Annotated in this window: 73 protein-coding genes and 2 tRNA genes (1 of these 75 running past the window's edge); 52 read left to right on the top strand and 23 right to left on the bottom strand. The window is 29.3% G+C overall.

Annotated elements, in window-relative coordinates:
• Positions 1–976: 976 nt before the first annotated feature.
• The gene (locus EDL80_RS03135) at positions 977–2,281 is read right to left on the bottom strand and encodes an adenylosuccinate synthase (RefSeq protein ID WP_158406732.1); all 1,305 of its coding nucleotides are present in this window, start codon (positions 2,279–2,281) and stop codon (positions 977–979) included.
• 1,605 nt (positions 2,282–3,886) lie between these two features.
• Here EDL80_RS03135 and EDL80_RS05125 point away from each other — a divergent pair.
• The gene (locus EDL80_RS05125; protein ID WP_269144130.1) at positions 3,887–4,012 is read left to right on the top strand and encodes a hypothetical protein; all 126 of its coding nucleotides are present in this window, start codon (positions 3,887–3,889) and stop codon (positions 4,010–4,012) included.
• Here the strand turns inward: EDL80_RS05125 and EDL80_RS03130 are convergent.
• Positions 4,009–4,641 (bottom strand): OmpA family protein, encoded by a 633-nt coding sequence (locus EDL80_RS03130; protein WP_158406731.1) that lies wholly within the window; start codon positions 4,639–4,641, stop codon positions 4,009–4,011. The genes EDL80_RS05125 and EDL80_RS03130 overlap by 4 nt on opposite strands.
• Positions 4,642–5,370: 729 nt before the next feature.
• On the opposite strand from EDL80_RS03130, the gene EDL80_RS03125 reads away from it, so the two are divergent.
• The 3 genes from EDL80_RS03125 to EDL80_RS03115 all read left to right on the top strand — a co-directional run bounded on the left by EDL80_RS03125 (position 5,371) and on the right by EDL80_RS03115 (position 9,425).
• Positions 5,371–6,846, top strand: a complete 1,476-nt coding sequence (locus tag EDL80_RS03125; RefSeq protein ID WP_158406730.1) for a carboxypeptidase — start codon at positions 5,371–5,373, stop codon at positions 6,844–6,846.
• Between the two features lie 62 nt (positions 6,847–6,908).
• Positions 6,909–8,924 (top strand): transketolase, encoded by a 2,016-nt coding sequence (gene tkt, locus EDL80_RS03120; RefSeq protein ID WP_158406729.1) that lies wholly within the window; start codon positions 6,909–6,911, stop codon positions 8,922–8,924.
• Positions 8,925–9,044: 120 nt separating this feature from the next.
• Entirely contained in the window at positions 9,045–9,425 is a 381-nt protein-coding gene (locus EDL80_RS03115; RefSeq protein ID WP_158406728.1) for a hypothetical protein, read from the top strand.
• A gap of 823 nt (positions 9,426–10,248) precedes the next feature.
• Here the strand turns inward: EDL80_RS03115 and EDL80_RS03110 are convergent.
• The 4 genes from EDL80_RS03110 to EDL80_RS03095 form a co-directional block, all read right to left on the bottom strand.
• Complete coding sequence (locus EDL80_RS03110) at positions 10,249–11,367, bottom strand: hypothetical protein (protein ID WP_158406727.1); 1,119 nt, start codon at positions 11,365–11,367, stop codon at positions 10,249–10,251.
• Between the two features lie 48 nt (positions 11,368–11,415).
• The gene (locus EDL80_RS03105; RefSeq protein WP_158406726.1) at positions 11,416–11,991 is read right to left on the bottom strand and encodes a DUF3023 domain-containing protein; all 576 of its coding nucleotides are present in this window, start codon (positions 11,989–11,991) and stop codon (positions 11,416–11,418) included.
• Positions 11,992–13,222: 1,231 nt separating this feature from the next.
• Positions 13,223–14,278, bottom strand: a complete 1,056-nt coding sequence (locus EDL80_RS03100) for a DUF3023 domain-containing protein (protein ID WP_158406725.1) — start codon at positions 14,276–14,278, stop codon at positions 13,223–13,225.
• Positions 14,279–14,402: 124 nt separating this feature from the next.
• Entirely contained in the window at positions 14,403–14,627 is a 225-nt protein-coding gene (locus EDL80_RS03095) for a hypothetical protein (protein ID WP_158406724.1), read from the bottom strand.
• 1,144 nt (positions 14,628–15,771) lie between these two features.
• On the opposite strand from EDL80_RS03095, the gene EDL80_RS03090 reads away from it, so the two are divergent.
• The 8 genes from EDL80_RS03090 (at position 15,772) to EDL80_RS03055 (ending at position 22,377) form a co-directional block, all read left to right on the top strand.
• Entirely contained in the window at positions 15,772–16,038 is a 267-nt protein-coding gene (locus tag EDL80_RS03090; protein ID WP_158406723.1) for a monovalent cation/H+ antiporter complex subunit F, read from the top strand.
• Positions 16,035–16,334: a monovalent cation/H(+) antiporter subunit G gene (mnhG, locus tag EDL80_RS03085; RefSeq protein ID WP_158406722.1), complete on the top strand. Its 300-nt coding sequence runs from the start codon at positions 16,035–16,037 to the stop codon at positions 16,332–16,334. The genes EDL80_RS03090 and mnhG overlap by 4 nt, the downstream gene beginning before the upstream one ends.
• Positions 16,324–16,866, top strand: coding sequence for a DUF4040 domain-containing protein (locus EDL80_RS03080; protein WP_410521730.1), 543 nt, complete (start codon positions 16,324–16,326; stop codon positions 16,864–16,866). The genes mnhG and EDL80_RS03080 overlap by 11 nt, the downstream gene beginning before the upstream one ends.
• A complete protein-coding gene (locus EDL80_RS03075) occupies positions 16,859–17,278 on the top strand; it encodes a Na(+)/H(+) antiporter subunit B (RefSeq protein WP_196492732.1) in 420 nt (139 codons plus the stop codon). Before EDL80_RS03080 ends, EDL80_RS03075 begins: the two co-directional genes overlap by 8 nt.
• A gap of 85 nt (positions 17,279–17,363) precedes the next feature.
• Entirely contained in the window at positions 17,364–17,699 is a 336-nt protein-coding gene (locus tag EDL80_RS03070) for a cation:proton antiporter subunit C (RefSeq protein WP_158406719.1), read from the top strand.
• Between the two features lie 141 nt (positions 17,700–17,840).
• Entirely contained in the window at positions 17,841–19,658 is a 1,818-nt protein-coding gene (locus EDL80_RS03065; protein WP_158406718.1) for a ribonuclease E/G, read from the top strand.
• 75 nt (positions 19,659–19,733) lie between these two features.
• A complete protein-coding gene (dnaK, locus tag EDL80_RS03060; protein WP_196492731.1) occupies positions 19,734–21,671 on the top strand; it encodes a molecular chaperone DnaK in 1,938 nt (645 codons plus the stop codon).
• A 244-nt stretch (positions 21,672–21,915) separates the two neighbouring features.
• Positions 21,916–22,377, top strand: coding sequence for a type II toxin-antitoxin system RatA family toxin (locus EDL80_RS03055; protein WP_158406716.1), 462 nt, complete (start codon positions 21,916–21,918; stop codon positions 22,375–22,377).
• Positions 22,378–22,578: 201 nt separating this feature from the next.
• Here the strand turns inward: EDL80_RS03055 and EDL80_RS03050 are convergent, their stop codons facing one another.
• Positions 22,579–23,643 (bottom strand): DUF3023 domain-containing protein, encoded by a 1,065-nt coding sequence (locus tag EDL80_RS03050; RefSeq protein ID WP_158406715.1) that lies wholly within the window; start codon positions 23,641–23,643, stop codon positions 22,579–22,581.
• Between the two features lie 535 nt (positions 23,644–24,178).
• A complete protein-coding gene (locus EDL80_RS03045; RefSeq protein ID WP_158406714.1) occupies positions 24,179–25,009 on the bottom strand; it encodes a DUF3023 domain-containing protein in 831 nt (276 codons plus the stop codon).
• A gap of 648 nt (positions 25,010–25,657) precedes the next feature.
• Here EDL80_RS03045 and EDL80_RS03040 point away from each other — a divergent pair.
• The 6 genes from EDL80_RS03040 (at position 25,658) to EDL80_RS03015 (ending at position 33,470) form a co-directional block, all read left to right on the top strand.
• Positions 25,658–27,238 (top strand): proton-conducting transporter membrane subunit, encoded by a 1,581-nt coding sequence (locus EDL80_RS03040; RefSeq protein WP_230957184.1) that lies wholly within the window; start codon positions 25,658–25,660, stop codon positions 27,236–27,238.
• Positions 27,223–28,575, top strand: coding sequence for a signal recognition particle protein (gene ffh / locus EDL80_RS03035; protein ID WP_158406712.1), 1,353 nt, complete (start codon positions 27,223–27,225; stop codon positions 28,573–28,575). Before EDL80_RS03040 ends, ffh begins: the two co-directional genes overlap by 16 nt.
• A 564-nt stretch (positions 28,576–29,139) precedes the next feature.
• Positions 29,140–30,030 (top strand): GTPase Era, encoded by an 891-nt coding sequence (gene era, locus EDL80_RS03030; RefSeq protein WP_158406711.1) that lies wholly within the window; start codon positions 29,140–29,142, stop codon positions 30,028–30,030.
• Positions 30,020–30,847 carry a 3'-5' exonuclease gene (locus EDL80_RS03025; protein ID WP_158406710.1) on the top strand — a complete coding sequence of 276 codons (828 nt, stop codon included), beginning with the start codon at positions 30,020–30,022 and terminating at the stop codon, positions 30,845–30,847. Before era ends, EDL80_RS03025 begins: the two co-directional genes overlap by 11 nt.
• An 84-nt stretch (positions 30,848–30,931) precedes the next feature.
• Positions 30,932–31,453, top strand: coding sequence for a TIGR02281 family clan AA aspartic protease (locus EDL80_RS03020; RefSeq protein WP_158406709.1), 522 nt, complete (start codon positions 30,932–30,934; stop codon positions 31,451–31,453).
• Positions 31,454–31,751: 298 nt separating this feature from the next.
• Positions 31,752–33,470, top strand: a complete 1,719-nt coding sequence (locus tag EDL80_RS03015) for an aminopeptidase P family protein (protein WP_158406708.1) — start codon at positions 31,752–31,754, stop codon at positions 33,468–33,470.
• Between the two features lie 956 nt (positions 33,471–34,426).
• On the opposite strand, the gene EDL80_RS03010 is transcribed toward EDL80_RS03015, so the two are convergent.
• Positions 34,427–35,146 (bottom strand): uroporphyrinogen-III synthase, encoded by a 720-nt coding sequence (locus tag EDL80_RS03010; protein ID WP_158406707.1) that lies wholly within the window; start codon positions 35,144–35,146, stop codon positions 34,427–34,429.
• A gap of 240 nt (positions 35,147–35,386) precedes the next feature.
• Here EDL80_RS03010 and EDL80_RS03005 point away from each other — a divergent pair, with 240 nt between their 5' ends.
• Both EDL80_RS03005 and priA read left to right on the top strand, forming a co-directional pair.
• Positions 35,387–36,373 carry a glutamine amidotransferase-related protein gene (locus EDL80_RS03005; RefSeq protein ID WP_158406706.1) on the top strand — a complete coding sequence of 329 codons (987 nt, stop codon included), beginning with the start codon at positions 35,387–35,389 and terminating at the stop codon, positions 36,371–36,373.
• Positions 36,374–37,423: 1,050 nt separating this feature from the next.
• Positions 37,424–39,406, top strand: coding sequence for a primosomal protein N' (priA, locus tag EDL80_RS03000; protein ID WP_158406705.1), 1,983 nt, complete (start codon positions 37,424–37,426; stop codon positions 39,404–39,406).
• 956 nt (positions 39,407–40,362) lie between these two features.
• On the opposite strand, the gene rpmB is transcribed toward priA, so the two are convergent.
• The 3 genes from rpmB to EDL80_RS02985 form a co-directional block, all read right to left on the bottom strand.
• A complete protein-coding gene (rpmB, locus tag EDL80_RS02995) occupies positions 40,363–40,665 on the bottom strand; it encodes a 50S ribosomal protein L28 (protein ID WP_158406704.1) in 303 nt (100 codons plus the stop codon).
• 372 nt (positions 40,666–41,037) lie between these two features.
• Positions 41,038–42,303, bottom strand: coding sequence for a diaminopimelate decarboxylase (gene lysA, locus EDL80_RS02990; RefSeq protein ID WP_158406703.1), 1,266 nt, complete (start codon positions 42,301–42,303; stop codon positions 41,038–41,040).
• Between the two features lie 904 nt (positions 42,304–43,207).
• On the bottom strand, positions 43,208–44,182 hold the full coding sequence (locus EDL80_RS02985) for an RluA family pseudouridine synthase (RefSeq protein WP_158406702.1): 975 nt from the start codon (positions 44,180–44,182) through the stop codon (positions 43,208–43,210).
• Positions 44,183–44,342: 160 nt separating this feature from the next.
• On the opposite strand from EDL80_RS02985, the gene EDL80_RS02980 reads away from it, so the two are divergent.
• From EDL80_RS02980 to EDL80_RS02960, 5 genes are all read left to right on the top strand, one after another.
• A complete protein-coding gene (locus tag EDL80_RS02980; protein ID WP_158406701.1) occupies positions 44,343–46,307 on the top strand; it encodes an acetyl/propionyl/methylcrotonyl-CoA carboxylase subunit alpha in 1,965 nt (654 codons plus the stop codon).
• A 221-nt stretch (positions 46,308–46,528) separates the two neighbouring features.
• Positions 46,529–50,692 carry a hypothetical protein gene (locus tag EDL80_RS02975; RefSeq protein ID WP_158406700.1) on the top strand — a complete coding sequence of 1,388 codons (4,164 nt, stop codon included), beginning with the start codon at positions 46,529–46,531 and terminating at the stop codon, positions 50,690–50,692.
• 63 nt (positions 50,693–50,755) lie between these two features.
• Positions 50,756–52,144: a hypothetical protein gene (locus tag EDL80_RS02970; protein WP_158406699.1), complete on the top strand. Its 1,389-nt coding sequence runs from the start codon at positions 50,756–50,758 to the stop codon at positions 52,142–52,144.
• Positions 52,145–53,080: 936 nt separating this feature from the next.
• A complete protein-coding gene (gene lipA / locus EDL80_RS02965; RefSeq protein ID WP_158406698.1) occupies positions 53,081–53,959 on the top strand; it encodes a lipoyl synthase in 879 nt (292 codons plus the stop codon).
• Between the two features lie 927 nt (positions 53,960–54,886).
• Positions 54,887–54,959, top strand: a tRNA-Arg gene (locus EDL80_RS02960).
• A 1,029-nt stretch (positions 54,960–55,988) separates the two neighbouring features.
• On the opposite strand, the gene EDL80_RS02955 is transcribed toward EDL80_RS02960, so the two are convergent.
• On the bottom strand, positions 55,989–57,251 hold the full coding sequence (locus EDL80_RS02955) for a PstA family ABC transporter permease (protein WP_158406697.1): 1,263 nt from the start codon (positions 57,249–57,251) through the stop codon (positions 55,989–55,991).
• A 260-nt stretch (positions 57,252–57,511) separates the two neighbouring features.
• On the opposite strand from EDL80_RS02955, the gene EDL80_RS02950 reads away from it, so the two are divergent.
• The 7 genes from EDL80_RS02950 to EDL80_RS02920 all read left to right on the top strand — a co-directional run bounded on the left by EDL80_RS02950 (position 57,512) and on the right by EDL80_RS02920 (position 77,020).
• Positions 57,512–58,135: a superoxide dismutase gene (locus EDL80_RS02950; protein ID WP_158406696.1), complete on the top strand. Its 624-nt coding sequence runs from the start codon at positions 57,512–57,514 to the stop codon at positions 58,133–58,135.
• Between the two features lie 405 nt (positions 58,136–58,540).
• Complete coding sequence (locus tag EDL80_RS02945) at positions 58,541–58,834, top strand: type IV secretion system protein VirB3 (RefSeq protein ID WP_158406695.1); 294 nt, start codon at positions 58,541–58,543, stop codon at positions 58,832–58,834.
• Positions 58,834–61,236, top strand: a complete 2,403-nt coding sequence (locus tag EDL80_RS02940; protein WP_158406694.1) for a VirB4 family type IV secretion/conjugal transfer ATPase — start codon at positions 58,834–58,836, stop codon at positions 61,234–61,236. The genes EDL80_RS02945 and EDL80_RS02940 overlap by 1 nt, the downstream gene beginning before the upstream one ends.
• Positions 61,237–61,273: 37 nt before the next feature.
• Positions 61,274–63,712: a type IV secretion system protein gene (locus tag EDL80_RS02935; protein WP_158406693.1), complete on the top strand. Its 2,439-nt coding sequence runs from the start codon at positions 61,274–61,276 to the stop codon at positions 63,710–63,712.
• A gap of 141 nt (positions 63,713–63,853) precedes the next feature.
• Positions 63,854–66,544 (top strand): type IV secretion system protein, encoded by a 2,691-nt coding sequence (locus tag EDL80_RS02930; protein WP_158406692.1) that lies wholly within the window; start codon positions 63,854–63,856, stop codon positions 66,542–66,544.
• A gap of 1 nt (position 66,545) precedes the next feature.
• On the top strand, positions 66,546–71,294 hold the full coding sequence (locus EDL80_RS02925; protein WP_158406691.1) for a type IV secretion system protein: 4,749 nt from the start codon (positions 66,546–66,548) through the stop codon (positions 71,292–71,294).
• A 17-nt stretch (positions 71,295–71,311) separates the two neighbouring features.
• Positions 71,312–77,020 carry a type IV secretion system protein gene (locus tag EDL80_RS02920; protein ID WP_158406690.1) on the top strand — a complete coding sequence of 1,903 codons (5,709 nt, stop codon included), beginning with the start codon at positions 71,312–71,314 and terminating at the stop codon, positions 77,018–77,020.
• Positions 77,021–77,085: 65 nt separating this feature from the next.
• Here the strand turns inward: EDL80_RS02920 and EDL80_RS02915 are convergent, their stop codons facing one another.
• From EDL80_RS02915 to carA, 4 genes are all read right to left on the bottom strand, one after another.
• Positions 77,086–77,685 (bottom strand): DUF2460 domain-containing protein, encoded by a 600-nt coding sequence (locus tag EDL80_RS02915; protein WP_158406689.1) that lies wholly within the window; start codon positions 77,683–77,685, stop codon positions 77,086–77,088.
• Between the two features lie 1,249 nt (positions 77,686–78,934).
• Positions 78,935–79,393 carry a dUTP diphosphatase gene (gene dut, locus EDL80_RS02910; RefSeq protein WP_196492749.1) on the bottom strand — a complete coding sequence of 153 codons (459 nt, stop codon included), beginning with the start codon at positions 79,391–79,393 and terminating at the stop codon, positions 78,935–78,937.
• A 694-nt stretch (positions 79,394–80,087) separates the two neighbouring features.
• Positions 80,088–81,074, bottom strand: coding sequence for a 4-hydroxy-3-methylbut-2-enyl diphosphate reductase (gene ispH, locus EDL80_RS02905; RefSeq protein WP_158406687.1), 987 nt, complete (start codon positions 81,072–81,074; stop codon positions 80,088–80,090).
• 438 nt (positions 81,075–81,512) lie between these two features.
• Complete coding sequence (gene carA / locus EDL80_RS02900) at positions 81,513–82,637, bottom strand: glutamine-hydrolyzing carbamoyl-phosphate synthase small subunit (RefSeq protein WP_158406686.1); 1,125 nt, start codon at positions 82,635–82,637, stop codon at positions 81,513–81,515.
• 577 nt (positions 82,638–83,214) lie between these two features.
• On the opposite strand from carA, the gene der reads away from it, so the two are divergent.
• On the top strand, positions 83,215–84,534 hold the full coding sequence (gene der / locus EDL80_RS02895; protein WP_158406685.1) for a ribosome biogenesis GTPase Der: 1,320 nt from the start codon (positions 83,215–83,217) through the stop codon (positions 84,532–84,534).
• Positions 84,535–85,348: 814 nt separating this feature from the next.
• On the opposite strand, the gene gpmI is transcribed toward der, so the two are convergent.
• Entirely contained in the window at positions 85,349–86,857 is a 1,509-nt protein-coding gene (gene gpmI, locus EDL80_RS02890; protein ID WP_158406684.1) for a 2,3-bisphosphoglycerate-independent phosphoglycerate mutase, read from the bottom strand.
• 740 nt (positions 86,858–87,597) lie between these two features.
• Between gpmI and EDL80_RS02885 the strand changes: the two genes are divergently transcribed.
• The 16 genes from EDL80_RS02885 (at position 87,598) to dnaQ (ending at position 106,975) form a co-directional block, all read left to right on the top strand.
• The gene (locus EDL80_RS02885) at positions 87,598–88,716 is read left to right on the top strand and encodes a PQQ-binding-like beta-propeller repeat protein (protein ID WP_230957600.1); all 1,119 of its coding nucleotides are present in this window, start codon (positions 87,598–87,600) and stop codon (positions 88,714–88,716) included.
• A gap of 7 nt (positions 88,717–88,723) precedes the next feature.
• Positions 88,724–90,121 (top strand): dihydrolipoyl dehydrogenase, encoded by a 1,398-nt coding sequence (lpdA, locus tag EDL80_RS02880; protein ID WP_158406682.1) that lies wholly within the window; start codon positions 88,724–88,726, stop codon positions 90,119–90,121.
• Between the two features lie 26 nt (positions 90,122–90,147).
• On the top strand, positions 90,148–91,233 hold the full coding sequence (locus EDL80_RS02875; protein WP_158406681.1) for an efflux RND transporter periplasmic adaptor subunit: 1,086 nt from the start codon (positions 90,148–90,150) through the stop codon (positions 91,231–91,233).
• A 231-nt stretch (positions 91,234–91,464) separates the two neighbouring features.
• Positions 91,465–91,713, top strand: a complete 249-nt coding sequence (gene infA / locus EDL80_RS02870) for a translation initiation factor IF-1 (RefSeq protein WP_158406680.1) — start codon at positions 91,465–91,467, stop codon at positions 91,711–91,713.
• Entirely contained in the window at positions 91,706–92,284 is a 579-nt protein-coding gene (locus EDL80_RS02865; protein ID WP_158406679.1) for a Maf family nucleotide pyrophosphatase, read from the top strand. The genes infA and EDL80_RS02865 overlap by 8 nt, the downstream gene beginning before the upstream one ends.
• A 1,361-nt stretch (positions 92,285–93,645) precedes the next feature.
• A complete protein-coding gene (gene rpsB / locus EDL80_RS02860) occupies positions 93,646–94,506 on the top strand; it encodes a 30S ribosomal protein S2 (RefSeq protein ID WP_158406678.1) in 861 nt (286 codons plus the stop codon).
• Positions 94,496–95,362, top strand: coding sequence for a translation elongation factor Ts (tsf, locus tag EDL80_RS02855; RefSeq protein WP_158406677.1), 867 nt, complete (start codon positions 94,496–94,498; stop codon positions 95,360–95,362). Before rpsB ends, tsf begins: the two co-directional genes overlap by 11 nt.
• A 428-nt stretch (positions 95,363–95,790) precedes the next feature.
• Positions 95,791–96,153, top strand: coding sequence for an Mth938-like domain-containing protein (locus EDL80_RS02850; RefSeq protein WP_158406676.1), 363 nt, complete (start codon positions 95,791–95,793; stop codon positions 96,151–96,153).
• 6 nt (positions 96,154–96,159) lie between these two features.
• A complete protein-coding gene (locus EDL80_RS02845; protein WP_158406675.1) occupies positions 96,160–96,960 on the top strand; it encodes a metal ABC transporter permease in 801 nt (266 codons plus the stop codon).
• A gap of 440 nt (positions 96,961–97,400) precedes the next feature.
• Entirely contained in the window at positions 97,401–98,267 is an 867-nt protein-coding gene (locus tag EDL80_RS02840; protein WP_158406674.1) for a hypothetical protein, read from the top strand.
• Positions 98,268–98,760: 493 nt separating this feature from the next.
• Positions 98,761–99,324: a ubiquinol-cytochrome c reductase iron-sulfur subunit gene (gene petA, locus EDL80_RS02835; RefSeq protein ID WP_158406673.1), complete on the top strand. Its 564-nt coding sequence runs from the start codon at positions 98,761–98,763 to the stop codon at positions 99,322–99,324.
• 23 nt (positions 99,325–99,347) lie between these two features.
• On the top strand, positions 99,348–100,574 hold the full coding sequence (locus EDL80_RS02830; RefSeq protein WP_158406672.1) for a cytochrome b: 1,227 nt from the start codon (positions 99,348–99,350) through the stop codon (positions 100,572–100,574).
• Entirely contained in the window at positions 100,574–101,332 is a 759-nt protein-coding gene (locus EDL80_RS02825) for a cytochrome c1 (RefSeq protein WP_158406671.1), read from the top strand. Before EDL80_RS02830 ends, EDL80_RS02825 begins: the two co-directional genes overlap by 1 nt.
• 544 nt (positions 101,333–101,876) lie before the next feature.
• Positions 101,877–103,574 (top strand): hypothetical protein, encoded by a 1,698-nt coding sequence (locus EDL80_RS02820; protein WP_158406670.1) that lies wholly within the window; start codon positions 101,877–101,879, stop codon positions 103,572–103,574.
• 604 nt (positions 103,575–104,178) lie between these two features.
• On the top strand, positions 104,179–105,672 hold the full coding sequence (locus EDL80_RS02815; RefSeq protein WP_196492730.1) for a porin: 1,494 nt from the start codon (positions 104,179–104,181) through the stop codon (positions 105,670–105,672).
• Between the two features lie 571 nt (positions 105,673–106,243).
• Positions 106,244–106,975 (top strand): DNA polymerase III subunit epsilon, encoded by a 732-nt coding sequence (dnaQ, locus tag EDL80_RS02810; RefSeq protein WP_158406668.1) that lies wholly within the window; start codon positions 106,244–106,246, stop codon positions 106,973–106,975.
• A gap of 696 nt (positions 106,976–107,671) precedes the next feature.
• On the opposite strand, the gene thiL is transcribed toward dnaQ, so the two are convergent.
• Positions 107,672–108,634: a thiamine-phosphate kinase gene (gene thiL, locus EDL80_RS02805; protein WP_158406667.1), complete on the bottom strand. Its 963-nt coding sequence runs from the start codon at positions 108,632–108,634 to the stop codon at positions 107,672–107,674.
• Positions 108,635–108,804: 170 nt separating this feature from the next.
• Here thiL and EDL80_RS02800 point away from each other — a divergent pair, with 170 nt between their 5' ends.
• Together EDL80_RS02800 and EDL80_RS02795 are read left to right on the top strand one after the other, a co-directional pair.
• Positions 108,805–109,641 carry a YihY/virulence factor BrkB family protein gene (locus EDL80_RS02800; RefSeq protein WP_158406666.1) on the top strand — a complete coding sequence of 279 codons (837 nt, stop codon included), beginning with the start codon at positions 108,805–108,807 and terminating at the stop codon, positions 109,639–109,641.
• Positions 109,642–110,396: 755 nt separating this feature from the next.
• Positions 110,397–110,663, top strand: coding sequence for a hypothetical protein (locus tag EDL80_RS02795; RefSeq protein ID WP_158406665.1), 267 nt, complete (start codon positions 110,397–110,399; stop codon positions 110,661–110,663).
• Positions 110,664–110,775: 112 nt separating this feature from the next.
• Here EDL80_RS02795 and EDL80_RS02790 read toward each other — a convergent pair whose 3' ends face one another.
• Both EDL80_RS02790 and EDL80_RS02785 read right to left on the bottom strand, forming a co-directional pair.
• The gene (locus tag EDL80_RS02790; RefSeq protein WP_158406664.1) at positions 110,776–112,272 is read right to left on the bottom strand and encodes a YifB family Mg chelatase-like AAA ATPase; all 1,497 of its coding nucleotides are present in this window, start codon (positions 112,270–112,272) and stop codon (positions 110,776–110,778) included.
• A 152-nt stretch (positions 112,273–112,424) separates the two neighbouring features.
• Positions 112,425–113,048, bottom strand: a complete 624-nt coding sequence (locus EDL80_RS02785; RefSeq protein ID WP_158406663.1) for an RlmE family RNA methyltransferase — start codon at positions 113,046–113,048, stop codon at positions 112,425–112,427.
• 155 nt (positions 113,049–113,203) lie between these two features.
• Here EDL80_RS02785 and EDL80_RS02780 point away from each other — a divergent pair.
• A tRNA-Pro gene (locus tag EDL80_RS02780) sits at positions 113,204–113,280 on the top strand.
• A gap of 480 nt (positions 113,281–113,760) precedes the next feature.
• Here EDL80_RS02780 and EDL80_RS02775 read toward each other — a convergent pair.
• The gene (locus EDL80_RS02775) at positions 113,761–114,324 is read right to left on the bottom strand and encodes a hypothetical protein (protein WP_158406662.1); all 564 of its coding nucleotides are present in this window, start codon (positions 114,322–114,324) and stop codon (positions 113,761–113,763) included.
• Positions 114,325–115,225: 901 nt separating this feature from the next.
• Positions 115,226–115,343, bottom strand: the 3' end of a protein-coding gene (gene recO / locus EDL80_RS02770; protein WP_158406661.1) for a DNA repair protein RecO. It continues 626 nt past the right edge of the window; only the last 118 of its 744 coding nucleotides appear in the window; the start codon falls outside the window, past its right edge; its stop codon occupies positions 115,226–115,228.

The following is a 115,343-nucleotide window of genomic DNA, read 5'->3' as shown; positions in this document are numbered from 1 at the left end:
TCTTGAGTGCTGTCCTGTACTAATTAATATAACTGTAATTCTTATATCGTGATTATAGTAATTGGTATATTTTGTTCGTGTAGCTAATGTGATATTTTTTTTTTTAAGTTATATTAGCATTTGTGGAATTACATTGTGGTAATTTTTGTTATGTGATGTTAATTTTACATGTGTGTTATATATGTTAGAATATCATGTATTGTATTAAGTTATTTATGATCATTTTTTGTAGGTATTTATTTTAAGATTGTAGACTTAATTGTGTGATTGACATATATGTTTTAACAATGTTGATAGGTATGTGTATGTTTAAGTTGCTTTGTTAAGCAATGTGTATTTGTGTGTTATTTACTTGGTATATTTTGTAGTCTTTTATTTGTATAATATTGTCTTATATAATAGGCAATTGTTAGATTTTATATGTATCTTTTGTTTGTTATTTTTTTTGTAAATTTGTCCTGTATTGCTGCTATCATGAATAAAATTCTCTTATATTTGTTTATTTGTTAAATTTTGTATAGTGAGTTGTATATTCTCAATGGAATAAATTTTGTGTTGATGATACTGACATGTTGAATCATTACATATTTTAGTATGTGTTATATATTTATCATAATAAAATATAGCAGCATATATTTAAAAATTTGCTGTCTTCTTGGTTAGTTGTTATGTGTAGTGTATGGGTGATCACGTTCAGGTTTTTATTGAGCTAATGTTATTTTGTTATTCTTGCAACTGTATATGCTTAATTTTGAATCTAGATTAAAAGGCGTCCTATATTAATGTTTTCTGTATTGGAGATAATGGTTTTATGTACTGGTGTATATGTAGAAGGTACAGAAGGGAATTGATCACTGATAGTAAAAGAGCATTTTATAAATAGAATATGTGGATTATTTTTAAATACACTGTTAGATTATGATGTTTATTATAGTATGTTAGTACTGAAAAGGAGTATGTGTTGTTGAAATACTACTTATAACGAATTTGATCCTAAAAACTTATTATTGATAATAATCATAGCGTTTCTTTCTGGCCCTGTAGAGATCAAATGTACTGGTACTTTTAAAATTTCTTCAATTTTTTTTATATAAGATATTGCATTTTTAGGAAGATCCTCATATGTTACACTACCAAATGTATTTTCTTGCCATCCAGGTACTGTTTCATAAATTGGTTCTAAGTTATTTTGTACGTCAGATGATGCTGGGAGGTAATCGTATATTGTATTACCACACCTGTATTGAGTACATATTTTTATTTCACTAAACTGATCTAACACATCAAGCTTGGTTAAAACTAGACCTGACACTCCAGATAATATGATTGCTTGCCTTGCTAGTACTGCATCAAACCATCCACATCTTCTTTGTCTATTGCTTACTGTTCCTATTTCATTACCTATCTCAAACATAGATGTACCTATTTCATTATTTTGTTCAGTAAAGAACGGGCCATTTCCTACTCTTGTTGTATATGCTTTGATGACTCCTAGGACACAGGAATTGTTTGAAGGATTAACGCCACATCCTACGAAAGCTTGTGGTGCTATAGTGTTACTTGATGTTACAAAAGGATATGTTCCATGATCAATGTCTAAAAACGTACCTTGTGCGCCTTCAAAAATTATCACTTTATTTTTTTGTGTTAAGTCGTATATAATTTTCCATACTGGTTGAACAAACGGTAATATTTTAGGTGCTACTTCTAAAAGTTCGTTTACTAGTGTGCTTGTTGTTACTGTTGCAATATTAAAGTTTTCTCTTAATAAGTTGTGATAATTCAAAAGATGATTAACCTTGTTATATAGTGTGTCTTTGTTATCAAATAAATCACATACTCTAATAGCTCTTCTGCTAATTTTATCTGCATAGCATGGGCCAATCCCTTTATTTGTGGTACCTATAGTATTTTGTCTTAACTGTTCGAATAATGTGTCTGCTTCTTTGTGAATACTAAGTACTAAAGGACAAGATTCTGATATTATCAGATTCTGAGTATTAATGTTAATCCCGTTAATTCTGAGATTCTCAATTTCAGATATTAAAGCACAAGGGTCTAGGACAACTCCATTACCTATTATTGATAACTTATTGTTATGTAGAATAGATGATGGTAATAAATTTAGCTTATAAGTTTTATCTTGTATTACTATGGTATGACCTGCGTTATTACCTCCTTGAAATCTAACTACAGCATCTGCCTGATTGGATAGCCAATCTACAACTTTTCCTTTACCTTCATCGCCCCATTGTAATCCTACAACTACTATATTTGCCATAGCTTTTCTGTATAAATCCCCAGTCACACTAGCAAAATAAAGAAATTGTGTCAAATGATTTAGTATTTAAAGACTATTGTTTTATGTATCTATACTCTTGAGTTACTATGGGAAAATTATCTATGGTTAATACATTGGCGTTATATATAGAAAAAAAATAATATAATAATAGCAAGTCAGTCATTCTAGGATACTAAGTCTATATTGTTGTTAAATCGCTGTAATATTTTTTATATAATATTATTAAGGTATTTTGTAAGAATAGGGTAAAACATATTTTGGATTTTATGGGTACTAAAATAGAGAATGTACTATGTAGTAATTCCACTAATCAATCTTCTGTTATAGTAGTTATAATTCACTTATTTATTCTAATACTTGTAAATGTATGATCTTGTGGTATTTAGGAATAAACAGAATATTTAGATTTTTAAAACTACTTTTGACTGTTAATCCATGCTTGGGTATAGCATAGTGTTTGTTATGTTGATTAATGGTTCTATTTGGATAAATGGGATAAAATTGTTTATATAGTATTGGTTTCGATAATCTTTTTATCTGCAAATATGCTAACTAATGTTAGATTAGCTACTAGTGAAATAAATAATATATGTTGTTGTATCAATTAATAGGGTTTTTTCAGTTATCCTATTAAATATTTGCTCTAATGTTAAAATGTTAATAAGAGACAAATTTGTTTTCTTATAGCATATTTTAACTGGATGATTTTTGAGGTTGGAAAAAGTGTTGTATGGTTAGAAGTATTAATTGAATTATCCTGTTAAGTATTTGCTCTAATGTTAATAAGAGACAATTTGTTTTCTTGTAGCATGGTTTAACTGGTAATTTTTGAGGTTGGAAAAAGTATTGTATGGTTAGAAGTATTAATTGAATTATCCTGTTAAGTATTTGTTCTAATATTAATAAGAGACAATTTTTTTTCTTGTAGCATGGTTTAACTGGTAATTTTTGAGATTGGAAAAAGTGTTGTATGGTTAGAAGTATTAATTGAATTAGCCTGTTAAGTATTTGCTCTAATGTTAATAAGAGACAATTTGTTTTCTTATAGCATATTTTAACTGGGTGATTTTTGAGGTTGGAAAAAGTGTGATATGGTTAGAAGTATTCATTGAATTGTCCTGTTAAGTATTTGCTATAGTATTAATAGAATATACTATTTTGTTACTAATGAGTATGTTGTGTGTATTGTACTAAATAATTGTGACTTTAATGAGTATTCTATAATATATAGTGTTAATGAAATTAATTTACTTAAAATATATTACGTATATTAAACTGAATGGTGATGAATACAGAGGAAATATTATTCTATAATAATATGTAAAAATGAAATGGTATTTTATTATTTTTATTTAAAAATGTCATATTTGTTTAAATTAATAACTAATGGGATAAAAAATACATTATGTACTGAAATTTTTATTGTAGTACTAATCAGAGTAGTAATTTGTTACTAAGATATGTAGCCTGTAATATTTTGAGATTTTATTAATGTTCTAAATGTGTATTCTAGAAATATGGTGGATCATTTAAATACCTTATTTTATATTTAATACATTATTGTGTGCTAAGTTTAAGTATGATATGTCACGTACGTGGATTGCCATACTGATGGCTATAATAATAGTAAAATTACCTATAGGACAGAAAGGAACACCCCTCTACAATGGAATACTCCTATTTGTAGAGGGATGTATCACTAAATCTTAGTTTAGTGGTTGCTTGTTTTGTTTTTGAGTATTGATATTACCAGTATCTTTTACTTTTGTATTTGCTGTACTTTCTTGTTCTTGATTACTTATGGCATGAGCTTCTTCATTAAAAGGTGTAGCTGTAGCAGACTCTTTGTCATTACTTGTAGATGCATTGTGATTTACAAGTGTGATAACTACTCTGCGGTTTTTAGCATGTGCATCTTCAGCTTCTTTTGGGTTATTAGAATATACCAAAATTGCTGGTTCAGACTTTCCTTTTGACCTAACGGTAATTCTACTTTCTAGAGATTTATCACAACTTATGATGAAATCTTTTACAGCATTTGCTCTCTCTTCTCCTAATGCTAAATTGTACTCATCTGTACCTCTAGCATCAGTGTGTCCAACAATAATAATGTCAGCTGTAGGATCATTTTGTGCTTTTTGTACTAACTTTTCAAGTAGTACTTTATCTGAATCTTTTATTATTGCTTTGTCGAGATCGAAGTATACTTTGTCAATAGCTTTTATATTGGAAAATAGGTTGTGAGCATTGACTAATGGGACGTGTTTACTGTTAAAATGGCAACCACTTAGGGTTAGGCATAATAATATCAAATTTATAACTATTAACTGATATCGCATAGGGCCTCAACTGTTATTGAAACAAAATTAATCATGATCATTGCGTAAAATTGCTTTAAGTCAAGAGAAAAATGAAAGTATCTTTAAACAGAGTTATCCTTGTAAAAAGTTATTTAGCCTATAGTGCTGTGTTATATGTAATACGATATATATAAAGTCTTAAGTATGATCATGAAGTTTTATGATGATTCTAAAAATTTAATGGGCTTGTCTTATGAAAGATAAAGTGAGATATTTTGAATATTTATGATAACAAAGAAAAAAGCACTTAATTTCTGATAATTTTTATATATAATAGATAGCTTATTTTTACTAATTAGGTGTAAATTGTATAGTAAGTTTGTTGCTGTATAAGGAGTATTGGTAGGTAAAATAGTATTAAGTAAAATCATTAGATGAGTTCTTATTTTTTTAGGACTGGTATTATTCATTCGATTAATAGATCTCAGTAGCTTCTATAAAATAATCAAGAATTTTGGAGTATTATGCTAATCAAAGTGGGGTTGTGTATATTTTATGTAATTATATCATTCTATTATTCAGTGGAAATCTGTAGTGATTTTGGATATTAGATGACTTTTATTGTTAATATATCTTTTGATGTGATATAATCTAGGTACTTGATATGTGCTTAGTATATTTTTTAGAAAGGTCTTACATGTCTATTGATATTATTTAATTAATTTTTTATTGATCTAGAGTGAATTTAACCCATGGTGTATTATAGATATGAAATATTATAAATTTTTAGAAGAAGTTTTTGAGAAGGTAGGACATATTAATTCTGTTATTAATGTTTTAAAGACAAGTAAAAGTAGTGTTGATGAGAAAATAGAGCATATTTGTACACTTGAGGAAATTAGGCATGAGATGATAACTAGTGATATGGTTAACGAAATGATACAATATTCTCTTGCCAATAAAGCAAAACTAAATGAATGGGAACTTGCTAATTTGAATCATATAGAAATGATATATAAAAATAGTAATATGGTTCCTTTGGAATTGATTGTAGAACTTTTTAAAGCACGAATAAAATGTCAGAATTGTTGGTTGTCTTTTCATCAGGGTGATGTTTCAATACAAGATGTAATAAGTTTATTATCTGAAGTTATAAGATTAGTAAGTGAAATTACAGTTATTAAAGCTGAGAATTTGAAAATTTCTAAATATGATGTGATCTTAGGAGCACAGGATTGCAAATTAAATACCAAGAAAATAGATGGTATATTTACTGAGATTGGAGCTTTTTTTCGTCAGTTTATGACTGAAGTGAGTAACAAGCAAAAACAGGTTAAAATTTATTATCCAAAAGATATTGATGAAAATAAACAGGTTAATTTAGGGTATGATTGTTTGTCATATTTTGGTATTACACATGATAATGTAAATATTGATTGTCAAAAATTTGAGAGTAATAAATATTTACTTAGAGAAAATGTTGGTTTTTCTATTAATTATGATAAGAATAATTATAAAGTTGGTTTGAAATCTTTATTAAAAAGAGTAGGTTATACTTTGTGTATCTTAAACCTACCTGTTAAATGGTATAATCAGCCTATATGTTGGAATATGAGTAGTATCATACCTGGGGTTTTAAGCTTTCTGATATCAGAACATTTAATGATGAGTAAAGAATTTATAAGTTTTATTGCTCCTAAGTTAAAAAAACAGTTTTCTCTTAGGGGAAGAGTAGGATACTATGAGAATGTTCAGTCTTATTTTAATCAAGTTCAACCAAGTTTGTTTATGCACAAGTCTGATGAGGTAACTTTGTTAGCTCATATTATGTTACGGTATACTCTAGAAAAGGAAATGATAAATGATACATTGCAAGTGCAGGATTTACCAGATGCCTGGATTCAAGGTATGAAACATTATTTCAATATTACACCAGATAATGATTTTGAGGGGTTCTTGCAAGACGATTGTTGGGTAAATGGGATATTTGGACATGTCCCGTGTAGTATAATATCTCTTGTTATTGCATCACAGATGTTCAGTATGATGCAGAAGGATCAACCTCAGATTTTGTTAGAAGTAGAAAAAGGTGATTTTTCATTATTTCTTTCTTGGGTAAATAAAAATATATGTCATTATGGTGCTAAATATAATAGTACAGATTTTTTAAAGAAAATTAGTGGACAAAAACTAAATGTTAGTTTTTATAAGAATTACTTAGTAGATAAATATTTAAAAGTATAATAATTGCAAGATGTGTTATTACATTTATGTATGGGTTATTTGAAAATTGATAGGATAAGCATATGAGTCAAAAGTATAACAATATGGTTGCCATGGCTAATGCTGTAAGAGTACTTTCAATAGATGCTATACAAAAAGCTGCTTCTGGACATCCAGGTATGCCTCTTGGTATGGCAGATGTAGGGACTATGCTATTTGCTAAGTTTCTGAAATTTAATCCTAAGGATCCTGATTGGTTTGATAGGGATAGATTTGTTCTCTCAAATGGACATGGTTCAATGTTATTGTATTCTATATTGTATTTTTTTGGATGTTTAGATATAGAGGAAATAAAAAAGTTTAGACAAATACATTCTTTAACTCCTGGTCATCCAGAGTATGGGTGTACTCCTGGAGTTGATGCTACAACTGGTCCGCTAGGTCAAGGATTAGCTTCTGCTGTAGGTATGGCAATAGCAGAAAAGGTGTTGTCTGAAAGATTTGGAACTGATATTGTATCTCATAATACTTATGTTATGGTTGGAGATGGATGTCTTATGGAGGGGATTAGCCATGAAGCTGCATCTTTAGCTGGGCATTTACAGTTAGGAAAGTTGATAGTATTATTTGATAATAATAATATTTCTATTGATGGTCCTGTATCATTATCTATTTCTGATGATGTTAAAGCTAGGTTTTTGTCTTATGGATGGGATGTTTGTGAGATAGATGGGCATGATTTTGATCAGATTGAGTCGTCAATTGCGAATGCTAAAAATTCCAGTAAGCCGTCTTTAATTTGTTGTAGAACTATTATTGGGAAAACTATTCCTTTAAAAGAAAGTACTTGTGATGTGCATAGTTGGCCAGTTAGTTCAGAGGATATTGCTTTAATGAAGCAAGGGTTAGGATGGAGTTATAAACCATTTGAAATACCAGAAGAGATATTGCAATTATGGAGAGATGTTGCTCATAAATCGGAAGAAGAATATAAATTATGGGTGGAGCGTGTTGAACAATATAGTAAAGTATCACAAGATTTTGTTGATGTAATGTCTGATGGTGTATCTGATGCTGTATTTTCAAGTTTAGCTGCTTTAAAAGAGGAATTATCTACTTTAAATTTAAATGAGGCAACACGTAAATCTTCCGGTAGAATATTGGAAGTGATCATGAACAATACTAGTAAGTTAATAGGTGGTTCTGCTGATCTTAGTGTTTCTAATAACACTAAACCGAAAGCTGCATCAGTAATTAATAAGGATAGTTTTTCTGGTTCTTATTTACATTATGGGGTAAGGGAACATGCTATGGCAGCATGTATGAATGGTATGGCATTACATAAGGGAATAATTCCATATGGTGGTACATTTTTAATTTTTTCTGATTATTGTAGGCCGGCTATAAGGTTATCTGCATTAATGAGAAAGCAAGTTATTTATATTATGACACATGATTCAATTGGGGTTGGAGAAGATGGTCCGACTCATCAGCCTGTTGAACATTTATCTTCCTTAAGGTTAATTCCTAATTTATATGTTTTTAGGCCAGCTGATGCTATAGAAGTATTAGAATGTTGGGAGATAGCTTTAAAATTAACAGATGCTCCATCTGTTCTTATATTGTCTAGGCAAAATGTTGGATGTGTTCGTAATACTTATATTGCAGATAATATGTCTAGTAAAGGTGCATATATTATTCGTGAATATAAGAATGATTTGGATGTGACAATTTTTGCCACTGGATCTGAGATTGAAATTGCATTAAGAGCAAGTGATATTTTAATAAGTAAAGGGTTAGGTGTTAGAGTAATTTCTGTGCCTTGTTGGGAATTATTTTATAAACAAGATAAGAAATATATTATGGATTTATTAAATAATAAAAGTATAAAGGCAGCTGTAGAGGCTGCTAGTTCATTTGGTTGGTATAAATATATAGGAGAAGATGGAATTTTTGTAGGCTTAGAAGATTTTGGTATGTCAGCTCCATTTAAGGATTTATATAAATATTTTAAGATTACTCCGGAAAACCTGGTGGATAAAATATTAAATAAGCTGCGAATTAACAATGATTATAAAAGTAATATTACTGTAGAATAACTGTTACAAGTTTTATTGTAATTAATGATAAGATAATAGTTATATCAAAATGAAGCTAGTTTTGTATAGTTAGTATTGTTTTTTACATATTCCTTATAGGGAACATTTTTATAGGGCTTATTGTTAAGTTCATTAAAGCGTAAACCTCTGTCAAGGTCGTTATCATTTCGCCACAAAGATCATAGTATATTACAAGAAGAAGAGGAAGAACTTCGTGGTGCATCAGGTAGAGCAGATCCTACAAAACCTACCAAAGGTAAGTTTGCCATACCACAAGTTTCAATAACAAAACTGACATCTCCTAAAAAGAAGAGTTATGGTACGGGTCAACCACAAAAACCTCAATTTCATGGTATAACTAATCTGAGCTATGATGAAGGTGCATCAGGTAGAGCAGATCCTACAAAATCTGGCACACCATCTACGATTTTGTATAATTTTTTTTGTTATGTGCTGAATTTGTATAGTTTATATTATTTTTTACTATTAGATTTTAGATGAAGCAAGTCAATATTACTTATTCTTGTCTCATATGTTTTAGTAAAAATTTTTTTGGGTTATAAGTTTGCACTTGCTTATTTTATTTCCTATATTGTTATAGAATTACTACCTCTTGATTATATTGTCACTTTAATCTTAAATGTGTGCTATCAAATTTCTTAAATTTATACTATTTTTGTCACAAAAATTTTTTTCATCAAGAATGTATAGTATGTATATGTTTTTCATATTTGTTTAAAAGTTACAGTTGTTGGTTTATACCATTAAATTCAGTTTTTAGTCAAAAAGTATTATATCTTTTTTATTCTTATCGGATTTATAGTAATTGTGTGTATTTCATATTAGTACTGTGTTATCTCAAGTAATTGCGTATTTTATTAAGTTTGTTATTTTGTAGAGTGATGCAAAACATAGTGAGTTTCATATAGGATGATGTGTAATTAATACTGAGAGCTTTGATATAACAATGGTATTTGATAATTCTGATGAGAATTTTAACTTTTTGTCATTTTAATTTACATAAAGCCATAATATTAACTTTAAAATAAGTTTTATGTATATATTTATAATGCCTTTAGACTTTTTGAAAAAGCTTAATTTTGATATATATCACTATAAGGTGAAAGTTTCACAATACTAAAATTGAGTGGGTTGTTTGTATTATAAAATAAGCCTACTATTCTTAGGCTAACTTAGTTGAAAGACTTAAAATGATCTTATATGCTAAATGTTACAAGATGCTAGAAAATATGAACCAAAAAATCAAATGCACTACAATAGATTCTTATTAATTAATAATAGATCAATCGTAGTGCAAATGATGTTAACACCTTCTTGACGATTGTGGGGAACCATGCATGCTGGTTTCTTCTAGTAGTGAGTCATGAACAAGTGTTTTGTAACCTGTTATTACAATGTTAGTTGATGGTATTGTATTACCATAGCCCAGATTAGATATACCATGAAGTTGAGATTCTTGTGGTTGACCCGTACCATAACTCTTCTTTTTAGGAGATGTCAGTTTTGTTATTGAAACTTGTGGTATGACAAACTTACCTTTGATAGGTTTTGTAGGATCTGCACCACCTGATGCCCCACGAAGTTCTTCGTCTTCTTCCTCTTCTTCTTGTAATATACGACGATCTTTGTGGCGAAGTGATAATGATCTTAACAGAGATTGAGACTTTATAGATGGTTTGATAGGTTTTGTAGGATCTGTGCCACCTGATGCACCTTCATCATAGCCCAGATTAGATATACCATGAAGTTGAGATTCTTGTGGTTGACCCGTACCATAACTCTTCTTTTTAGGAGATGTCAGTTTTGTTATTGAAACTTGTGGTATGACAAACTTACCTTTGATAGGTTTTGTAGGATCTGCACCACCTGATGCCCCACGAAGTTCTTCGTCTTCTTCCTCTTCTTCTTGTAATATACGACGATCTTTGTGGCGAAGTGATAATGATCTTAACAGAGATTGAGACTTTATAGATGGTTTGATAGGTTTTGTAGGATCTGTGCCACCTGATGCACCATGGGGTTCTTCTTCTTGTAATGGATCATAACCTTTATGTGAGAATAGGTACTGGCTTGTAGAAGCAGCTGTTCTAGGACGTGTTTTTGTTTTTTTATCAAGAGTATCTAATTGTGACTCTAATCCCAAAAGTTGTTCCATTAAGGGTGATAAATCAAGGTGTTTGTCTTCAAGTGATGGTTTATATGATGTAAACTTAATACATACATTTGAACTTTTATGTCTGTTTTTGAAATCCTCGTCAGATTTAAGTAATTTTTGTAGAGCATCACTTAATTTTATAACACCAAATTGATGCTCATTATCTAGTCCTGATTTAGTCATAAGTGTTGTTGCGGTACTAATACTTGTTGTATCTTTTATTATACCTTGTTGATGAACATGTTTTTTGATTTTTTTCATAGCCATGGTAGGTGTACTTGGAGTGGATGATATTGGGTGTATTGTTGGTTTAGCTTATACCTCTGTAAATTTAGCATATGTTAAGCTTGCATAATGCCGCAAAAAACATTCTTCATTAACATATCCTCTAGGATTTCTATGAAATATGTTTGGAGAACTTAATGGTGTACATCCAACAATCTTCCCACATTGATTAATATTATATACAGTTTTACTTTTTGTAGGGTCTGTACCATTAACTTCTCCTGATGGAAAGTAGCCATTATTTTTCAAAAAGGTATTAACGTTTTCTAACTGATTATCCTGTGATAGTAGATATATACCTACTACCAATTTATCTTGAGGTAAGATAAAGTTGCTTACTGTATTCCTGAATAACTGATTTATTCCGGGATTATTTTTAATTTGATTGGTAGTTAAAAGGGCTGTTACATAAAATAAGGAGGTGCTTTTTGGAGTGTATAAATCATAAGTTTTATCTTTATTGATTGCAATATTAAGAATTCCCCTATTATCTGTATTCCCCATACAATAGCAGGATTTTATATGTATTATATCTAAACTGCTTAACTCATTTAGAACTTGTTCATGTAGAGATTGAGTAACTTTTTGGCCATTTTTTAGTAACATAACTTTTTCATTAAATAACACACACTGTATTCTATATTATTTATATAATTTATATTTGCAACTAATTTTTTAATTGTTTGTTATGATATACAACTATTTAGTGAAAGTATGTGTGTAGTTTTAATATGGGAATGACTATAGTATAGTAATTTATGTCTACAATATACAAGTTGGTATGATATACAGGATATTAAATATTTTTATTAATCAACTAGGCATTTAATAGAGATGATAATTATATGTTTTTAGTATAATATATTGAGTGGGAAATAGTATTTGAGCTTGATATTGCAAAAATAGGAGCAAATATATGTTTTGTGCGAAAACATGAAGTGTATATCTCTTATTTATAATGAGAACATGCATGATATAAAGTTATTAAATATAACAGCTATTATATTTATAAAGTTTGCTATATAAATTGTTTTGCTTTGGAAAAAACTTGGTATGTAAATTAAAGTAATGTTCAAAAAGAGCTTGTTCTAATTTTAATAAAGTGTTGAGTGAGCTATTAATGTTGTAAGCTATGATAATGTGCTTTATTCTGTTAATCAAAAGGTGTGTGTTTTTGTGTTTCTATAATATGTTTCAACTATTATATTAACCTTTTCTTGTATCATGCTGTATTTATTATATGTATGCTATTACTACAAGCATAATCTATTGGAAATAGAATATTATATCAATCTGAAAATTGTTAAGTCTAACTAGGTGTTCTGAATAATATGTGATGATTCAAAATATTTAATGAGAAATTATGTGGTTTTATATTAATTATATTATTGGCTAAGGTAGTTTTGTTTATGTTTTTGGATGTATTCAATAAGTGTTGTATATATTAATTATAGATTTTTAATCATAAGGTTTTATCAAGTACAAAAGTTATTAGTTTGTAGAAGTGCTTATGAATGTATATGAAAAATTGGAGTTATTATTATGATCATTATAATCATTTGGTAATTTATAAACTTTTTTGTTTTTAATTACTACGAGAGATCTGATATATGAAATTTACTAAGTGGCTCACAATAGGTTATTGTAGTAGTTATATAAAAACAATTACTATAAAAAATAAATGTCTAGTATAGCAATAAATTTAATTATAACAAACTTTTATCGACTGGGTATAATTTAACTTATATGTTTGTATTATATGAGTGGTATATACTAGTTTTATAGGACCTGCTAGATTAAAGATATTAGTATTTATTTACTTTTAATAGTGAAGTATTTACTTATGATGTTGATGACTATGACCTGTATTAGTATGCTCCTCAGTAAATACATCATCCTCAATTTCACTATCTGGGTATATAGGGTCTGTTGGTAAAGTGTCAACTGCATAACACTTGCGTACTGAGTCGTATTTTATTTTGTAATTACCTGTGTAATCTACAGAAAAGTACCTTGTGTTTTGTGCTATAATATTTTCTTTTGTTGTAATTTTTTTCTTTACCGCACTTTTTTTACGGTATTCTATGTTATCTACTGTCTTTTCTTCTGTAGGTTCTTTACTATTTACTGGATCTTTTGTTCTAGACCCTATTGCACCTACTTTATCTTTTGTAGTAAATTCTATTTTACTTATTATGCCTTTTTTAGTAGGTTCTATTTTAATTGCTGAATCTTTTTTTTGAAGCTTTATATCACCTACTACACATTCTTCAGTAAATTCTATGTCATATGCTGGTCCTTCTTGAGGGGTCAGGGGTGGAATATGAAAAACAGCATCTTCTAAGCCCCCTAGAGTACTTAATGCTTTAAATTCGTTAAATGGTATCTGTGAATCTAATGGAACACCGTATATAAATCTTGGTCTACATAAAGCAAAGGTTCCCATTTTGCCAATGTAAAAAATGGGTAAAATGTCTGCAGCTCGTTTGCTAAAGAAAGGTTGCATGATATTGCAAAATTTACTTCTTTCCTCTGCTGGTACAACAAAGTATGCATCTATTTTTAAGGACATTTGCATTGCTGTAGGAAGAACTGAAATATATCCTATAGAATTGAACAATTCTAATGACAACATTTTTAGAGGCTGATTTTTAGGATAATTCAGCATATAAGTAGGTATAGTACATTCCATACGGAATAGAGATGTACCTATTGGGTCACATAAATTAGTTGTTCTGTTATCTGGGTTTATCCAAATCTCTAGGTCTCTGCCATTTATTGTATTTCCTATACATTGGCAACTTTTTACATATATTCTGTCTATTCTGTCTAGATTACGTGTAACACTTCTATGTATGGATTCTGTACGCTGGGCACGGTTTCTAAATATCATGGTTTTATTGAAATTAAGCACACTATTGGTTTAATGCTATTTATATTTTATTAAATGTCAATATTTATTAAATTTTGTATACCATATATTAATATTCAATCAAGAATTGTACATTTATTAATATTTATTGAGAACCTAACATATGAGCCTTTAAACTATCCAGTGCTGCTTTACGATCCTGGATCATATTATGAATTAATCCACCACTTCTATTACCTAACATTTTGCCAGCAGCATATCCACCTAAATATTTCATTGCACTCAATGGAGAGAATCCTAAATGAGCCCCTATGAAAGCACGAGCGTAATTTAACTGCTTAAAGCTTGAACTGTATCTCCTATACACCATATAAATTGTGTATATAAATGTTCAGCAAAAATATTATATATTGATTATTGTTATTATAGTGGATAAATATAGCTCATTAATATTTAGGGCTGTAGTGTATTAAATTGATATAGTTAATAATCTCAGGAGGTTTTTTGTATTTTAATTAGAACTTGTTTTGTCTAATGATATTATAAGTATATATTAAAAATATAGCCAGGTTTTTCTATGTATAACTATGTATAATAAATAATTTGTTTGATTTTTTTATCGATAAAGATTTAATCTAACGTTTACTTATATGTGAAATTTGTGAAAATGTTTTAGATTACTTATTAGTAATTAATATGTTTTTTACTTAATTAAGTGGAATTGGATATGCATGGTATTCATTAAAAGTACAAAGTAATAGAAAGGATTAGTTTTATTCATAATTTTTTATGATTAGTGTATATACGGCTCTAAGTAATCTTATAATATAACATATTTGACATTTCTTTAGGTATTGTTGAAATTTTTATACAAGATGGCATACTCTTGGTAGATTGTGAAGATTTGAGTTTGTGTCAGATTATAGTATGTATAATTTACTAGTTATACTTTTTTGAGCGTATTTGAACGTATATTTATGTACATTATTATACTGATAACATAATAACTTAATTATACAATGTATAATTAAGCTGATAATACGTATGTATAAGGCATTTTTATTTAGAATATCAGTTAAATATCTGCTGATCAATACTTATACTTAGGTTAGTTATGTATTAAAATACATGTAATTAAGCTTATAAATAAAGCATTTTTTAGAGGATATTACAGAAAATATAGAATTAAATGTTTTAGAAATATGCTGAAATAAATTGTGAATAGTTGTTGTATGATAATATGTAATGCTTAAATTATGTTGTGCATTATCTTTTTATTATTCTTGATATATAAGCACGTGTTATGAATGAGTTTAGTCTTCTGTTGTAATAAATTTTATTATAATGACTTAATTGGTATAAAGAATAAAAAAAGTAATTTTGATTTTTCTATAATTTTATTATGATTGGTATAGAAATTTTATATTAAAAACTATAGTTACTCTAATTTAATTATTTATGTCTTATTAATATTGATATATATAATGGTCTTATCATAGTTGTTGTGAATTTCAATGTTAGTAGTTGTAGGATTTGTTTTATTATTTTGTATGGGAATGATGTTAATCTATGTTGCTTCTGGTAAGACAATATATGATAAAATACTAGCTGCCAATTTGTTTGGAACATATTCTGTAGTTTTGATTGTAGTGATTGGAGCTATAAATGGTTCCTTGTCATTTATAGATGTATCTTTAGTGTATGCTTGTATTAATTTTATTTCTACTATTGCTTTTATGAAATTTTTCATTTATGGGTCTTTTGGAGATACAAAAAAATGATAGGATATTTAAGTGTAATAATTTTGGGAATAGGTGTGTTTTTAATTATTACTTCTGTTGTAGGTGTAATGAAATTTCCTAGTTTTTATACAAAATTACATCCTGCCGGTATTACTGACTCTTTAGGAGCAGCATTGATTTTAATTGGAGTGGCTTTACGTTGTGAATTATCTATGTTTACAATTAAGATATTATTACTAATCTGTTTTTTATGGATTACTAGTACTACTGCTTCTTATGCATTAGTACGTGCTGCTTATCATAATAGAAAAACAGGTGAAAATGATGATGAGTAATATTACTTTTGTTATTAATATTGTGTTATCTTTGTTTTTGTTGACAATAACTTTTTCTCTAGTTTTTTTTAAAAACCTGACTATTAACATAGTCATGATGAGTATATTTAGCTTTTTGATGGCATTATTGTACTTAGTAATGGATGCTCCAGATGTTGCAATTACAGAAGCAGCTGTAGGTAGTGGTATAAGTACGGTACTTATGTTAGCAGCATTGTCATTGCTTAAGATGGATGAAGGAAAAAGGTATAGTAATATTAAGGTGTTTCCTATGTTGATTGCTATGCTAATGTTTCTGAGTCTATTATATGCAATACCTGATTTGCCACTTTTTGGGGATGCTAAATCTTTTGCTAATAATCATCTTGCCCGTTATTATATTGAGAATACTCCTTATTATATGGGGATTCCTAATGTCGTTACTGCAATTTTGGCCAGTTTTCGTGGTTATGATACCTTTGGTGAAACAATAGTAATATTTACAGCTGCATTAGGTGTGTCTTTGTTACTTACTCGAGGTGATAATGCTTAAAGATCCAGTTTTACGTACAATAACTATTCTTATGGTGCCGATAATAGTATTGTATGGTTTATATGTTCAATTTCATGGTGATTATAGTCCAGGTGGAGGGTTTCAAGCTGGGGTGATTGTTGCTGCTGCGATTATCATGTACAGTATGATGTTTGGGGTAAGTACCACATTGAAGGCAATTTCACCTTATATTGTAAGATTAATGAGTGGAATTGGTGTGTTGATATATGGAATGACTGGCATTATATCAATGTTTTTTGGTGGTAATTTTTTGTCTTATTCTGTCTTGACTGATAATCCGGTTGTTGGTCAGGAATTAGGAATATTTCTTGTAGAGTTTGGTGTAGGTATTACTGTATGTAGTTCTATGTTGACTCTTTATTTTAGTTTCGTGTCTTGGTGCGGGGAATGAATATCTATAAGTTGATATGTTAATCTATTTTAGGTATTTGTAGTACTCTATATGTATATGTTGGTTTGTAATGTGATTTTAATATATGATTTTTAGTTACTTTAATTATGTTATATCTATAATGTTGATGGTTATAGGTTTGTATATTACTATTGCGAATAAAAATCTTGTAAGGAAACTAATAGGATTAAATATATTTCAGACTTCTGTTTTATTATTTTATATTTCTATAGGTTATGTTTATGATGCTGTTCCACCAATACTAACTGATAAAGCAGTGTTGTATACTAATCCGTTGCCTAGTGTGTTGATGTTGACGGCAATTGTTGTCGGGGTTGCAATTTTAGCAGTTGGTGTATCGATAATTGTTAAGATTAATAAAGAATTTTCTTCTATAAGTGATAAGAAGATTAGGGATTAACTAACAGTTATATGTTACTTAGATAATATATTTTTTATGTTGAAACGATAAGAAAATAATAAAGTGTTTTTATCTTTAAAATCTTATCTATACTGTTATAATTAGCTACTGTAGTTTCAGTAAGTTTTAGGTGTAAATTTAGTGTCAAATTATAATAAAAGGATATTAATTGATGGGGTATACCAGGATGAAATTAGAGTAGCAGTATTACGTGATGGTCAGGTTGTAGAGTTTGATCAAGAATCAAAAAGTAAGAAATGTTTAAAAGGTAATGTATATTGTGCTATAGTAAAGCGTATAGAGCCATCTTTGCAGGCAGTATTTATTGAATATGGGACAAATAAGCATGGGTTTTTACCTTTTTCTGAGGTATCTTTAGACTATTATAATATTCCTGAGGAAGAAAAGGAAACTTTGTATCAGGTTTTATATAAAGATACTGATACAAAAAGTGAAAATGGAAAACCTACAGATGCCATAGGTATATCTGAAGATGAAAACGAAAATATTATTGAGCCTGAAGACAAGTTGGCATTATTAAAGAAGGAGAACTCGAAAAATAATTATAATAAGCCTAAATTACCTTTTTATAAGTTATATAAAGTACAAGATGTAATAAAGTTGGACCAAAAAATAATGGTTCAAATTATAAAGGAAGAGCGTGGAAATAAAGGGGCTACTTTTTCAACATTTATTACTTTAGTTGGTAGATATTGTATATTCATGCCTAATTCTGGTAATAAAAATAGTGGAATATCACGTCGTATAGATGATGCTGAAGATAGAAGGACATTAAAAAATTTTTTAAATTCTATTAAATTACCTAAAAAATCTGGGTTAATTATTAGAACTGCTGGATCTAATAAAACTCCGAAGGAAATAGAACAAGATTTATCTTATTTACAGTCAATTTGGCGAAGTATACAAAATAGTTATGTAAGTGTTACTGTGCCTTCGTTACTGTATATTGAGTGGGATATAATAAAAAGAACGTTACGTGATTATTGTGATGAAAATACACAAGATATTATTGTGTCAGGTAATCATGCATATGAATTGGCTAAAGAATGTATTAAATTTATGTTTAGGAATAGGGTACGCCTTAGAATTTATAAAGGTAGTGTTCCTATTTTTTCATATTATAAAATTGATGCTCAGATTTGTGAGCTGTATAGCAATATAGTAAGTCTCCCTTCTGGTGGGTACATGGTTATCACTCCTACAGAGGCTTTGGTATCAATAGATGTTAATTCTGGTAAAATGACAGGGGAAGATAGTATTGAAGAGACAGCTTATAAGACAAATATGGAAGCTGTTAAAGAGATTGCTAGACAAGTTAATTTGCGTGGTTTATCTGGGTTAATAGTAATAGATTTTATTGATATGTTAAAATATAGGTATTGTAGATCAGTGGAATCTGAAATAAAAGAGGCTTTTAAATATGATAAAGCACAAGTTCAATTTGGGTATATAAGTACATTTGGATTGATGGAAATATCAAGACAGAGGGTAAAGCAAAGTATATTAGAAGCAAATACAGTACCATGTTCGCATTGTAAAGGAGTTGGTAAGGTACGTTCTTTAGAATCATCTTCTGGTGATATATTACGAAATATTAAATATTGTGCTAATAAGAATCGTAATAAGTTAATCAGTGTTTCTGTAGCTGGACAAATGGTAGAATATTTTTTTAATAATAAACGTCAGCATATTGCTGAAATTGAAGCAGAATTTAGCGTATCAATAAAGTTAACTGTAAGTCAGAACTCTGGTAGTGCATCTGATTTTAGTATTAGTGTTGAAAATGATGATATAATAAGCCAGAATGAGGATCTAGTAAATGTTTTTACTGTAGACTATAAAACTTCTAAGGCTGATGACTTGAAAGAAGAGATTCAAAAATCTACTAATGGTATATGGATAAAGAGATGGTTGAACCGTATATTTTCACATATCTAACATAATTTGTATGAACTTATGTTAAATAGGGTTGTAATCTTGCTAATTGGTTATTATATCTAGTGAATATCGATTTTGATTTTATGTAGGGGGCTGTTTATGGCTGTTATAGGTATAGATTTAGGTACGACAAATTCTTGTGTTGCAGTTATGGAAGGGGGTGATGCAAAAGCTATTGAAAATAGTGAAGGAGCAAGAACTACACCTTCGATAGTTGCGTTTACTGATTCGGAGGTTTTGGTTGGTGATCCAGCAAAACGTCAGGCTACTACAAATGCTAAAAATACTATATATGCTAGTAAGAGGCTTATAGGACGTAGGTATCAAGATACACGTGATATTAAAACATCTTACGATATAGTATCTGCGAAGAATGGTGATGCTTGGATAAAAGTACGTGATAAAGATTATTCTCCTAGTCAAATTGGAGCTCTGATTCTAGAGAAAATGAAAGAAACAGCAGAAAGACATCTTGGTTGTAAAGTTGAAAAAGCTGTGATTACAGTCCCTGCGTATTTTGATGATGCACAACGTCAAGCAACAAAGGATGCAGGAAAGATTGCAGGACTTGATGTTATTAGAATAATTAATGAACCTACAGCTGCTGCTTTAGCTTATGGATTGAATAAAAGTGACAAACAGAAAGTGATAGCCGTATATGATTTAGGTGGTGGTACTTTTGATGTGTCAATCCTGGAAATAGCTGATGGTGTTTTCGAAGTTAAATCAACCAATGGTGATACAATGCTCGGCGGTGAAGACTTTGATCATGCTATTATGGAATATTTAATGGATGATTTTAAGAAAAGTACTGGTATTGAGCTACATTCTGATGCTATGGCAATGCAAAGAATTAAGGAAGCAGCGGAAAAAGCTAAAATAGAATTGTCTAGCCGTATGGAGACTGATATAAATTTACCATTCCTTTCTAGTGATAGTACTGGGCCTAAGCATTTAAGTTTGAAGTTAACTAGAGCTACGTTTGAGAATTTGGTAAGTGATCTTGTAAAAAGGACTATTGAACCGTGTAAAAAAGCATTGAAAGATGCTGGAATATCTGCAGATAAGATTGATGAAGTTGTATTAGTAGGTGGTATGACTAGGGTACCTAAAATAATACAAACAGTAAAAGAATTTTTTGGAAAGGAACCGCATAAAGGAGTGAATCCAGATGAGGTTGTTGCTATAGGTGCTGCAATACAAGGTGGTATTCTTGCTGGAGATGTAAGAGATGTATTGTTATTGGATGTAACTCCTTTATCTTTAGGAATAGAAACTTTAGGTGGTGTATTTACTCCATTGATTGAAAGAAATACTACGATTCCTACAAAGAAATCTCAAGTATTTTCAACAGCAGAGGATGGTCAAACTGCGGTGACTATTAAGGTATTCCAGGGTGAGAGGAAAATGGCAAATGACAATAAATTGCTAGGCCAGTTTAGTTTAGAAGGTATTCCTCCAGCTCCTCGTGGTATGCCTCAAATTGAAGTCACGTTTGATATAGATGCAAATGGGATAGTACATGTTTCAGCAAAAGATAAAGCTTCTGGTAAGGAACAAGCTATTAGAATTCAGTCTTCAGGAGGTTTGACTGATGATGAAATTCAAAACATGATTAAAGAAGCTGAAAGTAAGGCTGAAGAAGATGAAAAGCGTAAAAAGTTTGTTGAAGTAAAAAATAATGCTGAGAATTTAGTACATTCTACAGAGAAATCTTTAAAAGAGCATGGTGATAAAATTTCCAATGCTGATAAGCTTGATATTGAAAATGCTATCAGAGATCTAAAAGATTGTATTAATAAGGATAATATCGAAGATGTAGATAATATGCAAAACAAGCTTGATCATCTGATGAAGGTATCCATGAAATTAGGGGAAGCTTTATACTCTAATACAAGTGGTGCTACAGCAGGTAGTACTACTGATACAGAATCTACATCATCAACAAATGATGATGGATCTAAAGTTGTGGATTCTGATTATCAAGAGATTGATAAAAAAGATAGTAAGTAGATTAATTAATACAAGTTGATAGATGCATTGTATTATGCTAGGATCTTATGGGAGTTTCTGTATTGTACGTTGAAGTTAAGTTAATTCCTCGAGCTCGATTGATTCTTTAGGGGACTGTCACTGTTAGTTAATGGGAGCTAATAAACGGTGCCCACCTTAACTTAAGTCTCAGGATATTCAGAGCGTATGCGGCAATGGCGGTTTCTCCCTGTAAGATTTTTTGTTTTTCTAACAAGATCTTGATATGTCTAATAATCAGTATAATTTAAATGAAGAGGAAATTTTAAGTTTTGCCGCTATTGATTTATTTAATATAGTGCTAGATGTAGAGAAATATCCAGATTTTCTTCCATGGTGTAGAGCAGTATATATAAAAGAGTACAGGGAAAAAATGATAGTGGCTGACTTGTTGGCAAGTTTTAAAGGGTTAAGTGGTCAATATACTTCGTATATCACATTTAGTCAGCCTACTGTAGATCAACCAGGATGGATAAAAGTTGAAGGAGGAGAAGGTTTATTTAAATTTTTGTATAACCAATGGACTTTTATCCCACAAGAAGAAAATAAAACATTAGTGCAGTTTTATATAAGTTGTGCTTTTAAAATGCCTATGTTGCAATCTGCTTTTAATTTGGCCTGCGACTATGCATACAAAAAGATAATTTCTGCTTTTAAAAACAGGGCAACTAGCCTATTGCAAAAATAACTCTAAAAAAGGTGAGTACTTAATGAATATTACTGTACGCTTACATTGACGCTAAAGGCAAAATCATAAGTATAGATGAAGCAATTACATCAAGTCATCTCTCTAACGTGTACTTCTACATTACTATGTTCAGTAAGTACTACATTTGCTAGCATTGTATTAACCCCTCCTTCATCTTTATGTACTATAACTACGCTGCGCCTAGTACTCTTCTCCCCCCCCCCCTCCTATACTAAATACTGGTATTGATGCAGCATAGAGAGGATCTTGTTGTGGTGTTTGTGATTGCGTAGCAGTAGAACCAATGATACCAGTAAATTTTTTTTTAAGGTATGACTTTGTAAGCCACTTTCTAGATTGTGGTTCACCTGTTCCTCTTCTCATGGTACCTATAGTATCGTATATGTGCTGTTCTGACCCGCTACCTGTTGTACCGTGTCCTTCTCCAGTACCTATTTGTGGTAATCCACCAGGCTCATTAGCATATATGTGACTTGTTGGTCTTTTTGGTTTATGTAGTGGTGCAGAAGAGGATGTTATGCCGCCTACTGCGCCGTGTTCTTCTTCGCTACCTACTTGTGTAAGTGATGGTCCAGTAGGTACATGAGAATATACATTAATTCCTGGATATGGTGGTGCAGAGGGTGATACACCACCTACTGCACCTTCTTGTGCACCTGATAATTCTACATCACATGTTGCTTTTTCTTCAGTTTTATGTGTGTCTATGTCTATAAAAATAGCATTTTCTAATCCTCCAAGGGTCTTTAAGGCTTCTTCTTCATTAAAGTTTTTGCTGCATTTTACCATACGGCCTGCAAGTAACGGTTTACATAGAATGAACTGACCAAAGCTACTTAAGTCGAAATTGACATGACAAGATCCTTGTTGTTTTACCCCGGAATTTGTTAGAATATCATATAATTTTTGTGCATGTGGTTCTTCTGCTAGAAAATATGCACCTATCTCAAAAATTGGTGTTGGGAACCAATCATAAACAAATGTAGATAACAATTCTTTTATTGCTTCATGTTTCTTTACTGTCTTGGAAGAGAAGGTGCATTTCAGGTAAAACAGTGTCTTACCTTCTGGATTGCAACGATGACCCTTACTTTTACTTTTATGAACAATTAAATTTCCATTACTGTCTGTATTTCCTATACACCGGAAACGGTATACAGTTATTTTGCTCCTCATGTCATTTAAATCTTCTATGACACGCTGATGTAAGTCTTTTGTATACTCTGGATCGTTATTAAGTAGCATATATTTATTCTATTAGGTTTCACACTGGCTTGAGTATAGTAATATAATTGCATCATGTAAATATTTTATGTTATTTTTATTATATATATTTGCTTGAAAAGTATCTTACACAATATAGTGCTATGTGTAGATCCTGTAACTTAAAGTTGATATTACATAAGTTGTGGGTAATATGATCTATAAAATTAGGTAATCTTTTTAATGTTAAGTATAGATGATATGTACTGTAGTTAAACTTACTACAAAAAATATGGCAATTATACGTATGTTTCATAAAATTATTTATACATAATGTAGAAATGTATCTTTGTGTATTAATCTGATAGGAAGATTAGTTATATTTAATTGATCCGAGATATGTTATTATCCTTAATATACACTCATTTAAAATGTTTGTTATGTTGGTTATGTATATATAAAACTTTGGAATTAGAGGTACGCAGTGTTGTTTCCAGAGTACTAGTAGTAATGAAAATCAACATCATTGCAAACTTGATATGTGTTAATATAGGCAATTGTTACTATTAGAGTGTGTTTAAGGGTATTTGTCACAAAGATGTTCTATCTCATGTGCAATATTAGTGAAATAATTTATGTTTTGTACTAATAATAGGCTAGTAGGAATAGGTTGTGGTGATTCTGTAGTGCTTGTCGTTCCTCCTGATGCACCTTGTTCAATAGAATCTATCTGTATGTTTTCTGTCATTTCTTCCATGGTAATATTTGTGCTACTTGTTTTATTTTTGTCTGATTTTTTTGATAATCTTTTGTAACTATCTGTACTTGTAAAAAGTTTTCTGGCTTGTGGTGATGCGTCAAAAGGTGAAGGTAATGTTGTAAATTTGGCATCATGTAATCCACCAAATTTCTTTAAAGCTGCTTCTTCATCGAAGTCTAAGTCCAGATTGTATAGTCCGTTGCCTACACGGGAAGGTTTGCATAATACAATCTCACCGATGTGTCTTATGTTTCTAGTGGGAGAGAGATATTTCTGTGTTAGCATACTAAGGTTATGTTCTTCTATTAACATATAAAGTTCCATTTCCATATTAGGTATAATAATGTAACTATCGACAATAGCACGAATAATACTGTTATGAAGAATTGCTTTGAGTAGACTCATTAATGACGGAGTGTTCATGACTCTTTTAGGAGATATGGCACATTTCATATGTAATAAGGATCTGCCTTTTCTCTCGCACAGGTCGTGTCCTTTATCTTTACTCACTATGATATTTAAAACACTATTTCTTTGTGTATTCCCTATACAGGAAATATCATATACATACATTTTTATTTCATGTAAGCAGCTTAAGACGGCATTATGTATTTTTTCTGTATTTTCAGGGTTATGTTTAAATAACATAAACTTACCAAATTAAATAACACACATTATCTGGTTATTGTGTATAGAATATGTATTATTGGTATGAAGATTTATATAATGATACTGACAGTATTCTAAAAAAATATTGTTTGTTGTTTAGATATAAGACCGCATAATAGTCAAGTTTGAACTATTTGGCTGACAAATTGTTATATGTTATTTTTTATATTTATTGATTTGATATGTAAAAAGATTAAGGAAAATATAATATCGTTGAGTTCTTGCATGGTAAAGCTTTGGAAACAAAATATTTATGTCAATTAAAATAGGTGTAATTTTGTAATTGATGGGTAATTATACTTAAAAAGTCCTGTTATAGCTTATAAAAGTTTTATATGGTATATGCGTATTTTTGCTATGTTAATAGACTGTTATTTCTTAATAAGTGGTAATTTATTTATCGTATTTTTACTTAGACTTTTTATTGAATTTAGTTTTTATAAAATGCAATTTAAGATAAATGACCATTTATTTAGTATGATGTAACACATGCATCAAAAATTTTACAATATCTTTTTGTATATTGCTTTTAGTATTTATATAGTATATTTTCCTTTATATGATTTATAATACTACTTGTTGTTTGTATAATAATTAGTATAACGTGTATTTTAAAGTAAAATGGCTATGAGTAATTATGTTGTTGACTTAGTTATGAGTTTCTTTAGCTTATTTTCTATAACATTAAATGACCTGTTATATCAAATGGGAACAAATGTAAATCTATATAATACTGTATTATTTTTTGTATTTTCTTTAGCTATTACTTTAATTTTTTTATATATTTCACAAATAAAAAAGCATGAGACAATTTTGTATCTCTTATATTATTTAAGTAGTATCATAGCTGTTTCTGCTGAAAGTTTATTGAGATTTGTCATCTCATTTGAAATCATGGCGTTAAGTGCAGTTATGATAGTTGCTATGGGATCTCATGGCAAGAATGCACATCAGGTTTTACATTATTCTTATATTCATTTTTTTGCTGGAGTTCTGTTGCTAATTGGTGCATCTGGTAATATGTTAGAACTATCTGGTATAGATTATAGTGGTTATTATGAACTGTTTTTTTTAGTAGGGATATTAATTAATTGTGCATGCTTTCCTATGTCATCTTGGGTACCTGATGCATATTCTTCAACGGCTTATAATGGAATTATAGTATTATCTGTTTTTACAACTAAAGTTGCAGCACTTGCATTACTGACTTTTTTTCAAGGAGAAAGAATTTTATTATTTTTAGGTATAGCGACAGCTATTTATGGAATAGTCTGTTCTATATTAGAAAATAATATTAAGCGTTTGCTTTGTTATAATTTAGTTGGGCAAATGGGTTTGGTTATTACTGCCATAGGCTTTTCATATAGTAGTGGAGTTTATGTTCGTAGTATAATTGTATGTCAAGTAGTGTTGTCTATTATATATCAAACTCTACTGTTTATGGTTGCTATGTCTGTAATAAATAGTACTGAAAAGTTTAATCTTAGCGAAATTGGTGGATTGTTAAAAAAGATGCAATTAGAAGCTATATGTTCTGTAGTTGCTATATTAAATATGGGGGCATTGCCTGGTACAGCTGGTTTTGTATCTAAGTTTCTGATCAGTCATAGTATCGATACTACGGATATGACTAATGTAATAGTTAGTAAATTGTTTTTAGTATGTAGTACATTGTTATTTATTAGCGTTGGTTTAAAATTTTTCTGGTTTACATTTATATCTCAGGCAAAAGGTCCTCTTATTCTTAATAAGATGAAGCACAATGTTGGTGCAAAAATATCAATGATTATATTAGCTTTTATTTGCTGTCTGTTAGGAGTATATGGAAATTACCATCTTCTCTATGGTTTAGGTCATGAACAACTGAATATACTATTGCAGGGTAGTATAGTGGTTGGTAGTATAATATTATTTATTTGTTGTCGTTCATTGTTAAGTGGCAGAATAAGTTTTACAATGGATTTAGATTGGTTTTATAGGATTTTACTAGTCCGATTTATATTACTTGTCGGTGATTTTTTATTGTATGTTTCCAGTATTGTTGTTAGCATAGTAAATCATGTATTGAATTATAGTAGATTATTGTTATGTGAAACTGATGGAAAGGTAGTAAACATATCAAGTTTTAAATCTTTAGGATTTACTATAATATTATCTATGTTGTTTATTGTTATTATGGTTAGCGTGTATTTATGTTTGAAACTTTAACTAGTAGCTTAACTGCAGTTCTCCAAAGAATGCAGAGTAAACATATTATTTCTTCTGAAGACTTTGATGCTGCTATGGAGGAAGTTAAGGTAGCTTTGCTTGAAGCTGATGTTGCATTATCTGTAGTTAAGGATTTTATTGGGAATATAAGAAATAAAATAGTTGGTGAAACTACAGTTAGAGGTGTGTTGCCAACACAAATGATAATCAAGAGAATACAAGATTGTTTAATTGAAGTATTAGGGGTTGAAAAACAAGATTTAAATCTTTCTGCTAAACCTTTTGCTGTAGTTATGATGGTAGGACTTCAAGGTGTTGGTAAAACTACGACTACAGCAAAGTTAGCATTAAGACTTAAAAATAACAATAAGGAAGTATTAATGGCATCTTTGGATTTATATCGTCCTGCTGCTCAAACCCAATTGGAAATTTTAGGAAAGCAAATAGAGGTTGATACATTACCTATTATTGAAAAACAACAACCTGTTGATATAGCTGCTAGAGCAATAGCGGTTGCTAATGAAAGTAATTATGATGTTTTAATATTTGATACAGCAGGAAGGTTGCATGTAGATGAAATGATGATGGAAGAATTAAAGGCTATTAAAAGTATTACTTCTCCAAGTGAAGTGATTTTGGTGGCTGATGCTATGATAGGTCAGGATGCTGTTAATGTAGTTAAATCATTTAATGATCATATTGGTATTACAGGTATCATTTTAACCCGTATTGATGGTGATTCTAGAGGTGGTGCTGCTTTATCGATGAAGATGTCTACTGGTACTCCTATTAAGTTTCTTGCAACTGGGGAAAAATTGAGTGATTTAGATGATTTTTATCCAGATAGAATTGCTAGAAGAATATTAAACATGGGTGATGTTGTATCTTTAGTAGAGAAAGCTACTGAAGCTGTAGGTAAAAGTGCTATAGATGAGATGCAGAAGAAGGCCCAGAAGGGTAAGTTTGACCTAAATGATTTAGTTCAGCAGTTAAAGGCTTTAAATAAGTTGGGTGGTATTAGTAATATTTTAAAGTTTATGCCTAATTTTGGATCTGCTGTTAAACGTCAAGTTTCTGGAATTGCTAATGATAGTAGAGTGAAACAGTACATAGCTATTGTTAATTCTATGACAAAGAAGGAAAGGGAAAATCCAAAAATATTAAATGGTGCACGTAAAACTAGAATTTCAAAGGGTTCAGGTGTGCCAATAAATGTTATTAATATGCTCATAAAGCAGTTTAATCAAATGAGTAGTTTAATGAATAAATTCAGTAAGGTTGACTATAATAAAATTAAAGATGCAGACTTCATGAATTTATTGAAAAATAATGAGTGATATTTGTGTATTTTAATTACAGGTGTTGGGAGTTTTAAATATATAAGATAGTTTTTCTATTTTTATTATTTGATAATGAAATAGTAAAGGTATAGGCAACTGATATTTTATGTATGTTTTTTAGGTTTTGAAATACAATATTATATAAGTATTTTATTTCTATGTGCTTATATAGTTATACGTATTAAATGTTTAACTTAAGTATATACATAAAGTCATTTTTGATTATTGACTTGATAATCTTATAGGAGCTGATTACTTATTAATATAAAGGATGCACTTGATATTATTATAAGTCAATGTGTTCCATATATTACTAGTAGTACTTATATTGTTTTTTTATTTATTAGCCTATCTATTTTTAATTTGTTAAAAAATTTTATTGCATAGAATATATTTTTAATGTGTAATACTAAGATATCTATAGTGTAGGTGGGTTACTGTTTTGACTTCTTACAGCAGTAGTTCTTAATTGTATTGTGATCTTAGTTATGCTTTTGTAGTTTTGACACAGGTCTTTTAATGTGTAGGTATATTTTAATTAGTTAATGCTAGCAGAAAAATATGGATCATATAGGTACAAAGTGTTCTATGAATGCTATAGTAGGGACTACTAATGCTGGGAAGTCAACATTAGTTAATCTATTAGTAGGACAAAAGGTTGCAGCAGTTACTTCAAAAGTACAGACTACCAGAGTTAGAATGCATGCAATATCAAACCATGATAATATACAATTGATATTTATAGATACGCCAGGTATTTTTTCACCAAAGACAAAATTAGAGAAATTTTTAGTAAAACATGCATGGATGTCTCTTAAAGGTATTGAAAATGTAATATTATTAGTTGATGTGAATAACTATTTAAATCAACATGTAAAAAAGATCATTAGTAGGATAAAACATTCTGGCCTTAATGCTATTTTAGTAATTAACAAGATTGATATAGTGACTAAGTCATTAGTTGATCAAGTTATAGAATATATGTATTCTTTACACAAATTTGATAAAACTTTTGCTATTTCTGCATTACATGGAACTGGTATTGATAAGTTAGTGGATTATTTGTGTGAGACTTCACCTTATGGTCCTTGGTTATATGCTGCAGATCAGATTAGTGATGCACCTTTGAAATTTTTTATGGCTGAAATTACACGTGAAAAGTTGTTTATAGCTTTACGTCATGAGTTACCTTATTTATTGTCTGTAGTAACTGAATTAGTTGAAGAAAAAGAAAATAATAGTTTGGTTGTCAAGCAAGTTATATATGTGACTAGAGATAGTCATAAGGTCATTATTTTAGGGAAAAAAGGTGAGATGATAAAAAGAATTGGTATGGAATCTAGGTCTGATCTTGAAGATATACTTCAAGTGAAAGTACATCTTTTTCTATTTGTAAAAGTGCGGGAATTATGGCAAGATCATTTGAATGAGTGTGTAGGATATGTTGAATAGTCTATTAGTTTTTGATATTGAAACGATTCCAGATGTAGATGTTTGTTGTAATCTTTTAGATAATTTTGATGATGTACATGATGTAACTGAAAAAAGAGATGCGTTAGTCAATTATCATCTTGACATTACAGATGGTAAAAATCCTTTTTTACGTCAGCTTTTTCATAAAGTAGTTGCTATTAGTTTTCTAAAAGCAGATATTAGGAAAGCAGGAGAATATGAATCTTTTCACTTACAAGAGATACGTTCAGGTGGTAAAATAGATTCTACAGAAGAGGATCTGTTGAGGGGTTTTTTTCAATATGCTTCATCTTTAAAACCAAGGTTTGTATCATTTAATGGTCGTACTTTTGATTTTCCGGTGTTGAAGTATAGAGCAATGGTATATGGAATACAAGCAGGGTGTTTGTATAAGATAGGAGATAAATGGAATAATTACTTTCAACGTTATAGTATTGATTGGCATTGTGATTTATTGGATTATTTATCTGATTTTGGAACTTCTGCTAGAGTAAAAATGAATGAAGTATGTTCAATTTTAAATTTTCCTGGCAAGATTGGTACTGATGGGTCAAAAGTGACTCAGCTATATGATGAAAATAAGATATCGGAAATTAGGGATTATTGTGAGACAGATGTCATAAATACTTATCTGGTATATTTAAGAATTATGCATCATCAAAATAGGATCACTACATTAAGTTATAATGAAAGTATAAATGACTTATTATCATATTTAGATACAAGTAAGAAAGTGCATTTGCAGCAATTTAAATTAGAGTGGAACAAAGCTTGTAGTGGAAATTTTTATCTTTAGTTATATTTAAATACGTTCAGTTAATTAATTTATATGTTTATCTATATATCATTATTTAATTAGTGGATTTTTTTGGAATCTGTTATGCAAAACGTAAAATACATATTGTTTTGGTTAGTTTTGATAGTTGTAGTTATGCTATTTAAGGGCTCTAATGATGACATTGTTTCTAATAGGTACCTTGATAAATTTTTCTCTGATAGTGTAACTAAAAGTGATAAAGTCCATTATACCAAAGAAGGTGGTGTTGAATTTTATCGAGCTAAGGATGGACATTTTTATATTACGGCAGATATACGAGGAGTACCAATAAAATTTCTTGTTGATACTGGAGCTACTGATGTTGTACTTTCTACAGAAGATGCGAAACAAATTAAAGATCACTTGAAATATTTAAACCGCAAAAAAACATATCATACAGCTAATGGTACGATAAAAGCATTGTATGTTGAAATATCTGAGATGCAAATAGGTAAGTTTCTTGTTAAAGATGTTAAGGCAAGTGTTAATGTTGCTCCAATGCGTACGTCTCTTTTAGGGATGAGTTTCCTACAATATTTTAATTTTTATATGAGTGGAGATAAATTGGTATTAAATGTTTATTGAAAATATAAGGTGTAGTAGGGAAATAAATATTGATAAAAATATTATTTTTTAGAGTACATTTTTTGAATGAAGTTGCAGGTTTCTTATATCAGTTGTGATCAATTAGTATTGACTCTTTAAGTAAGACATTTGAATTTTGTTATATATGATTATAAATGCCACTTTTTTGTTGTGGGAAAAATTTATGTAATGTTGTTTTATATCAATCTTTGAATATAACTGAATGCAGGTTTATTTATGTTACTAAGTTGTTAGATTGTTATTCTATATAAGTGTTAGCTGTAGAGGTTTGGGTTTTATGGAGAATAGATTAAGTAGATTAATTAGTTTAATGGGGGAATATGGTATTAATGTTTTATTGTTATATAATACAGATGAATATCAATCAGAATATATACATGAGAATAAGCAACGGTTGAAATGGTTATGTGGTTTTTCTGGATCACATGCTACTATAATAGTATCAAGTCAGGGAAAGCAGCATTTTTTTACTGATGGTAGATACACATTACAGGCTCAACAGGAATTGGATCTTAATTATTATCAGATACATAATGTGTCTGATATTACACCTTGGCAGTGGTGTATAGAAAATTTAAGTTCTGGTGTTGTAGTAGGATATGAATCTCAACTATTTACCTTAAGCCATATAAAAAAATATACAAATCATCATATTATTTTAAAACCAATAGATGACATTTTAATTGATAGATTATGGATTCGTGATTTTAATGTAGTGCAGAATATAGTAAGTCATGATTTACAATATTCTGGAGTTACAAGCTATGAGAAAGCTAATGAAGTTATAACATATTTGCATGGTAAAGATGCTGTATTGATTACAGACACTGATGTTATTTCATGGCTATTAAACATCCGTAATAGAGATTTTATTTTTAATCCTTCTGTGTTATCTCGGGCAATTTTATATCAAGATGGGAGAGTTGATTTATTTATTGAAGATGTTAAGTCAGTTAATTTTGATCATGAATATGTTAGAATATATCATATTCATGAATTGTTTAATGTTTTAGAACCTATACAGTCGATAGTAATAGATGCATCTACTGTGCCTATGAATATTTTTAGGTATTTGGATAAAAAGGATATATTAGTTAGGGATTTTGATACTTGTCTTGTAATGAAATCTAAGAAAAATGATACGGAAATTTCTGGTGCAGTTAATGCACATATTAGAGATGGTGTTGCTATAGTTAATTTGTTGTATTGGTTAGATGTTCAGTTGAGTAATAATCAAGAAATTACGGAGTTGGATGTTGTTTCACAATTATTGATTTTTAGACAACAGCAGGATTTATTCTGTGGAGAGAGCTTTGCTACGATTTCTGGATTTGCAGAGAATGGAGCTGTGATACATTATAAGGTCAGTAATGAAACAAATAAGCTGATTTGTAAAAATGGATTGTATTTATTAGATTCTGGTGGACAATATCTTGATGGTACGACTGATGTAACACGTACTATTGCAATAGGAAAGCCTACATGTGAACAAGTGACTAATTTTACTTTAGTATTGAAAGGTCATATAGCAATAGCAATGGCAATTTTTACTTCAAAAACTACTGGTGGAATGTTGGATATATTAGCAAGGCAGTATTTATGGAAAAATGGACTTGATTATCAACATGGTACAGGTCATGGTGTAGGTAGTTTTCTATCAGTGCATGAAGGCCCTTGTGCTATTTCTTATGGTAATAATGTTGTATTACAGCCAAATATGATTTTATCCAATGAACCTGGGTATTATAAAGATGGAGAATATGGAATAAGAATTGAAAATTTAATGTATGTTGAAAAATGTTGTGATAAATTTCTAAGATTTAAACAATTAACATGCGTTCCTATAGATTTAAACTTAATTAATGTTGATATGTTAAGCAAAGAGGAAGTTGACTATATAAATAAATATCATGATTTTGTATATACAACAGTTGCTCCATATCTGGATGCGAAAGTAAAAGATTGGTTATGGACCTCATGTCGTAGTATAAAATGATAATATAATACAAACTATAAGTATTGATACTAGCTATTATACTTTTTTATATTTATTGTACAATGAATATTGCTGTGAAGAGTTATGTTAATTTTTATTCTATAAAATAGATAAATTTAGTTAAGAGAAAATAGTTTATTTTTGAAAATAAAGCTTTTGTATCCTATTTATGCAATCATGGTAGTTATAAATCTTTGTTATCCTAATTTATCAGTATTTTGATTCTGAACTTGTTTAGGAATTTCTATAATGTCTTTGTATACTCTAGTTAGGTGTTATCCTGATTTTATTCTGTAGAAGAATGGGCTTTAAGGTATGATAGATGGTATATTTTAAAACAATGAAGTTTCATGAATTGTGTGTATTTGATTAAGAATATAATTTTTGCAAGATAATAAAAAATTGATAATTAGGTTTTAGTTGTAGTGTTGTGCAAGCAAGTTATGTGGAGTAGTTTTTTGTAGATAGGGTATGTATATAAAATGCTATTTAAATAGTTATGCTAATTTTATGCTATGGAGGAATGAACTTGGAGGTGTGATAAGTAGTATATTTTAAAATAGTGAAGTTTCATGAATTGTGTGTATTTGATTAAGAATATAATTTTTGCAAAATAGTACAAAAATTTAATGATCTTATTTTACTCATAGTGTTATAGATAAGTTGTATTCAGTAATTTTCTGTAAACTAGTATTATATAATTGATATTATTGTAAAAGGTAGTTCTGGTTTTATTAAAAAAAATATATTTGATAATGGGAAAGATATTTTTTACTTTTGAAGATTAAATAATTATAAGTTGTGAAAATTGATACTGCAATTTAGTATAGTGTGGAATGTATCGGATAATTATTATTCTGGTATGTCATTATTTTAATGTTAAAGAATTTTAAAGAGGTATAGATAATTTTTTATCGAAAAAATGTGATTTTTGTTATTGTGTTATTAAATTTGTATCAATTCTTTTCACAATTTTTTATATCAGAAGATATTAATGAAATTAATGATTTATTAGTAGGCTTGTCAGAGATTTTTATACTTTTCCAAGATACATTGTTTACTGCTTCTGCAATTTTGTCACTCATGGCATATACAATAATATTACTTGTTTTATGAGCTATATTGTGTTTTTTTATTAAATTTATAAATATACTTGCGGTTCTTGAAGAGTAGAATAATATTGCTGAAATTTTATTGTGGAAAAGAGCATTGTAGCAATGCTTGCTAAGAGATTGTCTATCTATTGTAGAATATAATATCACTTCATGAAATATCATATTATTGTTGTTAAAAGTATCTTTTAAGTTATATGTAACTTCTTGTCCTCTTATGTATAAAAATCTTAGCTTAATATTATTTTGTATGTAGGATATAATGTTGTAAATGTTACCATTAAGTGATGTTACTGATAAAAATCCTAGTTTTTCTGCAACTTGCTTTGTATTATCACCTACAGTAATAATAGGTTGAGTGCGATTTTTTGTTATTTTGGATAATGCAATAATACTATGTTTACTTGTTGATATAATTGAATCAAAGTGTTCTAAATTGAGCTTTGTAGGTAAATACTTTATTGAGAACATGGGTTCTATGTAGATATTGAATCCTAGCTTTGTCAAAATTTCTTTGATTGTAATGGAATCTTCTTGTGGTCGTGTAACTAATAGAGACTTCATAGTAATGTTTTATGTGTTCCTTATTATTAAAAAACTATCTCATAGATTCTGAGAAAATCAACTTAGCTATCTAAATTTGAAGTAATAATATATTTATTGGTTATTTTAACTATATAGCAATTATTATAACGTAATGTATCATCTAATAAAGAATACTTGTGTAATTAATTTTTTCTATTTACACTACATTAATTACTTGTATTCTACAGTACCTGCACAATTTTGTATTGGATTATACTTATGAGATTCATATCTAGAATTAAAAATGTTGTAGTTATATGTCTTATTTGTTTAATTTTACCATATCAGAAGATATTAGCAGGTTGTATAAGGTATGATCAAAAGGATGTTGTAGTTGGTTTATTATCTACCAAGGTTTCTACATATCCTAATGAAGATAGAACAGCTGCACAAATTACCAAAGTATTACAGAGTTATGGAGCATATGTAGTACTTATGGATTATAATGTAATTGTAAAATCAGTTGAGAATGAGATTATAAGAAGAAATAACTCTTATAATGGTGAAAATTATCAAATATCACGTAATGATATTATAGAAGAGGTTGTTGCAGAGTTCATTGAAAAAAATCATATTAATAGAATACTAATACCGGGAAACCATTATAATATTTCTTCTTTACCTATTGCTCCAACTTCAAATAGGCAGTTAATTACCAATGCTATTGTTAAAATCGTAAATAAAAATCATTGTATACATCTTTTTGGAATATGCGGTGGCTTGCAGGGTATAATGTATGCAAGCGGTATTAAAATATCTAGGGTGCAAAATATGGTTAATTCTCATATTTCGGCAGCTTCTCATGTTGTATCAATGCCAGATCCTAGAAGTGTAGATACTAATTTACATAAAGTATTAATTCTTCCCGATAATAGACTGTTAGGTATTCTAAATGCTTTGAACTATAAGTTGCATGTTGAAGATAAACAAATGGTAATATATGTGCCAGATGCACATTCAGAAGCGGTTGATAATAGTATGGAAAATGTGGAAAGGATGTATAGTCTTGGATATAAAATTATTGCTTTATCAGAGGATGGTATTATAGAAGCTATAGAAGATAAATATGGTAATATATATGTTCAATTTCATCCGGAATATCTATTAGTTAATGTTGAAAAAAAACGTGCTATTAATAATACTGAGTTGCATACATCAATTATAATAGCAGATGCAATAATTAGGGATTTTCTTTATCGTGAATAAATTTGAATAAGTAATTACCCAATTAATAAGGAAAAGTAAAATATATGTTTTGTAGATTTATAAGAAAATCTGATTAGGGATATTGTCATTAAGTATATAAGAAAAATAATTATGGACTATAGTAGTGTATTTGTTTTATATTAAAGTTTATTCTGGTTTTTTTATTATCTAAAAGAGTGATATAGTAGATTTTGCATACTGATGTATATGTTGTTAGATAATTTTTTTATTGTGTAGCAGTTAATAATTATCATGAGTAGTAGTATTATACTTATGTACGATTTTCTGATAATTTTTGGTTAAGGCTTGAGAACTTTGTAATTTTGTAAAGGAGTTTTTATATAATAAAAATGTCTAGGATTCTAAACTTATATTAATTCTTAAGGATAACATTCTGGGATTTATAATGTTTTATGGTGTATATAAACTGTAATAGCAATCGTATGTATTCAATATATTATTTACAGTTACAGTAGATGATAATGCTTGCGCATAATTTCATATTACGCTTGATTTATCAAGGCAATATTATCTATTATTTTCAGTCAATAAATTTAGGTCATTGATAATTTCCAGGTTAATATTTCATTTGTTGTTGAGTAGTAGCATAATATATCTACAAATATATTGATGTTTTCTTTGGTGAAAAAGCGATGAGTAATAATTTGATAATTATTCTTTGTAGATTTACTATTTTCTAAGGTTAAGTTATAAAATATAGTGCATTAGAATAAGATATAGTTGTGATTAAACGGTGAAGTAATAGTTTAATAGAGTGTGCTAGTTTTATTAATGACGTTTTTATAAGTCATAGTTAAACATTTTGTTAAGGGGATGTATTTGCTAAGATAAACTTATAATAAATATGGACTGTATTGCATATTACAAGATGTTTATAATGTATATTATGTTATTGTAGATCTACTTAATTTTATAAGGGATTATGTATTCTGTATAATAGTATTAATATGTACTGTGATATCTTGTAATATGGTGTACATTTTTGTATTTCTGCTATAATCTGTTAAAAATAAGGTATTTACATAAGGCATGATTGCTGAAGTTTTGTTACCGGTACCAGTTAATAAAACATTTTTTTATAATCTTCCTGATAATGAATCCTTCATTATAGGTGATTATGTTCGTGTTCCTTTTGGTTCTAGATTAATTATTGGAATTATATTAACTATATATGATACTATACCCTCGACATGTGAAATGAAGAATCTATCACAATTAAAAATGGTGGATACTAAAAGTTGTTTGCCAGCAATTTGTAGTATATTAATTAATTTTATAAAATGGGTGAGTGATTATAATGTTGTTCCTGCTGGTTTAGTTTTAAAAATGGTCTTTAGTAATGTGGTAAATGTAAAGTCTTTTAATAAACTTCAGTTTTCTATTGATCAAAATAGAAAATATATTAGCGATGTAAAAATTAATTTATCTGATGAGCAGAAGCAAGCATATAATAATATTATTAGTAAAACGTCGGATTATTCAGTGATTCTTTTGGATGGTGAAACTGGTTCCGGTAAAACAGAAGTTTATTGTGAAGTTATACATGACTTGATTAATAAGGATAGTACAGCACAAGTATTAATTTTACTTCCAGAGATAGTATTAACTTTACAATTAATTAAGCGTATAAGGTGTTATTTTGATAACTATTTTCCAGTAGAATGGCATTCGAATTTAACGTTAAAAAATCGTAGAGAATGTTGGTTATCAATAGCATATGGGCAATCTTCAATTGTGATAGGAGCAAGATCTGCATTGTTTCTACCTTTTAAGAATCTAAAAATGATTATTGTTGATGAAGAGCATGATGCGTCATTCAAACAAGATCATGGCGTAACTTATAATGCTCGTGATATGTCGATTGTTTTGGCAAAACAGCTTAATATACCAATTATTTTGTCTTCAGCTACTCCATCTTTAGAAGCTATTAGTAATGTACTGAAATCTCAGTATCATCATGTAAAATTAACCAAAAGGTTTGGAAATGCTACGTTACCTATAGTAAGGGTTATTAATTTGTGTAGCAGCAAAATGGTGAATAAATGGTTATCTTATGATCTTTACAATAGTATGTTGAAAGTGTTGCAAAATCGGGATCAAGTGATGCTTTTTTTGAATCGCCGTGGATATGCAACACTAAGACTATGTAAAACTTGTGGGTTTAAAATGCAATGTAAAAATTGTGCAACATGGCTTATAGAACATAAAAAAAAGGGTATATTGTTGTGTCATTATTGTGGATATTCCTGTTCAATAAGTAGTGAGTGTAGCAATTGTTTAGATAAGTCATCTGTTATATCGTATGGAGTGGGGGTGGAAAAGATAGCAGAGGATATCATAACACTAATACCAGATGCTAAAGTTGCGATGATAAGTAGTGATATTAGTAATAAGGAAATTGGAAATATTATTGATCTTATTATGCAAGATAAGATAAACATTATTATTGGTACTCAAGTAATAGCAAAAGGTCATAATTTTCCCAGGTTAACATTAGTTGGTGTAATAGATGCTGATTTAGGATTAAATAATAGCGATTTGCGTGCTACAGAAAGAACATATCAATTATTACATCAAGTAGCAGGACGTTCTGGCAGGTTTGTGGATAGAGGTGAAGTCATTTTACAGACTTATGATGCAAATAATCCTTTGATGCAGTCTTTATCATCTTATAATCGTGAATTATTTTATGATTTAGAACTAAAATCTAGATCATTAACTCAGATGCCACCTTATACAAGGTTAATAAGTATAATAGTTAGTGGAAAAAGTGAGGCTAAAGTAATAAATGTATCTCAACAAATAGTCAAGAGTTTATCTGAGACACTTAATGTACTTGGTCCTGCTCCTGCTCCGATTAGCTTTTTAAATCGGCAGTATAGATATAGGATTTTAATTAGAGTACAAAGTAATGTTATGATACAAAAATTACTTGCTAGATATAAGGATTATTATGCAAGTATTAGTCAAGTAAAAATTATGATAGATGTTGATCCAGTAAACTTTATGTAGATTGTTTATTATGTTATATCATAATAAGGTCATGTGTATTGGGTGTTGCGTTATACAAGGTTATACTTATTAAGTGCTGGGTTGTATCACGGTTTCTTAGTTTTTATGTAGTGTATATTAGCGATATTGCTTAGCTTAAGATTATGTAAGCATTAATTTAGTTGAATTTGATGGTATTGCCTATAGCAAGGTTATACTTATTAAGTGCTGGGTTGTATTACTGTTTGTTAGTTTTAGTGTAATGCGTATTAGCAGATATTGATTAAGTTAAAGTTATGTAAGCGTTAATTTAGTTGAATTGATGATATTGCCTATAGCAAGGTTATGCTTGTTAAGTGCTGGGTTGTATCATGGTTTCTTAGTTTTGATGTAGTGTGTGTTAGCAGATATTGATTAAGTTAAAATTATGTAAGCGTTAATTTATGTGAGTTTATGGTATTTGCCTTATAGCAAGGTTATGCTTGTTAAAAGTTGGGTTGTATCACTGTTTATTAGTTTTTATGTAGTCTATATTAGCAGATATTGCTTAAGTTAAAGTTATGTAAGCATTAATTTAGTTGAATTGATGATATTGCCTATAGCAAGGTTATGCTTATTAAAAGTTGGGTTATATCACAGTTTCTTAGTTTTAGTGTAATGTGTTAGCAGATATTGCTTAACTCAAAGTTGTGTAGATGTTAATCTTAGTCAAATCTATGGTGTTGCGTTATACGAGGTATACTTACTCAGAACTAAGTTGCTCGCTATTTTTTAGCTAGCTGGCATAAGTACTACTAATGATTCCTGTTTAGATGTAGCGAGTTATGTCACATTGTAAAATCATATTGAATATGTATAAGATGTATGCATGATAAAGTAAGCAGTAAATCAACATGCAACACCTAAGGTAAAAACTACATTGGATTATTACCCCACAACAGATAGGTATGGTACAAAATGTAAATAGTATAAAACAACTATAAAGAAACTTTAATGGTTTCTGTTGTAGCTTTTTTTACCATCTTCTTAATCTTTTGTGCCTTATCACTTAATTTTCTAGATGAAGTACCAAGTAGATACAAATCAAAGCCGCCTTTATAGTCTATTGTTCTTAAAGTTCTACTGGATACTTTGAACTTGAACTTTCTATTTAAAGAATCGCTGAATAATGTGACATTATGTAGATTTACTAAATAACTTCTCTTAGTTTTGCGATTAGAGTGAGATACCTTATTCCCAAAAGACTTAGCTTGGCCAGTAATATCACAAACTCTACTCATCTTATAAACCTATGTTGCTACTAACAGTGGGTTATTTTACCAATGATAGTGATACTAGTCAAATATAAATCATGTTTTTTTAGAGTTGTTAAACTTAGAAATACTGAGTGACTTGTTTTCATAAAGATTCAGTGGTCTGTTATGTAAAATCATATTTAATAAGTATTGAATTTGCTTTCTTGTATATATGCAGGTTGATCGAATATATTATGTATAGTTTTACTGTAAAATAAAATACTTTGTTCTAACACCATAAGTCCTGTTTTACAGTTCTAAATTGCTGTTAATTGTAGCTTTGTTTTACTGTGATTAGGTATTTATGTATTAGAGATAGTGTTCTGTAAGTTGTTTTTGATTATAAAGTCTAATTACTTATTTATTAAATTCCAAGATTGTTTCATTTTTTAGCATATCTTCATAAGTTTGACGAGAGCGTATTATATGATAGCTATCTTCATTTACTATAACTTCTGGAACTAATGGTCTAGAATTATAATTGCTTGACATAGAAGATCCGTAGGCTCCAGCTGTACATATTGCCACTATTTCGTTATTGTCTAAGTTATTGATCAAATAGTTATATGCAAAAGTATCATCAGATTCACATATAGGTCCTACTATGTCAAATGATAGATGAGGTTCTGATGAAACTACTGCTGGTATTATTGTATGTTCAGCATTATATAGTGCTGGACGTATTAGATCGTTCATTCCTGCGTCTAGTATTAGGTGTTTTTTTTCGTAGTTACTTTTATGATATAATACTTTTGCTAGTAGTATTCCAGTATTCCCTACTAAAGCTCTTCCGGGTTCGCATATTATGTTATAATATTCCTTTTCAAAATTGTTTTTGAGTAAGTTTGTATATTCTTGAATTGTTGGGAAAACATCAGAGTTTTTATATGGTATTCCTAGTCCCCCACCTATATCAACTCTTAATATCTGGATATTATGATGTTCAAAAATTTTTACAATTTGTTTGATTTTATCAATAGTATTTTGGAATATAGCTAAATTAGCGATCTGTGATCCTATATGTACAGAAATTCCTATAATTTTAGTATTGGTTAATAGGTTATCAAATACCTGATCAAGGGATTCTTCAGGTATTCCAAATTTATTTACTTTTAATCCTGTTGTAATCTTATCATTTGTTTTTGCATTAATATTTGGGTTGACTCTTATAGATACTGGTGCAATGATGTTTTTATGATGTGAAATTTTATTTATAAGATGTAATTCTTCAATAGATTCCACATTAAGCTGCAATATTCTATTATCTAGTGCGAAACTTATTTCTTGTTCAGTTTTTCCTACTCCAGAAAAGACAATTTTATTTGGTGAAATTCCAGCTGCAATTGCACGACGTATTTCTCCTTCAGATACAGCATCTGCTCCAGATCCTAGTGAATTTAATAGGCTTAAAATCGATAAATTAGAGTTTGATTTTACAGCGTAACATATTGTTGAATTGTTAGGTAAATTTTCTTTGAATTGTCTATAATTGTTTTTAATTGCATTGAGAGAATAACAATAGACAGGGGTACCTATGCTGTTTGCAATTTCTAATGTGCTTACATTTTCTATGTGAAGTACATTGGACTTGTAGTAAAAGAAGGGATTAGCCATGAAAAGCATATGATACTCCAATTGAGTGTTCAGTTTACGAAAATAATTTAGTATAAGTCTAGAACATATTATAATCAAATGATTAGAGAGTTTTTTTTAAGGAATATTTTGTGAATATTATCGATAAAGTTTATAATAAGTGTGATTTGTTTATAGTGTTAGTATTTCCACAATTATAAGCGTACACTTTATATGTTCTACTGTAAATTAAGTTAGTATATGTGAAGTTATGTATAAAGTTGCATTGGATGATTTCTATTAGATGTTGTCTAAATAAGTGAAAATTTAGGTATTTTGATTATAATAATACTAGTCTGGAAATTATATTGATGTTATATAGAGTTATTATTAATATTGTATGATTAAGTAATAAAGTATATAAGTGTATAGTTTGACTTGTATTTTATAAATTATCCTAGATTTTTCATGAAAACAGAATGTAGGATTGAGTTAGTTATCATGCCTTGAAATGTATATATATATATATATATATATCAGAGTTTTATTGGTTTGATATACTGTTGTAATGTCCCTCTCTTTGAGATTTTTTTGTGGAATAATTTGGTCTGTTATAAGAGTATAGTATGAGTTGTACTCCTATAAATTATCCTAGATTTTTCATGAAAATGAAATGTAGGGTTGAGTTAGTTATCATGCCTTGAAATGTATATATATATATATCAGAGTTTTATTGGTTTGATATATTGTTGTAATGTCCCTCTTTTTGAGATTTTTTTGTGAAATAATTTGGTCTGTTATAAGAGTATAGTATGAGTTATACTCCTATAAATTATCCTAGATTTTTCATGAAAATAAAATATAGGATTGAGTTAGTTATCATGTCTTGAAATGATTTTTATAAAGTTATTTGAGATGTTATTGCAATGTAGAATATTTATAGTATATATATAGATTATGCTCCTGTAAGTTGTTCTAGCTCATTTAATAGTGTTTGTATATCTTTAGGAATATCAGAATTAAATTCTATATATGTATTTGTTGTGGGGTGAATAAAGCCTAACTTATGTGCATGTAGTGCTTGTCTCTTTAATGTGTTGATTATAGTGCTTTTTTCAGCGTATTTTATTGCTTTGCTTTCATTTTTTCCATATTTTTGATCTCCTATTATAGAATTCCCTATGTGACTCATGTGTACGCGTATTTGGTGGGTTCTACCTGTGTATATTCTGCATTTGACTAGACTTGCTATGTTAGCAAAAATTTTTGTAGTATTATATTCAGTTATAGCTAGCTTCCCTTTATTCTTTGAATGTGTAACAGTCATCATTTGTTTATTATTAGACTTTCTATCAATGTGGTTCTTTATAATATTATCTCTAGGGTTTGGTACTCCCCATACTACTGCTATGTATTCTTTTTTTATTTGTTTTTTTAATAATAAGTCAGATAAGAAATAATAAGAATGTTCATTTTTTGCAATAACCATTAGCCCGCTAGTGTCTTTATCTAATCTATGTACAATACCTGGTCTTGAAGCTTTACCTATGTAACTTAGACTACTTCCATAATGTGCTACTAGTCCGTTAACTAATGTGTCATTTTTTGTTCCTGCGCCTGGATGTACTGTAAGACCAGGTGCTTTATTTATTATTATTATATCTTGATCTTCATGTAGGACTGTAATTGGTATATTAATGTTTGGTACAATTGAGAAGTGATGTTCTTGTATTGGTATGTTGATGTGATAGAGATCATTGATTTTTGTAGTATGATTGTTGTCCTTTACTATTTTGTTAAATAGATATATTTTGTTATTTTGTATTAATTGTTGAACTTTATTGCGTGATATATTGAGTTTAAATGCTATAAATTTGTCTAATCTTTTATTTTCTTCACCATTTTGAATAAAAATTTTTTTTTCAAACATTTTTATAGTTTATAATTCATGTTAACTAATATACTGTAATTATTGATTGTAGTCAAAATGGTAAGATATTGCTTGCAGTGTAGTTACATCTAGGTAAAATTTAGGCTATTTTTGGTTGTTTATTAATAAAGGTGACCTGTAACTTAGGGTATTGAAAATCATGATAAAGAAAATATTGATAGCAAATAGAGGTGAAATTACGTGTAGGATAATAAGGACTGCTCGTAAAATGGGGATATCTTGTGTTTCTATATATTCAGATGCAGATGTATATTCTTTGCATGCTTTATCTGCTGATGAAGCAGTAAATATTGGTCCTGCTCCTGTAGGTCAAAGTTATTTAAATATGGATAGAATCTGTGAAATAGCTCGGGATTTAAATGTACAGGCGGTACACCCTGGCTATGGGTTTTTATCTGAAAATGCTAACTTTCCTGAAAAACTTAGTGATTATGGTATTGAATTTATTGGTCCTAGTGCTGATTCTATTAGGATGATGGCTGATAAGATTACTTCAAAAAAAATAGCTGAATCTGCAAAAGTTAACATTATTCCTGGTTATATGGGAATAGTTGATTCATCTGATGAAGCAGAGAAGATAGCAGAATCTATAGGATTTCCAGTTATGATTAAGGCTACTGCTGGTGGTGGTGGTAAAGGAATGAGGATTGTAAAATCAAAAGATGAAATAGCTCAGGCATTTACTTCTGCAACAAATGAAGCATCAAAGAATTTTAGAGATGGAAGAATCTTTATTGAGAAATATATTGAATTACCAAGACATATTGAGATACAAATTCTAGCTGATAAATATGGGAATATTGTTTGTTTGGGAGAGAGAGAATGTTCTATACAAAGGCATAATCAAAAGGTTATAGAAGAAACACCTAGTCCTTTTCTTGATGAAAGAACGCGGCAAAAAATGTATAAACAATGTGTAAGTTTAGCTAAAAAAGTTGGTTATTATTCTGCTGGTACTATAGAGTTTGTTATTGATCAAAATAAGCAATTTTATTTTTTAGAGATGAATACCAGATTACAGGTTGAACATCCTGTAACAGAGCTTGTGACTGGTATTGATATAGTGGAAGAAATGATACGAATTGCTAATGGTGAAAAGTTAAGATTTACTCAAAAAGATATCAAGTTTAATGGTTCAGCAATAGAAGCTAGAATTTATGCGGAAGATCCAATAAAGAATTTTTTGCCTTCTAGTGGTAGAGTGGTTTATTATTCTGCTCCTATACCTAATGACAATTTGAGAATTGATAGTGGAATATTTGAAGGATCAGAGGTTAGTATGTTTTATGATCCTATGGTTGCCAAAGTATGTACTTATGGTAAAGATAGGGCTGAAGCAATAAGTTTTATGCAAAAGTATTTAAATAGTTTTTATATTGGTGGTATTGCTAATAATATAGATTTTTTATTATCTGTTTTTCATCATTCTGTTTTTATCTCTGGAAATATTAATACAAAATTTGTTGAACAATTTTATCCTAATGGTTTTCAAGGTGAACACTTAACAGAATACTGCATAGAGCTTTTTATCTTAGCTGCGATATTTATATTTTTTCAAGATGAATATTGTGAGTATGCTGTGTCTTCTTATAAGGAATTAGTTGTTCATGTTAATGATCAGGAATATTTTGTATCAGCAAGATATGAAAATGGCAAAATAATTGTTATGTATAATCATTCTAGGTATATTGTATTAGGTGCATGGAATGTGAACTTTAAAATATTGGAATTGCAAGTCAATGATGAAGTTATACCAATAAAAGTTGATAGTAGGATAGTTGGGAAGTATCAATTTAGGTATTCTGCAATGAGTGCAGTATGTGCAGTATATAGGCATTGTGTATCTAGGCTGCTTAGTATAATGCCTAAAATAGATTTACAAGAGCTATGTCTTAATGAGATATGTTCTCCCATTTCTGGTATGATAGTGAAGATCCATGTTAAAGAAGGAGAAGAAATCTATCCTGGACAGTCATTATTGGTAATAGAAGCTATGAAAATGGAAAATGTAATATGTTCAAATGTTAAGTCAGTTGTAAAATCTATATTATTGACAGAAGGAAGTAGTGTTTCTACTGGAGATGTTATTATTGAATTAAATTAAACAGTTGCTTTATATTATTAATTATTTATTATATTATGTCACAAGTAAGATATGCCTTGTAAAAAAAAAATTTATTACCCATATAAGTTGTAGTATTGATGTTATTCTATTCTTGTAGTTATTGGTGTAATACAATACAGGGTTGTTATTAATCACTAATAAGCTTTGATAAATATTATATCTATTAATGTATATAGTTATCTATAATATTGGGTAATATTGTGTTATTTAATAGTTTATATGATAATCAGTCGTTAACTCACTTCTTGTCTTGTATTCTTAATACAGATGAGCTAAAGGTAAAGGGTCGGTTTTTATATCTTGATATTTTCTATAAAGACAATGAAGAGAAGCAGAGATTTTTAGATTTACTACCTACTGATATTGTTAAAGAAGATTCACTTAATAGGAAATTAATCATCAAGAAAGTTGATCTAGTTTTTTTTAGGAGGAAGGTTGATAATCCCTTGTGTTATGCTACTTGTGGTAGTGAATATAATGTCAGGTTGATGACATATTTATTGTTTGAAGCAACTAGCCTTTGGGAAGTACATTGTGAAAATATTTATAATAGCATAACGGGTGCCTATAAGCATAGTCTACGTAAAGGTTTGTATAAGTTAATTAATTATTTTTTTGGTGATAATATATATTCTGGCAGAATGGAAGCAACATGTATCAATGATGTAACTCCATTATGTTTTCCAAATCCAGCATTATTAGAAAGAAAAATATCTACCTATAATGGTAATAAGTATGGTATTTTTTTGTGTAATGTACGAAAACATACGGATAGTGTATTATTCTGTGTAATTAAGAAAAAATTAAATGTTTTGCAATCACAGATTGATGTTGTTTCTGATGAGAACGTATTGTTAAAGTTATTAAGTCAGAAAAAAAGTTTAGAATCATTTGTTAGTTGTATGTTACGACTAAATCAAGATAATTTGTTACCATTAATGGTACCTTTTCGTGTATTGCATGAAACATTGGCTATTCTCTCAAGTGATGAAACCATATTAAAAGAAATAGAGCGTTTATTAAAAGAACGTCAACAATGTTATATGCTTAACGGTATTGCCTTGAAATTTTTGAAAAATAAGGGAATAAATGTCGATGTTGTGAATATATATAAAGCACGGAATGCATATAGGTTACATGTAACAGATGTACAGGATTCATCAGAAGTACTTTTAAGAGCAGAGAGAGCTATATCTAGCTTACATAGTGTAAAATCTCATATTACAACAAATCTTGATTTTTTTGCTGAAATTAATAAGAACAAAGGTATTTTACGTGCGCAACAATATTTTAGAGGGATCACTGCACTTATAAATTCAGAAATTAATTTTTTAGAGAACTTTAAAGATATTTTAACACCAGAGGATTTGGACTTGTTCTTAGAAGTCACTTGTAGAGAAATACATGATGATATCAATGAATTATTGGTAATGCGTGATTTTTTTATACATAGGAAAGTTGTTGATAGAGATGCAATATTAAAAGTCACAGGGAAGGAGATTTCGGAATTAACAAAATATGTAAATAGTAGAGTATTGTTATTAGACGAGATTGTTCGATATATGAATAATAATTTGAAAGTTGTTGATTCTAATAAACATTTTGCTAACTATTGGGTATTTTATTATATAGTGAGTAATCATTGTACGTTAAGTCGGGAGTTTATTAAAGATGAGCAACTGTTGCCATCTATTAATATTGTGCAATTGTTAAAGTCAATAGATTATGTTGATGGTAAATGGATTACAAAGAACACAGAAAAAAAAGAATGGCTAATACAGCAATTGAAGTTACATCCTGTGATGGACTATTTGGATATCAAGATTAATCCATCAGATATTCCTGATGAATTGTTTAATGGTAAGTTAAGTGATAAAGATTTTTTCACTATGTTAAAATCTATTGTACATGCGGTTAAAACGGATGAACAATGTATCTGTGATATTAAAATCAGTCATTCTTTAAGAGTATTGCAGGTTCTATGTAATATATTAAAATATGTTCCATTTTTTTCTTTGTTTGTTTATTACGTTAATCCTGGTCGTTATCGTACTGTGCCAGGTTATGTAGGTAAGAATTTTAGAAGGAGATTCTATATAAAGAATAAACAAATTCCTATTACATCTTTTTCAAGTAATGTTGTGGAATCACTAAAGTTAAATCTATTGCACGAAAGGTTTGTTGAGAGTAGTTATGAAGCTAAATTTTTGAATAGGAAATTTCGCAAGGTTCATAATATTTCAGGAGGATTGGAAAAAGCAAAAACAGTGTTATGTTCTAATAAATTTATTGCATATATATTATTTATAATGGCATTTTTGGTAATGCTAGTAGTTACAACTGTTATGCTATTATTAGTACATTTTAATATTTTACCTGGTGTGTTTTTTAGTAGATTTATTGATGTAGTACGGGGAATTTGTGATAGTTTTTTTGTCATATCTGGATTGGATCCTATTGTAGATAAAGTACTAACTTTAATATTAGATGTTGTTGGTATTGTCATTAGAATAGTTGATTTTATTTTGTTGTGTGGTTTGTTGTCTGAGATTGTTAGACTAGTTATAAGGGGAGTTAAGTATATAATTACATCTGTGTGTAATGTCTTTCAAGATGTATTTGTATCACTTGCTACATATGGACTAAAGGATTCTATTATTATATTGTTTAGTAAAATATTATGTTCTGACCACATTACTCTTGGAAATTCTTGTGAGTCAAAAGAAGAAATAAGCGTGCATAATGTACGGAAGTACAATACTGACTACAATATTGCGGAGATGTTGGAAAATATTTGTGACAAAGTTAATGTTGAATTACCAACTCTATCAAAGGTAATTGACATAACAAAAAAATTGTCATCTCAGATTGATCAGAATTTGTATTGTGGTAAACCAAGGGTTGTAGAATTATTGAGAAATTTTGAAAATAGTACTTGTAAATTACCTCAAAGTACTATAGGTAGTGTAAATTATCTTAAATTAAAATATGAATTTTCTTATTTATTGAATAATTATGTAAGAAACTTTAGGTATGATAATAGTGGTAATTCATCTAATATTCTGAATAGTTTTCAAAAACGCCAGGAAATTTATAATAGAATTACTGCTGTTAATTTGCAAACTAAATATTTCTGTAAAAATTCACATAGAACAATATGTACTGTAAGTGATGTTGAATGTGTTTTTGATAAGATGTGTAATATTGGAAATCCTATAACAGTAGAAGCATTAAATGCGAAGATGGCATCTTTAAAATGGGCAATACATATGTTAGATGTTTGTGATGTGTATGGTATAAAGCGTAGATCTGAATTAATATTTGTAAATACTAGATTAGATAATGTTGCAACAGTGATGTTGTATGATTGTATTTTAAGATTGGAAGGTTATCGGAAATATGTTCAATCTGGTAAAATAATTTCTGAAGATTTTGTTGATGTTGATATTAAATGTAATTTCTTTCCATATATAAGAGATGTTTATCATATTTTGCAGGCTCTAGATACTAGTATAATGTATAACAGTCAGATAAGGAGCTTGAAAATATTTTGCGATGTTTTTTTTGGTGATAATAGTTTGTTATTGAAAAAACCATCAGATCAGGCTAGGAATTTGGCAGATATGGTTAGCGTTGGAACTGGGGTAGTATCATGTTTGTCAGAATTGAAGGAATATATTTGTCAAAGTATAGAATGTATTCAAAATCCAAAAAATACTGCTATTTCTTTTTTAATATATTATTTGATACGCTTAACAGATTCTTCTGCATTATTAAATATGGCTGACAGTACTTTGGAAGCAATGGATCAGATGTTAAATGTTATAGGAATAAATGACTTATATGATTATTTTACTCAAACTGATTTTGGGAAGATGCTATTACTGGAGTTTTATCAGCAAGGTATGTTATTTCAAGATTTAGCGTGTATGTTAGCTGAATTGAATTTAGGTTTGTTGTGTGATGATATAGATGAAGTGCAAGATGATTACTTATCAATTTGTGATATTAACCAGGTAATATATCATTCTTCATTTCATAGAGTAAATACAGCGCAACAACGGGTGTTAGAATATATGAATGGATGTGCTAGATTTATATATGAGATTGCAGGATTAAAGCTAGTGAAGCATATTGCTCATTGTTTTAAGGAGAAAGTAATGTATAATATGGAATGTTTTATGTTACGTGAAAGTATAGTGTCGAATTCAATGTTAATAAACGGTCAAGAACATGTGTCTTCTGGGAAATTAGAATGTGGTATGGAAGAGAAAATCTCTTGTGAAAGTAGTAAGAGTAATGGGTTATTACTTGGTCCTGGTGGGGTATATCATATGTTGGAATTAGGTTTAAATTGTGATTAATGGGTTGTTACATATTATGTAATTCATGATATGTTATTATAGGAATATTAGTGGTATATCTCAATGGTAGATAATAGTAATAAGCTTGGTACAAGATCTCATGTGTTAGATGATTTGAAAAAGTGTAGTGAAGCACCGAATAGTATAGTTGATGATGTAGTTCTCTTAGAGCTTGGTAGTAGTGATGGTGATGATTTTAAAGCTCTTGCTAAGATTAAGCTGGAAGATTTAGATACCCAGGAGACTATGCTGGAGCTGGAAAAACAATTTGATATGTTTATTCTGGAACAAGCAGGAGGGTATAATGTTGTACAAGAAAGTGGATATGATGGTACTCATGATTATAGTATATCAAATATTGTAGGTTATGATGAAGACTTTGAGGTAGATAAGTCTTTATTACAAAAGATACTAGATTTCTTTATTGAATTATCTCAGAGTAGTGAAGAAGATATCAGTCTTGAGTATGAGCTTGATCCTTTAAATCGCAAGAGAAAAAAGAAGAAGTTTATACTACAATCTATTATAGAGTTTTTAAAAAGGTTACTACGTGATAGTCGTAGACTAAACCTTAAGCAGTTATTAGAGCAACAAATTTTAGAGTTGCAGGAAAAATTAAGTAAAGAACTGGACCCTGATCTTAGGAAGTTACTTCAAGAAAGGTTAATACTTTTAACGCAGTTAAGAGCTCAACTGATTGAGAAAGGCATTACTTCTAGTTTACTTATTAATTATTTTTTAATTTCGAGTTTAATTAGTTCTATTATTAGATCACATGGAGAAGCTTCTGTAGCTGTTCAGGAGAGAGAAAGTTTATTACATGATTTATCTAAAGCGTTATTATCTCAGCAAAAAGATCAAGGTGTTGTAAAGGAAACAGTTGCTAGTAGTCTTCAAGTATTTTCTACTACTAGTTGTTTGAATATATTAAATATACAGGGTTATATTTCAGATGTTTTTCATTGCCAAGTAAAAGAAGTATCTAGTAGATTATACGATCAGTATTACAATATACATAGAGACCATATATCTGGTCAACCAGGACCTAATGTTGGTATGTTTGCTGCTGTTTATGCTATCATGCGTATGATAGATCATGCAATGAAGGCAGTTAAAGATTTTGTTGTTAAAACTTTTCATAATTTAAATAAGACTGAGGTACCAACAGTTACTGCGCATGAACCTCATGTACGTGTTTTTGTAAAATCTGAGAGTGCTCCACATATGAAGCATAAACATGTTGAGAGTCGTAGTTATGCCTGTAGTTGTACTGCTTCTAATCAACAGAATATGTTGCATGCTCAATATGCTATGGGTTATATGTCATCGTATAGTTATTATAGTGAATGTAAGGTTACTTCTGTAGAAATGAAGAATAGTAGCTATCTAAAAGAGATAAAGGTAGAACAAATGCATGTTCAAAGTTATGGTGTATCTCAATCTGTAAAATGAGAAGCTTAAAATAATTTAATTGTGATTCAACTTCACATATGATTTTTCGTTAATAAAATGTGTGATATTGTAATAATAGTATATTAGTATTTTAGAGTTACACACAAAAGTGTCATAGGATTGTTCTGTATAGTACTGTAATATATTTTCTTTGTATTAAAATTTTAGTAATGGTATATTAATTACAGTGCATTTATCTATTTGATTAGTAGTATGTATGAAGCCTGAAGTTGGTTTATACAGCTTATGAAATGGAGTAATATTAACATTACTGTAAAAAATATTGGGATTTTTCTATATTTTATACGGTTGATTTATATGTTTGAAACATTTTAATAATGTTTATTATTATTAAGGTTAGATAGTAGGCAGGTATTTTATAGAGTAAACATTATAAATGTTATTTGATTGAAATATTGTGGTATACTAATGATTTACTAGAATGTGATTAAATAGTTTTAATTGTTACACTCTAGATAGACAAATACCAGACAAGTGAACTTTTTTAGATTATGTATTTGGTAATCCTTATATCACTATTATAATGACTTAGAAGGTTTGGTAGATTAATAGAATACAACTAATACAAAAAATATCTGGTATTAAAAAATAAGAAATGTCCTTAGTATGGTTTTAGGTGCTACATGTACTAAGCATATGCATTTTGTAATATTGCTTATGGCATTCCTGATAAGAAGTTGTACTGTGGGTAATATATATAGAATTGAGATTTATAGTGTTATCAATGTAAAGTCTTTGGTGAGATAAGAAGTATAATGTGATATCAAATTCTATTCTGCCATCTTGATCAAATTATTAAGTTGCAGTTTATGTTGATGTTATCTATCTCTGTTGGAAAGTAAGCCATTTTCTTGACATGATTATTGATATTAATTATCCTAAAAACTAGTGAATTTTAATTTCTAAATTTGTGATATGAGAAGTAAGCCTGATTGGTTAAAGGTAAAAATGCCTACAGGTACTACTTTTTATGAAATGCGTAATTTAATGAAATTATATAAGCTAAATACAGTATGTGAAGAAGCTGCTTGTCCTAATATAGGTGAATGTTGGAATAAGAAGCATGCTACAGTAATGATTTTAGGTTCTACATGTACTAGAGCATGTGCATTTTGTAATGTTGCTTCTGGGATTCCTGATAAATTAGATCCTCATGAGCCTGAGAGCCTAGCTAAGGCTGTAAGTTTACTAAAGTTACAGCATGTTGTTATCACATCTGTAGATAGGGATGATTTAGAAGATGGTGGTGCTGGGCATTTTGTGGAATGTATAGAGGAAATTCGAAAAAGAGATAACAATGTTACTATTGAAATATTAACTCCAGATTTTTTAAATAAGCATAGTGCAATTGATAAAATTGCTAAAGCATTTCCTGATGTGTATAACCATAATGTAGAAACTGTACCAAGGTTATATGCCAAAATTAGACCAAGGGCACGATATTTTCATTCTTTATATTTGCTTAAAACGATCAAACAAAAAAATCCTCAAATATTTACTAAATCTGGAATAATGTTGGGCTTAGGGGAAATGAAAGAGGAGATATATCAAGTAATGGATGATTTAAGGTCAGCGGATGTTGATTTTATAGTGATTGGTCAGTATTTGCAACCTACTTCTAAGCATGTTGCTGTTGATAGATATGTTACTCCAGAAGAATTTGATCATTATAAGTATGTTGCATACTCTAAGGGGTTTTTAATGGTTGCATCTGGTCCCTTAGTTAGGTCTTCATATCATGCAGAAGAAGATTTTCAAAGACTTAAAAAAAGTCGTGCTGCGATGTTTACGTAATGTAAGTTTTTAGTAAAAGGAAATACGAAATATTGTATTATGAGCTTAAGTTTTAATCGTTATTGAATGTTCTCAATGGAATTAATGAGGATTTAAGGAATATTTGTAAATTTATCATAAATCCCCTTTATTGAAAGTTAAAATTATTTTTGCTATAGATATGCAATGCAGATAGTATTTATTGTTTTATTATTTATTTACGTAAAGTTTGATGTTGCGAGAAAGTTGTATAGTATATTTTTAGTTTTTTGTTGAGAAACATAAAAAATGTAATCAAGCTGTGAGATATAATACAGAAATTTGTGTACTAAAGAGCTGTATGAATTTTATATTAAAACTAATAATTTATCAGAAGGAAATATGGTTCCTTATTTACTACTATAGTATTTAGTTCTCTACTTTTAAAGATAAGTTATTATGTATAAGCAAATGCAAGTTTTATTATTGTATATAGAAAATTTTAACAGTTATTCAATTAATTATTTTACTGTATTATCATATCTCGGAGTAAATATTCTTATTGTAAATAAAATGTGGTTTTTTCATAATTATAGATGTCTATTAAATGTTTTATATAAAAGATGGAAATAGGTAGTTATTTTTATACCATGGATAATAACTGAGAATTTGAGTAAGTACTCATTTATGCGATCAAGCTGTTATGTCTTATATAGTTTTAATATCTCATCTGAGAAAACCTAATACAAAACTCTGTTATCTGAGTTTATAGTTCAAATTTAGTAGATACAGAATAATGATAAATTATTCTGTATCTGAGAAGGGTTTGCTTATGTTATAGAATTATTTTAGGTGTTATTTTAAAAAACATGATTTGAATATAATCTGAATTAAAGATTTAATTTTGTAGATATTATTTTTTTATATGCTTGTAATCTTGTTTAGTATATTTATAAGTATAAGAATTTTGCACTTATAGCTCAGTGGATAGAGCGTTACCCTCCGGAGGTAAAGGTCGCAGGTTCAAATCCTGCTGAGTGCGCGTATTTTTACTAATAGACGGGTTAAAAATAGTTATCGTATCTTTTAAAGTAAATATTAAAATTATAGGTGTAATATTCTGTTATATTTATGTTTTTATATTCAATAATAATTAATAATTGGTGGACGGTAACATATATAAGTTATAAGTGCTGTAATTTATAGAGTTTTATATTTGATTATATTAAATTTTGTAATGCTTAATTGTTTATATTACTAATTATCAAATATGTATATCTTGTTAGTGATTTGCATATTACTATAATTATAAAGATCTATTGTAGCCTTTAAGTACTATTCTATGGTGTAGAAAGGTCATTTAAAAGTTATAGTTGAAGTAATTAAATAAATGTTTTTCTACAATCAGTAGATTCATTGTTATATTGGTACGAATAATAAGTAGTACTAGTACAATTTTTATGTTAATAGTTGAACTTTTAAAACTTAATGTGAGTTTTGTGTCTAGTTTCACATAGATATAGCGGGTAGGTTACGTAAATGGATATACAATTAATAATCTTATGTTAGGTTATGTACTACTATGAATATGAAATGTAGCTAATGATATGTTTTGTATGTATTTTAAGTATTACAACTGTTGTTATTTATTTTTCAGAAAAAAACAGTGTTTTTATTGATACTAAGTTCTTAAAGTAATATCATGTGTATTATTGCTATAGAGTTATTTTTATTAGTTAATTGATATGTGAGTGTATAGATATTTCACTTCTGATTTATTATTCTAGTATAAGTAAGCTATTCATATAGAAGTGTATATATGTGTAGAATATAATTGTAGTGCATTTTAAGATAAAGTTTTGTTAGAAAAATATCAATGTCCAAATTCGTGTAGGTTATTCATCTTTTTACATTAGTATTAACATAAATTTGAGTATATATTTTACATGAGAATATTGATGTATCACTTTGTATTTTTAAGATATTTGATATTATCAATCACATATTACTAGAATATAAGGATTTGTTTGCATGTAATAGTTTTTAAGTGTATTGTGACTTATTAGATGTTTTAGAAAATAAAGTGATCAAATTTCTTTCGTATAAAAGTTACAACGAGATTTAAAACTAACAGCATAAGTAGCAATGCTACTATTGCAATTGCAGCTAGCTGTATAAATTCAATATGTGGATTGCTTGCCCACATGTATATTTGTACAGGTAGTACCGTTGTTGGATCTAGGAAATTTTTAGGTATATCCACGATAAATGCTACCATACCTATCATAATTAGTGGAGAGGATTCTCCTAATATTCTGGCTATACTTAAAATTACACCTTGCATAATACCAGGTAATGCTAATGGGAATGAGTGATGTAATATAACTTGCATATTTGATGCACCTAGTGAAAATGCAGCATCTTTCACAGATGATGGTACAGCTGCTAAAGCTTGTTTTGTTGCTATTACTAAGTTTGGTAACATCATTAGCGATAAAGTCATACCGGCTATAAAGGCTGATGAACGTGGTATTTTAAAAATGTTTATATAGATTGCTAATCCTAGAATACCAAATATTATTGAAGGTACAGCTGCAAGATTTGTAATACTAACTTCGATTATATAGGATATTTTGTTTTTTGGTATTAGTTCATTTAGACATATGCCAGATGTTATTCCTATTGGCAATGCAAGAACTAAACATATAATTATTGAAAATGTCGATCCTATTAATGATCCAATTATTCCACTATTTTCTGGTGACATGGAGTTATATTTGGTAAATAAAGCGTCATTAAATGATTGTTTTATTAAGTTTTCGTTTTGCAGTTTTGTAATGATTGTTGAGAATATTTTATTATGTATTTGTTTTTGTTTTATCATTCTATTAAACATGGTGGAAGCCTTAAACCACATTTTGAAAGTAGCAGCTTGTGGATTTTTATGTACAAAATCTGCTAAATTATGGTGTGCGGTTTCACTAATAATACTATAGATAGCTTGTTTATTACTAGGATCTGAAGTATCTATAATGTCTGAAAATAATGTTTCTAGGGATTTATGTATAGAGTCTATCAAGCTACTTCTTATTTTCGTGTTGTCAGTTGTAGAGTTTTTATCTATGGTGATAGGTAGTAAAATTTCTGTTGCTGTTAATGCGTTATAGCCATTATTAATAATGCTACCTAAAATTAAGAATAATATTCCTAATGAAAAAATTAGTGCACTCATTGATAAGATTGATAGAAATCGATCTTTCCTATTTTTTAAGGATACACGAGAAGCAATATGGCGATATTTTAGTAATTTACCTAATTTTTTTTGTATATACATATTATCAATGAATGTAATGTCTTAGTATTAATATAGCTTTTAATTTTATCTATGATTTTTTTATATTAAAAGTGTTTTTATATAAAATAAATATATTAATTTGGCATAGTTTTTTATTTATAGTATATGCATATATTTTTTGTATAATATATATCTACTTGAAAGATATAATTTTTTATTTGATATTCTTTTTAGGATTATAAATATCTGAATTTTGATGTACTATCTGTTATATAATTAAGAATATTTGGAGGAAAAATATGTTTACTTTGCCAGAGCTTCCGTATAGAAAAGATGATTTAGTACCATATTTAAGTGCTAGTGTGTTAGACTATCATTATGGTAAACATCATCAAGGTTATGTTAATGCTTTAAACAATCTTGTTGCAGGGACTGATTTTTGTACTTATACAAATGAAGATTTACCTACAGTTATTAAGGCTACGCATGGTAATTTAGCAACCAGATCAATATTTAATAATGCTGGTCAAGTATGGAATCATAACTTTTATTGGCAGTCTATCAAAAAGAATGGAGGTATAGCTCCTACAGGAGAATTACTCAATAGAATTAATAAAGATTTTGGAAGTATTGACAAGTTTAATCATGCTTTTACTGAAGCTGGAAAGAGTCATTTTGGTAGTGGTTGGATATGGTTAGTTTTTGATATTACAGAACAAAAACTTAAGATTCTTTGTACAGCTAATGGTGATACTCCTATTACTCAGTATCCTGATACATATCCATTATTGACTATGGATGTATGGGAACATGCATATTATTTGGATTACTTTAACGTCCGTCAAAGCTACATAGAAATATTTTTAAAGCATTTAGTGAATTGGGATTTTGCATCTCAGAAGTTTTCTAAATGTATTATTTAAGTAAATATGAGTTGGTATTTTCTTAATAGTAGATTAGTTAACTTGTATTATCTATCTATTAATTGCTGAATTTACTTATAGAATTTTAATCTTTATTATGATATTTTAGGTATTAATTTAGTATAGTAATATTTAAATTATGTAATTTGAGTTTTGTTAGTTTTTTCGGATATTTTTATAGATAATAAATGATACTTTTATTAATATACATGAGCAATTATTAATGAAAAGGATTTGTTAACTAGATAAATGATTCTGATTTAATGTTTTATTAAATTGTTATTGTTACTTTAGATTTGTTGTGTGCCATTATAGGTGTTATTTTATATTTTAAACATTTAGTTGTAGTATGCACCTTTAAGACCTAGGATCACTATATTATGTTTTTATTTTGGTTGTTTATTTATGGCAGGTACTGTTAAAGCAGATCAGTTATTTAAAGGTTTAACACGCCCTACAATGCTGTTTGGTGTTAGTTATATATTTGCAATGTTAAATTTCATGATTTGCATAATGATATTTATGTATACTAATGACTTTAGAGCATTATTTATTTTAGGTCCGGGTATACATGCTGTAGGTTTTCTAGCTTCGTCAAAAGAACCCTTATTCTTAGAGTTATTTATGCTAAGAATGAAAAGATGTAGTAAATGTTTAAATAGGTTTTATCATAATGCTAATTCTTACGATGTGATGTGATGTTAAAGCTAAATAGGTTACAGACTAAAAAAAGAAAAATAATAGCTCGGGAATATCATGAATCTAATTTTATTCCCTATAGTGAGCATTGGAATTCTTCTACATTGATGACGAAGGATGGTTCAATGCTTAAGGTTATTAAATTATCTGGATATGCTTTTGAAACTGCTGACGATGAAGATTTATCTATACAAAATTCAATTCGTAATCAGATGTTAAGAAGTATATCGTCTGCATCTTTTGGCTTATATTTTCATATAATTAGACGTAGAAGAAATGCTTTTACAGAAGGTTTTGCTAGTGATAAGGTATCTAGTTCATTTGCAAATTATGTCAATGTAAAATGGCGAGAAAAGCATGCAACAAAGCAATCTTTTACTAATGACTTATATATTACAATAGTTAGAGAAGGTAGCAAAAAGGGTATGGAATTTCTTTCTAGTATCCTTGATAAATTTGGAAAAGCTGCTGCACAAGAAGCAAGAATGAAAGATTTGCATGCTATTTCTGAAGATTTAGATGAAGTAACAAATCGTGTATTTACAAGTTTGCGTAATTATATGCCTAAAATTTTAGGTGTAAGGGAAACCAAACATGGGATATTTTCTGAAATTATGGAATTTTTATTGCAAATAGTAAATTGCGGATCTTTTCAATATGCATTATTTCCTATGGGAGATGTGTCACGATACTTACCTATGCATAGGTTGTATTTTGGTCACAAGACGATACAGGTTGTAAGCCATAATGAGTGTAAATATGCTGGATTAATTAGCTTAAAAGAATACGGTCAAACCACTTCTGCAGGTATGTTAGATGCATTTTTACAACTACCTTATGAATTGATTATTACTCAGTCTTTTCGTTTCACTAATAGGCAAAGTGCTATTACTAAGATGCAAATCCAGCAAAATCGTATGATACAATCTTCAGATAAAGCTGTATCACAAGTAGTAGAAATAAGTCAAGCTTTGGATGATGCAACTAGTGGTAGGATTGCTTTTGGACAACATCATTTAACAATTTTATGTGCAGAAAAGAGTTTAAAAACTCTTGATAATGCGTTGTCTCTAATAGAATCTGAATTATCTAACTGTGGGGTATATCCAGTTAGGGAAAAGATTAACTTGGAGCCAGCATTTTGGGCTCAATTACCTGGAAATTTTGAATATGTAGTGCGTAAAGCTATAATTAGTACGCTAAATATGGCCGGGTTTGCATCTCAACATAATTATCCTGTTGGAAAAAAGTTTAATAATCATTGGGGAGAAGCAGTTACAGTATTTGATACTACTTCTGGTACTCCTTTTTTCTTTAATTTTCATATTCGTGATGTTGGTCATACATCTATTATAGGTCCTACAGGTGGTGGAAAAACAGTATTGATGAATTTTTTATGTGCGCAAGCTATGAAATTTTCACCAAGAATTTTCTTTTTTGATAAGGATTATGGTGCTGAAATTTTTATAAGAGCGATAGATGGGGTTTACATGGTTATAGAGCCTAGGAATCTCACAGGATTTAACCCCTTACAGCTTGATGATACGCCAGATAATCGAACGTTTTTAATGGAATGGATTAAATCTTTAATATCAGTATTTAATGATAAATTTACTTCTGAAGATATAACTCGTATTAATGATGCAATTGAAGGTAATTTTAAGTTAAAAAAGGAACATAGAATATTAAGTAATTTAGTCCCATTTTTGGGTTTGGATGGTCCTAATACTTTAGCTGGAGCAATATCTATGTGGCATAGTAGTGGATCACATGCAGCGATATTTGATAATAAGGAAGATTTATTAGATTTTAATAAATCTAGGGTATTTGGATTTGAAATGAGCCATTTATTAAAAGATCCTGTGTCTCTTGCTCCTGTATTATTATATTTATTTCATAGAATTAGTATTTCTTTAGATGGTACTCCTTCTATTATTGTTTTAGATGAAGCATGGGCGTTGATAGATAACCCAGTATTTGCTCCTAAAATAAAAGATTGGTTGAAAGTTTTAAGAAAGTTAAATACATTTGTTATTTTTGCTACTCAAAGTGTAGAAGATGCTAGTAAAAGTGCTATTAGTGATACTTTGGTACAACAAACTGCTACTCAAATATTTTTGCCTAATTTGAAAGCTACTAGTGCTTATAGAAATGTATTTATGTTAACTGAAAGAGAATATACTTTGATAAAACATACTGATCCTAGTACGAGATTTTTCTTAGTTAAGCAGGGTGTTAGTGCAGTGGTTGCTAGGATTAACTTAAGTGGACTTGAAGACATAATAAGTGTTTTATCAGGTAGGACGGAAACAGTATTAATGTTACATGATTTAATAAAAGAAGTGGGTGATGACCCAAATGTTTGGTTACCTATATTTTATGAAAGAGCAAAATATATATAAAGTAATTTGTTAGATATTCTTAATAAAAGAGTTGATTATGCTAAAGGCTAGTAAAAAGTTAATATATATATTAATGTTATTTTTAATCAATATTAACTTTATGTGTACTAAGCCTGCTCTAGCTGTAGAAGCTGATAGTGAAAAAGTGGCAATTTATAGAACAACATTAGCTAGCAATCCCCTTTGTGCAACAATAAATGAGCACACTAAATACATTGGAATTTCAGGATTTACTGCTGGTATTGCGCTTATTATAGCGAGTATTCCAGTGTTTGCAACAGGACATTGGGTTATTGGTTTAATTATGGTAGGATCAGCATTTGTGTCCATTGGAGTTGCTATTACTAGAGCTACATCATTTTTTGCTTGTAATTGGGCATTTGTTCGTCATCCAGTGATGCGATTTGATGATTTTGATCTGAAAAAAGAAAATAAGAACGGAGTTAATAATATTAAACTTGGTGATTATAAGGAATGTGAACAACCTGAAGGCAGTTATCCTGATTGTGCTAATAAAGATATTGGACTTGAAGAGGAGTATTTTAGATGTATTGCTACTAAAAAGGAAAACAATCAAGATACGTTTAGTTTGAAAGCTGCTAAAGATCAAGAACCTACTTGTCATTCTAGAAAGTTTAAAAAGGCAGATAAATATCAATGGCCTAAAAATCGGGTATCGAGTTCATCTTATATAGAAGTTTGTTATCGTAATCCGGTAGGTATTAGTAATCCGTTTACTATGATAAAAAATATAGGACAAGCTGTTTCAGGTGATGTTGATGCATTATTAAGAGCTGGAGATTATCCAAGGGAAGCTGATTATGGTGATTCTCAAATAAAAAGAGCAAAATATGCTTTGCAAGGATCTGTTAAATGTGAAGTTTTACGAGCTGGTGAAGAAAAGACTATTCATACAATTACCTTTCGTGCTGTAGAAAAGTCTGATAAGATTTGTGTTTATGCTGTTAAAGGGAGTGGTTTACCTTTATGGCCTAATGCTGAAATTGGTTGTCATATGCGACCTGGCGGTCCTCCAGCACCTATGTGTGGTAAATCTGAACCTATTAAGTCAGATACTGGTAAAATTATAGATTATGATAACTCTAAATGCTATAGTTGTTATATAGATGATGCATGTACAGGTAAAGTTGGTGCTTATGTCAAATCTCCTTTTCCTGTAACTTCTACAATAGTTGCTTGTATAAAAGGTTCATTGAATAACATATTGAATGGAACATGTGCGGCTGGTAAAAGCACTGGTAGTCAAAAAGTAGGATTTTTAAAAGTTGCTCAAGAAAAATTAAAAAGAGCGGTAATGGCAGTTTTAATATTAGCTCTAATATTGTTTGCTATTAAAGCAGCTCTTGGTGGTATACAAAGTCCAGCTGAATTATATATGTTGATAATTAAATTTGCTTTGGTAGTATATTTTACTCAAGGTAATGCAATGTCTCATTATTATGATCAGTTAGTGAAATTATCAATTGGTCTGTCAGATATAGTATTAAGTGCGGGGGGTAAGCAGAGTATATGTGACTATAAAGAATCAGATTATTCTAATGAGTATAAGTACATAGCTCCGTGGGATAGATTAGATTGTAGAGTACTATTTTATCTTGGCCAGCAGTTAATTGGTGGATCTGCAACTGTTTTACTTGGGTTATTCATAACAGCAGGTATGTTTTTTGCTACTATGTTATTTAATACTAAGATGATGTTATGTTTAGTTGCAATCTTTGCCGTATTAATGTTGTTGTTTATTATAATATGGTTGGTTTACATATTCTTATTATCATTAATAGCACTTACTATTCTAATATTAATTTCTCCACTTATGATTCCTATGGTACTGTTTCAAGCTACAAAAGGGTTCTTTGATGGGTGGATTAGACAGTTAATGGTTTATAGTTTGTATCCTGTTATATTATTTGGGTTTCTTGCATTGTTATTTACTGTGTTTGATAACTTATATTTTGAAGATCTTGAATTTCAAAGGCATGAGGTTACCATCATTGATGCTCAAAGAATTACTTTTAAATTAAAAGATCCAAAGCAATGTGATAGTGCAAAATATGACTATAATCTGGCTTGTATGTTTGGAAATATAAAGTTTTTATCACAACCTGCATTTTTGGGATTCAATGCTTATGCTCCTGATTTTAGACATGAAGCTGAGATGTTGTGGACAAAGCTGTTGATGATGGTATTGATAGGGTTTTTGTTTTATCATTTCTTGTCTTCTATTTCTTATATTGCAGCTGAGCTCGCGGGAGATCCAAGGGCAGGTCACGTTGGTTCATCATTAAGTCCTAAAGCTATGATGGGTTCTGCAATGAATCTTGCAGGTAAAGCACAAGGTACTGGTTTCAATAAGGCGAGGGAAGCTATTAGTAATAGGTTAGGAGGTAGTAAATCTGGATCAGATGGAGGTAAGGATGAAATATCTTCTGGGTCCTCTAAGTCATCTGACTCATAAGACGGTTCTTCGTGAGTATTTTGATAATAAATAAGAGGGAATAACAGAGAACTTATAATAAGAATGTATGTTGGTTTAATTTGTAAGATAGTAGAATGTATTAAATGTTATGTTGTTTATTAAAGTAGAAGAGCTGATTTTATGATGAGAATAGTATTGGTAATCAGTGTTTTACTTCTATCGAGCTGTGGATATCATAAGTGTATCAAGCCACAAGATATGTTATACGATGAATATTCAAGTGTTGTAATTGCTGGAATAAAAGAAGGAGAAAAAGAACATATTACCTGGGTTAAATCAGATTTAATATTAGCTGGAAGGGAGTTGTTAGATATTAGTGTAAGTACTGTAAATGTTAATTTTTGTAGTAATGATAAAAAAACAATAGATATTTTTGTTAATGGTGATGAAACAAGCGGAAGTGAGAAAAAGTTTTATTTAGGGTTTAATAATATAATGCAAAAAGATAAACTTAGCTTTAGAGTAGTGCCTGAGTTTGAGTTTACTGTTGATAAAGATATATGTGATAACAAAGATCCTAGAGTTTATGTTCAAAATAAAGATAAGTGTATGGACACTTATTTTGGAGAACATCATTATATACCTTTTGGTAAACATAATGGTCAAATGAATAATATGATGTATTTAGAAAAGAAAGGAACCACATCACAAGAGAAAAAGGAAGAAGAAAGGGCTTGGATTGATTTTCCATCTAGGATTTTATATAATGTTAATTCTAGTATGTATGATAAATTAGTTGATAGTTTAAGTAAATATAATAATACACGTAATGGAAATGATCAGGGAATAAACTCTGATCTGTCTTTGCTTTGTAAAAATCAGGATGATACTCAAAAAAACAAAGATCGAGATCCTGATTTAATACAAAAATACAAAAGGTTATATGATGCATATACTATAAATATGTTGTGTGGAAATTTGTGTGGTTTTTATAGTTATGAGAATAAGAAGAGTGAAGAAAATTGTTTTGTTGTTGAAAAAGTGAATTATATTCCAGGACAAGAAGATATCCGTTCTTGTATTGGTAGGACACAATGTAGTGTAAAGGACAATATACAATATACAGGATTACGTTTTGTATATCTATTGCATGATCAAAACATAAACAGTTTTATTAAGTCTGATGAGATAGTTAACAAATGGAAAAGTGATGAACAAAATAGTAAAGTTGATAATGCTATAGGGTTATTGACTGGTTATGACTATACATTTTTAAAAGAAATTAAAGATGGTACTTCAGGTCTGTATTTACAAGTGCGTCCTCCGCAAGGTAGTACGTTGAAAGGTAAATATAAGATTGAAGCTATGAGAGATTGTAGTGGTTATGCTGAAGATAGTTTGTATTATGCAATATCTAAAGGTGTACCTAGTAACAAACCAGGGGAGGGAAATACACATAAAATTGAATTTGCCAGCGATAAAAGTGTAACTATCAATTTAACAAAACAAGATAAAGATGGTGAATTGTATTTCGGTGTAAAAGATAATGGAGATGGGTACCAAAATAACACTGGTTATTTTAATATAACAGTTGTTGCGAAAAAGAAAATACCTCAAATTATCTCTTATATCGTTAATGCCTTAAAGGATAGTTTATACAGAGGGTTATATGGTACATCAGCTACTAATTCTGGATCTGTCCATTTAATATATGATAGTTTGATCAAAAATACGCATTTTATCCAAATGGTAAAAGCATTACTGGTTTTGTACATCTTGATAAATGCATTATTTTATTTTGTTGGTTTTGCTAAATCTTCTATTTTTGAATTACTAGTTATAACGTTAAAAATAAGTGTAGTAATGTATGTTATTGGTCCTAATAGTTGGGACTTTTTTCATAATTATTTATTTAGATTATTTACTGACGCTCCTATAGAACTAATTAATATTCTTACAGGTCAAGAAGCTAAGGATAGTACAAGTTTTGCATTTTTAGATATGATGTTATATAGGTTTTCTTTATCTAGTAGTTGGTTACAAATACTATCATTGTTTTTTACAGGACCAATAGGATGGGTAAGTGTAACTTTAATATTTTGGGGATTATGTGTTTTGTTTTTAACTATTGCAGGTGCAATTATTACCTATTTAATATCTATTGTTCTTGTAGGATTGTTGTTGAGTATAGCGCCATTTTTTATAATTTGTATTCTATTTAAGCGTACTAAGGCAATTTTTGATGCATGGATAAAGTCTTTAGTTCAGACAGTCATGCAACCTGTTATTATATTTGCATCTTTTGCTCTTCTTACTGGAGCAATAGATAGTATAATACAAGCTATGTTTAATTTTGAATCGTGTGATGCTTGTGTTATTGAACCTACTATTGATATAGGAATAATTAAAATAACTTTCTGTTTGCTTGAATTTCTCCTTCCTTCTGGTTTTTCTCCTCTTTCAACGTTTTCTGATAATATGAGAGATTCAGTAAATGGTGACTCATTAATATTTATAGGATTACCAGCTCCTGTTACTAAAATAATAGCCTTTGTTATTATGGTAAATGCTACTAAACATTTTGTTGGATCTTCTGGGGAAATGTGTACGTCAATTTTTGGATCATTTGCTAATTTGTCTTCAGTTGCTGATCATGCGAAAGAGAGCCTTTTAGGGGTAATTGGTATGGATAGGAATACTCGTATGCAAAGGGAAAGATATAATGAAATGAGTAGTATGAATAATCAAAGTAGTGATGGTGAGCGTAAACGTAGTTCTTTTGCTGCTCCTTTGCCTGCAGAAGATGGTAATAAGTCGTCACGTAGTGGTGTTTTAATTCCTGAAAGTCCTCCATCTAGTTTTGGTAAATAATATGAAAAATGGTGTTATATTATTGATGCTGTGTTTTATAACTGGATGTGGGATCAATTGTATAGAAGGTAGTAAAGGTGTAAGTAGTACCTCAGTTAGTGTTGATGTTGTACCTACAGCAAAGGTTAGTATTATAGCAAAGGAGATAACGAAAGATGGAAAAAAAACTACGCAGTATTATAAAAAGGTGCATCCTCATTGGGTTGATACTGGAATAAGAGTTAGTGAAGACCAAAAAGTTAACTTAACAATTAGTGGATCAGTGAATCTATGTCCTAAGGATTCTTTGAATCCAAAAGAAATAATTGTACCGGCTATTTCGTGTAATGATGGGATTCCTGATTATAAGTATCAAAATGAATCTACTTATTTTAATATGAAGAAAGTATGTGGAGGTGCTTATCTAAAGCATCAGAAAAATACATGGGAACGAAACTTAGTAGATCAGATAATTTTTAAATCTGATGTTACAAAAGGTCAAAAACAAGCTAAGGAACAACAAGTGAAGCAAGTAAATCAAGTAAATCAAATGATTTTTTCACCTGATGTTCATACTATAAGCACATTTCGTCTTAATAAAGGTGATGTTTTTAGGGTTAATCTAGTGCCTAGACAAGTAAAGATTAAAAGTTGTAGTAGTGCTGAATTAAAAAATTCAGGTATTATATATTATTCTGACAATGAAATATTTTCAGATGATAAATGTGCTCACCCTATAAAAGCTGAAGATATATGTAAAAGTGGTGTACAATCTTTTTCTATAAAAATGGGAGATAAATCAGAGGATTGTATACATTTTCCACAAGGAAGTGGAGGAATAGATCGTTTGCAAGGGACAAAAGTTTCTGCATTAGTGGATAATAGATATTCTCCTCGTGGAAACAAAATATTTTATACAAGTGATAGTAAGAAAAATTGGATAAAAGCTCCTTTTGTTTATGATGCTAGGACAATTAAGAATCAGAAAAGTGTTGATAAGTTAAAAAGTCAATGTGAGATTATTAAGGAACTTAACAAGAAAGACCTTATGGGTTATATAAAAAATAATGGTACTGACACCCTAAGATATTATAAAGAACTACGAGAAAAAAAAGCTATAGAATTAGAAGTTACACAAGATACTATAGATGTTCTTAATAATTTTACCACTTATGATATTAATTGTGTTTGTGGTACGATATGTAAATCTAATGAATCATTGACGCAACAAGGTAAAATACCTTCTGTATTAACTATTAATGGAAGTAGTAATGAATGTAGTGTTACGGATAATTCAAATCAAGAGTTTAAGAATGCAAAGAAAGAAGATTTAGAGAAGAAGGATTGGACAAAGCAAGAATGGAATAAAGATGTTAAGACAGAAATAATAGCAGGATTGACAGCATATTTTAGATTATTTAATAATAGAGTAGGTAAGAGTGATAAAGAATTGTTGCATCGTTGTTTTCCTGGTGATGCAACGGGGTTCAGATGTATTTATAGTATTCCTGGAAAAAGTGTGAAAGAAAATAGCATAAAATCTAATGTTAATTATACTTATGAACTTGATGATCCTGTTCTATTGAATTTTGGGATAATAGGTGAATATAATAAATATAAAGATTATTCTGGTGGGTATAATATTCATGTAGAACGTATGTGTAATTTTGTAGATGGAAAGAAATTATACATGTACATAGGAAATACTCCTCCAACTATGTTGCCAGGTAGTGAAAATACTACTGAGCTTTTTGTTTCAAAGAAAGGTGACACAAACTCTGCTTCTGGAACTGCAACTTATACAATAAATGACGATAATTCTACAAAAAAATCTGGTACTATTTATTTAGGAGTAGATGTTAGAGGTTATGAAGATCAATTTGATTATCGAAGTATGCCAAGTGTTGAGTCAAGTAATAAGTATACTGTTGAATTTGCTATTAGTAGATGGAATCCTAATTTTTCTCAAGCATTTGTGATGATTAGAGATTTTCTATTAAAGATCTTGTATGGATTACCTGATAATCAAAAAACTAGTAGTATATCTCAAGCAATGGATGTTATCCGTAGTACTAACTCAAAAGGTGCAGTACAACATATTTATACCAATCAAACTACTTCCGGGAGATTGTGGAGAGGGGTACAAGCATTATGTACTTTATATATTATTTTTACGATATTGGGTTATGTTATAGGGGTTGTAAAATGTACTAAATATGATTTGGGAGTCCGTGTTGCTAAAATAGCAGTAGTAGTTGGTTTATTGAGTCAAGATAGTTGGGAACTTTTTAGTAGTCATTTCTTCTCTCTATTTGTTCAAGGTGTAAGTGATTTGATAGCTACATTCAACGGAGAGTTGGATGGAGATAATTCATTTTCATTTTTAGATCCAACTATAGGAGTATTATTAACAGGAGAAGTGTGGATTAGATTTTTGACATTAATAGTTACAGGTCCTATAGGATGGCTTGTATTTGCTATGATTATATGGGCTGTGTTTGTATTTTTTCTATGTATAATTGAGGCAGTGATAGCATACTTGTTTACTATTGTTGCTGTTGCATTTTTAGCTACGTTAGCTCCTATTTTTATAACTTTTCTCTTGTTTCAATTAACAAAAACATTATTTGATTCTTGGATTAAAATGTTAGTGAATTTTTCACTGCAACCTATAATCTTATTTGCTGCGCTTGCATTTTTAAATCAAGTAATGTTAACAGTGTTGCATGATGTGACAGGTTTTACTGTTTGTAATCAATGTTTTCTTGGGTTAAGTCTTCCTACAAGTGTGGCTGAAAAAGGTGCACCACCTGATATTTGTGTTATGCCTTTGTTATTGCCGGTAGGTTATGCTAGTGAATTGTCTATAGATGATGCTGTTAGAGAGTCAGATTCTAGAGATGGTAGAATTGGATTTCTTGGGCTTCCTTTTGGGATTACATCAGTTTTAGTATTGCTTATTACAGCGAATGCTATGAAGGCATTTAGAGGAATGTCAGAATCTATTTCTCAGTCTATTTCGGGAAGTATTGCTGGTATTGGTGCTAGTTTACATGCAGCTACTCAATCTTTGGCATCGATAGTAGGGCTTGATCAAGAAACTCAGAGTATTATTAAGAGTGCAATGGCAAACCGTAGATCTACTGGTCAGTCAGATGTTAATATTTCAAGTAGAGCTGGTACTAATCCTGTTAATGAAGGGGAACCATTGAGTAAGGATGGTGATGGTGGTGATAATAGACCAGTTGTTGGTGATCAGGATAAATTAGGTGGTAATAATGTGTCCCCAGATCAAGAAGTTGTTGATAGTAATGAAGGTAGCCGAGTTTCTCAAGGAGGCCGTTACGGCCCAGTTGATCATAGTTTAATGGATTCTGGTAGGGGTCAAGTATTAGATACTGATTCTTCAAGTTATAGAGATAATACTGATGGTAATAATGTTAGTGGTTTAGGTAATGTAGCTGATACTTCTGATCGTGGTGTAGGAAATCCAGTGGATGATTCATCAAGTAATACGAGTGTAGAGAGTAGTGTAGATAGTGATACACAAGATAGTGATTCAAGAGCAGGTAATAGTGATACTGAAAGTGGATATGATGATGAACGACAAGGCAAGTCTGATGTAGAGGAAGCTGAGCCTACAACTGATAGATATGATACTACAGGTGATCAAAATAATGTAGATAGTTCTCAAACACATGAAGAAACAGGTAGTGCTTCGGATAAAGTGTCTGATAATAATGAAAATCAAGATAATAATGAGCAGCAAGGCAAATCTGATGTAGAGGAAGCTGAGTCTACAACTGACAGACATGATGCTACAGGTGATCAAAATAATGTAGATAGTTCTCAAACACATGAAGAAACAGGTAGTGCTTCGGATAAAGTGTCTGATAATAATGAAAATCAAGATAATAATGAGCAGCAAGGTAAGTCTGATGTAGAGGAAGCTGAGTCTACAACTGACAGACATGATACTACAGATGTTCAAGATAGTGTTGATAGTACTGCAACGCATGAAGAAACAGGTAGTGCTTCGGATAAAGTATCTGATGATAATGAAAATCAAGATAATAATGAACAGCAAGGCAAGTCTGATATAGAGGAAGCTGAGTCTACAACTGACAGACATGATACTACAGATGTTCAAGATAGTGTTGATAGTGCTGCAACGCATGAGGGATCAAGTACTACAGAAAAAGTATCTGATGATGATGAGAGTCGAAATAGTAGTACGGAAAGTGATGGTTCTTCTGGTGTAGGGGAAACAGATAATGAAAGTGATAGGCATGATACTGTCAATAGTACTTCAGCTGATGGTTTAGGAGATACTACAGATAAAGTACCCGATGATAATGATAAAGGTAGTAGTACACAAGAAAACGTAGAGCAAGAAAGTAGTACAAGTGATGGTTCAGCTAGTGAATCAGGTGATGGAAATAGTGATACTAATAGCTCAACTTCAGAAGAGGATAAATCAGGTGTTGATGAAAATAACAATGTATCTGATAGTACTGGTGATATGAATAGTGAAGAAGGTAAAGTATCAAGTGCTGTTGATGTTTCTTCTAATGAAAGTGAGGATGTTAGTAGTAAGAGGGGTAAGCGTGGAATTAATTTCCTGGATGGGCCTCAAAAACAAAGACTGTATATGGATGAATATTCCAGCGTGAAAGAAAAAATTGCCGGTCATCAGTCAGCTATAGATGTGGAAGAAGAGTCCCATGAAAGATCTAAGGTGAGAAGGCGTGGTAAGAAGAAAGAAGAATAAAAATAGAATGTGGTTATATGTATAATTTTATTAAAGATCATTTTATAAAATTATTGTTACTTCTGTTAGTGACTGCGTGTGAGTCAAATCAACATCCAGTGCCTAGATGTATACCAGCTGATGTATTTACTGAAGGTAGAACAACTTCTGTGTCTGCATATTTTGATCCTAGTTCTGAGCATTTTATATCTGACGATAAGGTTTTAGGAAATTCTGTTGAAAACAATCAAGTAGTACGATGGAAATATACTGGATATGTAACAAATGGTCATCCAATTGTACTAAGAGCTGAAGGAATGTGGACTTCATGGACAAAGAGTAATCCTAATGTAACTAGTGTTCAAAAAAATACTACAGATTATGGAGATGATGATGTAGATCGTTATAATGCTATATTGGATGTTAACAGAGTTTGTGGTCCTTATAAAAAAATAGACAAGACATTTTCTAATGGTACAACTCAATGTAAAGTGTCATGTGAAATGATTTCTGGAGTTCAAGATGATTTAGAAAAAGGGGCATATGGTCCACCTTGTTGGTTTAGGAATGGATATGGGGCGTATCTTTTATTTAAAAGACCAGAAGATCCTGAGCCGAATGAAACAGTTACTAATATGAGATATCCAACTTCTCCTGTTCTGCATATAGGATATACACCATTAGAGTTAGCAGGTACTCATGGTATTTCTTCTAACAATAGAAAAATTAAGGATTCTTCTTGTAAAGATGTAAAATTAGAACCAGGATGGAAGATATATATCAAAATTTTAGATAGAAATTATTACGATAATGTTGGTGGATACACGGTTACTTTTCTTGATGGTATAAAATCAGAGCAAGAGTTTTCTGCATTTGAATGGGTGAGAAAGGAAGTTAGAGGAAGGTTAGATAAGGCAGGAGAAGATCTTTTTAAAAATATAGTGAAAAATCCAGTATTTAAAAATTTTGTTTTTAGTTTATTAACTTTATTTTTAATATTTGGTTCACTAGCTTATATTTTAGGTATTGTACGTACTCCATTTGCTGATGTTATTGTCAGATTATTAAAGATGGCTTTAATGTTGTTATTGATTTCTCCTAATAGTTGGGATTTCTTTTATAACCATTTATTGCGTTTATTTGTTCATGGTACGGATCAGATTATTGCTATGATTAATAGTTACACAGGTGATTATAATCCTCAAGCACCATTTTCTTTTATGGATATAATGATCCGCGATAAGATTTTTTCCCCAGTTATTTGGAAAATAAAAATTAGAGCATTAATTGTTGCTAATTTTTCTTCAATATTTGCTGTATTGGTTATTGTGATTGCAGTGCTTATTTATATTGCGTTGTGCATATATGGATTCGTTATATATCTGACGGCATTTGTTGGTATTACATTTTTAGTGGGGTTAATGCCAATATTATTATTAGGTATTTTATTTTCTCAATTTAAGAGTTTATTTGATGGGTGGTTAACACAATGTATAAGTTTCTCATTGCAAGCGATATTAGTATTTACTTTGATTTCGTTGTTTGGGACGCTTATTATGAATTATTATTACCGAATCTTTGGGTTTACGGTATGTTATAATGAATGGATGAAGGTAAAAATTTGTATATTTGGTAAAGTTGGATGTCTAATAAATAGTAGTTTATTTGGGTGGACTCCAGGTCAGACGTATGATCCAAAAGTGATTGGTATTAGTTCAGATTTTAACGTTAGCGATAAGAAATCGTCGGGTGATGATACTGATGATATTAAGATGTTTGGTAATGCAAGGTATAAGTTTACTAGTGGAGGTGGGTATATAGATGTTCCTCCTGATCGTAAATATAAGGATTTTAGATATATAGACTATCCATTCCTTGATCCGGATACTGAAAGTGATAGTAATCCACATGGTGTTAACGTTGCAAAAGATAGTAAATTCAAGGAATTATCGAATCTTGTTAATGCGTTGCTAACCACTGATAAGAAATATGTAGTTGCTAGGTTGGTTAATGAGATTAAGACCGAATTGGAAAGCTTACAAAAAAGTAATGCAATAACCCTTGAGAGTAAAAATAAGGTTTTAAATATTATAGATAGTAGGATTAATACCGATAAAAGTGCTAATAAAGATGCATTGGATAAATATGGTGATCAAAGTTTTAAATCACAAATAATTAACAGTGTAATTACTGATATTATAGGTGGTGAAGCTATTACTCCTACTAGCCAGGAAAAATTGAATGAGCAGTATGATTATACTTTAATTAAAGGAATATGGGCTGGAGATTTAATTTTATGGTCAGAGGTTGGCTCTTTATTTCTTGCTGCATTATTGATATGGCAAATGCGTGCTTTTGTCCAAAGTGTGGCTGTGTCTTTGGCTGGCGGTAGTATGATGTCGCAAACTATTGCGAGTATGTATGAGGAAGGATTCCTAAAGACTTTTTCAAGCATTCCTGTTATAGGTAAGGTATTTAGAGCAATAGATGGAGGATTGGACTCATATAAGTTATTAGTTGGTAATTATATTACAGAAACAGTACGTAGACCTTTAAATATGTTGGAGAAAGTACCTGTTTTAGGACATGCTGTTAAGTTTACTGGTAAAGTTACTGGTGGATTAACATCTTCATATGGTGAATATGATAGGAGATATAGTTCAAGCTTTAAGCAGTTAAATTACGCTCGTGCTTTCATAGGGGCTCATTTAGGATTCTCTCCATTGAGTGCAATGAAATATTTAGGTGGATATGCTGCTGGCAAAATGTTAGGCAATAGAAGTGGTGGACTAATTCATAATATGATCCAGGATCGTAAAGCAGCACTGGATAGTTTAAAGGCTCATATGTTAGGTCCTCAACAGCATAAGCCTAGTCCTTATCTTCCTAACAAGAAAGAAGATGATTCTAATCCTTTTGCTAAAAGTGATGCTAAAAATATGAAAGAAGGTGACTCTCATTCTCCTTCTAAAACTGATGTTGGTGGAAGTAGTGTTCCTCATACTCTTGATAGTGATGTTAAAGATGTAATAGGCAGTGCTGGCTCTCTTAATAGATCTGTAGATCCTCGTGATTATTCTCCTGCTGTGACTGATGTTGGAAGTGTAACTGGTGGTCCTAATCCTATCGATAATGATGCTGGGAATATGAAAGGTGTTCCTCATGCTCTTGATAGTGATGTTAGAAATATACTAGATAGTAGTAGTTCTTTGTCTCCAGTGGACTTGGGAGGACAAAGCTCTTTATTAGATGATTCTGGTAATGTATGTGTAAATCAGGGTAATTTGGGAGATGCTCTTGAAGCAAGAGAACAGCTTAAATTGATGTCTAGCAATACTCAGGATGAAGCTGCATTGAGGAATATTAATTATGATATTGATAGGTTAGACAGTGCTTTAAAAGAGCATTTAGGTAGTAATTTTGATAAAGTAACAGGAGAATATGCTAGTTCTTATCAATCAGTGGAACATCCTACTACTCTATCGGATGCTGATTATAAATTAAATGTTAATGATATTTCTAGATTGGGTAATGTAGAGCAAGTATCAGATACATTGTCTTCTAGTTCAGATACAGGATTTTCAGAATCCAGTGATTCTACAGGTTTGGATAGACGTGATGTAGGATCTTCTCAAGATGGATTGGGTGAAGTTTCTTCTGCAAATGTTTCTTCACAAGGAGAAGCTGTGCCACAAGCAGAAGGAGTGGAATTAGAAGTTTTAAGAGCAGGTTCTGGAGAGCAGTTTTCTAGTGAAACTGGTCCTGATGTGCAAAGTGAAGTACAGGCAAGTGGAGAAGGTGCAGAGCTTAGTAGTACACGGTCAGATATGCTTGATATAGGATCTTCTCAAGATGGATTAGGTGAAGTTGCTTCTGCAGATGTGTTTTCACAAGGAGAAGCTGTGCCACAAGCAGAAGGAATGGAATTAGAAGTCTTAGGGTCAGATTCTGGAGAACTATTATCTAATGAAACTGATCTCGAAATACAAGGTGAAGTGCAAGCTCATGTTAGTGATGAGATGAGAGAATCAGCAGATATTGTTGAGAATCAGGATGTTGATAGTGTTCTTGATACAAGTCTGGAATCATCTACATCAAGTAGTACGGAACCTAGTATTGATATGCAAGTTACTGATGATGGGGTTTCTGGTGTAAAAGATAATGTATCATATGAATCATCAGTGGATGATCAAGATAAGGTTGATGAAGTAGTTGATCAAAGTAAGTCAGATATTAGCAGTTCTGGTGAAGAAGGAAATACATCTGATGCTTCTGGGACAGAATCTGATATGCAACCTAGTGAAGAGCAAAAAACTTTATCTGATTCAGAAGATGACCGTGAGCAATTAGATGATGTGTTACAAGCAAATCCTTATCATGCTAATGAAGAGATTTTAGATTTAGCTTCCCTTGAATCAGAGTTACCTAATGTTGTAGTAGGAAGTGTGGGTATTTCTTCTAGTAATAGTGATGTAAAAGATCCTACAACAGAAGAAAGTGATAATGTGGCTTCTGATGATGATGTACATTTTGATGAGAAGGATGAAGGTGCTGCTCAAGAACCAGATGTGGTAGATTTAGATAGTAAAGTAAAAGAATCTGAAGCAGATGGTAGTGGTGATGTAGAAGAGTCTACAGCAGAGGAAAGTAGTAATGTGGCTTCTGATGATGATGTACATTTTGATGAGAAGGATGAAGGTGCTGCTCAAGAACCAGATGTGGTAGATCTAGATAGTAAAGTAAAAGAATCTGAAGCAGATAGTGGTGGTGATGTAGAAGAGTCTACAGCAGAGGAAAGTAGTAATGTGGCTTCTGATGATGATGTACATTTTGATGAGAAGGATGAAGGTGCTGCTCAAGAACCAGATGTGGTAGATCTAGATAGTAAAGTAAAAGAATCTGAAGCAGATAGTGGTGGTGATGTAGAAGAGTCTACAGCAGAGGAAACAGATGATACTTCTGATCAAAGTATAGTGGCTAATGAAGAAGATCAAAAGGCTAGTGATGGTATGGAAGTAGAAGAAACAGAATCTGATGATACAATAGAAGAGAAAAAACAAGAGTCTGATGTAGAGTCAACAGAAGAAAGTGAAGAAAAAGTTGATAATACTGAAGATATGTCTGAGCAACAGTTAGTAGTAGATGAAGAAGGTACAGATGGCTCTGACATTACTACTGGTGTAACACCTGTATCTAGTGGTGAAGGAATTGCTGCGGTACACCAAGCATCTGATGATATTAATGCATTGAATTTGCAGAAACAAGTAGTACGTCAAAATGTACTATTTGCTAATACTGCTCAGCCATTAAATACTGAAGGAAAAGGAAATGTGATAGATCATGGAAAACATGCTACAACTAAAGAGAGTAGTGAGACTAAGAAAGCAGAATCTAAAGGTAAGACTACTGAGAAAAAAGATGCTTCAAAATCTACTAAAACAAAGAAAACATCTTTACCAAAAATGATGTCTGGTATTAAAACTATGGTTAGTGGATATGCAAAACAGATATCAACAGAAATATCAAATTCTCTTGATAAATTTTTTGAAGACAGCGATTCTAAGAAACGTGGTAAAAAGAAGCACTCAAAAGAAGAGATTGAGTCTATGGTAAGAAATCTTGAACAATTATTAGACTCTTTAAAACTTAAAAAGTCTACAACTAATGATCCTGCTGAAATAATAAAGCTGGATAAAGATATAGAAAAATTAGAAAGTACAATAAAATCTATTTTAGATGATCAATAGCCATATTTTTTGACATTTATGTGTTCTATTATTGCATTTATATAAGTAAGTTGTATGAGGTATTTTTAAGTTTTTATTTCTATTAGTGTAATATTATTACAATTATACTGTTTATAATTATCTATAGAATATGATAAATAATCTAAATCGAATCTTACAGGGACATCAAATTCATAGTCTGCATATATTTCTATTCCATTATTTGGTGGAACATCAAATTCTATTTGTCCATTGGAATAGTTAATGGAAAATCCATTGTTTTTAATAGAATCATTGTAATAGATTTTTACTGTGTTGATTACTGGTTTTCTTATTGTACGTGCATATGAAAATTGCCCGACTTGATATGTTTTAACTAGTTGAAAAGTTGTTTTATAATTATTTCCTATTCCTATTTTTTGTTTTGTTGCTTTATAATCTGCCCAGTCTTTAAACCGAAAACCAATAGCCTTGCCTTTATGAATATAAAAAAAATTGATTAGTTTCAGTAATTCTTCTCCTGATTTTACACTATACATAATATTATACTTGTTTCGTGGGTATGATATGTTGATTTTTCGATACTCGTTTCCATTGTTTGTTTCTATAATGTTTGTTACAAATTCTGGTCCTCCAGTTGATCCATAAGAAATATCTTCTGGAAATCTTGTTTCATAAAATGTCATAGTGCTACCTTAGAATGTATTTGTTATTCAATGTTATTAAAGTATTGTTGATTACGTATGGTATGTACTATTATATACATAAGCTGTGATATTATGTAATCATATAATGATAACTATAGGTTTACATTCTATAGTGCTGGGAAAAGTGGGGTAAGAGTTTATTAAAAAGTATGAACTTGATAGTTTAGTATAAAAATACTGTACCTTGTGATTGTGTATAATTATAAAATTTAGCAAGAAAATATAATATATTGTGTCTAAGAAGAGTGACACATTTTATATTTTTATCTATCAATTAATTAAAATATAACAAATATTATATTTTCTAGTTTTTACTAATTTGGGTTTTGTTTGTTATTGATTTTATGAATATCTGAATTTTAGATATATCTACTATGTAGTCTTATTATGAGAAGAAAACTTATATATTTAGAAAGGCTATTTGTTAAATATAGTTTCACAAATAGAATCTTTGTATACTAGATATAATAAGATTATAGGGAATTAAGTATGTATTATATTGTAGTTATTATGGGTTTATACATGCTATGTAATGTTTTATATTGGTTAAAAAACTTATGTATACTAAGATCGACTATACAATTCAACATTCACATAATCTATGAAAAAGTCTCAAATCTAATGGTTAAAATATACCATCAAAGAGCTTCACTAACTTAACATAGACAAAACTTGCAATCCCTTTACTAAATCAACATTTTGCAAGGTCACATAAAACTAGTTTTCTAACAATAACATGCAGATCCACTATACAATTCAACATTTGCATAATCTATGAAAAAGTCTCAAATCTAATGGTCAAGATATACCATCAAAGAGCTTGACTAACTTAACATAGACAAAACTTGCAATCCCTTTACTAAATCAACATTTTGCAAGATTAAATAAAACTAGTTTTCTAACAATAACATGCAGATCCACTATACAATTCAACATTCACACAATTCTCAAAAAACTTAAAATTTAATGATTAAAATATACTATTGAAGAGCTTGACTAACTTAACATAGACAAAACTTGCAAACCCTTTACTAAATCAACACTTTGCAAGGTCACATAAAACTAGTTTTCTAACAATAACACTCTTGATTGTGTATGTTTACTTATAAATACATATGATAATTAGATAAGAAATAAGGCAGTAATTATATACCACAAGTTTTGTTATTAATAAATAATATTCTAAATGTATAAATTTGTACCAATTCTACACTATGATTAATGTATTTTATATGCCGGTTGATCCAAAACCATGAGTACCACGTTCTGTAATATCAGTAGTATCAAAATCTTTAACAAGATTCCACGATATACGAGTTATTGGTGCTATTACCATTTGTGCTATTCTATCTCCATAATTAATGGTATATGACTCATTTCCTAGGTTAATCAAAATTACCATTATTTCTCCACGATAATCTGCATCTATAGTGCCTGGAGTATTAAGTACAGTGATGCCAAACTTTAAAGCTAATCCAGATCTTGGTCTAATTTGAGCTTCGTACCCGTTTGGTACGGAAATTGCAATACCAGTTTTAATACAACTTCTAGATCCTGGTTCTAATATTACACTTGATGTAACTGCTGAGCATAGATCCATACCAGAACTTTGCTCTGTTGCATAAAATGGTAAAGGAAGATCATCATTACCTAGTTTAATGATCTTGACAGATATATTATTACTAATATGTTACTCCATGTTTTTTCCATAATCTTAATTAATTTTTTGTGTTAGTCAATAAGGTTATCTATTACTGTAAATTGTTAATAGAATGACTATTATCTAATCCATTGTATATGACATCTGTTTAACTGTCTTAATCAATTATGTAAGTAGTGTTGATGAACAGTGTTTTTATTATGCTTAAATTGTTTATGGTATTTTTGTTATTATAATTAATCTGATATGAGTGGTACTTCTTAAATTAGTTGACTTGTTTTTATGTACGTATATTTAATATTGGTTAAATCCTGCTATAAAATGTTGGTTTAAAGAGGTTTGTGAGTTTTGTCTATGTTAAGTTAGTCAAGCTCTTCAATAGTATATTTTAATCATTAAATTTTAAGTTTTTTAAGAATTGTGTGAATGTTAAGTTGCATAATGGACCTAGGTTGTATAATGTCGTTATTTCTATACAACTACTATTTTCTTGTAAGACTTAAAAGATAAGGTTCTGTAATATATTATGTAAGTGACATTTAAATATTTAAGTAAGAGTACATAAGTGGCTTGGCTTTTTGTATGAAAACCTTATATTATTATTAGTATTCTAGATGTTACTTGATTAAATAATTTTATTGTAAATTATGATTTAATAAATTGTTTGTTCATAATATAACTTGATAAATAAAAAAAGTATCTGATATTTATATAGTATTCCCTATGCAATATTATGTTGTTCTTTATATTGTCTTAGTTGTTTAGGTATATTAAATGCTATGTTTTCCTGTACGGTCTCTAAATGTAATAATTTAATATTCATATGTTGTTTTAGAAAATCTATAACTTGTTGTACTAGTATATCTGGAGCTGATGCTCCTGCTGTTATACCGATTTTCTTTACATTTTTTAGAATATTTAAATCGATTTCTTTATAGGAATCTATTAAGAATGCGTGAGCTTGTAGTGCAGCTAATTCCTTAAGACGGTTTGAATTTGAACTGTTTTTGCTGCCTAACACAAACATTATATCTACTATTTCTGATAGACGTTTAACAGCAGTTTGTCTATTTTGAGTGGCATAACATATATCTTTTAAATCTGGACCTTTTATATTTGGAAATTTTTGCTTTAGCTTATCAATTATTGTTTTTGTATCATCTACACTTAAAGTTGTTTGAGTAACATATGCAAGTTTATTTGGATCAGTTATTTCTATGTTTTCTATGTCGTTTAAGTTTTGTACTATGAATACGGGTGAATTTACCTGTCCTATAGTTCCTTCTACTTCTCTGTGTCCTTTATGACCTATTAAGATGACCTGATATCCTAATTTGTCATATGACTGAACTTCTTTATGTACCTTGTTAACTAGTGGGCATGTTGCATTTATAACTTCCAGGTTTCTTAATTTTGCAAGTTGTTCTATGTGTTTTGATACTCCATGTGCACTATATATTAACACTGACCCATCTTTAGCTTGGTCTACTGTATCTATGAAAATTACTCCCATATTCTTGAAGGTATCTACTATGTGTTTATTATGTACAATTTCATGTAATACATATATTGTTTTGATATTTTTATAATATTCTATTGCAAGTTCTACTATTTCTATAGCCCTAGAAACTCCAGCGCAAAATCCTCTTGGTTTTGCTAGAATGACCTCTACTTCTTCTTGGGAATTTATACACATTGCATTATACATAACCTGTATCAACTAATGCAGAACAGTATTGATGTTATTGTACTATAGATAGTGTGTCAATTTGTATTTGTCGTAAGGTATTATATAATTGTTGTATTGATATATTTTAAAGGTAAGAATGTTTTTATTATGCTTAAATTGTTTATGGTATTTTTGTTATTAAATTAATCTGATATGAGTAGTACTTCTTAAATTAGTTGACTTGTTTTTATGTACGTATATTTAATATGGTTAAATCCTGCTATAAAATGTTGATTTAAAGAGGTTTGTGAGTTTTGTCTATGTTAAGTTAGTGAAGCTCTTTGATGGTATATCTTGACCATTAGATTTGAAACTTTTTCATAGATTATGTAAATGTTGAATTGCATGGTAAGTTTAAATCTTATAGTTAAGAGTTAGTATTCATATAATCTTGTAAAATATTGATCTGTAGAAAATTTAGTTATGTGTTTTCTGCATTAAGTTAACAAAATTTTCAAATATGTATTTTGTATCATTGGGTCCTGGACTAGCTTCAGGGTGATATTGAACTGAAATGATAGGGTAATTTTCTACCTGTATACCTTCAATTGTATTGTCGAATAAAGATGTATGTGTTATTTTGACGTTTTTAGGTAGTGAATTTTCATTGATAGTAAATCCATGATTTTGGCTGGTAATTTCTATATTGTTGAGAATTCTGTTGTATACTGGATGATTACTTCCTCTATGTCCAAATAACATTTTTTTAATTTTTGCTCCTAGTGCTAATGCAATTAATTGATGTCCTAGACAGATTCCTAGTGTTGGTATTTTTAGTTCTACTATATTTCTAATTTCCTGTATAGTGTATTCAGGGATTGCAGAGGGATCTCCTGGGCCATTTGAGAATACTATTCCATCTGGTTTTAATGATAATATTTTATCTGTTAAGTTGACTTCAGCACCAGATACTATGTGTACTTTGCATCCTATATTGGATAAAGTGTCTAGTATACTAGACTTTACTCCAAAATTAACAACTGCTATGTTATATATAGTTTTGTGGTCAAATTTTTTGTTATAGTTGTTTGTAAAAGATTTTGAGATAGACTGACAATGAGCTGTATAGTTATATTGAGATGCTGTGTTTTGTAAATCTTTTAAGTTTAGTAAATTAATGTCATGAAAAAAATGTATAATTCCATTTTGTGAGCCATGATTTCGTAAATGGCGCGTTAATGCTCTAGTATCAATTTCAGATATTCCTGTTATGTCATTTTCGATCATCCAAGCTTCTAAGTTTGAATAAGAGCTTGAGTGAGAGTCTTTTGATATTGTTCTGATTACAATTCCATGTGCTAGTACCTTATTGTTTTCAGAATCTTGTTTATTTATTCCAATATTTCCAATGTGTGGAAAAGTGAAAGTAATTATTTGTCCAGCAAATGATGGATCTGTTATAGTATGTTGATATCCTGTCATTGATGTGACAAAACATACTTCTCCTATCGCATTGGATTTATTTCCTATAGATTTTCCAAAAAAATATTTCCCATCAGATAGCATTAAAATGGAGTTAAAATGTTTTGTTACTTGAAACATTATTTATGTAAGAATTAATCAATTGTGAGGATTATATAACAGATTATTTGTAATTTAACTATATAAAATTATTGTTTTGTAAATAGCATTTTTGTAGTTGGTTATTATAAGTAATGGATTGCTGTATATTATATATCACTTGATGAATTTTATGTGATGATGTATGAGTTTTTTTATTACTAATAAAAGTAGTTATTGTTAGTTATATTACCTAATATTGGGAAGCGTTTATTTTGGTAGATTGATAAGCAAGAAAATTACTATTTAATTTATGTAAATGTGTTTATATAACTAATAATATAAAAGTGTTAGTTTGTAAATTTAGTTTTATAAGTGAATATATTCATAGTGATGTGTAATAAAAATCTTAAATAGGTAACTTAGTTAAGTTATCTAATGTCAACAAACTTGTTGTTTTTAGTGGTGTTATTAAATAAGAAAATCGTTACTGTTTATAATGCGTTTTGTCTGGTTGATAATCGAAATCAATATGTTGATTTATATCCTTTGAATTTAACGTGTGAGAAAATAGGTTATATGTTGTATAATCATGAACAAAAGAATATGAAATTTTTTTATGTTAAAAGTAGCTATAGTTGGACTACCTAATGTCGGTAAATCTACTATTTTTAATAGGTTAATAAATAAAAAGAGTGCTATTGTTAGTGATATACCTAACTTAACTAGAGATAGAAGAGAAGGAAATGCTGATTTATGTGGTTTAAAATTTAAAGTTATTGACACAGGTGGTGTGGATAGTCAAATAAAACTGTCTGTTTTAGTATTGGATCAAGTAAAGTTAGCTATAGAAACATGTGATGTGATACTTTTTGTTGTTGATGCAAGAATTGGAGAGGATATTAGAAATGTAGACTTTGCGAAGTATTTAAGAAAAAATACTAAGAAACCTATAATTTTGGTTGCAAATAAGTGTGAAAGTAAGAAAAGGTGTTTCAATGTAGATTATTTAGAATATTTTAAGTTTATAGGTCCAGTTTATATTTCTGCAGAGCATAATTTAGGTATGGTTGATCTATATGATGCTTTAGTTCCATTGACTGTAGAGGATAATATGGAAAATTCTAAATCTTCTTATATTAAAATATCTATTGTAGGTAGACCGAATGCAGGCAAGTCGACTTTTGTTAATAGGTTAATTGGTGAAAATAGAGTAATTGTTAGCGATGAACCTGGAACAACTCGTGATTCTATTGACATAGAATATAAATATAAAGATCAACTGTTTATGTTGATTGATACTGCTGGTATGCGCAAAAAAGCAAAAGTTACTGAAAATATAGAAGTAACTTCTGTGAGTAAAAGTATAGAGTCAATTAGCAGATCAGATATAGTAATTTTGATGATAGATTCTGTCTGTGGAATAGAACAACAGGACTTATCGATTGCTGAGCTTGTTGTACAGAAAGGTAAAGCTATTATCATTGCATTGAATAAGTGGGATATAATTTCGCGAGAACATAGATCTGAATTATTAAAGAGTATCCGTAGCTATAATAAATTAAGTTTTGATGTTCCAATTATAGAAATTTCTGCTCTTCAAAATATTAACTGTAATAGAATTATTGAAAGGAGTATAGAGTTATACAAAAATTTAACAATGCGGATTACAACCCCTATATTAAATAAATGGTTAAAATCTGCTGTGGATCATCATAAACCACCTTTGGTTAATGGTAAAACAGTTAAATTTAAATATATTACACAAATTAAAGTTAAGCCTCCAACTTTTGCGATAGTTACTAATGGTCACTATGATATTGATTTAACATATCAGCAGTATTTAATGAATAGTTTGAGGAAATATTGTTCTATTGATGGAATTCCGATTAGATTGAATTTTAGGAAAAATAAGAACCCATATAATGTTGGCCATTAGTTTGGCTAATTTCAAAAAGCAATTAGTAATTCTACAAGTTGTGTATGATGAAAATATATCACTCTATTACTGTAATTAGGAGATATAAGTTTATAAAATTATCTATTTGTTTGTAACAAATGTTAAAGGGTAGTGATTTTTGTACAGATTGGTAGTAATATATGGTTTGAAAAATCTTTATAGAAGATTATTTGCTTTATTTTTTAGTCTGTGATTGTGAAAGGTTTGTATTATTTAAGTATTATAATCTTTTGTATTTTAAAATTAAATTAACTATATCTATTGAGAGTTAATAGATATGCTGATAGCTAACGACTAAATTAAAATTTAGCAAAAGTATGTTTTTCGAGTGTATGTGCTAGGGTGGTGTGTTGTTTGAGTAATTTTTTATCTTCTTAAATACAGATGATATGTCATCTATGGTTATATATATATATATATATGGGGATTAAAAATAGTGCCTGGTATTTTATATTTAAAAGGTTTTTATATATTTGAATGATATGTTACTTCTCATGAAATTATGACAAGGATGTAAGTAATTCCAATAACGGTGTAATTTACATTTAGTGATCTTAAGTAGTATATATACGTTGTTTAACATTATAGGTTATTAAAATTTCATAATAATTTATCGTATAGGAATTAACTTGTTTTATGTTGTGGATTAGTTTTTCAAAATATTATGTGTACCTGTAATATTAGATGTAGCTTGGTGTTTATGTGAAATTACTGTAGATTTTAAGTGTGTTTTTACCAAGCAATATATGATAATTCATTGTTCAATGAATGTTATAATGTATGTTGTTTCTTTTCAACTATCTTTTTCGATTAATGAAATACCAGTCATTTCCTCTGGTTGTTTTATGTTGAGAATTTCAAGAATTGTTGGTGCTACGTCACATAGTCTTCCGTTTTTTAGACGAATCTTTTGATGATAATTACACACTATAAACGGTACAGGATTTAAAGTATGTGCTGTATAAGGCATATTATTTTTTGTATCAAACATTTCTTCTGCATTTCCATGATCAGCAGTAATAACCAGTACATAATTGGTATTATGTATACAATCTAATATTTTGTTCAGGCATTGATCAATAGTTGCTACAGCTTTTTTTGTTGCTTCTATATTTCCGGTATGGCCTACCATATCTGCGTTTGCATAATTGATAATAATTAAAGAATATTTTTGTAAATTTATTTTTTCGATAAGTGTGTCAGTAATCTTATACGCAGACATTTCTGGTATTAAATCATATGTTGCTACAAGGGGGGAAGGTATTATAATCCTTTCTTCATTTTCAAATAATTCTTCTCTACCACCATTAAAAAAGAAAGTGACATGTGCATACTTTTCTGTTTCTGCTATTCTTAATTGATGTAGTTGTTGATTAGATACTATTTCTCCAAGTGTGTTACTTATTTTATTACTGGGAAATAGACAAGGAATATCAAGCTTGTCGGAGTATTTTATCATTCCTATTGTGTTTTGTAGAGTGATATTATGGTCGTTTTGATTATCTTCTGTAATCATCTTTAGAATTTGTATAACCCTGTCACTTCTGAAGTTTGTCATGATAAATCCATCTTGTGGGTTCATTCCCTTGTAATTACCAATTACACAAGGTGTAATGAATTCATCTGTAATACCAGCATTGTAGTTATCCTGAACTGCTGATGTAGGATCTTCATAACGTTTACCATGTCCAAATGCTATGCAATTGTATGCTTTTGTTGTACGATCTAATCTATTATCACGGTCCATTGAATAATATCTTCCACTAATCGTTGCAATACTAACATTATTAAGATCTTTAATATAGCTACATAAAATCTTTATGTATTTTAGTGCTGATACTGGTGGGGTATCACGACCATCTAGGAATATGTGAATAACTACTTGTATTTTTAGATAAGATAATGCATTAATGATTTCTAACATATGTGATTGAGAAGAATGTATCCCTCCATCAGATAGTAGACCAGCTATATGGCATATACCACTATTTCTCTTTACTTTTTCTATGAATTCTAATAGATAAATATTTTTTCTTATATTTTTTATTTCTTTGTTAATTCTACATAGATCTTGCAGAATAATTCTACCACTACCTAGGCTAATGTGTCCTACTTCTGAGTTACCTATTTGTCCATCTGGTAAGCCTACATCTGGTCCATGGGTAACTAGATTACTTTGTGGATATTGTGAAATAATACTGTTCCAACATGGTGTGTTTGCTTGTGCAATAGCATTAAATTGTTGACTTGTGTTATTACCCCACCCATCTAATATACACAAGATTACAGAATGATTAGTCATATTTCTGATAGAACTTGGACTATAAGCAACAGTATATCATATTCATTAGTACATAGTAGAGATATTTTTCCAGTTTTTAATGTTTAGTACAAGAATGAATATGAATTTTTAAAGTAGTATTGTATTTAAAATTTAGTAAAGTATTCAACTTTGCTTGGAAAGACTATTGTTAAGTTGTTACTATGGAATAACATTACTTATCATATATTTTTATTATTAAATCATATGTAAAATATAAGGACACTATGAATTATTGCATGTAAAATTTGAAGAATATTGAGTTTTACATTTGCCAAAAATATACTTTAGTTATTAAAAGTTATTGTTAGTATATAACTGTAATTTTTATTAAGTAATTTTACCTAAGATACTATTTCATTAGTTATGGTTAATTAAAAGATATATATGGTATGGGGTTAAATTAAAATTGTTTGCTTATTGATAAGTGCTATAAGCATGCTGTTTTTCCAGTGGTATTTAAGCTACCTAAGACTAGGTATAATGGTACTGAATATGTAGTACCGTTAATCTAGTTGTATTTTATTGTTAGCATGATTCATCGTTTTAGTTTTAATAGTTATTTGGAGTATCTTGATGGATTATTAACTTACTAAATGTAAAAGTAGTTGATTTCTTTGTATAAGTAATATAGTTAGTTTAGTAATATAACATTTTATGATATACACATGATAAACTCCAAGATTGTATTCTTACTTTTTTTTATATTTTGTTATTCAACAATGGCATTAGCAGATAAGGCAGTTCAAAAGCCAAGTAAGACAATTCAGGAGGTTAGTACTGATTTTAGTGATATTAAGAGTATTGGTAGTGATTTTAATATAGGAAAAATGCATACTCTTTCTTTAAAAATGCAAAACAAGGTAATACCTGTTATTTTAGGTGATAGAATTATATTTTTAGGTAAAGATAATATTTTATATTCTGTAAATAAGCAGAATTTGGAACAGTATTACTGGAAATTAAGTCTACCAAAAAATGAAAAATTGTATAGGGCAGGTGTAGTATATGCTCAGAATGTAATAATCTGTGCAGTAGATGATAATGTTTATGGGATTGATGCTGAAACTGGACAAATAAAATGGGAAAAGTCCTTAATAAGTGTAATAGCAGGTTCTCCTATTATTGTGCATGATAGGTTGATAATTGTTACAGTAGATAATTACTTATATTCTTTTAATTTAATTGATGGTTCTTTGTTATGGAGTAGTCAAGAATCAATACCTGAAGTAAAAAGCTATGATTCTTTTTCTGCAGCATCGTCTGGAGATATTGTTGTTTTGTCTTTTTCTAATGGCAAGGTTGTTGCGTTTAATTCTGTTAATGGATTAAAAATGTGGGAAAGTAGTGTATCTGATAGCTTAGACAGTAACATTGGTTTTACTTATGGAGTTTTTTTGAGTGCAACTAAGCAAAATGTTGTTGTTGTAGATAAGTATCGTAATATACTGGACATTGATATTGAATCTGGTAAAAGGAAGTGGTCAAAAAAATTAAATGTTCAAGGAATATCTGGAATTGAAGAAAACTATGTAATTGCTGTTATTGATGATAAGCTTGCTTCACTGGATATTAATACAGGAGAGTTTTTATGGCAGTATGATTTACTACAGTGTAAAAAGTCAAAAGCTCAATGGTGGAGTATTCCTACTGTAGTTAATAATAGTGTTTTGGTAATAGGAAGTAATGGTTGTGTTATATTAGTAGATGCTAAATCTGGGACTTTAAAGTCAGTAAATTATGTATTACCATCATCTTATTATGTGCCAGTGTTTGTTAATTCTTCAATGTACATTATAACCAGTAAAGATAAAGTGGTTGTTTTTGATCAAAGGATATAGGGGTTGTATGCAAAATTATGATATGGTAGTAATTGGTGGTGGGCCTGGAGGATATAAATGTGCAATCAGGGGTGCTCAACTTGGTTTGAAGGTTGCATGTATAGATAAAAATGAAATTTTAGGAGGTACTTGTTTAAGAGTTGGATGTATTCCTTCAAAAGCTTTGTTACATTTTTCTCATGAGTATTATCATGTCAAAAATAATCTGAGTGAAGTTGGAATAACTTGTAGTGACTTAAGTTTTAGTTTAGATAAGATTATGTCCTTTAAGAATAAGAATATTGCTGAACTGGGGCGTGGAATTGATTATTTGTTTTCTAGTAATAAAATTGATAGATTGTGTGGTATTGGTAGGATAAAGTCTTTAAGTCCTAATAACTTTGGTATTACAATAACTGGAAGTAATGGTGAGCAAGAGATAGCTAGTAGATATGTTGTTATTGCTACTGGGTCTGAAGTTGCAAGCTTTCCTGGTATTGATATTAATGAAGAAGATGTTGTATCTTCTACTGCAGCTTTATCTTTTAAAAGTGCACCTAAAAAATTGGTAGTTATTGGTGCTGGGGCTATAGGGTTAGAAATGTCTTCTGTATGGAGTAGGTTTGGTTCGGAGGTTACAGTTATTGAATTTTTTGATAAAATTGCTCCTAGTATGGACGGTGATATCAGTAAAGCATTGCTTGCTAGTTTAAAAAAACAGGGGATTAATTTTAAATTATCAACGAAAGTTACTTCTATAGATAAAAAATCAGGTAATTTAACTATACATCTTGAGTCTGTAAAGGATGGAAAATCTGAAGTAATAGAAGCAGATAAGGTTCTTATATCTATTGGTCGTATTCCATATACTGATGGTTTAACTGATCAAAATTGTATAGAATGTGATTCTAGAGGTTTTATTAAAGTTAACAATAGATATGAAACTAATGTACCAGGAATTTTTGCTATTGGTGACGTAATTGGTGGAGCTATGCTTGCTCATAAGGCTGAAGAGGAAGGAATTGCTGTTGCAGAATTAATTTCTGGACATATTCCACATGTAGATTATGATATTATTCCATCTGTTATATATACGCATCCTGCTGTTGCATCTATTGGTAAGACAGAAGAAAGTTTAAAGAATATTAATTATGCATATAATGTTGGCAAATCTAATTTTTCTGCAAATAGTAGATCAAAAATTACAAATAATGGAGAAGGATTTGTAAAAGTCCTTACTTCTAAAGAAAATAATGCAATTTTAGGTGTACATATAATTGGTACATATGCTGATACTATGATTAACGAAGCTGCTGTTGCTATGGCTTACCGTGCTTCATCAGAAGATGTATTCCGTATTTCTCATTCACATCCAGATGTCAATGAAGCGTTTAGGGATGCATGTGAAGCAGCGTATTTAAAATAAACTAATGTTTTAATGAGGTATGTTTTATGTTACAGAAACTTTTAAATTTAAAACTGCAGCATAAAATAGCAATTTTAATATTATTGTTAGCCATTATTTGGATGGTTATTGGAGGATTAAAGAAAGATAATCATCCTCAAAATGATACTGCAGTAAATACTTCTAATGATAATTTGACTAATGTTAAAGTAGTAGAGTCTCATGCTCAAGAGAAAATAGTATATTTGCCTTTAATGGGTGAAATAGAAGCTTTTCGTTCTGTCAATATTATGCCAGAAGTTGATGGTAGGGTACTAGATGTATTGGTTAAGGATGGTGATTATGTACAAAAAGGTGATATTCTAATAAGAGTAGAAAAGTATGAAAAATTAGAACAACTTAAACAAGCTCAAGCTTTATTAAGGCAAAGAGAGCTTGAGTATAAAGCTTCTCAATCTTTGAATGAGTCTGGGTATAGGTCTGAAATAAATGATGCTTTGTCATTTGCTGCTTTGGAATCGGCAAGAGCTGATGCAAAAAAAGCGGAAATTAATTTAGATAATACTGATATAAAAACTCCATTTTCAGGGTTTATAGATAAAATTAATGTACAGGTTGGTAGTTTAGTATCTCATAGTGCAGGGTTACCTATTGTTCAGGTGGTTGATTTTGCAAAAATAAAGATAATTACTTATGTTCCAGAAAAATATGTAGAAAAATTAAAAGTAGGTGATATTTGCAATGTTTCTATTGCAGAAGGTAAAGTAATAAAAGTTCCTATTGTTTTTATTAGTAAGGTAATAAATCGTAATACAAGAACTTACCGAGTAGAGATGTTATGGGATAATAATGATACTAAAATTTTAAATCAAGGTGCTATGTATTCTGTAAAGGTTCCTATAGGGAAATACCAAGCTCATAAAATTTCTGCTTCTGCTTTAGGTTTGCAAAATAATGGGGATTTAGGTATAAAAGTTATTGTTAATGATAAAGTAAAATTTATACCAGTTGAAGTTATTGACACTGAATACAATGGTGATGTTTGGGTTAGTAATATTCCTAAAACAGTAAATTTAATTACTTTAGGTCATGAGTATGTTACAGATAATGCTTCTATTAAACGTGTATCATGATTATTCAAATAAAATAACATACTATAAAAGTTTTACTTAGTGCAATATTAAAAAAGTTGATTATATATTCGTCAAAATTATTGAATCCAGAAAGTGATTAAACTCAGAGTATTTAGAGTATTATGTCATTTTTTAACATTACTTAATATTAGATTGATATTAAAAAAATTATGTTGCAGGTTAATGCTTCATACCCTACACTGTATCAGGTTTATTTTTAGATTAAATATAGTGGCAACAAAAGAAGGTATAATTGAAGCTGAAGGTATTGTAGTTAAGCTATTACGTGATGCAACTTTTATGGTAAAGCTTAATGATAATTGTGAGATAATAGCTCATGCTTCAGGTAAAATACGAAAGAGTAAGATACGTATTTTAATGCATGATAGGGTACTAGTTGAAGTTAGTACTTATGGTCTTAGTAAAGGTAGTGTAGGTAAGGGCAGAATTATTAGAAGATTAAAGATTACAGATGCTTAAGCTTGATAATTTAGTATTAGCTTCTTCATCAAAACAAAGGTTATGTTTATTAAAGCAGCTTTGCATTCTTCCAGGAGAAGTAATGTGTCCAAATGTAGATGAAAGTCCGTTAAAAAAGGAGTTGCCTAAAATCTATTCTATGCGTATAGCTAAAGAAAAAGTTATGCATGTAAGTATTTTATGTCCTGAAAAATTTGTATTAAGTGCAGATACTGTTGTGTGTTGTGGTAGGAGAATATTGCCAAAAGCAGAAACAAAAGATCAAGCACGTGAATGTTTAGAATTAATATCGGGACGTAGACATAGGGTTTATACATCTGTTTATTTATATACTCCTAGTAAAAAATTACATTGTAGAAGTGTAATGACAGTAGTTAAAATTAAACGTTTGTCGGTAGGTGAAATAGATTCTTATGTTGCATCTGAGGAATGGAAAGGAAAAGCTGGAGGATGTAATATACAAGGTAATGCTGGTAAATTTGTAGTGTCAATTAATGGGTCATATTCTTCTGTAATAGGACTTCCATTGTATGAGACTTATTCTATTCTTAGTCAGTATTTTCCGATATAGTATGTACAATTAGTATGTTATAAAACATTTAGTGTGTTTTAAGATTAATTTACGGGTATATAATTTTAGTAATGCAATACTATGATGTATATACAAACAACAGTCGTATCAATTGTTACTTGGGATAGTGCTATTTAAACAAGATATATAAGGAATCTGAGAATTAAGAATTTGATTATTTATTATATAGAAGCACACCATTTTATAGTAATTAGTGTTAATATCACCTTTTATTATTATCTAGTTAGATTATCAGAGTTAGAAAATACTGTCATTTTGGTATTATTAGTTAATCATGGATGCGTTATTTTTAATAGTCTTTCTTACTCTTGCCTATCTTATTTATGTTAATTGTTAAATTATTAAAATATGTATTTTGATAAATTTTTAGCTTGTTTGAAAGAATATTTGAGTAATTATTGAGATAAATATGATTAATCATAAGTTAAATATAGATTATTTTAGTTTATGTAATTGAGCATATCAGATTACATTGCTCTTTATATTTTTAGAAGTGTTCAGTGTGCTAGTACTATTTAAATAGCTGTATAAAAAGCTTTAAGTGTCTGAATTTATCCAATATTTTATTGCTAGTAAATGGGTTATAATTTTTCTGGTTTGTTTAGATAATGCTATTAGTTATCCAGTGTAATTGTAAAGCTGATTTATAGATTTATTGTGGTAGAATTGCTACATTAATTTTAATAATTTCTATATAGGATAATAGCTGTATTATTTGATAGAGTAGTAAAATACATTCTCAAGTTGATAATATGCTTATGTATCAATGATATGTTCTGTTATTAATAGTATTGGTATATCAGTGATGTAAAGTGGTTGTATTCTAGGTGTGCAATTAACATGATGTATTTTAGTTGTTTATGTTAGTAGATGTGTTTATTTATAGTTTATGTTTATTTTATCATAAAGTATATGAATAATTATAATGCAGTAACTTATTATATATTTTTTAGTACTTAGTTACATGAAATAATGTAAAAAAGTGCATGGTATTTTATGTACTAGCTATTGAGCCTATTAGGTTATTATTTAATACATTGAGTAAATTGGTAACCTTGTAATATTATCTACTATATTAGTTGTATTGTGTGTTTATTTATAAATGTAATTTTCGTAATAATAATTAATGATAAATTTCTTGCTAATACTTTAAGCAATTGCTAATATTGAGCGCATTTGAAAAATAACCTTATTGTATGGTGTCCGTGCTGGTTTTGTAATTGTTTAATTATAAGGTGGTTTTTTAAGTGATATTTCACACATGATATAGCATAATGGTCCTGTAGTATTCAGCAGGTTATTTCATGGAGGAGTAACTATTATGAAATTAGGAGAATAGTATGGTTGATTTGCCAAAATTTACAATGCGGGATTTAGTGGAATCTGGTGTTCACTTTGGTCATAAGGCAAGTAGATGGAATCCAAAAATGGCTCCTTATATATATGGAGTACATAACGATATTCATATTATTAATTTACAAAGTACAGTATCTTTACTTAAGAGTGCATTGAGCGCTTTGTATGATATAGTTCTTAAAAGAGGTAGGGTATTATTTATTGGAACTAAAGTTCAAGCTTCTGCCATTATTGCTGATGAAGCAATACGTTGTGGACAGTACTATATAAATAATAGATGGTTAGGAGGTATGTTGACAAACTGGGAAACTATTTCTTTGTCAATAAAAAAGCTAAGAGAATATGAAAAGTTATTACAAAATGTAGATAACCAATTTACAAAAAAAGAATTATTACTTTTTGAGAAAAAACGTGCAAAACTTGATAGATCTATAGGTGGTATTTGTAATATGGGGGGATTACCTCATGTAATTTTTGTAATTGATACAAATAAAGAACGTATTGCTATTAAGGAAGCAAATAAATTAAATATTCCTGTAATAGCAGTCTTAGATACGAACTCCGATCCTACTGGTATAGATTATCCTATACCTGGAAATGATGATGCTGTACGTTCAATTGATTTCTTCTGTAAGGTTGTATCAGATACCATATTAGAAGCAATACGTTCTGACTTAGCTAAGTCTGGTATTAATGTTGATGGTATTAAAGATTTTTCTATAGAAAAGAGAGAAGATTTTTTGAAAATAAATAAAGATCATAAGAGTAATAAAAGTAGTACTGTTAATGCTGATGAAGGTACTAAAGAAAGTAGTCTTATAGGGGGAAGTAATAATGAAAGTTGATATTAATGCAATAAAAGAGTTGAGGGATCTTACTGGTGCTGGTGTTGGAGATTGTAAAGATGCGTTGGTTTCTTGTAATGGTGATATAGATAAGGCAAGGAATTATTTAAGAGAGCAAGGTATTGCCAAAGCTTATAAAAAGTCTACTAAAGATGTATCAGATGGTTTAGTAGCTATTTGTATAGATGGAAATAAAGGTGCTATTTTGGAGGTGAATTCAGAAACTGATTTTGTGGCACGAAATGAGAAATTTCAAAAATTAGTTTTAAATTTAGTTTCTTTAGCTAATCAGTATGGTGTTGAAAGTATAGAAGATTTTCTTAAATGTGAATATGCTAATAGTGTTAATATTCATGATGAGATCATGAGTAATATCGCAATAATAGGTGAAAATATTTATTTACATAGGATAGGTTACTTGTCTGTCAATAATGGTGTAGTATGTGGATATATTCATAATCCTGTGGTTGATAATTTGGGTAAGATAGGTGCGATAGTTGCTTTAGAATCTACTTGTGATATTGAGAAATTAAGAGTATTTGCAAAACAGATTGCTATGCATATTGTTGCAACAAAGCCAGAAGCGTTATCTTTAGATGTGTTAGATAAAGAAATTATAGATAAAGAACGTGATATTGTTAAAAAACAAGTTGAGCAATTAAATAAACCAGCATCAGTTTTAGAAAAGATAATAGATGGTAGGATGACTAAGTTTTATCAGGAAGTAGTATTAATGAATCAGGTATTTGTTATGGATAATCAGCTTACAATTTCTGATTTAATAAAAAAGAAAGAACAAGAATTAGGTTCTAGTATTAATCTAGTAGATTATAGACTGTTTATTATTAATAAGTAGTTTTATGTAATGAACAGGTCTTATGTATGAGTTATTGTATATTAGGGATTCCTGTTTTTTTGTAATTTACTCTTTATATTCTGTGTAATATGTAAGTAATTGCTTTTTTAGTTGAAGTAAGCTTGTATTTGTTATACTTTATAGTGTTGAGATAATAAATAAGGCTTGTCCTATATGGTATATATATATAAGGTGTTAGCATCTTTTGATTGTAGATTTTATGTTACTGTAAGTTTAGTAAGTATATGTTAAGTGTTTTTTTGTATGTGTAATGTACTTAAGTTAGTATAGTAATAGCGTTTATTCAGTAAATACTTTAAGTATTAGCTTACTGCTTGTTAAGTAAATAATTGCTGAGTTAGTAATTACTGTGTTTTATAAAGTAAAGTATGGTTGTATGCTTTCTAATATTGTAAGTAGAAAAGAAAATGGATATTACACCAATTGTTTGCCATAATCAAAATGTCATTACTGGGTATGGTAAGGGTAAGTTTCTTGTAAATGATAATGTCTATTTAGGATCTCATATTATTTTTCCAAATAGAATTATTCCTTATTTGAATCTTAGTGTTTCTAATTTAAGTAATATAGTTGAATTTTTGGATGAGACTATAGAAATTGTTTTGGTTGGTACTGGTAAAGATCATATATTTGTACCTAATGAGATAAAGAGTAATTTTTTGGAACTAGGTTTTAATCTTGAGCATATGTCTACTGGAGCAGTTTGTCGTACCTATAATGTTTTATTATATGAAGGTAGAAATATTTGTGCAGCTTTGATGTCATTATAAGTTGTTATGTTTGAGATTATTAATGAGTATTATTTTATTAATGGTATGATTGCCATACTGATTGTGAGTTTGGTTACAGGCTTACTTGGTTCATTTATGATATGGAAGAATCTTTCGTATTTGGGGGATAGTATTTCTCATGCATCTCTTTTAGGGGTTGCTTTATCTATATTATTAAATATTAGTATATTTACTGGTATTTTGTGTATTTCTGTAATTTTTGCACTTCTGTTGTCTTATAGTATTAGTAGGGTTCACTCCATAGATACAGTATTAAGTATTGTTACGAATGTTACTATGTCTTTAGGAATGATATTGTTATCTTTTTTTCCATCTGCAAACAATAACATTATACATTCTCTATTTGGAGATATGCTTATGTTAGCAAATAAAGATTTAGTAATTATGGCTTTTGTAGCATTAATAATCATTGTGCTGATTGTGTATAGGTGGAAATATTGGTTGATTATGTCAATCAGCAATGATTTATCAGCATCTGAGGGCTTGAATATGGGGCTAATAAGGTTAGAATTTTTAGTAATATTGTCTATTTTTATTGCTTTTGCGGCTCAATTAGTAGGGGTATTATTAATTACTGCGTTTTTAGTCATTCCTGCTGCATCTGCAAGGTTTATATCAAAGACACCGTTACAAATGATAGTTATCTCTACAGTTATTTCTGTGTTGTCTGGTATAATTGGGCTGTTGTTATCTGAAAAGTTTGATATATTTCCTGGCCCTGTAGTGATTATGGTATCGTTTATATTTCTGTTGTGCATGTATTCTGTTAGTAAATTAGTGAATTAATATTGTGTTGACGTTTAAAGTAGGTGTTTAATTCTTAATCTAAATGATAAAATTTTTTTAATTTTTATGAAAATATTTAGTAATTTAAGTCAGTATATTAATCATAGATTTACTTAATTAAGTCTTAAAGTGTTATTAAGATGAGATCAGATCACTAATATTACACTCTATAGTTGCTTGATTATCAAGTATATTGTCCATAAGTATAGATTTGTGTTATATAAATATATTATTTTTTTTATAGTATATAGTTAAAGTATTACTTAAGTTACTTTTTATAAATATCTGTTTTTATTTATTATAAGTGTAGAATATATGTGAAATCTTCTAACAATATTATTCTTCATTCTAAACCAATAATATATAAAAAATCATAATTATAGTTACGATTTTAAAAATTATGCTATAATAAGTATAATCTTGTATAAGCAAGGAATGTTATGCCATTTTTTGAAGATACTACTCGTACAGCTAGTGTAGTTGGCGGTCTTACATGTTTGATATTTGTTGGAAATATATTAATGCGATATTTTTGCAATGGGAACAATGACACTGTGATTGTAGTGCTGTGTTTTTTAAGCATTGGTATTGTAATTTTTTTTGCAACATATGGTAGTAATAAAGATCCACTTACATTTACGAAGCTCAAAGTATATGGGATGCTGATAGCTAGTACGTTGATAATGTTCTGTATTACTAACATAATATTGAAGAAAGAAAATGCAGATTGTAGCCAGCTGAAGAAGCAAAAACAATGTATAAGATCTCTAGAAATACAGATAATTAATTTAAGGATAAAACTGAGTGTTATAAAAAGAGAGGCAGAATTACATTTTAGTGGTTTTGGTTATAATAATCAGATTTGTACTGATATCAATAGAAAATATCTGTTATCAGAGAATATAAAGTACTCTGATTACTATACTTCTTATAGGATAATAAATTTTATCATGTTTGGTATGGCATTATTAATTTTTTTATCTCAGGCATTTCATAGTGCAATGTTTGAAACATCTGATTTAAAAGATTTAGCTTTATATTGTGTTTTAGTATCATTCTTATTAATTATGTTTATTGTTGATAAATTACTATCTTATCGTATTGTCAATGAATTAAATACTGCTCAAAAAGAATATAAAGTTTATGAGAAAACTTTGAATGGTCAATTTGTCAAGGAAAACAAGCAATATTCTGAATTGATCAAAAGTATCTTAAATTATAATACATTAAATAATACAAAAGTTACTGAAGCTCAAATTGAAAAGTTAGAACAACACAAAAATAAAATATTGGAGATCTTGAAGTAAATTTAAATACAATATTTACTGTTATAAGTCTTTTGTAAATTTACAAAAACACACTAAGATATCTAACACTTGCATACTGTGATAAAATAAACATTTTTACTTAAATGTATTAGTTTATTAAATTGATAATATTATGAATATTCCGTTAGCTTGTAATTTAAAATTGTATTTGTTAAATCTTTTTCAAGTACATATGTTTAACTTCTAATTAGTGAAAAATCTTGCATTGATAGTATGATTTGTTATTTACTTTTTGTCATAAATATTGTATAAAAATAGCCTTAAGCTGTTATATTTCCATATTGGTAATTAAGTTATATTAATTTAATATATGTTTTTTTTAATCATGATATTAAAAATTTGATGTTAATTGGTGATAAAAAGGCAGTTAGTTGATAAAATGTGCTTGTATAAGTAGGATGTAGCTTCTATAATGGTAACTTTGTGTTAAATGCTTTAAGTCATTTTTATTATAGTTATTTAAAGGGTAATTATGAGTAACGATGAAAACAAAAAATCTGGATTTCAGAAGAAAGTTAAAAGACGAGATTTTTTAGGATTAACTACCTTATCTATGGCAGGTATTGGTTTGTTGTCTTCAGTATACCCTTTAATAAAATTTCTAAGTCCTTCTGCAGAGGTAATAGCTAAGTCTACTGTTGAAGTAAATTTATCTGATATTAAGGAAGGAAAGACTAAGGTGATAAAGTGGCAAGGTAAGCCTGTTTTTATACGTAAGCGTACTATGCAAGAAATCGAAGAGGCTCGTGCTGCTAATATAAGTGATTTACGGGATCCACAATCTGACCAAGAACGTACGCATTCGGGACGGGAACAGTGGTTAATTATGGTTGGTATATGTACTCATCTTGGTTGTGTGCCAGTTGAGGTTGAGGATGGAAAAAAAGGATGGTATTGTCCATGTCATGGTTCTAAATATGATACATCTGGAAGGATTGTTAGTGGGCCTGCTCCTTTAAATCTTCCTGTACCTGATTATTATTTTTCTGGAAAAGATGTTATTGTAATAGGCGCAAAGGGAGTTGATGTTGCATAAGTTTATAGAATAAGAGGTTATTGATGTCTGGGCATAATAACATGGAAAAACAAGAAGGAAGTGGTATTTTATCATGGATAGAATATAGGTTACCAATTTGTGCTTTTTTAAAGGGGTTAGCTTCTTACCAAGTTCCAAAAAATTTAAATTATGCATGGAATTTTGGTTCATTAGCTGGTATTGCACTAATATTACAAATTATTACAGGGATATTTTTAGCAATGCATTATACACCTCATGTTGCACATGCGTTTGATAGTGTAGAAAGGATAATGCGTGATGTTAATTATGGTTGGTTAATACGTTACACTCATGCTGTTGGTGCTTCATTTTTCTTTATAGTTGTGTATATACATATATTGCGTGGTTTGTATTACGGTTCTTATAAGAGTCCACGTGAGTTGGTATGGTTTGTTGGAATCTTTATATTTTTTGCAATGATGGCTACGGCATTTATGGGATATGTATTACCTTGGGGTCAAATGAGCTTTTGGGGTGCTACTGTAATTACTAATTTATTTTCTGTAATACCTTTAGTTGGTGACAATGTTGTACAATGGTTATGGGGTGGTTTTTCTGTAGATAATCCAACTTTAAATAGGTTTTTTGCATTGCATTATTTATTACCTTTTATTATTTTAATGCTTGCTTCATTACATGTTATAGCACTACATAGGTTTGGGTCAGGTAATCCAAGTGGAATTGAAGTAAAATCTAGTAAGGATACTATTCCTATTTATCCTTATTTTATTGTAAAAGACTGTATAACATTTGGTATATTCTTTTTATTATTATTTGTATTTGTATTTTATATTCCAAATTATTTAGGACATCCTGATAATTATATTGAAGCTGATCCTATGGTGACACCAGCTCATATAGTACCTGAATGGTATTTTTTGCCATTTTATGCTATGTTAAGATCTATACCAAATAAATTATTGGGTGTAGTTACGATGATTAGTTCTATAGCAGTCTGGTTTTTGTTGCCTGTGTTAGATAGGTGTAAAGTTAAAAGTGGAGCTTATCGTCCAATTTTTAGAATATTTTATTGGTTATTTATTGCAAATTTTTGCTTATTAACTTGGCTTGGTGGGCAAGAGGTTAAAGAACCATTTGTAACGTTTAGTAGACTGTCTACCTTGTATTATTTTTCCTATTTTGTGATTATCTTGCCTATATTGTCTAAATATGAGAAATCAGTTGTCCTTCCAAATACACTAAGTGATACAGTTTCGGAGATGAAATAATGTTACTGCGTTTTATCCTCATAATATATTTTTTATGTATTTCGTTTGCTTATGCTACGGATGATTTTCATCCTACATCTCCTAAAAATGTTAATTGGAAGTTTAATGGTATATTTGGTTCGTTTGATAAGCCATCTATTCAACGTGGTTACCAGGTTTATAAGGAAGTGTGTTCGTCTTGTCATTCTATGAAAAGAATAGCATTTCGTAATTTACGTGATGTTGGTTTTTCAGAAGATGAAGTTAAAGCTATTGCTAAGTCATATAAAGTTATAGATGGTCCAAATGAATCTGGTGAGATGTTTGAACGTCCAGGTATTCCGTCAGATTATTTTATCTCTCCTTTTCCTAATAAGGAGGCTGCTGTAGCTGCTAATGGTGGTGCTTTTCCTGTTGATCTGTCCTTAATAATTAAGGCAAGACATAATGGTGCTAATTATGTATATTCATTATTAGTTGGGTATGAAAGTAATACTGCTGATGAAAGTGGTTTATATAGTAATCCTTATTTTGCTACTGGGAAAATATCTATGCCTCCACCTCTCTCTGATCATTTAGTTCAGTATGTAGATGGTACAGACTCTACGTTGCACAATATGGCATATGATGTAGTTAATTTTCTACAATGGGCTGCTGAACCTGAAATGGAGATGCGTAAAAAGCTTGGAATTAAAGTGGTTATATTTTTATTGGTGATTACGATTTTTATATTTTTTGTAAATAAAAAGCTTTGGAGATCTCTATATAAGGATAAGTAAACTTTTATATATGTGCATTTAACTTTAATTGGTGTGGGTTTTATACAAAGATTTTTTTTAATATATAAGTTTTGAATAAACTAATTTGTCGTATTATTATATATTGTAGTTTATCTTAGTTTATAAAAATGTAAGGAAAACTGCTTACGATTGTAAACATATTATTTGATACTCTTCAAAGTAATAATTTTATAATCTTTTTATTTTATGCAATATAAAAATATTCTAAAATGTAGATAAAATATGATTTTTTTGTTGGGCAATATTTCAGAGGTGTTATACTATTTGATGATTAAGGTAGATAAAATATTAATAGGAAGGATTAAATATGTTTTGGGATAAAATTTAGTACTTAATTGTTGATAATGGACAGTATAATTCACTTTCCTTGAAGTTTTTAGTAGTGTGATTTTAGTTGTGCCATTTCCTTTTCTATATTGGATAGGTGGAATCACTTAAAATAAATTGTAGAAATTGTTTGACTTATTGTTATTTCATAGTTAGCATTTATCTTGTCTTTATGTTTAAGATATGGTGTGTTTTTATGAAATTTACTTGGGTGGCTTCTGCATTGGCTTCTATTCTTATGTTATATGGAAATGATACATTTGCAATTAATATATTAAATAAGGTAGATGAATTAAATCATGATCAAGATAAAAGTCAAGGGAGTGATCTAGTTAGTAGGGTTCAGTTTGAAGGTGGAATCGAATCTAAAAAAAATTCAGAAGATCATGGTTACGTTACCCTTGTTAATTATATACCAAGATCAGTAGGGCGTGCAGTAGTAAGTGGTCAAGCCATATCTTATATATCTAGTTCATTAGATAAGTTAATTATCGGTAGTAATACCAGAGGTTCTAATGCTAGTAATAGTACTTTTGGAATGAATTATGATGCTCTATTGCGTTTAGGAGCTGAAATACGTTCAAATAGTTCTGGTATTAAGTATGGTGTAGATTTTCAGGTATGTGTGCCCAGTGTTCAGGGACAACATTTTGGGAAAAAGGCAGCTTTAAATAGAGGATCTAGGATATTTGCTGCGACACCTTATGGTGATTTTTCAATTGGTTATCAAGAAGGTGTAGAGTCATTAATGAAGTTAGATGCATCTGGTATAGTTGCTGGTGATGATAGTAATTCCTGGACACATTATATAAAGGGTATGCTAGCTGAAGAGAAAAATTCTTTAGGGTATTTGATGTATCCATTCCTTTTTTCTGCAGGGCTATATAGCGAGAATGTTTTCAGAAATAATGACAGTGTGGTGTTAAATGGTTCGTATAAAGGTAACGATTTTATAAATAATTTACCTTTGAGGTTATCTTACCAATCACCTAGTTATATGGGTTTTAGGTTTGGTGTAAGTTACTCGCCTACAGGTTATGATTCTAATCTTTTTAATAGTAAGTTTAGTAATTTTAATAAGTTTGATGAATTTAAGGGTGAATTCAAAAAGGGTGGTGGTATTGATGGTGTTGTATATCCGATTACTAGTGGAATGATGCAGGTTAATGAGGATAATACACATAGAAATCCACAGTTTGCTTCTGTAGTCCAACATCCAGGTGATAATAATATTTTATTTGGTGCGAAATATGAGCATATATTGAGTGGTAGTATTGCTTATGATTATGATTTGAATAATGGAATGAAATTTAGTACAGCTATAGTAGGTGAATATTCTTATCCTAGTTTGTATTTTAACACGGAAAGTTATAATATTTATCCAGGAAGTCACTCTCTTCAAGGGATATCTATTGGATCAGTTATTAGTACTGATAATTTTAATTTTGCTGCTGCTTCTGGTTATTTAGGGAAGTCTGGTTTTGTTAAGGAATACTATTATAAAGATAAAATATATCCATTGCATGAAAGATCTAATACTTACTATTGGGATGTGGCATTAGGGTATAGGTATAAATCTTATTATGTCAGTATTGCATATTTTGAAAGTAATAGAAGTGGTAATGTACTGCGTGATATAGGTTTAGGTTTTGAGTATAATTTGTTAAAGCAACACAGCAAAATGAAATGTAAGTTATTTGGTAACTATCATTATTATAATTTTTCTGAGACTGCTATTGTTGATAAGGTTGTTTATAATCATGAAAAAGTTATATATCTTCGAGATGGTTTGAATGCTTTACAAGGTTTAGGCTATAATACTAGAGCAAAGGAAGAAAAATTAAAGAAGGGTGCTGGTACTGTACTTTTAGTGGGTGTAAAATTAGAATTTTAGTATAATATATAGTAATTTTATTTATTTTAAGTATGATTGTGTTGTATCTTAATTGTTAGGGTGAAAAGTTTCTGTAGGTCATGTATTGTGTAAGAATTTAGTACGTTAGTGCTATATGTTTTTCTATAAGTTAGTAGGTAGTTGTTTTGTTATAGGTTATACGTTAGAAATTGAGTTTCTTGGGTTGTGAATTCTTGGGTGTTTTTTATCATTGAGTTTAGTAGTAGGGAAAATGTTATTCTTTGTTAATTAATTACTTAGGGTAAGTTGTTTTCATTTTATCTCTTATAATATATTTTTCTGGTAATAGTTGTATAGTTATATATTGATTTTTATAGTTTTTCATATTTGATTTTGTTGTTTTGACTTTTTACAATTTTATATTTTTAATATTTTATATAAATCTTAAAATATTCCTATTTTATAACGTTTGTATTTATATATATACTTTTTTATCTTAATTTATTTATGAAAAAATTTATGTAGATTGTTATATATTAATATGTTATATTAATAATATAAAGATTATTTCTTGACATTATGTTATATACTTGATTAAGTATTGTTAATATATTTATTGTATGAACTAATTTTGGTAATCTTTATGTTTAAATTTTCTTTGACGACAGCTTTTGTTTCTTTACTATTTTTATATAATGCTAATGCTTTTGCAGTTAATAATTCAACTAAAGCTAATGCAAATGTTAGTGGTAATAAAGTTATAGTGAATGCTGAGAAAAATCATAATGGCATGAAGCGTGTAGTCTTGCGTAAATTAGCAAAGGGTTACCATAGGATTGACTTAGGTGGTCAGGTACTATCTTATGCGTGGTGCACAGATAATATTGCTCAGTCTCAAAAACATGGATTAGAGGTAAGTGGTATTTTTAATATAAAGTCTATAAGTGAAAATCCTAATCTAGGGATTTCTTATGGTGCTAGTCTTCAAATAGGGATACCAGCTGTAAAGGATAATTATTTTCTTCCTACTGTGAAAGCTTATAATAGGGGTGCACAGTTGTTCATTGATTCTGCATATGGAAATATATCAGCTGGATATCAAGAGGGTATCGATTCTATAATGAAAATTGATGCGTTTACTATAGGATCTGGTGATAATAGTACTGCATGGACTAGGAACTTATGGGAGTCAAGCAGGGTTAACGATTTAATATACTATGTTTTTCCTGGTTTATATACTGAGAATTTATTTAATGGCAGTGAATCAATTTCATTTGCTAGCGTTCGAAATCTAGGTAGGGATTTTGTTAATAATTTACCATTTAGGATATCTTATCAATCTCCTAGTTTTGCTGGGTTAAAAGTTGCTGTTAGTTATGCTCCATTAGGGTATGATCAAAGCTTATTTGAAAATATGAGTCAAAATAATTATGAGGTTGATAAATTAACACTTCCTCCTCTATTGAGCTCTCCTTTAGCAGGGAAAGTTACTGCAGAAGATAAGATTGATGAGGTTATTAGGATATTAAGTGGTGGTATGGAATTGGATGATGTTAAAATGAAAGGTGTGGGTAGCTTAGATGGAGTGAAATTTTTTGGACCAAATTATAAAAATATTGTAAATGCAGGATTATCTTATAGTCATTCTTTTGATAACATAGATGTTCAAGCTTCCATTATTGCAGAATATGCTCCTAGTAGTAATGTTGAATTATTGAAGAAATACTCATATTCAGGGCCTTTAATACCTTTTCATGCTTTATCAAGTGTTGCTATTGGTACGTCTGTTGCCTATGATAATATAATAGTTGCAGGATCTTATGGATATTTAGGCAAATCTGGTAAACCTAAACTTTATTCTTATGATAAGAATACTTATTATTGGACGCTTGGTGCAAAGTATACTTATGATAATGCATCAATAAGTACCTCTTATTTTAGAAGTAGTAATTTAGGTAATGAATTTCAAGATTTTAGTATAGGAATGGATTGTAATTTATCTGGTAGTAGTAAATATAAAGGACAATATAAAATATATGGAAATTATCATCGTTTTAATGTAAAACCTACTACTTTAAGTTCTCAGAGTTCTTATGCTGGTAATATGTTATTAGTTGGTATGAAATATGAATTTTAATTGGGACCTAGGAAAGTATTATTAATATATTTGTATTATTGTTTGTTTGAAAAAATTAGGTAAATAAAGTTATACTAGTGTGTTAACTTAGCATGAGTATAACTTTTTTTATAGTATTTATTAATAAGCATGAATTTATATTAAGTCTTGTTACTATATGTATCAATACATATATGAGTTATATGCTGTATTTTTAGTAGTGTAAGAATATGTTTAGACCTTATTTATTATAATTATAGGATTACAAAGTATTGAAGTTTATTGAAATGAATAGGTTTATTGATGGTTACATATAGTATTTTCAAGATTTAGATCAACCAGTATAAAAGTATATATCTTGCTTATTTTGTTACCTATTAAGCTTCTATGTATTGTGGACAAGTAATTATTGTATTATCTAATGTTTTTATATGTAGAACTTATTTCTATATAAAGGTTTTGAATTTTAGGAATTTTTGTATAAATAAGGTATGTGTGTTTCTTTAGTGGTAGCACTTACTTTAATTTATGTTACTATTTTTTAAATATCTCAATTTTTAATACGATTAATAACTAACTAAGCTGAAAATATATGTCTTATTACAAAGGAATTAGAGAAATAGTATTAGATACTGAAACTACAGGATTGGATGCAGATGGAGGAGATAGAATTATAGAAATGGGATGTATTGAACTGGTAGATCGTGTTTTTACAGGTAAAGTGTTTCATGAATATATTAATCCTGAACGTGATATACCATATTATGCGACAAAAATTCATGGTATTACTGTTGACATGTTGAAAGATAAACCAAAATTTTCAGAAATTGCAGATAAATTTCTAGAATTTGTTGGTGGTAGTACATTAGTTATTCATAATGCTGGGTTTGATATTAAATTTATCAAAATGGAGCTTGATAGAATTCAAAAAAACTATAATTCTGATTTTCAAGTTGTAGATACTCTAATTTTGGCAAGAAAAAAATTTCCTGGTGTTTCTTCTACATTAGATGCTTTGTGTAAAAGGTTTAATATTTCTTTGCAGGATAGAAAGTTTCATGGAGCATTATTAGATGCAACATTGCTAGGAAAAGTGTATGTACAATTAATGGGGGGATTGCAAAGATCTTTAGATTTTCAAGATAATAGTGGTGTGTTTCAAAGTAATAGTTGCTCAAATTATATACATAGTAAATCCTATATAAAGCCACGTTTGCATAAAGTAAGTGAAGAAGAAATAACGAAGCACAAGATGTTATTGGAGAAGATAAAAAATCCTATTTGGAATAATATATTTTATGAAAAAGCTAAAAGTTATAATTAGTAGGATGATTTGATGTAGTTCTTATTATTATTTATTAAGTATATACTAAACATAGTTTATAAAAGGATATAAAAAGCACTGATATAGTATTGATAAACGTATAACAATGACTTAGAAAAGTAAGAGATCAAGTATAGGTATTTTTAATATTGGTATCTTATAGTTATTGTAACATAAAATAGAAGTTGTTTGTAGCAATTACATTTTGATAATTTGTAATCTCATTTATTAATTATATTGTTGAATACTTTGTTTGAAGTATTTTCTAGTTTTTTACTTATGTAGCGGTGATTATATAATAATGATTATAAGAATGTACACACCTTTTTTTATTGATGATTAGAATTGTTTTGTATTATAAAATAATAAATTATTTTTTTAAGGTATATATTACTTTTTTGAATAGTTATTTTACGTAAGAAAATATGTATTGTACTGGTTTAGTTATTAATTTTCTTGAAAAATATTGGGATTAAACATAAATAATTTTGGTAATATTACTGTTTAAGTGACTCTAGTATAATGTACGAGATTTTTTACAAATAGTAAATCTATCTATAAAGATGGTATATATTAGTGTTCATTGGAAATTGATATAGTATATTAAAAAGTTGGTCTATATAACTTGTAAAATATTTTACCTATATAAAAAACCTTTATAGCATGTGATTACTTTCTTATTCGATTATGTGAATGTTATATTATATCATTAGATGTAAAGTGATTAAATCCTTTTCTATCCAAGGTTACAATATTATTTAAATTGTCATAAAGTGTTACTGAGTTACCTTTAGTTATTTCTCCTATTTTAGTTATTTTTGTTCCACTTTTCTTGGATATATCTTTTATTAAGTCAGTAAATTTAGGATTAGCTGTAAAAATTAATTCATAGTCGTCTCCTCCACTTAAGACTAAATTGATATAGTTAGGTACATCATGGAGAATCTCTTTGGTTTCATTTGACAATGGTATTTGATTTATATATACAGAGGCTCCTACATTAGATGTATTGCAAATGTGTTCCATATCTTGTATTAATCCGTCAGATATGTCGATACATGAGGATGCAATTTGATTAATATTGATCCCTAAATTAATTCTTGGTTGTGGTATATCATATTTATTTTTTAAATTTTGATAATTTTTTTGAATAATATTTTGATAAACAAGCAAACCTAATGCTGCATCTCCAATTGTACCACTAACATATATAAAATCTCCAATTTTTGCTCCAGATCTTTTTAACAAATTACCATTATTTATTCCAAAGGCAGTAATGCTTATTATGATTGTATTGTTTTTATATGAAGTTGTATCTCCTCCAAGTAATATTATATCAAATATTTTGTGTTCTTCTTTTAAACTATTAGTAAAATCTTGCCACCAATTGTGGGAGATATCGTTAGGTAATACTAATCCTAAGCAGTAACCATAAGGTACGGCTCCCATAGCGGCAATATCTGATAAGTTAGATCTAAGTGCTTTTTTTGCTAATATGCTTGGTTTGCAATTTTTTAAAAAATGTACTTCTTCTATAAGAAGATCCTTTGTTACTACAAGCTGATTTTCTGTACAATTAATAATGGCAGCATCATCACCTATTGATGAACTATTATCTAGTCTATATATGTAGTTTTGTATATATTCGAATTCTTTCATAAAATTTTTAAGTATTAAATTCAAGTAGATAGACTAATAATGGTATGTTATAGTTTAATTATAATTTTAGACTTAAGTGTATATAATTATTAATATTTTGGAAAGATTAAGATTTCATATATATTCTTTGTTGATATAATAGTTAATATATATTTGTGTATAGTTAAGGTATGTTAGCTAAAAAAATGAAGTGTATTTTTAAGTGTGCATATTATGCAATCATTGATATGATAGATCATGATGGAATAGAGCATGCAGGATACTTGTCATTTGTAATATTATTATCAGTTTTTCCTTTTTTAGTTTTTTTTATGGCATTGATATCTAATGTGGCACAGCTGTTATTAAATTACTATGATATTAATGTAAGTGATAAAGTAATTATATTAATTACTGATAATATACCTAGTGAAGTTATTTCTGGATTAATGCCAAGAATTCAGGAAATAATTTCAGGTCCTCCACATAGTTTATTAACATTGGCAGTAATAGGGACAGTTTGGACTGCTTCATCTGCTGTGGAAGGAATAAGAACTATATTGAATAAGGCATGCAGGGTTTCTAGCCCACCTTCTTATATTTTTCGTAGATTGTTAAGTATATTTCAGTTTCTTGCTATTACTTTGGCTATGATTATTGCTATGGTATGTATTATTGTATTGCCTGTAGTGTATGATATGTTAGATAAAAATTTAGGATATTTTAAATATGCTATAAGTGAATTAGTATTGTTTATATCCATTGCTTTATTGTATTTTATTATACCAAATGTTAAACAAAGTTTAGCAGATGTAATACCAGGTGCAGTATTAGTGACTTTCCTATGGACTTGTTCGTCTTTAGTTTTTACGTGGTATTTAAAGACTTTTCATCAACTGAATATAATATATGGTAGTTTAGCTAGTATTATTGCTTCTTTGTTATTTTTCTACATTTTAAGTATATTCTTTATATATGGTGCGGAGTTTAACTATAGGGTAAAAAGTACGTTTTATAATCTTATGTGAGAATTGATACTATGTAGTTTTTTTATATGTGTTATAGCATGTTGCAGTATTATGAGTTTAAAATGAATATTCTTGTCTTTTATAACATGATAAAGCTTTAATATATATAATTGAATCATGGCCGGTTTGTCACTGTACAAAGTATCAGATAAGGATAGTATTAAAGTAAATGTTTTACCTGGTTGATATGTACAATTTGCAAGTATATTAAATAGTTAGTTCTGTAATTAAAGGATGTACTCTATTATATATTTACATTACAATATTATTGTTAAGTATCTTGTTGGTTTTTGCAAGTAATAGTTTGTTATTTGTATTTTGTGTACAATGTGTTTATATAACAGCAATTGCTGTAATTAGAATAAATAACATGTAAAACAGATGAAAATAAAAATTGGTCTTAATATGTTACTTATTTAAATGTCACAAAAGTATTGCTTATGTGTACTGATATAATTCAGGACAGGATCTTCTAGTATAGATATCATGATATCTACTTATAAGGATATCAAGTGATGATGATATTCTTATTTCTGTACTCCAAAGAGAGAACAGAAGCGGAAGCCATATACCTGAACTATATCTTAGTATTACACATAAAGTGACAAAGCGTGCAGCGTTATAAAAAATCGCTAACAAAAATTATTGCTAATATGCTAACAATTATTTTATGAAAATACTATAAGCATTTATTGTTTGATTACTTTTTTCTATTATATGTGTATTGATCGTGACTTTTAGTTTTTTAGGTAACTGTGTCTGTAATACTAGAGTCAGTTTGTTGTGTGTTCATGTTAATTTCTATTAACTTGCTAATGTTTTTAGCAAATACAGATAGTGCAAGTAATACACTAGTTAGTGCAAGACTTATAATAGCACCAATAAAGTGCGGATATGAAAACTCAGGTAAGTTGGACGTTTTAATACCACAAAACCATGATATTGCAACTATTATTGATAGTACTGTAAATATTACAGAAGCACAAAGACAAATTCCTAATACTATATTTAATTCTGTATAATTTATTTTAGACGTTTGTGCTACGGGTGTATGCATAATTATTACCATTGAAGATTTATTAACCTTTATGTTAATTAATTATTAACTACAAATCAATATTATATTAACTTATATCACTTTATTAAATTTCTTTGTGTATATGATAAAGATTCTGCGGTATGTTCATACGATATAATAGTTTCTGAAGATAAGTCTGCAATAGTTCTGGAAACCCTTATGATTTTCATATATTCTCTAGCAGACATGTTTCTTTTTTGTAATACATGTTCTAGAAGTTTCATTGCAGGTTTATCTGGAGTGAAGAATTTTAATATTGTCTTTTCTGATGCTGTAGCATTATTAAAATATGAACCATAACGGTCTGATTGTAATTTTCTTGCAAGTATGACACGTTTTTTTATTGTTTTTGAATCTTCTGTTGTTTTGGATCTATTGTAAGATAGCATGTTTATATATGGTACTTCAACATGTATGTCTATTCTATCATGTAGTGGTCCGGAAATTTTGCTTTGATATTCAATTGCACATTTAGGAGCTTTAAAACAAGATTGTGAAGTATCTCCAAAATATCCACATTTACATGGATTCATTGCAGCAATTAATTGGAAGTTTGCTGGGTATTTTATTTGGATATTTGCTCTTGAGATAAGAATTTCTTTATTTTCTAATGGCTGTCTTAATGAATCTAGTACTGATCTTGAGAATTCTGGTAATTCATCTAAAAATAGTATGCCACGATGTGCTAAAGTCACTTCTCCTGGTTTAGCATATTTTCCTCCTCCTACCATGGCTGCTATAGATAATGAACTATGTGGATCACGAAATGGACGTGTTGTTGATATTGATTTTGTACATTGTTTTGTTATACTTGCGATGCTGTTTATTTCAATAATTTCTTCGTATGTTAAATCAGGTAGTATTCCTGGAAGTCGTTTTGCTAGCATTGATTTTCCAGTTCCTGGTGGACCTATCATTAACATATTATGACCTCCAGCAGCAGCAATTTCTAATGCTCTTTTTGCTATAGATTGGCCATTTATATCTTTTATATCTAAATATTTAATATCTTCTATTGATATATTACAAGTTGGAGAAAGTATAGTTTCATTATTGTTGAAGTGTTTTATTAATGAGATTAAGTGTTTAGGTGATAGTATTGAAATATCTTTTATTAGTGATGCTTCTGAACCATTCTTATATGGACAAATTATTCCTATATTGTGATTTCGAGCATTTATAGCAGCTGGTAATATTCCAGATACTGGAACTATTGATCCATCTAATGATAATTCTCCTAGTATGATATATGGTAAGTTGTTAATTTTGGGTATTGCGCCAATTGTCATTAATAGCCCTACTGCTATGGGTAAATCATAATGACTACCTTCTTTTAATAAGCCTGCTGGAGATAAATTTATAGTTATTCTTTGTGTTGGTAGTGATAGATTAATAGAATGTAAGGCAGCTCTGATACGTTCACGAGATTCAGCAATTGTTTTATCTGGTAGTCCAACTATGTTAAATGCTGGTATTCCTTTTGCTACATGTATTTGTACATCAACGTTTATTGTATTTATTCCATAAAATGCTACACTTTTGACTTGTATCATAGTTTGAGTTTTTACTCTAATAATTAAAATATTAATATATCTGTGTTTTAGGTATGTTCCTAGTAATTTATTAATAAATATAAGATTTTAGGGTATTTAATAAATTATGATAGATTTATTTCTATTTCAAAGGTGTAAGTACTAGCATTATCCTAGGTATTTTCTAGATCTCCTTTGAATCCTACACTGATTAAATACATTTCAGATGAGTCTTTTCTACTTGCTTTGGGTTTGAAATATTTTACGGAATTAAAATGGTATTTTACAGATTGATAAAATTCTTTTTCGTACTCCCCTTGTAAAATTTTAGTTACAAATACTCCATTATATTTTATAAATTTTACAGCTATTTCTAAAGATATTTCACATAGATTAATTATGTTGGCATGATCTACTTGTTTATTGCCACAAGCTTTTGGTGCCATATCAGATAATATTACGTCGAATTTTTTTTCGTGAAATGTAGTGTTTAATAGCTCTATATTATTAGCAATATCACATAGAATAAATATTACATTAGGAATTTTATTCATTTTTTGCATATCTACTGCAAATACAGAACTGCTATTTCCATGGGATACTTTTTGTGATGCAACTTGAGACCATCCACCAGGTGATGCACCAAGATCTAATACGTATTGTCCTTTTTTAAAAATGGAAAATTTATTGTCTATTTCTATTAACTTAAAAGCAGATCTAGACCTATATTGTTGTTTTTTTGCTAGAAGTACGTAAGGATCATTTAATTGTCTATGAAGCCATCTTGTAGAAGAAATTTTACGCCCTTTTGCAGTCTTGACAGTGATAGATATGTAATTGTACCATTAAGTTAAAATAAAATGATAAGTTATTTTTGTTTAATAACAAGAATTATTTTATTGATATAATATATATTATTGATAGGATTATTATATAATATATTTTCTATATGCGGAGTGTAGCGCAGCCTGGTAGCGCTCTTGGTTTGGGACCAAGAGGTCGGGAGTTCAAATCTCTCCACTCCGACCATGTTTTATTTATAATATTAAATACATTTTTTATTACATATTTTCTATATGCTATGCTAGATCTGCTGTTTTATTCAAGAATGAATGATACAATATGTAGTAATTTATCTATTTGTTCTTGGTTTATGTAATGTAAAAATTTATTTTTTTATTCTAAGAAAGATTTTAAGTTCTTTATAGATTTTTACATTGCTAGGTATGTAATTGTATGTCATTAAATTGAAAAAATGATGAGTTATTTTTTGATAGTAACTTATATATTTTCTAAGGATTTTTGTATGGTTATTTGGGTTGTAAATTTATAATATGGTTTATCCAATAACTGGATATTAGTTTATATCAAGTATATGATACTTTATGATTACATAAATGTTATCTTTGTTACGACTCATAACGTTGTTCATTATTTATAGCACATGATGAAAGTACTGCTATGTTAGTAATTATGTGTAAGTGAAAGTATTAGCAGATTATACTGTAATTACATATCATGATAGTACTGAGATGAGTGTGATGGACTAATAGGTGTAGGACTAGGATGATGATCATGTTGTGGGCTATGATCTTCATGGGTAAAGCTGCCCATACCTGCACCAGCTGCATGCATTATTTCTTGGTCAGCATGAGGATATTGACTATGGCTATATGGATCTTCATGATGAGCAGCATAGATAGAATCTCCTCCATCACTAGTCTCTCCTCCAGCAGCTGTACTTCCTCCTTCAGTTGCTCCACCACCTGCGTCCATAGGGGATCCTGGTTGTGCATCTGGTATTAATTTTGGTAATCCAAAGAAGTTTTTACCTGAATCTGACATTATTGAACAGTTGGTCTTGAGATTCATTCCTAAAGATGCAACTGACGCTAATACATTTCCAGTTGTCATATCAGCAACACCTGGTACGTTTTTATAAAACCATGCAAGAAAGATAAACATAGAAAACATAGTTTCTTCTTCTTCTCCTCCATGTGCACTACTGTGTTGTTCATGCAGATAAGATTGTAATGCAGATACGTTTATTCCACTTGAATGAGAGTCATCCATAACTTACCAATATAAACAATTTTTACATTATTGATATTATATTATGTAATTGTAAATATATTTTTAATAAGTAATATAAAGATATAAAATTTATGATGATTTAGGTGATACTAGAAAAATATTATAATGAAATCCTATATTATGTAGGAAATTTCATGGATTATCAAAATTAGTACAAATATATAATCAGGAACTTCTTAACAAGTGAAAGTACAGTTGCTAGGAATTCTATTTATGTTGGTTATCATTATGACGTATGTTTCAATAGTGTTTTTTTATTTTGAAATGTTTGTAGTTGCTGGTTTAGTAGGAGACAATTTTTTGGATTTGCCTTATGTGTAAATCATATTCTGAAAATAATTATAATGCGTTAATTTTGTATTCTGTAAAACAATATAATATATTATGTAATAATATAGGTTATTATTAAAATTAACTTTGTGGTTGTTTCATACTAATACTTAAAGCTAATATTTTCATATAATTAATATGTAAGCATTTTAGAATATTTGAAACGGTTGTATATGAGTGAATAATATTTATTCAGAATCAGGTTGATTCATTTGTGGGAATTGAGAAAATGTTGATATAACGTTTTAGTATGTACTACTGTGGTATATTAGTTGAATGGTTTATAGGCTTAGCTTATTTTACATTTATAGTAGCTTTGGTATCTTTTGACAGTTTTTTTTTGTTTCTGTTTTCTACATGGTAAATTGGCTTTTAATAGGTTGGATAGAACTTTTTTTTTTGCCCATAATGCGAAAATACGACAACTTAGACCAAGAGTTGCTGGACAATAAAAGAAAAGTATGAGTTTGGTGATAAAGAAAGTGTGACTGAGTATTATTGAATTTAGTAATAAAATGAAAATTAATAGTATGATTGTGAAATTATTTAGTTATATTATTTGATTTTCTGAGTCTATTAATTTTATTATTTCTTCTCTGTATTTTAAAAATATTGTATTTTTAGTCGTTAAAAAGTGTTTTTTAAAGAAGTATCCTAATACATTTAAA

It is taken from the genome of Ehrlichia ruminantium (assembly GCF_009728835.1).
Classification (GTDB): Bacteria; Pseudomonadota; Alphaproteobacteria; order Rickettsiales; family Anaplasmataceae; genus Ehrlichia; species Ehrlichia ruminantium_B.
The sequence above is the reverse complement of the archived record's forward strand: the minus strand, read 5'-3'. Positions and strand labels throughout refer to the sequence as shown.

Excerpts from the sequence above, each read along its gene's own strand:
- EDL80_RS03135 (WP_158406732.1), bottom strand. The coding sequence starts at position 2,281 with ATGGCAAATATAGTAGTTGTAGGATTACAATGGGGCGATGAAGGTAAA.
- EDL80_RS05125 (WP_269144130.1), top strand. The coding sequence starts at position 3,887 with ATGTCACGTACGTGGATTGCCATACTGATGGCTATAATAATAGTAAAA.
- EDL80_RS03130 (WP_158406731.1), bottom strand. The coding sequence starts at position 4,641 with ATGCGATATCAGTTAATAGTTATAAATTTGATATTATTATGCCTAACC.
- EDL80_RS03125 (WP_158406730.1), top strand. The coding sequence starts at position 5,371 with ATGAAATATTATAAATTTTTAGAAGAAGTTTTTGAGAAGGTAGGACAT.
- tkt (WP_158406729.1), top strand. The coding sequence starts at position 6,909 with ATGAGTCAAAAGTATAACAATATGGTTGCCATGGCTAATGCTGTAAGA.
- EDL80_RS03110 (WP_158406727.1), bottom strand. The coding sequence starts at position 11,367 with ATGGCTATGAAAAAAATCAAAAAACATGTTCATCAACAAGGTATAATA.
- EDL80_RS03105 (WP_158406726.1), bottom strand. The coding sequence starts at position 11,991 with ATGTTACTAAAAAATGGCCAAAAAGTTACTCAATCTCTACATGAACAA.
- EDL80_RS03100 (WP_158406725.1), bottom strand. The coding sequence starts at position 14,278 with ATGATATTTAGAAACCGTGCCCAGCGTACAGAATCCATACATAGAAGT.
- EDL80_RS03095 (WP_158406724.1), bottom strand. The coding sequence starts at position 14,627 with ATGGTGTATAGGAGATACAGTTCAAGCTTTAAGCAGTTAAATTACGCT.
- EDL80_RS03090 (WP_158406723.1), top strand. The coding sequence starts at position 15,772 with ATGTTAGTAGTTGTAGGATTTGTTTTATTATTTTGTATGGGAATGATG.
- mnhG (WP_158406722.1), top strand. The coding sequence starts at position 16,035 with ATGATAGGATATTTAAGTGTAATAATTTTGGGAATAGGTGTGTTTTTA.
- EDL80_RS03080 (WP_410521730.1), top strand. The coding sequence starts at position 16,324 with ATGATGAGTAATATTACTTTTGTTATTAATATTGTGTTATCTTTGTTT.
- EDL80_RS03075 (WP_196492732.1), top strand. The coding sequence starts at position 16,859 with ATGCTTAAAGATCCAGTTTTACGTACAATAACTATTCTTATGGTGCCG.
- EDL80_RS03070 (WP_158406719.1), top strand. The coding sequence starts at position 17,364 with ATGATTTTTAGTTACTTTAATTATGTTATATCTATAATGTTGATGGTT.
- EDL80_RS03055 (WP_158406716.1), top strand. The coding sequence starts at position 21,916 with ATGTCTAATAATCAGTATAATTTAAATGAAGAGGAAATTTTAAGTTTT.
- EDL80_RS03050 (WP_158406715.1), bottom strand. The coding sequence starts at position 23,643 with ATGCTACTTAATAACGATCCAGAGTATACAAAAGACTTACATCAGCGT.
- EDL80_RS03045 (WP_158406714.1), bottom strand. The coding sequence starts at position 25,009 with ATGTTATTTAAACATAACCCTGAAAATACAGAAAAAATACATAATGCC.
- EDL80_RS03040 (WP_230957184.1), top strand. The coding sequence starts at position 25,658 with ATGAGTAATTATGTTGTTGACTTAGTTATGAGTTTCTTTAGCTTATTT.
- ffh (WP_158406712.1), top strand. The coding sequence starts at position 27,223 with ATGTTTGAAACTTTAACTAGTAGCTTAACTGCAGTTCTCCAAAGAATG.
- era (WP_158406711.1), top strand. The coding sequence starts at position 29,140 with ATGGATCATATAGGTACAAAGTGTTCTATGAATGCTATAGTAGGGACT.
- EDL80_RS03025 (WP_158406710.1), top strand. The coding sequence starts at position 30,020 with ATGTTGAATAGTCTATTAGTTTTTGATATTGAAACGATTCCAGATGTA.
- EDL80_RS03020 (WP_158406709.1), top strand. The coding sequence starts at position 30,932 with ATGCAAAACGTAAAATACATATTGTTTTGGTTAGTTTTGATAGTTGTA.
- EDL80_RS03015 (WP_158406708.1), top strand. The coding sequence starts at position 31,752 with ATGGAGAATAGATTAAGTAGATTAATTAGTTTAATGGGGGAATATGGT.
- EDL80_RS03010 (WP_158406707.1), bottom strand. The coding sequence starts at position 35,146 with ATGAAGTCTCTATTAGTTACACGACCACAAGAAGATTCCATTACAATC.
- EDL80_RS03005 (WP_158406706.1), top strand. The coding sequence starts at position 35,387 with ATGAGATTCATATCTAGAATTAAAAATGTTGTAGTTATATGTCTTATT.
- priA (WP_158406705.1), top strand. The coding sequence starts at position 37,424 with ATGATTGCTGAAGTTTTGTTACCGGTACCAGTTAATAAAACATTTTTT.
- rpmB (WP_158406704.1), bottom strand. The coding sequence starts at position 40,665 with ATGAGTAGAGTTTGTGATATTACTGGCCAAGCTAAGTCTTTTGGGAAT.
- lysA (WP_158406703.1), bottom strand. The coding sequence starts at position 42,303 with ATGCTTTTCATGGCTAATCCCTTCTTTTACTACAAGTCCAATGTACTT.
- EDL80_RS02985 (WP_158406702.1), bottom strand. The coding sequence starts at position 44,182 with ATGTTTGAAAAAAAAATTTTTATTCAAAATGGTGAAGAAAATAAAAGA.
- EDL80_RS02980 (WP_158406701.1), top strand. The coding sequence starts at position 44,343 with ATGATAAAGAAAATATTGATAGCAAATAGAGGTGAAATTACGTGTAGG.
- EDL80_RS02970 (WP_158406699.1), top strand. The coding sequence starts at position 50,756 with ATGGTAGATAATAGTAATAAGCTTGGTACAAGATCTCATGTGTTAGAT.
- lipA (WP_158406698.1), top strand. The coding sequence starts at position 53,081 with ATGAGAAGTAAGCCTGATTGGTTAAAGGTAAAAATGCCTACAGGTACT.
- EDL80_RS02955 (WP_158406697.1), bottom strand. The coding sequence starts at position 57,251 with ATGTATATACAAAAAAAATTAGGTAAATTACTAAAATATCGCCATATT.
- EDL80_RS02950 (WP_158406696.1), top strand. The coding sequence starts at position 57,512 with ATGTTTACTTTGCCAGAGCTTCCGTATAGAAAAGATGATTTAGTACCA.
- EDL80_RS02945 (WP_158406695.1), top strand. The coding sequence starts at position 58,541 with ATGGCAGGTACTGTTAAAGCAGATCAGTTATTTAAAGGTTTAACACGC.
- EDL80_RS02940 (WP_158406694.1), top strand. The coding sequence starts at position 58,834 with ATGTTAAAGCTAAATAGGTTACAGACTAAAAAAAGAAAAATAATAGCT.
- EDL80_RS02935 (WP_158406693.1), top strand. The coding sequence starts at position 61,274 with ATGCTAAAGGCTAGTAAAAAGTTAATATATATATTAATGTTATTTTTA.
- EDL80_RS02930 (WP_158406692.1), top strand. The coding sequence starts at position 63,854 with ATGATGAGAATAGTATTGGTAATCAGTGTTTTACTTCTATCGAGCTGT.
- EDL80_RS02925 (WP_158406691.1), top strand. The coding sequence starts at position 66,546 with ATGAAAAATGGTGTTATATTATTGATGCTGTGTTTTATAACTGGATGT.
- EDL80_RS02920 (WP_158406690.1), top strand. The coding sequence starts at position 71,312 with ATGTATAATTTTATTAAAGATCATTTTATAAAATTATTGTTACTTCTG.
- EDL80_RS02915 (WP_158406689.1), bottom strand. The coding sequence starts at position 77,685 with ATGACATTTTATGAAACAAGATTTCCAGAAGATATTTCTTATGGATCA.
- ispH (WP_158406687.1), bottom strand. The coding sequence starts at position 81,074 with ATGTATAATGCAATGTGTATAAATTCCCAAGAAGAAGTAGAGGTCATT.
- carA (WP_158406686.1), bottom strand. The coding sequence starts at position 82,637 with ATGTTTCAAGTAACAAAACATTTTAACTCCATTTTAATGCTATCTGAT.
- der (WP_158406685.1), top strand. The coding sequence starts at position 83,215 with ATGTTAAAAGTAGCTATAGTTGGACTACCTAATGTCGGTAAATCTACT.
- gpmI (WP_158406684.1), bottom strand. The coding sequence starts at position 86,857 with ATGACTAATCATTCTGTAATCTTGTGTATATTAGATGGGTGGGGTAAT.
- EDL80_RS02885 (WP_230957600.1), top strand. The coding sequence starts at position 87,598 with ATGGCATTAGCAGATAAGGCAGTTCAAAAGCCAAGTAAGACAATTCAG.
- lpdA (WP_158406682.1), top strand. The coding sequence starts at position 88,724 with ATGCAAAATTATGATATGGTAGTAATTGGTGGTGGGCCTGGAGGATAT.
- EDL80_RS02875 (WP_158406681.1), top strand. The coding sequence starts at position 90,148 with ATGTTACAGAAACTTTTAAATTTAAAACTGCAGCATAAAATAGCAATT.
- EDL80_RS02865 (WP_158406679.1), top strand. The coding sequence starts at position 91,706 with ATGCTTAAGCTTGATAATTTAGTATTAGCTTCTTCATCAAAACAAAGG.
- rpsB (WP_158406678.1), top strand. The coding sequence starts at position 93,646 with ATGGTTGATTTGCCAAAATTTACAATGCGGGATTTAGTGGAATCTGGT.
- tsf (WP_158406677.1), top strand. The coding sequence starts at position 94,496 with ATGAAAGTTGATATTAATGCAATAAAAGAGTTGAGGGATCTTACTGGT.
- EDL80_RS02850 (WP_158406676.1), top strand. The coding sequence starts at position 95,791 with ATGGATATTACACCAATTGTTTGCCATAATCAAAATGTCATTACTGGG.
- EDL80_RS02845 (WP_158406675.1), top strand. The coding sequence starts at position 96,160 with ATGTTTGAGATTATTAATGAGTATTATTTTATTAATGGTATGATTGCC.
- EDL80_RS02840 (WP_158406674.1), top strand. The coding sequence starts at position 97,401 with ATGCCATTTTTTGAAGATACTACTCGTACAGCTAGTGTAGTTGGCGGT.
- petA (WP_158406673.1), top strand. The coding sequence starts at position 98,761 with ATGAGTAACGATGAAAACAAAAAATCTGGATTTCAGAAGAAAGTTAAA.
- EDL80_RS02830 (WP_158406672.1), top strand. The coding sequence starts at position 99,348 with ATGTCTGGGCATAATAACATGGAAAAACAAGAAGGAAGTGGTATTTTA.
- EDL80_RS02825 (WP_158406671.1), top strand. The coding sequence starts at position 100,574 with ATGTTACTGCGTTTTATCCTCATAATATATTTTTTATGTATTTCGTTT.
- EDL80_RS02820 (WP_158406670.1), top strand. The coding sequence starts at position 101,877 with ATGAAATTTACTTGGGTGGCTTCTGCATTGGCTTCTATTCTTATGTTA.
- EDL80_RS02815 (WP_196492730.1), top strand. The coding sequence starts at position 104,179 with ATGTTTAAATTTTCTTTGACGACAGCTTTTGTTTCTTTACTATTTTTA.
- dnaQ (WP_158406668.1), top strand. The coding sequence starts at position 106,244 with ATGTCTTATTACAAAGGAATTAGAGAAATAGTATTAGATACTGAAACT.
- thiL (WP_158406667.1), bottom strand. The coding sequence starts at position 108,634 with ATGAAAGAATTCGAATATATACAAAACTACATATATAGACTAGATAAT.
- EDL80_RS02800 (WP_158406666.1), top strand. The coding sequence starts at position 108,805 with ATGTTAGCTAAAAAAATGAAGTGTATTTTTAAGTGTGCATATTATGCA.
- EDL80_RS02790 (WP_158406664.1), bottom strand. The coding sequence starts at position 112,272 with ATGATACAAGTCAAAAGTGTAGCATTTTATGGAATAAATACAATAAAC.
- EDL80_RS02775 (WP_158406662.1), bottom strand. The coding sequence starts at position 114,324 with ATGGATGACTCTCATTCAAGTGGAATAAACGTATCTGCATTACAATCT.